Annotated in this window: 91 protein-coding genes and 2 pseudogenes; 51 read left to right on the top strand and 42 right to left on the bottom strand. The window is 68.5% G+C overall.

The genetic code is table 11. From position 1 onward, the window contains the following. Position 1: 1 nt before the first annotated feature. Positions 2 to 2,008, bottom strand: a complete 2,007-nt coding sequence (locus ACWEKR_RS24550; protein ID WP_452356457.1) for a polyprenyl synthetase family protein — start codon at positions 2,006 to 2,008, stop codon at positions 2 to 4. A gap of 587 nt (positions 2,009 to 2,595) precedes the next feature. Between ACWEKR_RS24550 and ACWEKR_RS24545 the strand changes: the two genes are divergently transcribed. Continuing rightward, the gene (locus tag ACWEKR_RS24545) at positions 2,596 to 3,657 is read left to right on the top strand and encodes an acyl-CoA dehydrogenase (protein ID WP_452356456.1); all 1,062 of its coding nucleotides are present in this window, start codon (positions 2,596 to 2,598) and stop codon (positions 3,655 to 3,657) included. A 228-nt stretch (positions 3,658 to 3,885) separates the two neighbouring features. Here ACWEKR_RS24545 and ACWEKR_RS24540 read toward each other — a convergent pair whose 3' ends face one another. From ACWEKR_RS24540 to ACWEKR_RS24515, 6 genes are all read right to left on the bottom strand, one after another. Further along, entirely contained in the window at positions 3,886 to 5,193 is a 1,308-nt protein-coding gene (locus tag ACWEKR_RS24540; RefSeq protein WP_452356455.1) for an IPT/TIG domain-containing protein, read from the bottom strand. 249 nt (positions 5,194 to 5,442) lie between these two features. Then, entirely contained in the window at positions 5,443 to 10,353 is a 4,911-nt protein-coding gene (locus ACWEKR_RS24535; protein ID WP_452356454.1) for a beta strand repeat-containing protein, read from the bottom strand. A gap of 214 nt (positions 10,354 to 10,567) precedes the next feature. Then, positions 10,568 to 10,696 (bottom strand): hypothetical protein, encoded by a 129-nt coding sequence (locus tag ACWEKR_RS24530; protein ID WP_452356453.1) that lies wholly within the window; start codon positions 10,694 to 10,696, stop codon positions 10,568 to 10,570. A gap of 1,404 nt (positions 10,697 to 12,100) precedes the next feature. Then, positions 12,101 to 13,342 (bottom strand): lipase family protein, encoded by a 1,242-nt coding sequence (locus ACWEKR_RS24525; RefSeq protein ID WP_452356452.1) that lies wholly within the window; start codon positions 13,340 to 13,342, stop codon positions 12,101 to 12,103. Positions 13,343 to 13,608: 266 nt separating this feature from the next. Then, positions 13,609 to 14,346: a pentapeptide repeat-containing protein gene (locus ACWEKR_RS24520; RefSeq protein WP_452356451.1), complete on the bottom strand. Its 738-nt coding sequence runs from the start codon at positions 14,344 to 14,346 to the stop codon at positions 13,609 to 13,611. 219 nt (positions 14,347 to 14,565) lie between these two features. Continuing rightward, positions 14,566 to 14,667 carry a hypothetical protein gene (locus tag ACWEKR_RS24515; RefSeq protein WP_452356496.1) on the bottom strand — a complete coding sequence of 34 codons (102 nt, stop codon included), beginning with the start codon at positions 14,665 to 14,667 and terminating at the stop codon, positions 14,566 to 14,568. Between the two features lie 379 nt (positions 14,668 to 15,046). On the opposite strand from ACWEKR_RS24515, the gene ACWEKR_RS24510 reads away from it, so the two are divergent. From ACWEKR_RS24510 to ACWEKR_RS24500, 3 genes are all read left to right on the top strand, one after another. Next, positions 15,047 to 15,361, top strand: coding sequence for a hypothetical protein (locus ACWEKR_RS24510; protein WP_195088875.1), 315 nt, complete (start codon positions 15,047 to 15,049; stop codon positions 15,359 to 15,361). Between the two features lie 290 nt (positions 15,362 to 15,651). Beyond that, positions 15,652 to 17,043: a cytochrome P450 gene (locus ACWEKR_RS24505; protein ID WP_452356450.1), complete on the top strand. Its 1,392-nt coding sequence runs from the start codon at positions 15,652 to 15,654 to the stop codon at positions 17,041 to 17,043. Next, a complete protein-coding gene (locus tag ACWEKR_RS24500) occupies positions 17,040 to 18,080 on the top strand; it encodes a terpene synthase family protein (RefSeq protein ID WP_452356449.1) in 1,041 nt (346 codons plus the stop codon). The genes ACWEKR_RS24505 and ACWEKR_RS24500 overlap by 4 nt, the downstream gene beginning before the upstream one ends. A 121-nt stretch (positions 18,081 to 18,201) precedes the next feature. On the opposite strand, the gene ACWEKR_RS24495 is transcribed toward ACWEKR_RS24500, so the two are convergent. From ACWEKR_RS24495 to ACWEKR_RS24485, 3 genes are all read right to left on the bottom strand, one after another. Further along, entirely contained in the window at positions 18,202 to 19,338 is a 1,137-nt protein-coding gene (locus ACWEKR_RS24495; protein ID WP_452356448.1) for an epoxide hydrolase family protein, read from the bottom strand. A gap of 304 nt (positions 19,339 to 19,642) precedes the next feature. Then, complete coding sequence (locus tag ACWEKR_RS24490; protein ID WP_452356447.1) at positions 19,643 to 22,207, bottom strand: helix-turn-helix transcriptional regulator; 2,565 nt, start codon at positions 22,205 to 22,207, stop codon at positions 19,643 to 19,645. Positions 22,208 to 22,225: 18 nt separating this feature from the next. After that, complete coding sequence (locus ACWEKR_RS24485; protein ID WP_452356446.1) at positions 22,226 to 23,353, bottom strand: NADH:flavin oxidoreductase; 1,128 nt, start codon at positions 23,351 to 23,353, stop codon at positions 22,226 to 22,228. A 99-nt stretch (positions 23,354 to 23,452) separates the two neighbouring features. On the opposite strand from ACWEKR_RS24485, the gene ACWEKR_RS24480 reads away from it, so the two are divergent. Then, positions 23,453 to 23,893, top strand: coding sequence for a MarR family winged helix-turn-helix transcriptional regulator (locus tag ACWEKR_RS24480; RefSeq protein WP_452356445.1), 441 nt, complete (start codon positions 23,453 to 23,455; stop codon positions 23,891 to 23,893). Positions 23,894 to 24,157: 264 nt separating this feature from the next. On the opposite strand, the gene ACWEKR_RS24475 is transcribed toward ACWEKR_RS24480, so the two are convergent. Beyond that, entirely contained in the window at positions 24,158 to 24,850 is a 693-nt protein-coding gene (locus ACWEKR_RS24475) for an NAD(P)H oxidoreductase (protein ID WP_452356444.1), read from the bottom strand. Positions 24,851 to 24,978: 128 nt separating this feature from the next. Between ACWEKR_RS24475 and ACWEKR_RS24470 the strand changes: the two genes are divergently transcribed. Next, complete coding sequence (locus ACWEKR_RS24470) at positions 24,979 to 25,929, top strand: AraC family transcriptional regulator (RefSeq protein ID WP_452356443.1); 951 nt, start codon at positions 24,979 to 24,981, stop codon at positions 25,927 to 25,929. 211 nt (positions 25,930 to 26,140) lie between these two features. After that, entirely contained in the window at positions 26,141 to 27,637 is a 1,497-nt protein-coding gene (locus ACWEKR_RS24465) for a phospholipase D-like domain-containing protein (protein ID WP_452356442.1), read from the top strand. A 97-nt stretch (positions 27,638 to 27,734) separates the two neighbouring features. Here ACWEKR_RS24465 and ACWEKR_RS24460 read toward each other — a convergent pair whose 3' ends face one another. Both ACWEKR_RS24460 and ACWEKR_RS24455 read right to left on the bottom strand, forming a co-directional pair. Further along, a complete protein-coding gene (locus ACWEKR_RS24460; protein ID WP_195088882.1) occupies positions 27,735 to 28,286 on the bottom strand; it encodes a dihydrofolate reductase family protein in 552 nt (183 codons plus the stop codon). A gap of 149 nt (positions 28,287 to 28,435) precedes the next feature. Beyond that, complete coding sequence (locus ACWEKR_RS24455; protein ID WP_452356441.1) at positions 28,436 to 29,374, bottom strand: LysR family transcriptional regulator; 939 nt, start codon at positions 29,372 to 29,374, stop codon at positions 28,436 to 28,438. A gap of 117 nt (positions 29,375 to 29,491) precedes the next feature. Between ACWEKR_RS24455 and ACWEKR_RS24450 the strand changes: the two genes are divergently transcribed. Next, positions 29,492 to 30,478: a YeiH family protein gene (locus tag ACWEKR_RS24450; protein WP_452356440.1), complete on the top strand. Its 987-nt coding sequence runs from the start codon at positions 29,492 to 29,494 to the stop codon at positions 30,476 to 30,478. Between the two features lie 138 nt (positions 30,479 to 30,616). On the opposite strand, the gene ACWEKR_RS24445 is transcribed toward ACWEKR_RS24450, so the two are convergent. Beyond that, on the bottom strand, positions 30,617 to 31,363 hold the full coding sequence (locus tag ACWEKR_RS24445; protein ID WP_452356439.1) for a hypothetical protein: 747 nt from the start codon (positions 31,361 to 31,363) through the stop codon (positions 30,617 to 30,619). Positions 31,364 to 31,733: 370 nt separating this feature from the next. On the opposite strand from ACWEKR_RS24445, the gene ACWEKR_RS24440 reads away from it, so the two are divergent. Then, entirely contained in the window at positions 31,734 to 32,423 is a 690-nt protein-coding gene (locus ACWEKR_RS24440; protein ID WP_452356438.1) for an esterase/lipase family protein, read from the top strand. Positions 32,424 to 32,746: 323 nt separating this feature from the next. Then, positions 32,747 to 34,756: a polyprenyl synthetase family protein gene (locus ACWEKR_RS24435; RefSeq protein WP_452356437.1), complete on the top strand. Its 2,010-nt coding sequence runs from the start codon at positions 32,747 to 32,749 to the stop codon at positions 34,754 to 34,756. A 316-nt stretch (positions 34,757 to 35,072) separates the two neighbouring features. Here ACWEKR_RS24435 and ACWEKR_RS24430 read toward each other — a convergent pair whose 3' ends face one another. Then, positions 35,073 to 35,252: a hypothetical protein gene (locus ACWEKR_RS24430; RefSeq protein WP_452356436.1), complete on the bottom strand. Its 180-nt coding sequence runs from the start codon at positions 35,250 to 35,252 to the stop codon at positions 35,073 to 35,075. 167 nt (positions 35,253 to 35,419) lie between these two features. On the opposite strand from ACWEKR_RS24430, the gene ACWEKR_RS24425 reads away from it, so the two are divergent. Then, positions 35,420 to 36,517, top strand: coding sequence for a YihY/virulence factor BrkB family protein (locus ACWEKR_RS24425; RefSeq protein ID WP_452356435.1), 1,098 nt, complete (start codon positions 35,420 to 35,422; stop codon positions 36,515 to 36,517). A 65-nt stretch (positions 36,518 to 36,582) separates the two neighbouring features. Continuing rightward, positions 36,583 to 36,878: pseudogene (locus ACWEKR_RS24420) on the top strand (hypothetical protein); the annotation flags it as partial. Here the strand turns inward: ACWEKR_RS24420 and ACWEKR_RS24415 are convergent. Next, positions 36,854 to 39,238, bottom strand: a complete 2,385-nt coding sequence (locus tag ACWEKR_RS24415) for a SpoIIE family protein phosphatase (RefSeq protein WP_452356434.1) — start codon at positions 39,236 to 39,238, stop codon at positions 36,854 to 36,856. The pseudogene ACWEKR_RS24420 and the gene ACWEKR_RS24415 sit on opposite strands and share 25 nt — an antisense overlap. Further along, entirely contained in the window at positions 39,238 to 43,770 is a 4,533-nt protein-coding gene (locus ACWEKR_RS24410) for a HAMP domain-containing protein (RefSeq protein WP_452356433.1), read from the bottom strand. Before ACWEKR_RS24410 ends, ACWEKR_RS24415 begins: the two co-directional genes overlap by 1 nt. Before the next feature lie 661 nt (positions 43,771 to 44,431). Between ACWEKR_RS24410 and ACWEKR_RS24405 the strand changes: the two genes are divergently transcribed. Then, positions 44,432 to 44,635, top strand: a complete 204-nt coding sequence (locus ACWEKR_RS24405) for a hypothetical protein (RefSeq protein ID WP_195088899.1) — start codon at positions 44,432 to 44,434, stop codon at positions 44,633 to 44,635. Positions 44,636 to 45,066: 431 nt separating this feature from the next. On the opposite strand, the gene ACWEKR_RS24400 is transcribed toward ACWEKR_RS24405, so the two are convergent. After that, positions 45,067 to 45,990: an RNA polymerase sigma-70 factor gene (locus tag ACWEKR_RS24400; RefSeq protein ID WP_452356432.1), complete on the bottom strand. Its 924-nt coding sequence runs from the start codon at positions 45,988 to 45,990 to the stop codon at positions 45,067 to 45,069. 80 nt (positions 45,991 to 46,070) lie between these two features. Further along, positions 46,071 to 47,252, bottom strand: coding sequence for an NAD(P)/FAD-dependent oxidoreductase (locus ACWEKR_RS24395; RefSeq protein WP_452356431.1), 1,182 nt, complete (start codon positions 47,250 to 47,252; stop codon positions 46,071 to 46,073). A gap of 245 nt (positions 47,253 to 47,497) precedes the next feature. On the opposite strand from ACWEKR_RS24395, the gene sigJ reads away from it, so the two are divergent. The 13 genes from sigJ to ACWEKR_RS24330 all read left to right on the top strand — a co-directional run bounded on the left by sigJ (position 47,498) and on the right by ACWEKR_RS24330 (position 67,794). After that, entirely contained in the window at positions 47,498 to 48,442 is a 945-nt protein-coding gene (gene sigJ / locus ACWEKR_RS24390; protein ID WP_452356430.1) for an RNA polymerase sigma factor SigJ, read from the top strand. Between the two features lie 1,058 nt (positions 48,443 to 49,500). Continuing rightward, entirely contained in the window at positions 49,501 to 49,770 is a 270-nt protein-coding gene (locus ACWEKR_RS24385; RefSeq protein ID WP_452356429.1) for an acyl carrier protein, read from the top strand. Then, positions 49,767 to 55,679: an aminotransferase class III-fold pyridoxal phosphate-dependent enzyme gene (locus ACWEKR_RS24380; protein WP_452356428.1), complete on the top strand. Its 5,913-nt coding sequence runs from the start codon at positions 49,767 to 49,769 to the stop codon at positions 55,677 to 55,679. Before ACWEKR_RS24385 ends, ACWEKR_RS24380 begins: the two co-directional genes overlap by 4 nt. Then, entirely contained in the window at positions 55,676 to 56,533 is an 858-nt protein-coding gene (locus ACWEKR_RS24375) for a hypothetical protein (protein WP_452356427.1), read from the top strand. Before ACWEKR_RS24380 ends, ACWEKR_RS24375 begins: the two co-directional genes overlap by 4 nt. Beyond that, positions 56,530 to 56,784, top strand: coding sequence for an acyl carrier protein (locus ACWEKR_RS24370; RefSeq protein ID WP_452356426.1), 255 nt, complete (start codon positions 56,530 to 56,532; stop codon positions 56,782 to 56,784). Before ACWEKR_RS24375 ends, ACWEKR_RS24370 begins: the two co-directional genes overlap by 4 nt. Further along, positions 56,781 to 58,523 (top strand): fatty acyl-AMP ligase, encoded by a 1,743-nt coding sequence (locus ACWEKR_RS24365; protein WP_452356425.1) that lies wholly within the window; start codon positions 56,781 to 56,783, stop codon positions 58,521 to 58,523. The genes ACWEKR_RS24370 and ACWEKR_RS24365 overlap by 4 nt, the downstream gene beginning before the upstream one ends. Continuing rightward, positions 58,520 to 59,923: a cytochrome P450 gene (locus ACWEKR_RS24360; RefSeq protein ID WP_452356424.1), complete on the top strand. Its 1,404-nt coding sequence runs from the start codon at positions 58,520 to 58,522 to the stop codon at positions 59,921 to 59,923. The genes ACWEKR_RS24365 and ACWEKR_RS24360 overlap by 4 nt, the downstream gene beginning before the upstream one ends. Then, positions 59,920 to 62,667 (top strand): PEP/pyruvate-binding domain-containing protein, encoded by a 2,748-nt coding sequence (locus ACWEKR_RS24355; RefSeq protein WP_452356423.1) that lies wholly within the window; start codon positions 59,920 to 59,922, stop codon positions 62,665 to 62,667. The genes ACWEKR_RS24360 and ACWEKR_RS24355 overlap by 4 nt, the downstream gene beginning before the upstream one ends. After that, positions 62,664 to 63,956 (top strand): aminotransferase class I/II-fold pyridoxal phosphate-dependent enzyme, encoded by a 1,293-nt coding sequence (locus ACWEKR_RS24350; protein ID WP_452356422.1) that lies wholly within the window; start codon positions 62,664 to 62,666, stop codon positions 63,954 to 63,956. Before ACWEKR_RS24355 ends, ACWEKR_RS24350 begins: the two co-directional genes overlap by 4 nt. Position 63,957: 1 nt before the next feature. After that, a complete protein-coding gene (locus ACWEKR_RS24345; RefSeq protein ID WP_452356421.1) occupies positions 63,958 to 65,358 on the top strand; it encodes a nucleotidyltransferase domain-containing protein in 1,401 nt (466 codons plus the stop codon). Then, on the top strand, positions 65,355 to 66,089 hold the full coding sequence (locus ACWEKR_RS24340) for an HAD family hydrolase (RefSeq protein WP_452356420.1): 735 nt from the start codon (positions 65,355 to 65,357) through the stop codon (positions 66,087 to 66,089). Before ACWEKR_RS24345 ends, ACWEKR_RS24340 begins: the two co-directional genes overlap by 4 nt. Further along, positions 66,074 to 67,015, top strand: a complete 942-nt coding sequence (locus tag ACWEKR_RS24335; protein ID WP_452356419.1) for a diacylglycerol/lipid kinase family protein — start codon at positions 66,074 to 66,076, stop codon at positions 67,013 to 67,015. The genes ACWEKR_RS24340 and ACWEKR_RS24335 overlap by 16 nt, the downstream gene beginning before the upstream one ends. Beyond that, the gene (locus ACWEKR_RS24330; RefSeq protein WP_452356418.1) at positions 67,012 to 67,794 is read left to right on the top strand and encodes an SDR family NAD(P)-dependent oxidoreductase; all 783 of its coding nucleotides are present in this window, start codon (positions 67,012 to 67,014) and stop codon (positions 67,792 to 67,794) included. The genes ACWEKR_RS24335 and ACWEKR_RS24330 overlap by 4 nt, the downstream gene beginning before the upstream one ends. A gap of 126 nt (positions 67,795 to 67,920) precedes the next feature. Here ACWEKR_RS24330 and ACWEKR_RS24325 read toward each other — a convergent pair whose 3' ends face one another. Continuing rightward, the gene (locus tag ACWEKR_RS24325) at positions 67,921 to 68,520 is read right to left on the bottom strand and encodes a TetR/AcrR family transcriptional regulator (protein ID WP_452356417.1); all 600 of its coding nucleotides are present in this window, start codon (positions 68,518 to 68,520) and stop codon (positions 67,921 to 67,923) included. Between the two features lie 94 nt (positions 68,521 to 68,614). Here ACWEKR_RS24325 and ACWEKR_RS24320 point away from each other — a divergent pair, with 94 nt between their 5' ends. Continuing rightward, positions 68,615 to 69,637, top strand: a complete 1,023-nt coding sequence (locus ACWEKR_RS24320) for a saccharopine dehydrogenase (protein WP_452356416.1) — start codon at positions 68,615 to 68,617, stop codon at positions 69,635 to 69,637. Positions 69,638 to 69,830: 193 nt separating this feature from the next. After that, a complete protein-coding gene (locus tag ACWEKR_RS24315; protein WP_452356415.1) occupies positions 69,831 to 70,934 on the top strand; it encodes a spore photoproduct lyase family protein in 1,104 nt (367 codons plus the stop codon). Between the two features lie 19 nt (positions 70,935 to 70,953). On the opposite strand, the gene ACWEKR_RS24310 is transcribed toward ACWEKR_RS24315, so the two are convergent. Together ACWEKR_RS24310 and ACWEKR_RS24305 are read right to left on the bottom strand one after the other, a co-directional pair. After that, entirely contained in the window at positions 70,954 to 72,042 is a 1,089-nt protein-coding gene (locus ACWEKR_RS24310; RefSeq protein WP_452356414.1) for a DUF2293 domain-containing protein, read from the bottom strand. An 88-nt stretch (positions 72,043 to 72,130) separates the two neighbouring features. Next, positions 72,131 to 72,316: a hypothetical protein gene (locus ACWEKR_RS24305; RefSeq protein WP_452356413.1), complete on the bottom strand. Its 186-nt coding sequence runs from the start codon at positions 72,314 to 72,316 to the stop codon at positions 72,131 to 72,133. Positions 72,317 to 72,328: 12 nt separating this feature from the next. On the opposite strand from ACWEKR_RS24305, the gene ACWEKR_RS24300 reads away from it, so the two are divergent. From ACWEKR_RS24300 to ACWEKR_RS24275, 6 genes are all read left to right on the top strand, one after another. Beyond that, positions 72,329 to 73,096, top strand: a complete 768-nt coding sequence (locus tag ACWEKR_RS24300) for an arsenate reductase/protein-tyrosine-phosphatase family protein (RefSeq protein ID WP_452356412.1) — start codon at positions 72,329 to 72,331, stop codon at positions 73,094 to 73,096. 52 nt (positions 73,097 to 73,148) lie between these two features. After that, the gene (locus ACWEKR_RS24295; RefSeq protein WP_452356411.1) at positions 73,149 to 73,544 is read left to right on the top strand and encodes a VOC family protein; all 396 of its coding nucleotides are present in this window, start codon (positions 73,149 to 73,151) and stop codon (positions 73,542 to 73,544) included. Positions 73,545 to 73,555: 11 nt separating this feature from the next. Next, positions 73,556 to 74,860: an APC family permease gene (locus ACWEKR_RS24290; protein WP_452356410.1), complete on the top strand. Its 1,305-nt coding sequence runs from the start codon at positions 73,556 to 73,558 to the stop codon at positions 74,858 to 74,860. Between the two features lie 459 nt (positions 74,861 to 75,319). Next, positions 75,320 to 75,628, top strand: a complete 309-nt coding sequence (locus ACWEKR_RS24285; protein WP_452356409.1) for a hypothetical protein — start codon at positions 75,320 to 75,322, stop codon at positions 75,626 to 75,628. A 285-nt stretch (positions 75,629 to 75,913) separates the two neighbouring features. Further along, positions 75,914 to 76,636 (top strand): LysE family translocator, encoded by a 723-nt coding sequence (locus ACWEKR_RS24280; RefSeq protein WP_452356495.1) that lies wholly within the window; start codon positions 75,914 to 75,916, stop codon positions 76,634 to 76,636. Between the two features lie 221 nt (positions 76,637 to 76,857). Next, positions 76,858 to 77,493 carry a hypothetical protein gene (locus ACWEKR_RS24275; RefSeq protein ID WP_452356408.1) on the top strand — a complete coding sequence of 212 codons (636 nt, stop codon included), beginning with the start codon at positions 76,858 to 76,860 and terminating at the stop codon, positions 77,491 to 77,493. 88 nt (positions 77,494 to 77,581) lie between these two features. Here ACWEKR_RS24275 and ACWEKR_RS24270 read toward each other — a convergent pair whose 3' ends face one another. Next, a complete protein-coding gene (locus ACWEKR_RS24270) occupies positions 77,582 to 78,274 on the bottom strand; it encodes a helix-turn-helix transcriptional regulator (protein WP_452356407.1) in 693 nt (230 codons plus the stop codon). A 128-nt stretch (positions 78,275 to 78,402) separates the two neighbouring features. Between ACWEKR_RS24270 and ACWEKR_RS24265 the strand changes: the two genes are divergently transcribed. The 4 genes from ACWEKR_RS24265 (at position 78,403) to ACWEKR_RS24250 (ending at position 81,714) form a co-directional block, all read left to right on the top strand. Next, a complete protein-coding gene (locus tag ACWEKR_RS24265) occupies positions 78,403 to 78,915 on the top strand; it encodes a DUF2231 domain-containing protein (RefSeq protein WP_452356406.1) in 513 nt (170 codons plus the stop codon). Positions 78,916 to 78,950: 35 nt separating this feature from the next. After that, on the top strand, positions 78,951 to 79,367 hold the full coding sequence (locus tag ACWEKR_RS24260; RefSeq protein ID WP_452356405.1) for a hypothetical protein: 417 nt from the start codon (positions 78,951 to 78,953) through the stop codon (positions 79,365 to 79,367). A gap of 2 nt (positions 79,368 to 79,369) precedes the next feature. Next, positions 79,370 to 79,966, top strand: coding sequence for a GTP cyclohydrolase I FolE (folE, locus tag ACWEKR_RS24255; protein WP_452356404.1), 597 nt, complete (start codon positions 79,370 to 79,372; stop codon positions 79,964 to 79,966). A 107-nt stretch (positions 79,967 to 80,073) separates the two neighbouring features. Next, on the top strand, positions 80,074 to 81,714 hold the full coding sequence (locus ACWEKR_RS24250; protein WP_452356403.1) for a RecQ family ATP-dependent DNA helicase: 1,641 nt from the start codon (positions 80,074 to 80,076) through the stop codon (positions 81,712 to 81,714). Positions 81,715 to 81,901: 187 nt separating this feature from the next. Here the strand turns inward: ACWEKR_RS24250 and ACWEKR_RS24245 are convergent, their stop codons facing one another. After that, a complete protein-coding gene (locus tag ACWEKR_RS24245; RefSeq protein WP_452356402.1) occupies positions 81,902 to 82,336 on the bottom strand; it encodes an RICIN domain-containing protein in 435 nt (144 codons plus the stop codon). 307 nt (positions 82,337 to 82,643) lie between these two features. Beyond that, on the bottom strand, positions 82,644 to 83,621 hold the full coding sequence (locus ACWEKR_RS24240; protein WP_452356401.1) for an NAD-dependent epimerase/dehydratase family protein: 978 nt from the start codon (positions 83,619 to 83,621) through the stop codon (positions 82,644 to 82,646). A gap of 399 nt (positions 83,622 to 84,020) precedes the next feature. Between ACWEKR_RS24240 and ACWEKR_RS24235 the strand changes: the two genes are divergently transcribed. Both ACWEKR_RS24235 and ACWEKR_RS24230 read left to right on the top strand, forming a co-directional pair. After that, a complete protein-coding gene (locus ACWEKR_RS24235; protein WP_452356400.1) occupies positions 84,021 to 85,505 on the top strand; it encodes a purine-cytosine permease family protein in 1,485 nt (494 codons plus the stop codon). Between the two features lie 208 nt (positions 85,506 to 85,713). Further along, the gene (locus ACWEKR_RS24230) at positions 85,714 to 86,376 is read left to right on the top strand and encodes a hypothetical protein (protein ID WP_452356399.1); all 663 of its coding nucleotides are present in this window, start codon (positions 85,714 to 85,716) and stop codon (positions 86,374 to 86,376) included. A gap of 55 nt (positions 86,377 to 86,431) precedes the next feature. On the opposite strand, the gene ACWEKR_RS24225 is transcribed toward ACWEKR_RS24230, so the two are convergent. The 13 genes from ACWEKR_RS24225 to ACWEKR_RS24165 form a co-directional block, all read right to left on the bottom strand. Next, entirely contained in the window at positions 86,432 to 87,019 is a 588-nt protein-coding gene (locus tag ACWEKR_RS24225; protein WP_452356398.1) for a hypothetical protein, read from the bottom strand. A gap of 137 nt (positions 87,020 to 87,156) precedes the next feature. Continuing rightward, a complete protein-coding gene (locus tag ACWEKR_RS24220) occupies positions 87,157 to 87,303 on the bottom strand; it encodes a hypothetical protein (protein WP_452356397.1) in 147 nt (48 codons plus the stop codon). After that, entirely contained in the window at positions 87,290 to 88,621 is a 1,332-nt protein-coding gene (locus ACWEKR_RS24215; RefSeq protein WP_452356396.1) for a UDP-glucose dehydrogenase family protein, read from the bottom strand. Before ACWEKR_RS24215 ends, ACWEKR_RS24220 begins: the two co-directional genes overlap by 14 nt. Next, on the bottom strand, positions 88,614 to 89,564 hold the full coding sequence (locus ACWEKR_RS24210) for a glycosyltransferase family 9 protein (protein WP_452356395.1): 951 nt from the start codon (positions 89,562 to 89,564) through the stop codon (positions 88,614 to 88,616). Before ACWEKR_RS24210 ends, ACWEKR_RS24215 begins: the two co-directional genes overlap by 8 nt. Then, positions 89,555 to 90,244 (bottom strand): SDR family oxidoreductase, encoded by a 690-nt coding sequence (locus tag ACWEKR_RS24205; RefSeq protein ID WP_452356394.1) that lies wholly within the window; start codon positions 90,242 to 90,244, stop codon positions 89,555 to 89,557. Before ACWEKR_RS24205 ends, ACWEKR_RS24210 begins: the two co-directional genes overlap by 10 nt. A gap of 21 nt (positions 90,245 to 90,265) precedes the next feature. Further along, complete coding sequence (gene rfaE2 / locus ACWEKR_RS24200) at positions 90,266 to 91,648, bottom strand: D-glycero-beta-D-manno-heptose 1-phosphate adenylyltransferase (protein WP_452356393.1); 1,383 nt, start codon at positions 91,646 to 91,648, stop codon at positions 90,266 to 90,268. Then, complete coding sequence (locus tag ACWEKR_RS24195; RefSeq protein ID WP_452356392.1) at positions 91,645 to 92,208, bottom strand: D-sedoheptulose-7-phosphate isomerase; 564 nt, start codon at positions 92,206 to 92,208, stop codon at positions 91,645 to 91,647. The genes rfaE2 and ACWEKR_RS24195 overlap by 4 nt, the downstream gene beginning before the upstream one ends. Beyond that, on the bottom strand, positions 92,205 to 93,221 hold the full coding sequence (locus ACWEKR_RS24190; protein WP_452356391.1) for a glycosyltransferase family 9 protein: 1,017 nt from the start codon (positions 93,219 to 93,221) through the stop codon (positions 92,205 to 92,207). The genes ACWEKR_RS24195 and ACWEKR_RS24190 overlap by 4 nt, the downstream gene beginning before the upstream one ends. A gap of 23 nt (positions 93,222 to 93,244) precedes the next feature. After that, a complete protein-coding gene (locus ACWEKR_RS24185; protein ID WP_452356390.1) occupies positions 93,245 to 94,744 on the bottom strand; it encodes an HAD-IIIA family hydrolase in 1,500 nt (499 codons plus the stop codon). Continuing rightward, complete coding sequence (locus ACWEKR_RS24180) at positions 94,741 to 96,363, bottom strand: carbamoyltransferase family protein (protein ID WP_452356389.1); 1,623 nt, start codon at positions 96,361 to 96,363, stop codon at positions 94,741 to 94,743. Before ACWEKR_RS24180 ends, ACWEKR_RS24185 begins: the two co-directional genes overlap by 4 nt. Positions 96,364 to 96,473: 110 nt before the next feature. Then, the gene (locus ACWEKR_RS24175; protein WP_452356388.1) at positions 96,474 to 97,433 is read right to left on the bottom strand and encodes a UDP-glucuronic acid decarboxylase family protein; all 960 of its coding nucleotides are present in this window, start codon (positions 97,431 to 97,433) and stop codon (positions 96,474 to 96,476) included. A gap of 8 nt (positions 97,434 to 97,441) precedes the next feature. Further along, on the bottom strand, positions 97,442 to 98,749 hold the full coding sequence (locus ACWEKR_RS24170; protein ID WP_452356387.1) for a glycosyltransferase: 1,308 nt from the start codon (positions 98,747 to 98,749) through the stop codon (positions 97,442 to 97,444). A gap of 31 nt (positions 98,750 to 98,780) precedes the next feature. After that, positions 98,781 to 99,758: a glycosyltransferase gene (locus tag ACWEKR_RS24165; RefSeq protein ID WP_452356386.1), complete on the bottom strand. Its 978-nt coding sequence runs from the start codon at positions 99,756 to 99,758 to the stop codon at positions 98,781 to 98,783. Positions 99,759 to 99,917: 159 nt separating this feature from the next. Between ACWEKR_RS24165 and ACWEKR_RS24160 the strand changes: the two genes are divergently transcribed. The 3 genes from ACWEKR_RS24160 to ACWEKR_RS24150 all read left to right on the top strand — a co-directional run bounded on the left by ACWEKR_RS24160 (position 99,918) and on the right by ACWEKR_RS24150 (position 103,401). Further along, positions 99,918 to 101,309 carry an aldehyde dehydrogenase family protein gene (locus ACWEKR_RS24160; protein ID WP_452356385.1) on the top strand — a complete coding sequence of 464 codons (1,392 nt, stop codon included), beginning with the start codon at positions 99,918 to 99,920 and terminating at the stop codon, positions 101,307 to 101,309. A gap of 306 nt (positions 101,310 to 101,615) precedes the next feature. Then, a complete protein-coding gene (locus tag ACWEKR_RS24155; RefSeq protein WP_452356384.1) occupies positions 101,616 to 102,500 on the top strand; it encodes a glycosyltransferase family 2 protein in 885 nt (294 codons plus the stop codon). 4 nt (positions 102,501 to 102,504) lie between these two features. Continuing rightward, positions 102,505 to 103,401, top strand: coding sequence for a glycosyltransferase family 2 protein (locus ACWEKR_RS24150; protein WP_452356383.1), 897 nt, complete (start codon positions 102,505 to 102,507; stop codon positions 103,399 to 103,401). Positions 103,402 to 103,417: 16 nt separating this feature from the next. Here the strand turns inward: ACWEKR_RS24150 and ACWEKR_RS24145 are convergent, their stop codons facing one another. Together ACWEKR_RS24145 and ACWEKR_RS24140 are read right to left on the bottom strand one after the other, a co-directional pair. Further along, positions 103,418 to 104,377: an acyl-ACP desaturase gene (locus tag ACWEKR_RS24145; RefSeq protein WP_452356494.1), complete on the bottom strand. Its 960-nt coding sequence runs from the start codon at positions 104,375 to 104,377 to the stop codon at positions 103,418 to 103,420. Positions 104,378 to 104,702: 325 nt separating this feature from the next. Then, complete coding sequence (locus tag ACWEKR_RS24140; RefSeq protein WP_452356382.1) at positions 104,703 to 105,443, bottom strand: hypothetical protein; 741 nt, start codon at positions 105,441 to 105,443, stop codon at positions 104,703 to 104,705. 463 nt (positions 105,444 to 105,906) lie between these two features. On the opposite strand from ACWEKR_RS24140, the gene ACWEKR_RS24135 reads away from it, so the two are divergent. From ACWEKR_RS24135 to ACWEKR_RS24115, 5 genes are all read left to right on the top strand, one after another. Next, positions 105,907 to 106,506 carry an SLATT domain-containing protein gene (locus ACWEKR_RS24135; RefSeq protein WP_452356381.1) on the top strand — a complete coding sequence of 200 codons (600 nt, stop codon included), beginning with the start codon at positions 105,907 to 105,909 and terminating at the stop codon, positions 106,504 to 106,506. Positions 106,507 to 106,645: 139 nt separating this feature from the next. After that, positions 106,646 to 107,893, top strand: coding sequence for a TIGR03618 family F420-dependent PPOX class oxidoreductase (locus ACWEKR_RS24130; protein WP_452356380.1), 1,248 nt, complete (start codon positions 106,646 to 106,648; stop codon positions 107,891 to 107,893). Positions 107,894 to 108,122: 229 nt separating this feature from the next. Beyond that, a complete protein-coding gene (locus ACWEKR_RS24125) occupies positions 108,123 to 108,566 on the top strand; it encodes a pyridoxamine 5'-phosphate oxidase (protein WP_452356379.1) in 444 nt (147 codons plus the stop codon). Between the two features lie 396 nt (positions 108,567 to 108,962). Further along, positions 108,963 to 110,711: an acyl-CoA dehydrogenase family protein gene (locus tag ACWEKR_RS24120; protein WP_452356378.1), complete on the top strand. Its 1,749-nt coding sequence runs from the start codon at positions 108,963 to 108,965 to the stop codon at positions 110,709 to 110,711. A gap of 597 nt (positions 110,712 to 111,308) precedes the next feature. Beyond that, positions 111,309 to 111,746 carry an anti-sigma factor antagonist gene (locus ACWEKR_RS24115; protein ID WP_452356377.1) on the top strand — a complete coding sequence of 146 codons (438 nt, stop codon included), beginning with the start codon at positions 111,309 to 111,311 and terminating at the stop codon, positions 111,744 to 111,746. A 105-nt stretch (positions 111,747 to 111,851) separates the two neighbouring features. Here ACWEKR_RS24115 and ACWEKR_RS24110 read toward each other — a convergent pair whose 3' ends face one another. Then, positions 111,852 to 112,373, bottom strand: a complete 522-nt coding sequence (locus ACWEKR_RS24110; protein WP_452356376.1) for a MarR family winged helix-turn-helix transcriptional regulator — start codon at positions 112,371 to 112,373, stop codon at positions 111,852 to 111,854. A 57-nt stretch (positions 112,374 to 112,430) separates the two neighbouring features. Between ACWEKR_RS24110 and ACWEKR_RS24105 the strand changes: the two genes are divergently transcribed. The 3 genes from ACWEKR_RS24105 (at position 112,431) to ACWEKR_RS24095 (ending at position 114,992) form a co-directional block, all read left to right on the top strand. Beyond that, positions 112,431 to 113,156: an SDR family NAD(P)-dependent oxidoreductase gene (locus ACWEKR_RS24105; protein WP_452356375.1), complete on the top strand. Its 726-nt coding sequence runs from the start codon at positions 112,431 to 112,433 to the stop codon at positions 113,154 to 113,156. A gap of 424 nt (positions 113,157 to 113,580) precedes the next feature. Continuing rightward, complete coding sequence (locus ACWEKR_RS24100; protein ID WP_452356374.1) at positions 113,581 to 113,916, top strand: DUF1684 domain-containing protein; 336 nt, start codon at positions 113,581 to 113,583, stop codon at positions 113,914 to 113,916. After that, positions 113,913 to 114,992, top strand: a complete 1,080-nt coding sequence (locus ACWEKR_RS24095) for an LLM class flavin-dependent oxidoreductase (protein WP_452356373.1) — start codon at positions 113,913 to 113,915, stop codon at positions 114,990 to 114,992. Before ACWEKR_RS24100 ends, ACWEKR_RS24095 begins: the two co-directional genes overlap by 4 nt. A gap of 31 nt (positions 114,993 to 115,023) precedes the next feature. Here the strand turns inward: ACWEKR_RS24095 and ACWEKR_RS24090 are convergent. Next, a pseudogene (locus ACWEKR_RS24090) lies at positions 115,024 to 115,343 on the bottom strand (esterase family protein); the annotation flags it as partial.

The following is a 115,343-nucleotide window of genomic DNA, read 5'->3' as shown; positions in this document are numbered from 1 at the left end:
CTTACGCTCCGATATGCGCCGGGTCGGCGGCCGGGTAATAGAGTTCACGGCGCAAGCGTTCCAGGTCCGGAGTCGCGGTAGATGTGGTCGGCGTGTACCGATCGGTCTGATGCAGCCGCAACGCCATGTTCTTACTGTTCTCGAAGATCGCCATGTATTCGCTCCGTCGGCCGGACAGACCGGGGATCATGCGCAGCAGCGGCGGGATATAACGGATGACCGCGTCGATCTGAGTACGCTTCTCGGCCACCTGGTGTCGCACCTGCTCGACGGCTTCGTCACGGCTGCATCCGGTCTCGTGGCAGATCGCGCGAACCAGGTTGTAAGGAGTGTCGTCGGCCTCGTCCTGGTCCAATCCCGCCAGATCGTTCTCTGCCGCGGTCACCGCGAAGAGCAGTTCCTCGAAACGGCGGAACACAGGGTGGCGACGCAGCGTCGACGGCAGTTCTAGGTCGTAGTACACCTCCATGCAGGCGAGGAAGATGTCGGCCCCGAAGGTCGATTTCCGCAGCGGCAGGTAATCGGCTGTGGTGGGGATGTAGCCGTCGATGCGATGGTGGGCTTCGCGTTCGCAGGCTTCGAACCATTCTTCTACGGTGTCGAGAAACCGCTCCTGCCAGCCGATGGTGCGGCCCTCGCGCAGACGCGGCCACACACTCGCCCACGCGGTCGCGATCGCGCCGGAACACAGCGGCGCCTGCGGATCCTGGCGCAGCACGGCCACCAGTCCACGCCGCAGGGCGGTGACAGCTTCCGGATCCCTCCAGCAGGGATCCTCGAACATGTCATCCCACACCATGGCCAGCGCGGCCATCCCGATGAAGGCCTGTTCTCGGGGCGTGTCCACCGCTGCGGCGACCCGCATCGGGAACCGGAATGCCCCTGCCCACCGGTGGTGACGATCGAACTCGTCCGGGGAGGCGATCAGGCCGGTGTCGGCCATCCACTCTCGCAGCCAGGCCATGACAGGGGGCGCGAATGCCTCTCCGTCGGCTGGTGGCTGCGTCGACCGCGAGGTGGCAGGCGCGCCTGGAGTTCTGCGGTCGAGGATGGATCGGGCGTAGGCGATCATCGCGTGGCGGGCGCGCGGGTCGACAGCCACGGCGGCAAGCCGACCGGCTGCCTGGTCCATGAATTCGTCGGCCAGCGCATGCGCGTCGGTCACGGCGCCGGACGCGATGACGAGTTCCCGGGCACGGGCAGCTTCCTCGGCGGTCATTGCGCTGCGCAGCAGGCGGGCAAGGTCCCGGTTGACGGCAGCCGCGCGGATCACGGGCAAGGTGTAGATGCCCTCGGGCAGGTCCGCGTTGACGGGCTTGCCCATTTCTTCGGCGGTGGAGGTCAGGTCGAGGATGTCGTCATACAGCTGGTAGGCCAGTCCGAAGTGTCGACCGAACGATGTCAGAGCCTCTTCCTCATCCACGGATCGCCCCGCCTGCATGGCGCCGACCCGGCATGCCAGCGACAGGAGCGCCGCGGTCTTGCCGTCGATCGAGTCGAGGTAGGCCTGCTCGCTGCGGGATGCCGCATACTGATCCGCGGCCTCGATCACCATGCCGGTACACATCTGCTCACTGGCGATGGTCGCCGCGAGAACCTCGCGTCGGCCGAGTTCGGCGAGTAAGCGTGTGGCCGACGTCGTCACACAGTCACCGGCCAAAACCGCCAGATGCGAACCCCACACCGCATTGGCGCTGGGACGGCCCCGACGCTGGTAGGCATGGTCGATGACGTCGTCGTGATACAGCGATCCCAGATGCAGCAGCTCGACGGCGGCAGCGGCGCGCACGGCCCGGTCATCGGCCGGTGTTGCCGGATCGGTGAGCAGATAATACGACAATAAGGTCAAAGTGGGACGAACCAGGCGGCGGGAGCTGTCCGGACCCTCGTCGGTGAGTGGGGTCAGCTCGGGCCTGCCCTCGAACCGCACGGGGCCGAGGACAGCTCGGACGCGGTCGAGGTCGGCATCCAGATGCGGGAAGACAGCAGAATCGATTTCACTGGGCACGCGCGCGCTCCTGACTCGGGTACATCGCTCATCCACAACACAGCCGATCAAGAGCATTTCATCATCACTGGGCCGAATATGTTGGCGTTACTCAGTTTTCGATGTCCAGCGTGCGTCTACAACGGCCGGCCGCGGCAAGTGCGGGCATATCGATCCGCTGTCCGTAGGGGCGCGATCAGCAGCATACTGGTGGCCAGTGCCGCCACGACGGCCACCGAGCGTCGCGAGGCGGGCTGGTCACGGCGTGGCACCGTCCCGCTGCCGGGCGATGCCGGAGTTGGCTGCAGCGGGTGGTGAGCGGACCGAGCCGTGCCGCTGAGGTCACGAACGCCACGCCACGCGGAATCCGTTGACGGTCGTTGAGTTCGTTTGCCGACTCGGCGCGGCATAATCCATCGAGACGTTGTGGGAGAAAAACCGACCGACCGACTGTTACCCGAGGTGGCTGACGCTGCGGTTTACAGCCCGTTGATAAACGTTTCGACGACCGAGAGACCGAACAGCTTGCTGCCGACCGAGGCATGACTGGCAGATCCACCGAACGACAACTCGAACCGCGCCGATCGATGATTCGGAGAGGAGTGATTTTGAGTTTCACGGGAGTCGACAGCGAGGATGCTGTCGCCGAAGCTGTCGTGAGCGTGCTCGAACGCGAGAATGCGCGTGATTTCACGCTGTGGCCGAAACTCGCCGAGTCCGGCCTGCTCTCGGTCGCATTGCCCAAGCGCTGCGGGGAGGATACGGGCCTGCTCGAGGTATCGGCGATGCTCACCGAGCTCGCCGCCGACGCTGTCCAAGTGCCGGCATTGACGACATTCGGCTTCGGAGTGCTACCGCTGGTGGAAGCCGCTCCGAAAAGTTTGACGCAGCGAATTCTCTTTGCTGTAGCGCAGGGCGCGATACTTACTGCCGCGCTCAACGAGCCCGGTGCGCCTTGTGTGGCGACCCCGAGAACAGTGGCGGTGATCAAGGGTGGGTCGGTGCGGATCACCGGTCACAAGGTGCGCGTCCCGTATGCCGGGTCTGCGCGCTGGATTCTGGTGCCCACGGATTGTGGGGTGGCCGTCGTGGATTCCTGCGCAGCCGGTGTCAAGTGTGTCCGAAGCCCCGGTGTGAGTAGTGCACCGGAGTATTCGGTGTACTTGGAGCAGGCCGAGATCCCAGCAGAGCAGCTGTTGATCGACGGCGCCGCGACGTTGCAGCGGCTGGCGGTGGCGACAATCGGGTCCGTCGCCGACGGGTTGCTCAAAGGACTGCTGAGGGTGCTCACCGAACACATCCGGATCCATCGTCGGTTCGGGCTGGTGCCCGCCGAGGTCCGCGCGGCAAGACGGGAGTTCGAAGAGGTCCATGACATGTCGCGGCTGTTGCAGACAGCATCGCGATCGGCGAATCAGTTGCTGTCGCACCGAGACGACCATCCCGAGTACGACGAACGGGTCCGCGACGAGCTCGGGACGCTCGCTCACTGGATCACAGCACAGCTGCCCGCGGCTATGAGCAAATGTCACCGGTTGCACGGCGGTCCCATTACCGCAGAGCCGTTCCGCCGCTACTACGCACAAGTCGAGGACCTGGTGCGCTGGCTCGGCGATGACTCGTTCCCGATGTTCGCTGCCTTGCGGAAGGCCGCGTCCTCCCGGGCTTGACCAGCCGCAAGTGCGGAGAACGGAAGACCTCATGATCGGAGTTGCGATGGCGGAAGGCGGAAACGGCGCGGGAGCATGGCCGGCTGTCGACCCCACACCCGTGGTCCGCACTGCGGCCTGGTGCTGGCAGGGCCCGCCCGGACCGCAGCGAGCCCTTGCTGGGCGGGCCTTCTCGTCCCGGGCCGGGCCGTCGGCAACGACTTGCCGACGGCCCAGCCGCATCACCTGTCAGACGTAGGTGTAACTGACGCCGTTACTGGTTCCACCTGCGGTGATGACGGTGATATCCACCGTCCCCGTCCCGGGAACAGCGATCGCGGTGATCTGCGTATCGGAATCCACGGTGAAGTCGGATGCCACGATGCCGAACCGGACCGATGCGCCGGTAGCGAGACCTGTCCCGGTGAGGACAACCATGTTCCCGCCTGCTTCGGGTCCCGACGCCGGGTTGACCGACGTCAGAGCGGGAACCGGAACATAGGTGTAGGACACGCCGTTGCTGGTTCCATTCGGTCCGGTGGCGGTGACCTGGACCGTACCCGTTCCGGCAGGAGTGAAAACAGCGATCTCCGTATCGGAGTCGACGGTGAACGACGTCGCCGGCGTGCTTCCGAACGTGACCGCGGTGACTCCGGTCAGGCCGCTCCCGTTGAGGTAGACGAGGTGTCCGCCTGCTTCCGGACCCTGGAACTGGAAGATCGACGCCAGTGCCGGGACATAGGCGTAGGAGACGCCGTTGCTGGCACCACCCACAGCGGTGACGGTGACCTGCACGGTGCCCGTCCCCGCCGGGGAGACGGCCGTGATCTGCGTATCGGAATCGACAGTGAACGACGTCGCCGCCGTACTTCCGAACAAGACCGCACTGGCAGTGGACAGGTTCGTACCGGTGAGCGTGACTGTGGTCCCGCCTGCGGCCGAGCCCGAACTCGGGCTGACCGACGTCAGAGCGGGAGCCGGAACATAGGTGTAGAAGACCGCGTTGCTGGTGCCGCCCGGTGTGGTGACGGTGACCTGCACGGTGCCCGTCCCCGCCGGGGCGACGGCCGTGATCTGGCCGGCGGAGTCCACGGTGAACGAAGTCGCCGGTGTCACACCGAAACCGACCGCGATGGCTCCGGTCAAGTTCGTCCCGGTCAAAGTGACGGTTGTCCCGCCGGCCTCCGGGCCCGCACTCGGACCGACCGCGGTGAGAGTGGGAGCCGCGGCACAGCTGCAGGGAGTACAGTTACCCGTCTTCGTGATGGTGAACTGCAGCGTCCCGGTCACGGTAATGGTCGTGGTACTCGCGCATGGTGAATACGTATAGGAGACATCATTACTGGTTCCACCCGGGCCGGTGACGGTGACCTGCACGGTGCCCGTCCCCGCGGGAGCGGTGGCGGTGATCTGCGTGGGGGAATCGATGGTGAAGGCGGCTGACGTGGTACCGAATTGCACGCTTGTGGTATCGGCGAAGCCGGTACCGGTGATCGTGACGCTGGTACCCCCCGTCGCGGGGCCGGACATCGGGGCGAGGGAAGTGATGGTAGGCATGGCGCTGCCCCTCTATTGCTGAATAGTTCCTGGGCACCGTGTGGTGCTCGGTGGTGTCGGCGGCCCGCCTTTTCCATTAACGCCCCTGCACCGGTTGCCGAGCAATGCATCTTCGATCCGGTTTAGTCCGTTTCCAATTCGGCTTTCGAGCGGCAGCCGCTATCTTGTCGAGCATCGTTTCCGAAGGGGCAGGAGGACACGAGACCGGGCCGCCGGCACATCGTGCCGGCGGCCCAGCCGAATCACCTGTCAGATGAAGGTGTAGGCGACGCCGTTACTCGTCCCACCTCCTGTCGTCGCGGTGATCTGCACGGTGCCGGTTCCGGCGGGAGAGACTGCCGTGATCTGGGTCGCGGAGTCGACCGTGAACGAAGCCGCCGGTGTCGCACCGAAATCGACTGCGGTGGCGCCGGTCAGATCGGTTCCGGTGAGAACTACCGTCGTGCCGCCCGCTGCCGCCCCCGAATTCGGGTTGGCCGTACTCAGCGTGGGCGCCGGGACATAGGTGTACGTGACACCGTTGCTGGTTCCGCCCGCCGTGATGACAGTGATCTGCACAGTCCCTGTCCCCGGAACAGCGGTCGCGGTGATCTGTGTATCGGAGACGACGGTGAAGTCGGACGCGGAGATACCGAACATGACCGCGCCCGTAGTGGACAGGCCCGTTCCGGTCAGGGTGACCGTGTTACCGCCTGATTCGGGCCCTGAGGTGGGGCTGTCCGAGGTGAGGGTGGGCACCGGGATATAGGTGTAGGACACGCCGTTGCTGGTGCCATTCGGGCCGGTGGCGGTGACCTGCACGGTGCCCGTCCCCGCCGGGGCGAAGGCCGTGATCAGCGTGTCGGAGTCGACCGTGAACGACGTTGCCGGTGTCGCGCCGAAGGCGACCGCGGTGACCCCGGTCAGGCCATTCCCCGTGAGGAAGACCTGATTTCCGCCTGCTTCTGGCCCTTGGAAGGGGAACGCCGAACTCAGGGCCGGGACATAGGAGTAGGAGACGCCGCTACTGGTACCACCCACGGTGGTGACGGTGACCTGCGCCGTTCCTGTTCCGGCGGGAGTGACGGCTGTGATCTGTGTGGGAGAGTCGACGGTGAACGACGTCGCCGGGTTCCCGTCGAAACTGACGTCGGTCGCTCCGGTCAGATCCGTTCCGGTGAGCACGACCGTCGTGCCGCCCGCTGCTGTTCCGGAATTGGGCACCACCGTGGTCACTGTGGGAACCGGAACAAAGGTGAAGGCCACACCATTGCTGGTACCACCGGGGGTAGTGGCGGTAACCTGCACTGTCCCCGTTCCGGCCGGAGAGACCGCCGTGATCTGCGTCGGGGAGTCGACCGTGAACGAAGCCGCCGGTGTCGCACCGAAACCGACCGCGGTCGCTCCCGTCAGATCCGATCCGGTCAGCACGACCGTCGTCCCACCCGCCACCGGTCCCGAACTGGGAACCGCATTGCTGAGAGCGGGAACCGGAATATAGGTGTAAGCGACGCCGTTGCTGGTGCCGCCCGCGGTGGTGGCGGTGACCTGCAACGTCCCGGTTCCGGCGGGAGTGACGGCCGTGATCTGTGTGGGGGAATCCACGGTGAACGAGGTTGCCGGTGTCGCACCGAAACCGACCGAGGTTGCCCCGGTCAGATCGGTTCCGGTGAGGACAACCGTCGTCCCGCCCGCTGCGGTTCCCGAGTTCGGTGCCACCGTGGTCAGCGCCGGAGCCGGAACGTAGGTGTAGGCCACGCCGTTGCTGGTCCCGCCCACGGTAGTGGCGGTGACCTGCACTGTCCCCGTTCCGGCCGGTGAGATCGCCGTGATCTGCGTCGGGGAGTCGACCGTGAACGACGTTGCCGGTGTCGCACCGAAAGCGACGGCTGTCGTACCGGTGAGGTTGGTCCCGGTGAGAACGACTGTCGTGCCTCCGCTGACCGGACCTGAACTCGGCACCACCGTGGTCAGCGCGGGGGCCGGAACGTAGGTGTAGGCGACACCATTGCTGGTACCGCCCGCGGTGGTGGCGGTGACCTGCACGGTCCCGGTTCCGGCGGGCGCGACCGCGGTGATCTGGGTCGCGGAGTCGACCGTGAACGAAGCCGCCGGTGTCGCACCGAAAGCGACGGCTGTCGTACCGGTGAGGTTGGTCCCGGCGAGAACGACGGTTGTCCCACCACCCTCCGGCCCCGAATTCGGCACCACCGTGGTCAGGGCGGGGGCCGGAACGTAGGTGTAGGCGACGCCGTTGGTGGTTCCGCCCGCGGTGGTGGCGGTGACCTGCACGGTCCCGGTTCCGGCGGGCGCGACCGCGGTGATCTGGGTGGCGGAGTCGACGGTGAACGACGTAGCCGGTGTCGCACCGAAACTGACCGCGGTTGCCCCGGTCAATCCGGTCCCGGTCAGGACGACCGTCGTACCGCCGGTGACCGGACCCGCACTCGGTACCACGGTGGCCAGTGTGGGAACGGGGACGTAGGTGTACGTGACGCCGTTACTGGTTCCACCTACCGTCGTGACGGTGACCGCGACGGACCCCGTCCCCGCTGGGGTGACCGCGGTGATCTGGGTGGCGGAGTCGACCGTGAACGAGGCCGCCGGTGTCGCACCGAAAGTGACGGCTGTGGCCCCGGTCAGGTTGGTCCCCGTGAGAACGACCGTCGTCCCGCCGGTGACCGGCCCCGCACTGGGTACCACGGTGGTCAGAGTGGGAGCTGGGACATAGGTGTAAGCGACGCCGTTGCTGGTTCCGCCCGCGGTGGTGGCGGTGACCTGCACGGTCCCGGTTCCGGCGGGCGCGACCGCGGTGATCTGGGTGGCGGAGTCGACGGTGAACGACGTAGCCGGTGTGCCACCGAAAGCCACCGCCGTCGTTCCGGTCAGCCCTGTCCCGGTGAGAACGACCGTTGTACCGCCGGTGACCGGACCGGAACTCGGCGCCACCGTGCTGAGCGTGGGAACCGCGACATAGGTGTACGTGACCCCGTTACTGGTTCCACCTACCGTCGTGACGGTGACCGCGATGGACCCCGTCCCCGCCGGGGTGACCGCGGTGATCTGGGTCGCGGAGTCGACCGTGAACGACGTTGCCGGTGTGGCACCGAAAGTGACGGCTGTTGTGCCGGTCAGATTGGTCCCCGTGAGGACGACTGTGGTTCCGCCGGTGACCGGCCCCGCACTGGGCACCACGGTGGTCAGGGTCGGAGCTGGGACGTAGGTGTAGGCGACGCCGTTGCTGGTTCCGCCTGCGGTGGTGGCGGTGACTTGTACGGTTCCTGTTCCGGCGGGTGCGACGGCGGTGATCTGGGTCGCGGAGTTGACCGTGAACGAGGTTGCCGGTGTGGCACCGAAAGTGACGGCTGTAGTTCCGGTGAGGTTGGTCCCCGTGAGGACGACTGTGGTTCCGCCGGTGACCGGCCCCGCACTGGGCACCACGGTGGTCAGGGTGGGAGCTGGGACGTAGGTGTAGGCGACGCCGTTGCTGGTTCCGCCTGCGGTGGTGGCGGTGACTTGTACGGTTCCTGTTCCGGCGGGTGCGACGGCGGTGATCTGGGTCGCGGAGTTGACCGTGAACGAGGTTGCCGGTGTGGCACCGAAAGTGACGGCTGTAGTTCCGGTGAGGTTGGTCCCCGTGAGGACGACTGTGGTTCCGCCGGTGACCGGCCCCGCACTGGGCACCACGGTGGTCAGAGTGGGAGCTGGGACGTAGGTGTAGGCGACGCCGTTGCTGGTTCCGCCTGCGTTGGTGACGGTGACTTGTACGGTTCCTGTTCCGGCGGGTGCGACGGCGGTGATCTGGGTCGCGGAGTTGACCGTGAACGAAGTAGCTGGTGTGGCACCGAAGTTGACCGCGGTGGCTCCGGTGAACCCTGTTCCGGTCAGGACCACTGTCGTTCCGCCGGTCACTGGTCCCGAACTGGGGACCACTGTGGTCAGAGTCGGTACGGGGATATAGGTGTAGGACACCCCGTTGCTGGTTCCGCCTGCGGTGGTGACGGTGACTTGTACGGTTCCTGTTCCAGCGGGTGCGACGGCGGTGATCTGGGTCGCGGAGTTGACCGTGAACGAAGTAGCCGGTGTGCCACCGAAAGTGACGGCTGTGGCTCCGGTGAATCCTGTTCCGGTGAGCACGACCGTCGTTCCGCCCGCCGCTGGTCCGGAATTCGGCACCACCGAGGTCACGGTGGGCACGGCGACGTAGGTATAGGGGAGTCCATTGCTGGTGCCACCAGCAGTGGTGACGGTGACCTGTACCGTCCCTGTCCCCGCGGGAGCGACCGCCGTGACCTGCGTGCTGGAATTGACCGTGAACGAGGTCGCCGGTGTACCACCGAAAGTGACCGCGCTGGTGGTGGACAGCCCCGTGCCGGTGAGCACGACCGTTGTGCCGCCGGTGACCGGCCCCGAACTCGGGGTGAGCGACGTGAGGCTGGGAACTCCGGCATAGGTGTAGGCGACGCCGTTGCTGGTTCCACCCGAGCCGGTGACCGTGACCTGGACGGTACCGGGCGACCCGGCGGGAGCGGTGGCCGTGATCTGAGTAGGCGAATTGACGGTGAAAAGTGTTGCGGTGCTGCCGAACCGTACCGTCAGCGGGCCGGTGAAGTTGGTGCCGGTGATCACGACACTGTTGCCGCCCGACGCGGGTCCCGCGGTCGGCGAGATGGATGTAATGGTCGGGACGATGACATAGACGAAGGTGACCGGGTTGCTGGTACCACCCGGCCCGGTCACGGTGATCGACACGATGCCGGTCCCGGCCGGGGAGACGGCAGTGATCTGGGTGTCGGAATTGACCGTGAACGAAGTAGCCGGTGTGCTACCGAAATTGACCGCGGTGACTCCGGTCAGGCCCGAACCGGTGAGGGTGACCGTCGTCCCACCCGAAGTCGACCCTTGGCTGGGACTGACACTGCTCAGGGAGGGAACAGGCAGATAGGTATAGGAAACCCCGTTGCTGGTCCCGGCCGCGGTGGTGACGGTGACCTGGACGGTACCCGCTGACCCAGCGGGCGCGATGGCCGTGATCTGGGTGGAGGAGTTCAGCGTGAATGTGGTTGCCGTGGTGCCGAATCTGACCGTCGTGGGACCGGTGAATCCGGTGCCGGTTATCGTGACGCTGTTCCCCCCCGTCGTTGGACCCGACACGGGGGAAATGGAAGTGATCGTAGGCATGGCGGAGCCTCCTAGTCGCTGTGATGCTGGTTGCTCTGCACCGGATTGGTGCACGACTCGATTTGCGGCCCGCTCTTCCATTAACGCCCCACGACTAGTTGCTGGGCAACATGTCTGCGATCCGTTTTCGTCCGTTTTTGATGTCGGCGACGGAGACGAGTAGCGGCTTGTCGGATGCTTCGCTACCGCGAGACCAGTTCCTCGCGTGCCCGGTTCAGCCCGGGACGGTCCAGCCGGGCTCGGCGGTTGCGTGGTCGGCCTTGCGGCCGCGATCCTGACCCGGCATGCGCTTGCCGCCGCGCAGATCGTTCTCCAGCGGAGCGTGTTCCGCGGACCCATCCACGCGGAGCACTCCGGGGAATAAGGCACATCGGCCCGATAATTGTGCGCGACCTCGGATTTCCCGTTCGCGGTACGAGAACCCATCAGGGGTTTGCGCGGGTGACGGCTGGATGGTGGGCAGCTGGTGCCGCCGCAGCCAGCCCTGTCGGCGCGTTGCCGGGGCGGCGTAGGGTCCGGCTGGTCATGCTGATCCCCCTCAGCTGCCTGACGCCCGCACGAGCAGGAGGCCGCCGCTGCCGATTTCTGCCGGTCCTGAGCATCGACCCGCAGCAAAATCGAAGCGCGGGCAGTCCTACCGGGTCGACCACGAACGACAACGGCCCGATCCTCGTCGGTGACCTGCGGGCGAACTCATCGAATGGCACATACCGTGACCGCACCCGCCCGGGCCCGGCTGCTCGACGCCGATGGCTTCACGACCAGCCGTAGCGATGCTGTCGAGGATCAGCCGCTACGCGATGCACGAGTTCCATTCGGCGTCGTAGGCGGGGCGCCACCGGTAGTAACTGGAGTCCAGATTGCCGCTCATGGACGGACGCCCGTACTCGGGTTTCCACCCATACCAGTGGTGTGTTGCACGGCCCGGCGGCGGTGCGCGGACGTAGCTGTGGGTATGGCAGTGATCCCACACGCTCGCCTGGACGCTCACACAGCCCGCGCAGGCGGTCGATCGGAGGTCTTTTGATTTCGGCATCCCGACTCGATCTTCTTCATGGATCGGTCGGCGTCGACGACGAGTGTGGGCCCAGTCGGCAACGCCTCCTCGCTCATCGTCGCCGGCATCGGGATCGCGCAGCGGCCCGTTGGTGCCAGGGTGCCGGCGCGTCCAACGACTCGGTGACCGGGCAATGGACCCGCCGGCCACGCGATCGAGCGCCCCCGCGGCGGGCTGACGATCAGCCGTCGATGGGCACGGTCACGGCCTGGCAGTGCTGCTCACAACCGTGCAGACCGACGACTCACCATCGCTCCCGCCGCTGCTCGACGCGGTCGCGATGCCCCGCCTCGACGGTGGCCCACCCCGACGTAATCCCGATGTGGTGAACGCCGACCGTGCTCCTGCTGCACCGTCGAACCGAAAGGTTGTGCGCAGCAAAGCATTCGAGTCGGATTCCGCAATGCCGCGACCACGTCGCCAATCGCAAACGCACGGGCGGCTCCGGTCGCCGGCCACTACCGAGTCGGACTCGCCCTGGCCCTCATCGTCGAATTGCTCGAATCATTGCGAGACACAACCTGGTCGTGGCGGCCGATTGCCGAGGGACGCTGGACCTCGTCGACCGACCTGTTGTCGCCGAGCGCTGCCCGCCGGAATCGACCGCCACGTCCTGCCCCGTTGGAGCCCTTCCGAGCTGGACCGGGTAGAAGCTCGCGTGCCACCGCGTGTGGGCCCCGGGGCATCAGTTCATGCGGAGGTGGGGTCGAACTCGGCGGTGACGCGGTCCACGAGCTTCTTGGCTTCGGAGCTGTCGTGGTCGGTGGGCAGCTCCACGGGCTGTCCGTCCAGCGGAACGGTTATCGGCCGACGGTTCGCCAGCACCTTTCCGGCACCGTCGCCGAGCGGTAGACCGGCCGCCGCCCGAATGCGGTCCATCACGATGTCGGTGCCGACCGGGGGGAGGGCTACGACACCCTGCGGCCACTGCACGCCGTTGATTTCGAAGAACCCATGGTAGCCGCCTATGTGCTGATACCCGACCTGGTTCCAGTACAGATCATCTGGCGTCGAGCCTTGCGTTTGGTCTATCTCATTGTTGAACGTGCCCTGGAACACGCCGCTGGTGGGGTCGAAGTGTGCATATTGGCCTGACATGGACGCCTGCATCTTCAGCAAGTCGAACACAACCTCCATACCACCGGGGGCAGGCCGGTTGTTCTTGGAGTAGAGAGCCTTGGCGCCATCAATGTCGGGCGGGTTCCACATGTGCGGGACGACGTCGAGGTCGTTGGCGTAGCGCTTCACTTGTTGCAGGCGCTGGGTGGTGTAGTTGACGAATTCCTGATTGCAGAAACTCGGTCCGGCGGTGGATAGCACGCTGATCCTGGCTTTCTCGGAATTGTCCCAAAGCCACTGGGTGTCACGCAGGAACAGGGCCAGCGTGAGTGACAGGGCACCACCGAGGCTGTGGCCGGTGACGGTCAGGTCGATCGCCTTGTCGCCGAGCCCGCTCAGGAACTCCGGCAAGCTGTGACCGGCGCCGGGACGAGGCCCGGAGGGTCTGATGCCGAGGAGGGTTTTCACCCCGATGGCCGTGCCGATCGTGTGCCAGGCCGCGTTATTCGCGAACCACGGCGTCTGGAGAATGAAGGAGTCCTCGACCAGCCAGTCGAACACCAGTGCGTCGCTGCTGCCGGCCATGGCGATCACATACCGGGAGCGATCCTCCATGCTTCGCACCATGTACAGGGCGTTGACTGCGTACAAGTCGGTGTCGAACAGCGCGACTCCCGGACCCCAGACGATCTCCCACCCTCCGATGACCTCCTGGTTGGTGTCGAGATACTGCTGGATCTTCTGAGCGAGCGTGCCTTCCAGGTCGCTGTCCACTTTGCTGATTCCGTTGACCAGATTCGCGTACTCGCACAGCTGGTATGCGATCTTGTCTTGCAGAGTCGGCTCATTGGTCGTCGTGGATCGTGCAGTCATGTACCGCTCCTTACCGTGTGAGTTTCATCCGAAACAGAGGAGAAAGCGGTGACGCGAATTGCGCCCGCGCCGGGGAAAGAACATCCCGGACCGGTAGCTGTGTATAGGAGTCTAGACGATCCACCACACCTGCGGGCGAATAACCTGCCTGTCCGGGACCACGTCGTCGCCCACCGACAGAGGATCGGTTCCCTTCGACGATGACGCACCGGCGCCAGGTCCGGTTGTAGTCGGCCCGGGGGATCCAAGTCTGCGAGAAGTCACGCTCAACGGGGGGTATGGCTTTTCGGTGGTGTGTACCCGTCTGGCCATCGCGTGGTGTCGTCGTAGTAGACGCCGAAGAGGTTCGCCCCGGTGAGGTCGGCACCGGTGAGATCGGCACGGGTGAGATCCGTGAAGATCAGTTCGGCGCGGGTGAGGTTCGCGCTTTTGAGGTCTGCGCCGGTGAGGTCGGTTTTCAACAGGACTGCGTCGCGTAGGTCCGCGTCCAACAGGTTCACGTCCGTGAGATTCGTGCCGAAGAAGGAGGACTCTTTGAAAGAGGAGGCGTACATGAACGCCGAGGGGAGATCCCCGTGGTCGAAGCTGACCCGGTCGAAGTGTGCCTCGGACAGGTTCATTCCGGTCAGGCAGGTGTGTTCGAGCGCAAGTTTGTCCTTGTTGTCGTGGCGGATGTCGCGCCTACCGATCACGGTGAGCGCAGCCTGAATGTCGACCGGGACCGGTTCACCGAAGGGCACACGTTCGCACGCCGATGCGGTGGTGTGGGTGCGTAGAAACGCCGAGAGCACCGCGAACACTGTCGGGTGGTCATCGGGGGAGTCCTTGGCGAGGCGTTCGAGCAGATAGATCCCCGAGAGACGGACGTCGGTCTTGTTGGAGGCGAGTTGTTCGGCTGCCAGCCGAAAGCGGTCGGTGACCGCTGTCTGCTGGGTGGCGCTCAGCGACTGGGCGGTGAACCAGAGGGCACCGGCGGCGGTGAGTGTCGCGCTGAGGGTGGCCACCGTCGTTGCGATCGCCGCGGTCTTCGTCCAGCCGGACCAGTGCAATGCCCGCCTCAACCGTGACGTCGGCGTAGGGCGGCTGGGCGGGAGCAGGGAACGGCTCCGGCCCGCGACCCCACCGCGGCGCCGCCGTGGCCGTGTGCCCTCCGATGTCCTCGTCGACACTCCACAACGGTAGCTGAAGTGTTGCTCTGATCCCTCTGTGGGTGTCTGCGCGGCTCAGTTTCCGCGTGTTCTCCACTGCGTGGGGCTGCAACCGTAGCGTTGAGGAAACCAGCGGGAGAATTTGCCAGGGGAGGAGAAGGACAGCAGCTCGGCAATCGCGGTAATGGTGTGGCGGCGACTGGAGGCGATCCTCGGACTCCGTCGGCCCGGGCGAGTGCGTGACCAGTATCGGCCATACCTAGCGCAGGCGCTCCGGCTACCGATGCGTCTTTTCTACCTATCCCGCAATCCTCGGTTTGTCGGTGGTCGGCGGCTACGCCCAGCGGGATCGAGGGGTTCTCGCCGGATGTGGTCGCCAACCGCACCGCGGAACGCGCGGTGATGACGGCGAAGAAACCCGGTCGGCACTCCACCCCCGGGTTCGGACGTTCGAAGGCCGGCCTCCGCGCTCGAGGGAGACCGGTGGAAAGGGTTGCCGTCGGCCGAGGCAGACGCTTGTCTGAGCCGGCCGGCACGAACAGAAATGGTGTCTGCGATGACCGACGTACTGCCCCTTGCCTACGGGTATCTGCGCGACGATCTGCTCGGCGAACGCGACGCAGCAGAAGACACATTACGAGCTGCCGCGATCGCGCTCGGCTACGAGCTCGGAACGGTGTTCCACGAGCCACGGTGCCGGAGCGAGGGGCTTCCACCGGCGTTCGTCGATCTGCTCGCCGAATGTCGGCGGGCAGCCGCGGAGGCGGTGATCACACCGCACGGCCATCTGTCCGAGACAGTCTCCCGAACCGTTCTGCAGACGGCCCTGATAGCGCGTTGCGAGTTGGTCGTCCACGAGGTCGGTTCCTGATGCCGAACAGACCCGACACGATCCGCCGCCCCGCTTCGGTGCGGTCCACCTGCCCATCGCCCGCAGCGCCGAAGCCCGCTCCCGTGGCACGTTCTAAGGCCACGCTGCGCTCGTACCCCGAATCCACGCCGTTGGATTCCGGTCCGACCAGGCACCTGACCCTGGCCGATTGGAGAGCAGTGGCCGGTTGGCTCGATCCCGGCCGTACTCCGCTCGAGGGTTGGATGGGTTCGGAGTGACTGGTTGCGCGCGCTTCTGTATCACCGTTCGACGGTGTTGAAGATCCTGCCATGGCTGAGTCAGGGGTCTCACCGGCGTCGGGTGCGGTCTGGCCGGTCGGTCATGCTGTGGCGTTGCTGCGAGATCCGCTGACGTTTCTCTCCTCTCTGGCCGACGCCGGCGATGAGCTCGTGAAGATACGAATCGGTCCTGGGGCCGCGGTCGTGGTGTGTGACCCGGACCTTGTCGATCGAGTCCTTCGTGACGATCGCACTTTCGACAAGGGTGGCCCGCTCTTCGATGTAGCGCGAAACGTGGTGGGGGACAACGTGATAACCTGCCCACACAGTATGCATCGGCGGCAGCGGCAATTGATCCAGCCGACGTTCAGCCGCTCCCGGCTCGAAAACTACGGCCGAGCGATGACGGCCGAGGCCGATGCTATGACCGCCGCTTGGCGCGACGGTCAGGTCGTGGATATGTTGGCCGAGGCTTTGCGCCTGACTACACAAACGGTGATGGCGACCATGTTCTCCGGCGCACTCGCACCGCACGTCCGCGATCGAGCATTGGATGATGTCACGGTTATCGTCAAGGGGCTGTACCGGCAGATGCTGTCGCCGCCGGTGCTGAATCGGATACCGACTCCCGGGAACCGCCGGTATGGGCGAGCGCGCGCAAGTCTCCGCGAGTTGATGACGACAATTGTCGCGGAGCGGCGGATCGATGGCACCGACCACGGGGACCTTGTTTCGGCCATGCTCACGGCCCGAGTCCCCACCGAGACAACCGCAGCCGTCGACACCGGCGTCGGCATGACCGACAGCCAGATCTGCGATCAGCTCATGTCCTTCTTCATCGCCGGATCAGAGACCACCGCGAGCGCGCTGGCCTGGGCATTACATCTGCTCGTGGCCCATCCCGACATCGAGGAACGTCTGCACGAGGAAACGGACCGGGTGCTCCACGGGGCTCCGGCTCGCTACCAGGACCTGCCCTACCTGCCGCTGACGGGGCGCATCATCGCCGAAGCATTGCGGCTCTATCCTCCCGGCTGGTTGTTCACCAGAACGGTCACCGCCGATACGCGACTGGGCAGCTACGACCTTCCCGCCGGAACCTCTCTGGTGTACAGCCCCTATCTCCTGCACCTGCGCAGCGATCTCTATCAGCACCCGAATCGGTTCGATCCCGACCGATGGGACGCCCCACAGCCGCCGGTCCGGCGGAAGGCGTTCATGGCATTCGGCGCCGGCCCGCGGCGATGCGTCGGCGAGGCATTCGCTGTCACCGAACTGTCACTGGCACTGGCCACGATCGCCAGCCGGTGGCGGATACGCCATCGAGTCGGCGAACGGGTCCGTCCTGCGGTGGCGATGGCCCTGCATCCCCGCGAACTGCGGATACGCATCCAGTCAGCCAGTCGGGGCGTTGCTCGGCCGTCAGCAGAAGGTCACCGATGAGGGTTTCCGAACAGCCTGCTCTGCCCGGGATCTTCTGCCCGATCGAATCGAACATCCATCCTGCGGTCGACACGATCGAAAACCGGTCGATCGATTGGTTGAGGGTCGGCGCGTTCCTCGATGACCCCCACCAGGGACGCGCACTGGTCGCGACCAGATCGGCCGAGTTCATGGCGAGGATGGCACCGCACGGCTGCGTTGATCGACTGCAGATCGCTTCGGATTGGGCCTACTGGGGGTTCGCATTCGACGATCGCTTCGACCGTGGCCCGCTGTCGAAGGATCTCGGTGGGTTCGTGTCCTATGCCAACAAGATCGTACGTGTGCTGGAGGCGCCCGGATCGCAGTTGGTGGAGGCGGATCCGCTGGTGCGCGGGCTCATCGATATCTCGACACGGTTCGCCGATCGTGTGACACCGGTTCAGCATCGTCGATGGATTCAGGCCCACCGTGCCTGGCTGTTCGGGGTCTGCGCCGAGATGAGTACGACCACGACGCCGAGCATCGACGAGTACCTCGCCATCCGGATCAACAACGCGGCAGGCGAGGTCGTCACCGTCATCACAGAACTGGTGAACGAGTACGAACCTCCCGCGGCGGAGTTGGAGCTGCCGAGGGTCCGGGCACTGACCGAGATGGCACGTGTGCTCGCGGCACTGGACAACGACTTGCACTCCCACCCCAAGACAGTGGCTTTGAACGAAAGCAACCAATACAACCTGCTGACGGTGATCGCGGCGCGCCATGCCTGCGGACCGGGCGAGACCATCGCTCGAGCCGTGCGGTTGCGCGACCGGATCATGTGCCGGTTCCTCCTCGCCGGAGCACAGACCAGTGGGCTGAGCAGAGACACCCGTCACTATCTCCACGGTCTACGGCATGTGGTCCGCGGCAACCTCGATTGGGCGCTCGACGTGGAACGGTACACAGTCGACGGTCGAACTGTGGCCGACCGTTTCACTATCAACGATTCACCTACCGATTCATCGCCCGATGCCCCAGGGCTGTCGTCGATCAACTGGTGGTGGCAGGTATGACGATGTGATTCGTGCAGGTTGTCCATGCCGAGCTCATGCCGGCGACAGCAGTCGCCGGCATCGATGGCTGTGTGCGAATCAAGTTTCACCGACCGGAGAAGCTGTCTCGCGCGGCCGGGCTTCAGCCGACATCGGCGAAGAACCGCCGGATGTCGCCGACGAGCAGCTCGGGGGCCTCGTGCGCGGCGAAGTGGCCCGCGGCATCGTTCGGGCCCCCGATCGCCGAGCCTGCGTCGTAGGAATTCCAGCTGACGATGTTGCTGTGGTCACGCTCGGCGAACCGGCGGATCGATTGGAAATCGCCCTTGAACATGGCAAGTGCGGTGGGGGTCGTGGTCGGGCCGGTCGGGCGGTCGGTGCTGTGCGCCTCCTCGTAGTAGTACCGGACCGAGGAGGCCGCGGTGCCGGTCAACCAGTAGAGGGCAACGTTGCCGATCACGAAATCGGCGTCCAGGCTTTCACCGAAAAGCTGAGCGTTCCAACCCAGCAGGCCGATCGGCGAATCGGAGAGCGCGTAGGCCAGCGTCTGCGGCTGCTGGCTGCACAGGATGTTGAAGCCCATCTTGTTGTCCTGGAACCACTTCAGGTGTTCGAGCGCCGCCAGATCCGCCGGCGAGAGGCCGACGAACTCGGCGGGGTCGCCGGAAGGGAACGAAAACAGTTGCGTGACATGGACCCCCACCACCCGGTCCGGCGCCAGGCGACCGATTTCCGGGGAGACCATCGAGCCGCCGTCGTTGCCGATCGCACCGAAGCGCTGGTAGCCGAGCCGATCCAGCAGTTCGATCCAGGCCTTGGCGACACGCCGCATGGTCCAACCGGTGCTGTGCGTCGGGCCGGAGAAGCCCATGCCGGGCAGCGCCGGAATCACCAGGTGGAAGGCGGGATCCTCAGCAGACTCCGGCGCGGTCAGCGACTCGATGATGTCGAGGAACTCGAGCACCGAGCCGGGCCAGCCGTGCGTGAGGACCACCGGCAGCGCGTCCGCGCGAGCTGACCGGATGTGCAGGAAGTAGATGTTCTCGCCATCGATCTCGGTGGTGAACTGCGGGTAGGCGTTCAGCTTCGCCTCGAGCGCCCGCCAGTCGAAGGTCTCCAGCCAGTACTGCGCCAGGCTGCGCACCCGATCCTCGGGCACCCCGTAGGAGTCGCCGACGCCGGGCAGTTCGCTCGGCCACAGGGAGCGGCGCAAACGGTCGGCCAGATCGTCGAGCTTGGTCTGCGGAATGTCGACCTGGAAAGGCTCGATGGTGCTCACGGCGATCTCCTTTGGAAACGGAATGCTACGTTCTGTTTCAACCTTAACAGAACGGATCATTCCGTTTCAAGCTCTGGGTCGTGCCGAACCCGGGTGGTGCTCCAGCCCAGAAGGCCTTACATAGCCGAGAGGCGCAGGCGGCCCGCAACGGCGGGGTGGTCCTGGACGTCGTTGATTTTTGGCGGCGAGCACGCGGCGAACTCGATCGGATGAACGGAGTATTCGTCGACGTTCGAGCGCTAACCGGGCCCGGTGGTGTCCGATGGCTTCGTCACCGGCGTGACGGTGCCTTCTTTGCTGGGGATCAGAGACGAGGATTCGAACGGCCGCGCTGTGGCCTGCGCGCGGCTTCGGCGCTCACGTGAGCCTGTCGATCGGCAGGTACGAAAGAGCGGATAGCCGCTCGGGAGCCGATCATCAATTTGTGAAGCACGGCGGCCATTTGCGCGTCGACAGTCTTGTAGGAGCTGCCGCGCCGGGCAGCGATGGCCGTGTTGGTCCACCCCGCCGCGGCGAGTACGGCGACCTCCTGCTCGGCCTCCGACAGCTGCTGCCACGGTGAGGGGCGGCCGCGCCGGACCGGATGCTCGACGGGCAGTTTGTCCATGGACAGGTTTCCCAATGCCAGCTGCGCCACTTCGCCCAGCTCCGGCCGCAACAGCGCACCCTCTCGTTCGGCCTCCGCGAAGGCGTCGTCCCCCAATATTCTCCGGGCGGTGTCTGCGGCGAGTTCGGTCTCGGTGGCGAACGGGCCGAGGTGGGCGATATCCACGCCGAGCCCTTCACGAAGCGTGGCCCCGCCGCCGATCAGGCGTGCGATGTCGCGCGCCTGGGCCGTCACGGCTGCGGACGGTTCATCGCCGACGGCGCCCACCATGCGAGCCAGGGTCCATGCCAGCATGTGCACGGCCCATACCGCGCCCCACCGGTCGCGCATCGCGAGCTGTTCCGACAATGTCGCGCGCCCGAGGGCAAGCGCCTCGTGCATGTCGCCGTGCTTACTCGACGCGACCACCCATGCCAGCTTCGCCCAGCAGATCGCCCATTGGGCACCCGAACGCTCGGCATTGCGGAGATGGGCGCGGCAGGTTTCCAGCGCTTGTTCGGCTGTGCCGAAGAACGCGGCGGCCAGCGCTTCGAACAATTCGCTCATCGCGGCACCGCCCTCGTCCCCCTCGGCGGCGAAACGCGCCCGCGCCCGGGCCAGGACGTTGATCGCCCGCGTATCGCAGCGAATCAGCATCAGTTCCGCACCTCGGGCGAATTCGACCGCGGCGGGGAGCCCGAGGTCCACGTCCGGTTCCTCGCGCCAGCGCAATCGGTCTTCGCCGCCGGGCACGCAGCGGGCGACGCATTCGTCGAGCAGATGTTCGGCGTCATGGTGCACGCCCTGGCACATACTGATCCAGGCGATCAGCGACATCGCCACGACCTGCAGCGGCACCGGTTCGGGGTCGAGGTCCCGGGTTGCCGCGAGCGCGCGCTCGGCCCACCGGCGCGGTTCCCGCAATGAGCCGGTCAAGAACGGGATGCGCAAGGCGATCAGCCCGGCAGCGATCTCGAGTCCGACCGCCGACTCGCCCGGCGTGGCGATACTGCTCTCCATGGCCGACAGCAGGTTGTCCCAAGCGGCTCGCGCCCAATCGAGCAGCGCCTGCTCGTTGGGCCCGAACCAACCGGCACGGGCCGCGGCCACTTTGTCGCGGTAGTAGCGGCGGTGCCTGCGCGCCAGCCGGTCGGCTTCCGTACCGTGGTCCCGCAGGCGTTGCTGGGCGAAGAGGCGAATGGTTTCGGCCATCGAATAACGCACCGTGGTCTCGGTCAAGTGGATCGAGACCAAGGACTGATCCACCAACCGCACCAGCAGGCCTTCGATCTCGGCCCGGGCCAATCCGTCCGCACGGCCGGGGTCGTCGTCGGCGCACACCGCCTCGATGGCTTCCAACTCGGCACCGACATCCTGTCCGGCCGCGTCGGGGCTGTCGCTGCCCATGTCGTACCCGGCCGCGAATACCGACAGGCGGTCGAACAGCAGTCGTTCCTTGTCCCGGCAGAGCTCATAGGACCAAGCGATGACATCGCGGATGCCACGATGCCGGATGTCCGCTCCGACTCTGGGGCCGTTCTGCCACTGTAAGCGCCGGTCACCCGCCGCACCGCTGAGGTCACGCAGAATCATGGGCAGCGGCTGACGGGACAGTCGTGCGGCCGCCAGCCGGATATAGAGCGGGTGATTGTGTACATGCCGGCAGATCGCGGCAGCCAGATCGGTTTCCTCGTCGGCGAGGGTATGCCCGACAAGGTCGGCGCGGGCGCGGAACAAAGCAAGCGCCTGGTCATGCGACAGCGCGGGCACCGGCACCAGCTGTTCGTCGACCCACCCGATCGCCTCGCGGCTGGTGGCCAGCACGGTGAGCCCGGGTACCGCGTCGAGCAGGCCGGCTATCGCAGCGCCCGCACCGTCGAGCACATGTTCGCAGTTGTCCATGACCAGGATCGTCTGTACATTCCGCCCGGCTGCGTCGCGGCGGCGCAGCGTGTCCAGTACCGCGTCCCATGCCGACCTTCCGGAGAAATCGGCCTCGATCACCGAGCCCGCGATCTGTTCCTCCACCGCTGTCGCCTCCGCGCCCCGGGGCAGTACTGCCAGCCGTACCCAGTGCACCGGGACGCGTCGCGCCCGTTGGAAGCGCTGCACGGCCTCGGTCGCCAATCGGGTCTTTCCGATGCCACCCGCACCGATCAAGGTCACCAGGCGAGTACTGCCCAGCAACGCCATCCCGATTCTTTCCAGCTCCCGATCGCGGCCCACGAAATCGTTGGCCGCCGCGGGCGGCAATCCGCTGACAGAAGTTCGTCCTGCCGACACATTGGCAGCCTAGCTGAGCTAACTCAGCGTCTTCAGTGCCGCCGCGTCGTAGGGCTTCAGCTCATCGATCCGCCCCGCCAGGACCTTTGACGCCCACTCCGGGTCCTGGAGCAGGGCGCGACCCACGGCGACCAAGTCGAATTCGTCGCGCTCCAGGCGATCGAGGAGGTTGTCGAGGCTGCCGAGCTCGGCGCCCTCGCCCGTGAACGCACGGAGGAAGTCGCCGTCGAGGCCGACCGAGCCGACGGTGATGGTGGGCTTGCCGGTGAGCTTTTTGGTCCAGCCGGCCAGGTTCAGGTCCGAGCCGTCGAACTCCGGGCGCCAGTAGCGGCGGGTGGAGGCGTGGAAGGCGTCTACGCCGGCCGCGGCGAGCGGAGCCAGGATCGCCTCCAGCTCCTGCGGGGTCTCGGCGAGCCGCGCGTCGTAGGCCTCCTGCTTCCACTGCGAGTAACGGTAGATCACCGGGAAGCCGGGCGAGACGGCCGCCCGAACCGCGGCCACGACCTCGGCGGCGAACTTGGTACGGGCCACGGCATCACCGCCGTACCCATCGTCACGGCGGTTCGTCCGCGCCCACAGGAACTGGTCGAGGAGATAGCCGTGCGCGCCGTGCAGTTCGACGCCGTCGAAGCCGATGCGCTCGGCGTCCGCCGCGGCTGCGGCAAAGGCGCCGATGACGTCGTCCAGTTCACCCTGGGTCATCGCCTTACCGAGACCCTCGGTGCCGTCGACGCGGATACCGGAGGGGCCGACGGCGGGCGCATCGGGGTAGGGCGCGTCGCCCTGGTTGCGGACCATGCCGATGTGCCACAGCTGCGGCACGATCGTGCCGCCCGCCGCGTGTACGTCCTCGGCGACCTTCGCCCACCCCGCCAACTGCTCCTCACCGTGGAACCGTGGCACACGGTCGCTCTGCCCGGCGGACTCGTGGCCGACGTAGGTGCCCTCGGTGACGATCAGGCCCACACCGGCGGCAGCGCGGCGGGCGTAATAGGACCGCACGTCGTCGCCAGGCACGCCGCCAGGGGAGAACATGCGCGTCATCGGCGCCATCACGATGCGGTTCGGGACGGTCAGGCCGTTCAGCGTGACGGGCCGGGACAGGATCTCGGCCGTGCGAGAGACGTCGGACGCGGTGACGATCACTGGGTACTCCTCGTTCGATGGTTGAGAACTTCAAGCAATGGCCACACGCTAGGGGTAGATATTTGAGATAGTCAAGTTTCTGCGGATAAGCTGGCTGTCATGGCAGAAGCTCCCCGCGTCGACACGGCCCAGCTGATGGAGCTGCTCTCGGTGTCGCTCGGCGCCTACTACGGCGACTTCACCGCCGCGGCGGCGAGTGAGAACCTGACAGCGAGCCAGGGCAAGGCGCTGACCGTGCTGCGCCGGGGTCCCGTCGCGATGCGCGCGCTGGCCGAGACCTTGGCCTGCGACGCCTCCAACGTCACCGGGATCATCAACCGGCTGGAGAAACGTGGCCTCGTGCGCCGGGAGACCAGCACATCCGACCGGCGCGTCACCAATCTCGTCATCACGCCCGAAGGTGAGCAGGTGATCGATACGATCCGGGCGAAAATGCGCGCTACTCGAGACGGCCTGGACAGGCTCAGCGACCAGGACCGGGATTGTCTGTACGCACTGCTGGAACGGGTGTTCGTCGCCCGGCTCGGCACCCGAGCGTGAGTGTGGAGGCGCGTCGGCGTCCGTGGGCCGACCATCGGCAGGTTGATTGCGTGGCGGCGGAGTAAGTCTGTCGCGCGGCAGGCTGTTCGGTGCCCGATACGCCGGAGACGGGCACGAGTCGTAGTTGTGCGTGCCGGTGGCTGTCCGATTTCGTCGGCGGAACCATGTGGATCGCGGCGGCTGTCGCGGTGCCGCGATCCACATGATTCTGTCCCGGCTCATCGAACGCGGCCCGGCGTCGTGACGCGCGGTCTCCGATGAAGTTCAGGCCGGGATGCGGTCGTCGGTGAGGAAATCGTCGACGAAGCGCAAGGCCCGGTCCTCCAACGCCGCGAAGTGGGCGTCGCGCGCGGCGCCGGTGAGCGCGTCGTCGAGCAGCAGATTGCCCTCGGCGTCCAGGCGCTGTGGTTTCTCCTCGGCTCCGGGCAGCAGTCCCACCGTCGACTGCGTCAGGCCGCAGTAATAGGCAATTCCGTCGTTGAGCTGTGTGCTCAGTGCCTGCTGCATGAGGTCGACGACTCCGTCGTCGTCCGCCGCGCCGGCCAGGCCGAGCCACAGCATCCGCTTGCCCGCGAGCCGGGGTTTGCTGCGGCCGTAGGCGAATCCGTAGTTCCATACGCGATCGATCCAGCCTTTGAGGATCGCGGGTGTCTGCATCCAGTACACCGGGAACACCGCGACGATTACGTCGGCGGCGAGGATGCGCCGCATATGGTCCTCGACCTCAGGGGAGTAGGTCTTGTCCCGGTTGTTCCAGTCCGGGAGATCGGCGGCCGTCATTCGGGGATCGAATCGCTCGGCGTGCAGATCGAGCAGGTCGATCCGGTAGCCCGCCGCGGCGAGGCGGCGGACGGTCAGCCCGGCGATATGTGCGGTCAGCGAGTCGGGACGGGGATGGGCGACTACGACCAGTGCGGTGCGAGTGGCCGGGGCGTCCTCGATGGGGTGGCTCGGCACGGGGTCCTCCCTTGCGGTCCGGTTTCCGGACGATCGGTTGTGCGGTCGGGTTCCATTTCACACCCGATCTTGTGGACGATCTATGGGTAAAGATCTACATTCGATAGGAGTTCGTCTATTCTCGTGGAGTGGATCCCTTGAGTAAATTGCTGGGTGGCATCCGCGCCGAAGGAGCCGTACTCACCCACGCCGTCCTGGAGGCGCCATGGACCATCCGCTTCGCCGACCGTGCGCCGTTGACCATGGTGACGGTGCTGCGGGGCGGTGGCACACTGCTGCTTTCCGACGATGCGCAGCAACGGATCTCGGCCGGAGACACCGCGATCGTGCGTGGTCCGGAACCGTTCCTGCTCGCCGACCGGCCCGAGTCGGTCGACCTGCCACACGACGAATACGAGGTCGCCTGCTTCGCGGCGGATGCGGAATGCGAAGCGGGTCTGCAAGGCGGAAGGTGGGGTAAAGACCCGGCCGGCGAGACTGCGCTGATCGTCGGCGCCTATCGGGCCTCGGGTCGGCGCCATGAACGGCTACTGCGCGCGCTGCCACCCGTGCTGGTGGTGTCGGACGACCCGCAGGTATGCGCCTGGATGGAATCGGTCGCCGCGGACGCGGCCGCGCGGCCGGCCGGAGCCCAGGCGCTGATGGACCGGCTGCTCGACTGGGCGCTGGTGTGCACACTGCGTGACTGGTTCGACAAGGAGGCCGCCGAGGCCCCGGGATGGTATCGCGGGCCGGCCGACCCGGTGGTCGGGCCGGCGCTGGAGGCGATGCACCGGCAACCCGCCGCCGGCTGGACCGTGGCGTCCCTGGCGTCTCATGCGGGCGTCTCGCGTGCCCTGTTCGCGAGGCGTTTCACCGAGGTGATGGGGCGGTCGCCACTGGCGTACCTCACCGAATGCCGGATGGACGATGCGGAGGAACTGCTCTCCGACGGGACTCTCACCGTGGCGCAGGTGGCCAAGGCCGTCGGCTATGCGGATGCTTTCGGTTTCAGCGCGGCCTTCAAACGGCACCGGGGCATGCGTCCGAGTGAGTTTCGCACCACCTCGCGCTACACACCGACGCTGCCGATCCACTGAGCAAGTCCGGCGGCTTTCCCTCAGTTGGTTCGGGCGTCGTCCTGGACGGAATCCAGTCGAACCGGACCCGCGCGGCTGAACCTCACGAGCCGCCGCGCGGAGCTGAGGGATCGGTACGACGGCACGGCGCCGGGTCGAAGCCCACCGCGCAGTACTGTGAGTCGTTCACCTGCGGGGCGGGTGTCCGGCTGGACGAGAGAACTGACTACACATGAGCGACGAGCAACAAATCCTCACCCCCGGCGACACTTGCTGGCAGATCGCGCGGGCCGATCGGCTGGCGTGCATTGTCGATGCGGCGGACTATTTCCGCCATGCCAAGTCCGCGATGCTGCAGGCGCGCAAGCGCATCGTGCTGATCGGCTGGGACTTCGACACCCGGATCAAGTTCGAACCCCAGGAGAAGACCCTCGAAGGGCCCGATCGATTGGGTGAATTCCTTTCCTGGCTGCCGAAACAGCGACCGGATCTCGATATCTACCTGCTGAAGTGGAATGTCGGCGCGTTCGCGGCGATCAGCCGTGGCATGACACCGATCTTCGTCATCAATTGGATGACCGATCGGCGGTTGCACCTGGAAATGGACGGCGCGCACCCGATCGGTTCGGCGCACCATCAGAAGATCGTGGTGATCGATGACGCGCTCGCGTTCTGCGGTGGCATCGATATGACCGTCGATCGCTGGGACACCAGCGACCATCGGGACGACGACCACTACCGAACCGAGCCGAACGGCAACCGGTACGGACCATGGCACGACGCGACCACTGCCGTCGACGGCGAAGCGGCGAAGGCGATCGGCGAGTTGGCCCGGGCCCGGTGGAAGGCGGCGACGGGACAGCAATTGGCCGCGGTCGACGAGATCGCCGGTGACACGCCATGGCCGGCGGGGCTGGAGCCGACGATGGAGTCGGTGGAGGTGGGTATCGCGCGCACCCTCCCCGAACTCGCCGACCGCGCCGAAGTCCGGGAAGTCGAGGCGTTGTATCTGGCGGCGATCGCGGGCGCCACGCGGTCGCTGTACATCGAGAGCCAGTACCTCGCCTCGCGCAGGCTCGCCGAGGCGATCGCCGCGCGGCTTCGTGAGCCGAACGGTCCGGAGATCGTGCTGGTGCTGCCGCGGCACGCCGACGGCTGGCTCGAGCAACAGGCGATGGATGGCGCCCGCCGGCGCTTGCTGCATCTGTTGTGGAAGGCCGATACCGAGAACCGGTTCGGCGTCTACTACCCCGTCACCGCGGCCGGTGCGCCGATCTACGTCCACGCCAAGGTGCTGGTGATGGACGACCGGCTGCTGCGGGTGGGATCGTCGAACCTCAACAACCGTTCGATGGGATTCGACACCGAATGCGACCTGGCGGTCGAGGTCACCCCCGCCACCGCGGACGGTGACCTGCTGCGGGAGACCATTCTCGAGGTACGGCGCAGGCTGATCTGCGAACATCTCGAGGCCGAACCCGCGAAGTTCGACGCCGTACTCGCCGAGACGTCGTCGCTTCTGCGCACCGTCGAGACGTTGCGCGGCGGCGGCCGGACTCTGGTGCGGTTCGAGCCGGGGACCGTCGAGGGCGAGGACAGCCCGTTGGCGGAGAACGAGCTGATGGATCCCGAACGCACGCCATCGGGCCTGTGGGAGAGCTCATTGCTGAGCCGGGGGCTCCGCAGGCTGAAGGCAGCGGCGGCGGTGCGATCTCGACCGGCGGCGTGAGCTGCGGCCCGGCCTGAGCCTCGACCTGCTCGCGGCGCGCGATTGCGTGTCGCCGCCGGGGAGTACGCGGCCATCCTGCGGGCTGAGCCTGCGGCACTCAGTCGGCGAGATAGCGCAGCATCACCGCGGTGTCGAAGTGCCTTGTCTCGGCCAATCGGAGCCGGACGCGCTTGTCCAGCGCTGGGAACAGCGGTGTGCCGCCGCCGAGCACCACGGGCAAGAAGAACAGCTGGTACTCGTCGATGAGCCCGTATGGCATCAGCGAGGCCGCGAGACTCGCACCACCGACCTCCATGACGCCATCGCCTCCAGCCTTGAGCCTGCGGACCTCCTCGACTGCGTTCTCGCTGATCAGCGTGCTGTTCCAGTGGACCTCGGTGAGCGTCCGGGAGAAGATCACTTTCGGCTTCTCCGTCCAGAGCCTGCCGAACTCCCGCTCGATGGGCGGCGCGTCCTCGGGCACGTTCGGCCAGTAGTCGGCCATCAGCTCGTACAGGCGACGACCGTGCAGCGAGACCTCGATATCGCGGTAGCGGTCGTTGTGGAACTGGTGCAGTTCCTCGTCCGGGTCGGTCCAGTCGATGCCGCCGTCGCGGTCGTTGATGTAGCCGTCCAGGGACACGCTGAACCCGTAGATCAGTTTCCTCATGACCGAGTAGACCTCCTCTGCATTCGAAACTCATCGGCGCTCATCGGACAAAACGCAACCAGTCCCACGCAACGTAATCCGGCCCCCACCCGTCCACCGACCAGATCCCGGAGAGGTGTTTCTTCCGTGCCCCACGCCAGGGCTCGTGGTCAACCGATGATCGAGTCCCGCGTACCACGCGGCCCGCCGCCCGCCGCGCACCGGACCAGGGCTTCCGCAGGTCCGGACGGAGGAGCTTGCCGCCGCCAGATAATGCGAAACTTCCGTGTGAGCACCACGGAGTCCTCGGTCTGCACCGCCACAAGGGCTCTGCTGTCCAGGTCGGGGCCCGCGATCAGCCGGCTCAGCACCGCGGGGGCGACGCCGGCTCGGGCCGCAGCGACGATGGCCGCCGCCGAGCCCAGTTCGGCGGCCGGGCGGGCCGGCTGGCACTGCGCACCCACTATCTCCCAGACAGTGTCGCGAGTGCCGGACCCGGGCTCGCGCCACAGCAGGGGAGTGGTGGCGAGGTCGCGCAACGTCACCGGTCGGCGGCGTCGCGCCCACGGATGGCCGGGCGCCACCACGACGACGAGTTCGTCGGTGCCGAGCACTCGGCTGCCCAGGTCGGGCGGCGGGTGCGGTCCCTCGACGAAACCGAGGTCCGCCCGAGCGTTGCGGACCAGTTCCTCGACATGCCGGCTGTTGTCGACCTCGAGCGACACCGCCACCTCGGGATATTGATCGCGTAAAGCCTGCAGCCACTGCGGTATTCGATGATCGGCGATGGTCTTCGACGCGGCGATCCGCAGGCGTGGCACCGCAGCGGCGTGCAGGGCGGCCACACCGGCGCCGAAGGCCCGCGCCGCCGCGAGCACGGGCCGGGCGTGCCCGACGACCGCACGCCCCGCGTCGGTGAGCGCCGATCCGGTCGGGCCGCGATCCAGCAACCGGAGCCGGAGCCGTCGTTCCAGGGCGCTGATTCGCATGCTCGCGGCCGGCTGGCTGATGCCGTGTCTGCGCGCGGCCGCGCCGAGGCTGCCCAACTCCGCTACGGAGACGAGCAGGTCGAGCACCCCCAGATCGGGCGTTCCGGGCGGCAGCGTCATGAGCCGATTATCAGCCGGTGGCCCTGGCGCGCATCGCGCGCCCCATCAGCATGGCTTATGAGGTGCTGTCCTCGCGACGGCTACCGCGACCGGCCGGACGCCGCGATCGTTCTGTAGATGACGCATTTTCGCCGCCACTGGCCCGGCCTCTTGTCGGTGGCCGGGATCGCCACCGCCGCGACCTTCCTGGGCACCGTGTGGCCCGTGCTCGGCGCACCGGTTCTCGCACTGGGCGGTGGCGCGGTGTTCGGCGTGTTCGCGCGCCGATGCCGGCCCGAGCGCTTCGCTCCCGGTCTGGCCACGGCGCAGCAGCGACTGCTCGGTGTCGCCATCGCCCTGCTCGGTCTCGGGTTACCGATAGGCGCGGTGCTCAGCGTGGGCCGGAGCACCATGATCGTGATGGTGGGCACACTGATCGTCGGCGCGGTGGCCGCGCTGGCCGTGGGCAGGCTGCTGGCCCTGGACCGGGAGTCCGCCATCCTGGTGGCGGTGGGCACCACCATCTGCGGCGCCTCCGCGATCGCCGCCGCCACGGCGGTCATCAAACCCGACCGTGAACGGGTCGCCTACGCTCTCGGCACCATCTTCGTCTTCAATGTCGTCGCCGTGCTGGTCTACCCGCCGCTCGGCCACCTGCTCGGCATGTCCGAGGAGGCGTTCGGCTTGTGGGCGGGTACCGCCATCAACGACACCTCATCGGTGGCCGCCGCCGGGGTGGTCTACGGCTCTTCTGCGGCGTATTTCGCCGTCAGTGTCAAGCTGGTGCGCAGCCTGGCGATCATCCCGATGTGTGTCGGGCTGCAACTCGGAGCCAGGCGCAACGCCGATGTCACGCCACTGTGGCGCACCGTTCCGCTGTTCGTGGTGCTGTTCCTCGCCGCATCGGCCCTCGCCGCCACCGGCATGGTCCCACCTTCGTGGACGGCAACCCTGGGGCACCTCAGCGCCTGGCTGATCGCCGCCGTCCTGGCCGCCATCGGCACCACCCTCACGCGGCAGCGCTTCCGCACCGCGGGTCATCGGCCGCTGATCTTCGGCGGAATCCTCGCCCTCGTCCTCGGGACCTCCAGCCTCGCCCTGCAATGCGCCACCGGTTGGCGGTAACTGTGCTCCGAGTCGGCCTATTCGCGCCGCTGCGATCGAATCCCAATCGACAGCTGCTGTCCCTGGCGGTCGACATCGAGGATCATCAGCTGTAGGCCAGGCTGAGTCGCGAGCTGGTGCGGGCCTTACCGCGTCCGCTCACATGCACCGTCGGTTGGCCTCAATTGCTCGCTGAGCTCTGCGATTACGTCGCAGAACCGTCGTCGCGAATTTCCCGAAGCTCAGCCGCGCCCGCAGCACCGGGCGGTGCTCGAGGTAGACCACGACGATCGCGCCGCAGAGGAGCACGGACTGCAGCCCGCGACGCAGCCCGACCGCCGGATCGGATAGTCCTGCCTCGAGCCGGGCGATACGTTCGGTCTGGAAGCGGACGTGCGCCTTCTCGTCGTACTCGATCTTGTCGCAGATGCGGTGGAGCGCGGCGTGGTTCGTGGCGGCGCGCAGGCACGGGTAATAGTCCTGCGCGATCAGCTCCGCGATCAGCAGCACTCGGCTCGACCAGCCCAGGTCCCCGATCGAGCGTAGCCACCGGAACACGATGTCCGAGAACGAGTGCTGTCGCGTCGCGATGGCCGTCTCCTGCATGAATCGCAGCAGCAACGCGGCGTGGGCGTTCTCCTCGGCCACGAACAGGATCGAGGCCGCGTGGAAGTCGGGATCGCGCGCCACTGTGCTGAAGGCGGAACTCTTGCCCAGGTAGTCCTGTGCCTCCGAGGCTTCACCCCGCTGGAACTCCGCGACAGAGGCCGCGATCCGCTGCTTCTCGCCGCTGGTGAGTGCGGTCCCGCTGCTCCATGGGATCTGCCAGTCGCGATCGAAGTTTTTCCGGTAGTGGGCTACCCACCTGGACGATCCGGAGCGAGAAGAATCGGCGTCGACCTGCATGGCGTAAGCGTGCCAGCGGAGTGTGGAACAGCGGTGGAGCCCGTGCGAAGAATCTGTGCAGAACGGTCCGTGCTGTGTCGCGGCAGCAACGGTTCGAATCGTTGCGCCCGGCCGGCAACATTTTCGAGCCGATGATCCGAGGCGCGGCCGGCCGCTGCGGTCCGATCGTGCAACCATCGGCAGGGCAGGGCGTCTCGACTTCATGGACCGGAGCGACCCGGCGGCACGCCGTAGCCCCTCCCACTACTTCTCGATGAGCCCGAGCACCTGGCGGAAATGTAAAATGGGCGCATTTCATAAACCTCGGATGGGTTCGTGAGGCGCTACCTTCTCTCTGCTCGCAGTGCAGCGAGCGGATCGGAGTCAACGCATGCACATCACATCGATCACGCGCCGCCTCGGGATGGCCGCAATCGCCCTGGTCACGACGGCTACCGCTGAACTCGGTATCGCCACGCCGCAGGCGGCTGCGGCGCCGGCGCGAGATCCCATCCTTTTCGTCCACGGATGGCAGGGATCGGCGTCGGACTGGAATTACATGTGGGGCCGATTCCTGGACGCCGGATACTCCGCGGAGCGGATGGCGCGATTCAGCTACGATTCCACGCGGTCGAACAAGGACATCGCGCTGGAGGTTCAAGCGCAGGTCGATGCGCTGCGCGCGAAAACCGGTGCCGCCGAGGTGGACATCGTCACGCACTCGATGGGCGGCCTCAACAGTCGCTGGTACCTGAAGAAGCTCGGCGGCGTCGATTTCGTCGACGACTGGGTCTCCATCGGCGGCCCCAACCACGGTACCGACGTCGCCAACGGATGCCTCGATGTGTCCTGCGCGGAGATGCGGCCGGCCTCGGCCTTCCTCGCCGAACTCAACAACACCGACGAAACCCCCGGCCGGGTGAACTACGGCACCTGGTGGTCGCCGTGCGACGAGATCATCAACCCCGATGACAGCACGATTCTCAGCGGTGCCGCCAACACCCAGACGTCGTGCATCGGCCATGTCGCGCTGCTGTCGTCGTCGACGGTTTTCGAGGGCGTGCGCGACTTCGTGAAGTAGTCGGCTGAACTGCGGCCCGGCCCCGTCTCGCATCCGCGAGGCGGGGCCGGATCTCTTGGTCCGTTCCAGGCGACGGCGCTGCGACCCGCCAGGCCACCTCCGACAGCGCCAACGCACCCCTCATTTCCGGCGCGAGCCGAAACCGACCGCCGCGAACCGATCCGGGAGGCACTCGACCGCTACGACGCCCGACCTCCGCCGCCGACCACGCGGCCGTGACACCAAAATCACGCGATACCAACATATTCCACGCGGAAATGGTGTCCAATGCCACTGATCGATGGTGTTGCAGATGACCGATGTGACCAGTCAGGAGTGCGCTCGTGCCACGTGAAATCGATTCGGCTGTCTTCCCGCATCTGGATGCGGACCTGGACCGCGTCCGTGACATTCTCGGACCTGTTCGACTCGAGGGCAGGCCGGAACTGACCGCACTCACCGACGAAGGGCCGGACACCTCCCGCCGTTTGGTCCGCCCTACCTTGACCCTGTTGTCGTATTACCTGCTCACCGATCCCACGAACCCGGCCGACGACCGAGTGGTGCGCGCCGCTGCTGCCGTGGAGTTGCTGCACCTGGGCTCGCTCTACCATGACGACATCGTCGATCACGCGTACGAGCGTCGCGGCCGCCCCAGTGCCAACGTGGTATGGGGTTCGCACATGGCGGTACTGGGTGGGGACTCGGTGATGCTCACGAGCGTGCGCATGCTGGCCGAACTCGGCCGGCGGGAAGTCCTGGCGGGGGCGATGGCGGGCGAGCAGATGTGCGCGGGCATGGTGATCGAGGCCGCCGACCTCTACGTAGCATCCCGTAGCGAGCAGTCCTACCTGGACGCGATCGACGGTAAAACGGCGGCGGTGCTCTCGCTGGCATGCCGGGTCGGCGCGATGCAGGCCGGCTGTCCAGAGGAAGCAGAAGAGGCGTTGGCGTTGTTCGGCAGGCACTTCGGGCTCGCCTATCAGCTCTACGACGACATCTTCGACCTGACCTCGACCGCCGAAGAAATGGGCAAGCCCGTCCACGCGGACCTGCCCGCGGGCATCTACACACTTCCCGTGATCCGCGCGGCAGCCCGCGACGCGAACCTTGTCCGACTGCTCCGCAGAACGATGACGCGTGAGCAAGCCACGCGGGCCCACGAACTCGTCCTCGCCTCCGGCGCCGTGGACGAAGCACGGTCGACGGCAGACGAATTCATGGACCAGGCGTCCGGCCGACTTGCCGCTGTGCCCGTCGACCCACGCGCCCGCCGCGCGATGATCGCCTACGTCCGGTCCATCCTCGACCGCCGGACGCCCGGTTCCGCGCTCGCCCCGCAGTCGACGCAGCCACCCCGACCTCACGGAAGTGGACTCCCGCCGCACATCGCGCAATGGTTGAGAAACTGGCTGGTGGACACCGGGCTCGCCCGCACACCGGCCGAGGCCGATTATCACCGGTGGACAGGAGCGATCCAGCTCCCGGCGCGAACCTTGACTCCGGGAGCCGACGCGGCACGTGAACAGACGACCTACGGTATGGCGGTACTGGTCCTGATCTGGGACGACCTCTTCGAGGATCCACAGCTGACCGACCCGGATGCCGTCACCGCGCTGAGGCGCGGCATGGTGGCGATGGTCCGCCAGGACCCGGAGACGCCGGCACGCCCCGGCGCGATCGCAACGGCTTGGGCGAGTTTGTGGCCGCGTCTGCGCGCGGGCCGGAGCACCCGCTGGCAGGAGCGGTTCCTCGACGGCCTCGAGGAGTGGTTCGAAGCCGCCGAACGCGAAGCGCACCATCGCATCGACGGCTACATCCCCACCACGGCCGACTACCTGCCGCTCCGGGTCGCGACCAGTGGGATCGAAATCGCCCTCGCCTGCATGGAGGTGTACCAGGACGGAGAACTGCCCTCGAAGCTGCGCAATCACCCCGTCATCCGTCGATTCGAGGAACTCGCCTTCTGGGTGACCTTCGTGGAGAACGACCTGGTGGGGCTGGATCAGGACGAGGCCGACCGAGTGCCCTACAACTTGGTGCGGGCGGTCCGTCACGAGTCCGGGTGTACCCGGCGCGAAGCCGTCGAGCAGGTGCAGCGCCAGGTGGCGGAGCATCGCGCTCAACTCGAGGCGGTGATCCGCTACATCCCCGCACTCATCCGCGTGCTTCCCGGCCTCTCGGGCAAGAGGAAGGACTACGCGCAGATCTACACGAACATCACGAATGTGGCCCTCTGGGGACGGGACAGTGATCGGTACGAGCAACCGTCCGTTTCCGCGGCGCCGGACTTGGAACGCTTGCGCCGCGAGATCTACTACCCGGCTGCCGAACCGGCTCCGAGCGCGCCCTGAGGCCCAGCCGCCGAGAGGGACAGCGGATGTCCAGCCCGATCCGCCGTGGTGACCGGCTGGACACCCTCAGGGCTTCGCCGGCTGTCCGGACTTCCCCGATTCGGGGATACGAGGTCCGGGGATACGGATCCACAGCACGGGCCGAAGAGACGAGCGGGTTCGCAGATGGAAAGCGACCAGTCCGGCAAGGGCGCTCGCGACGAACCAGGTCAGTTGCACGGCGAAACATGCGAACGGTGTGGTATCGGAAAAGCCGATTCGCGGACGACGCACCGCGCGCACTCGGCCTCGCGACCGCAACGATCGACTTGTGCTGCTACCGGATCCCGGGGGTCGCCGGGTGGGGGCCGACGCAGCCGAGGATGAAGCAGCCCGGTGGCCAGTTCGCGAACGGCGCGGACATGGGCTTGCCCAGGCAGGACAGCGGGTTGCGGCCCGGGTAGGCCAACGGGCCGATACCGAGGGCGGCGAGGGTGGCGTCCGGATTCGAGATCATCGGATCGGACAGTTGGACATCCGGTTGCTGTTCGTAGCGCGCCGCGGCGGGTAGGCGGGGTTGGTGAGCAGCAGTTTCAGCACCGCCGCTTCGGGCACCACTCGTTCGACGCGGGAGTTGCGGCGCCCGGCGTGAGACCGAAGCGGACGTGTGAGCGAGGCAAGCCCATGACGACAGAGCACGATGACGGAAAACGGCACGAGGACCAGGGAGCCGACTCGGCGAACACCCGTGCGCACGCCGGGCCGCCGGTCGGTCCGACCGACACCGGAGCCCGGCCGGATCTGGACTCCGACGAGCCGGACAGCCCGGCCGACCTGTCGAAATCCTCCCTGCTGGCGGTGGTCAAGCGTGCGGGCAAAGAGTTCCAGCGCGACAATCTCACCGATCTGGCCGCCGCCCTCACCTATTACGCGGTGTTGTCGATCGTGCCCGGCCTGATCGTCCTGGTCGCCCTGCTCGGCCTGCTCGGCCCGAACGCCGCCGACGAACTCGTCGACCAAGCCCAGCGGATCGCGCCCGGGTCCAGCGCGGATTTCGTGCGCACCCTCGTCGACCAAGCACAGGCCAACAAACAGGGCGCAGGCTGGGGCGCGATCCTCGGCCTCGCCGTCGCGCTCTGGTCCGCCTCGGGGTACGTGGCGGCCTTCATGCGCGCCTCCAATGTCGTCTACGGCATCGGCGAGGGCAGGCCGATCTGGAAGACCACACCCATCCGGCTCGGCGTAACGATCGTCGCGGTGATCCTGCTCGTCGTCAGCGCCGCCATCGTGGTGGCGAGCGGGCCGGTCGCCCGACAGCTCGGCGACCTCCTCGGCTTGGGCGCCACCACGGTGACCATCTGGAGCATCGTCAAATGGCCGGTGCTGTTCGTGCTGGTGTCGGTGCTGCTGGCCATCCTGTTCTGGGCCAGCCCGAACGCCCGCCAAGGCGGCATCGAGTGGATCAGCCCGGGCGGGGTGATCGCCGTCTTCATCTGGGTGGTCATCTCGGTACTGTTCTCGGTCTACATCGCCAACTTCTCCTCCTACGACAAGACCTACGGCTCGCTCGCCGGGGTGGTGATCTTCCTGGTGTGGCTGTGGCTGACCAATATCGCGCTGCTGCTCGGCGCCGAGATCAACGCCGAACTCGACCACGGCAGAGCCATCGCCCAGGGGCTTCCGGAAGAACTGCAGCCCTTCGCCGTCCCGCGCGATACCCGCAAGCTCGACGACGCGGACATAGAAGCGGTCCGAGCCGCCGAATCCGCGCGGCGGGAATGATCCGCGGCAATTCGGCTCGGTGAGTTCGAATCAGTGCTCGTACCGTGGGCAGATGACGGCCTTCGCACCACGGATTCCATCCCGGCATCACGCTGACGTCGCCGTCCACCGCGCTCGGGCGGTGGACGCTGAAGTTCCGGCAGATGAACCTGCTCGACCGCACCGAAACCCTGATGACGGGAGAGTACGACGACGAGTACATCGTCGAGGACGGTGCAGGCGGATGTCGGCGAGCACGCTGACCGAACGGTGGCGGCTGCGGCGGCCACTCGGACCGGAGGATGCCGTCGTGCCGGGGATTCTCCTGAGCGGCGAGATCCAGGACGCCGACCGCGGTTATCGCTTGCTCGGCGCGTCCTGACTCGCTCCCACTTGAATGCCGACCACGCAGGTGTCGTCGTCGGTGTCGGCATCGCTGCCATCGAGCAGGTCGTCCAGACGGTCGTCCAGACTGCCCGTGAGTTGTGCCGACGTCGTGAGCAACCGGTCTATGCACTCGTCCAGAAGCCGATCCCGGCGCTCGATGAGCCCGTCGGTGTAGAGCAGGAGGGTGTCGTCGGTTTCGAGTTGCAGTTCCGCTTCTTCGAAGGTCGTCTCCGCCACGGCGCCGAGCAGCATTCCTTTGAGCATGGGCAGGCTGGCGGCCCGGCCCGCGCGCACCAGCACCGGCGGCAAGTGGCCCGCCCGGGCCCAGCGCAGCACCCGGGTCTGCGGATCGTAGAGCCCGCAGATGGCGGTGGCGAAGATGTTGTCGGTCAGGTGGTGGGCCACCTGGTTCAGCCAGGTCAGCATCTGCCCCGGGCCCGCGCCCGTGGCGGCGAGGCCGCGCAGGGCGTTGCGGAGCACGACCATGCCGGTGGCCGCCTTGATGCCGTGGCCGGTGATGTCCCCGACCGACACCAGGATCTGCTTGGTAGGCAGCACGATCGCGTCGTACCAGTCTCCGCCGACCGTGTAGTCCTGCTCGGCAGGCCGGTAGCGCACCGCGATGCGCAGCCCGAATGCCTCTATGGACGGCTGCGCGTCCGGCATGATCGCCTGCTGGAGTTGCCTCGCCAGCTGGCTCTGTTCGGCGGCGTGCTGCTCGGTGTGCGCCAGCCGGTCGCGCGTCGCGGACAACGCGACCTCGGTCCAGTGCTGCGCGGAGATGTCCTGATAGGCGCCGCGGATGGCGGCCAGATGCTCCGCCTCGAGGACCGGTTCCGCGACGATCCGGATATGCCGGGTCACGCCGTCCGGCCGGATCAGGCGGAAGGCTGTGGAGGCCGAGCGGCGGTAGCGCAGCAGGGTACGCAGGAACCGCCGCACCGCATTCGCGTCGTCGTCGTGGACGTACGCGGGCAGTTGTGAAAGCGGGATCGGGTCCGCGGTCGGCGCCAGCCCGTACAGGGCGAAAAGCTGGTTGCTCCAAGTGATCTCGCCGGTGGCCGCGTTCTCCTCGAATCCGCCGACGCGGCCCAGACGCTGGGCGTGTTGCAGCAGCGCCGCCAATCGCGCCGTCTCGTCCTCGACGCGCCACACCACCAGCACGGTGTCGCCATGGCGGCTGATGCTGAGCGCGGCCGAGACGGTCAGCGGCACCTGGTCGACCAGTTCGGTCAGTAACACCCGGTCGGCGCGATAGGTCTCGCCGGTGGCGAACACGTGCTCGATCCGCTCGAACAACTGGCCGTCGCTCGCGGCCATCGGGTATGCCTCGAGCAGCAGCGCACCGTTGACCAGGCCGCGGGGGCGGCCGGCCGGGTCGACGAAGCAACTGTTGACGTAGTGGATATAGAAGTCGACGAGCGCGCCACTGTCGTCGAGGTGGGGCAGCAGCACGAGCGCCGGGTCGAAAAGGCCGTCCGCGAGCCGCACCAGATCCGCGACGTCGGGCCGGTCCGGTGTCCGCACCGCGGCCGAGTCCGACTCCAGCGTGTGCGCGCACAGCTCGGCCAACGCCTCCAACTGCCGGTGCACCGGGGGCGGCTGCGGCGCCAGCGGCTGCGGCCAGCACACCTCCAGCACGCCGAGCAGCTTGCCTCCCGCACCTGCCGGAATCGCCGCACGGCCGCCGTCGCGGTCGCCGATCGACGGGAGCCCGGACCGGCCGAGGTCGCCGATCCACACCGCGTTGCGTTCTACCAGCGCCTGCCGGGCCGGGGTCGCCACCCCAGGCGGCACGTACCGCCATCGCTGCGCCTCTTGCGGGCTGATGCCGGCGAAACCCGCCAAGGTCAGCGACGCGTCGGCGCCTGCCGACCAGATCGCCACTGCGGTGGCGCCCAGCGGCGTCACGGCGTGCTCCAGCACCGATTCCGCCACCCGGTGCGTGTCGTCGGCCGCGAGCAGCCCGCTTTCGGCGGTGCGCATTCGCACGGCCGCCGATGGCTCCTCCCGCGTGGCGGTGCGCAGCAGGAACTCTCCGACGACCGCGCTGACCTCGTCCTGCGCCGCTTGGTCGACCAGCTCGGCGGCCAATTCCAGCGGTGTGATGCCCGCCTGCTCGGCGAGGGCGTCGAGTTGCCGCGCCGCCTGCGCGGGCCCGCAGTGCAGTCGTTCCACCAGCACGCCCTTGGCCATCTCGATCAGCGCGCGCCCGTCGGCGGTGGCCTGGGCCTGCTGGATCTGCGCGCGCAACCGCTCCACGGTGGCGGCGAGGCGGTGGACCGCGGGGCCCGTCGCCGGGTGGGCGTTCGCTGTCGTATCGGTCTCGGCGTCGGGGCTGTCCAACTCGGTCATCAGGCACCCAGCCAGTGCTGGATGCATGCGATCAAGGCGTCCGCGTCGACCGGTTTGGTGACATAGTCGTTGGCCCCAGAGGCGAGGCTTTTCTCGCGGTCGCCCAGCATCGCCTTGGCGGTGACGGCGATGATCGGCAGGCTCTCGTACTGCGGCATCTCGCGGATCGTCGCCGTCGCGGTGTAGCCGTCCATCTCGGGCATCATCACGTCCATCAGGACCAGGTCCGTCTCGGGATGAGCGAGGAGTTTGTCGATGCCCTCGCGACCGTCCTCCGCGTGCAGAACGCTCATGCCGTGCAGTTCGAGGATGCTGCTCAGTGCGAAGAGGTTGCGCGCGTCGTCATCGATGATGAGCACGGTGCGACCGGCGAGCTTGCCGTCCGGCCGCTGCGGCGCCGCGGTCGGTGCGTCTTCTCGATGTACCAGGGGCAGCATGTCGCCGGGCGCCTCGGCGGTGACGTGCAGCGCGATCCGTTCCCGCAGATCGTCCAGGCTGGACAGCAATTCGAGCGGCTGACGCGTGGTGCGATGGTGCAGCAGGCGTTCTTGCTCGGCGTCGAGCCTGCGGTTGTGGACGAGCACCGGCACGCTGCTCAACGCGGCGTCCCCGTTCATCGTCTCCAGGAACCGCAGCGCGGCACCGTCGGGCATGTCCAGTTCGAGCACCACGCAGTGGAACGCTTCGGCGGCCATCGCCGCCGCGGCTTCTTCCACCCCGACGGTGGTGACGACCTGGACCGGCCCGCGGGGATCGTTGCTGTCCGCGAGTTCGGCGACGGCGCTCTGCGCGACCAGCGACAGCAGACCTTGCGGGCGTTCCTCCACGACCAGCAGTCTGCGGTGCTGTGGGGGTGCGGAGGGAGCGGGAGTGTGCTCGGGGCGGCTGTCGGGCCGCTGCGCGTCCTCCCGTTCGCGGGGCGGCGCCTCCTGGAAGTCCGGGCGGGCGACCGGGAGATACAGGGTGAACGTGCTGCCCTGGCCGGGCGCGCTCTCCGCGGTGATGGCGCCACCGAGCAGGTAGGCGATCTCCCGGCTGATCGACAGGCCCAGACCGGTGCCGCCGTACTTGCGGCTGGTCGTGCCATCGGCCTGCTGGAAGGCGCCGAAGATCGACTCCAGCTGGTGTTCGGCGATGCCGATCCCGGTGTCGATCACCCGGAACGCGACGGCCGCGCCGTGCTGGCGCACGGCTGCGGGCAGCTCGCTCGCCTCCGCCGGTTCGATCCGCAGCTGCACCGAACCGGTCTCGGTGAATTTGACGGCGTTGGACAGCAGGTTCCGCAGCACCTGCCGCAGCCGCGAGTCATCGGTGAGCAGGTCCGACGGCAGGCCGGGCGCGGTCGTGACATGGAAGCGCAGACTCTTCTGGGTGGTCATCGGCCGGAAGGTGGCCTCGACGTAATCCAGCAGCTGACGCAACGACACGCGCTCCGGCGTGAGGTCCATCTTGCCCGCCTCCACCTTGGACAGGTCGAGGATGTCGTTGATCAACTGCAGCAGGTCCGAACCCGCCGAATGGATGATGCCCGCGTACTCGACCTGCTTGGGGGTGAGATTGCGGCTCGGGTTCTGCGCCAGCAGCTGCGCGAGGATCAGCAGACTGTTCAGCGGCGTGCGCAGCTCGTGGCTCATGTTGGCCAGGAATTCCGACTTGTACTTCGAGGCGAGCGCGAGTTCCCGGGCGCGCGTCTCCAGTTCCTGCCGGGCCTGCTCGATCTGCAGATTCTTGGCTTCGATGTCGCGGTTCTGCATGGCCAGCAGCGCCGCCTTGTCCCCCAGCTCGGCGTTGGAACGTTGCAGCTCTTCCTGCTGTACCTGCAACTCCTCCGAACGGGCTTGCAGTTCGGTGGTCAGGCGCTGGGATTCGACCAGCAGCTCGTCGGTGCGGGCGTTGGCGATGATCGTGTTGACGTTGACGCCCACCGTCTCCATCAGCTGGTCGAGGAAGTCGCGGTGGATGCGGGTGAAGCGGTGCAGGGTGGCCAGTTCGATCACGCCGAGGACCTGGTCTTCCACCACGATCGGCAGCATGAGCAGATGGACCGGCGCGGTCTGTCCCAGGCCGGAGGAGATGGTGACGTAGTCGCCGGGCACGTTCTCCACGGCGATCATGCGACGGCTGCGTGCCGCTTGGCCCACCAGGGATTGGCCGAAGGCGAAGCGCGGCGGGCTGCCGGGCTCCTCCGGGCTGCCGTAGGAGCTGATCAGCCGCAGCTCCGGCCGCTCCTCGCTGTCGTCGGCCAGGTAGAACGCGCCGAACTGCGCGGAAACCAGCGGCGCAAGCTCGTCCATGATCAGCCCGGCCACCACGTGCAGGTCGCGCTGGCCCTGCATGAGACCGGAGATACGGGCCAGGTTGGTCTTCAGCCAGTCCTGATCTTGATTGGCCTTGGTGGTCTCGCGCAGCGACTCCACCATCGCGTTGATGTTGTCTTTCAGCTCCGCGACCTCGCCGGAAGCCTCCACGGTGATGGAGCGGGTCAGGTCACCCTCGGCCACGGCGCTGGTGACCGCGGCGATCGCGCGGACCTGGCGGGTGAGGTTGCCCGCCAGCTCGTTGACGTTCTCGGTCAGCCGTTTCCACGTGCCCGAGACGCCTTCGACCTCGGCTTGCCCGCCCAGCCTGCCCTCCGACCCCACCTCGCGGGCGACGCGGGTCACCTCGGCCGCGAACGCGGACAGCTGATCGACCATCGTGTTGATCGTGGTCTTCAATTCGAGGATCTCGCCGCGGGCGTCCACGTCGATCTTGCGGGTCAGGTCACCCTGCGCGACCGCGGTGGTGACCTGGGCGATGTTGCGGACCTGGTTGGTCAGGTTGTTCGCCATGGAGTTGACGTTGTCGGTCAGGTCCTTCCAGGTGCCCGCCACGTTCGGGACGCGGGCCTGCCCGCCGAGCATGCCCTCGGTGCCGACTTCGCGGGCGACGCGGGTGACCTCGTCGGCGAACGCGGACAGCGTGTCGACCATCGTGTTGATCACACCGGCGAGTGCCGCGACTTCGCCCTTCGCCTCCACCGTGATCTTCTGACTCAGATCACCGCGTGCGACCGCCGTGGCGACCTGAGCGATCGAGCGCACCTGGCCGGTCAGGTTCGAGGCCATGACATTGACGTTGTCGGTCAGGTCCTTCCAGGTGCCCGACACACCCCGCACGGTCGCTTGGCCGCCGAGGTTGCCTTCGGTGCCGACTTCGCGGGCGACGCGGGTGACCTCGTCGGCGAAGGCGGAGAGCTGATCGACCATCGTGTTGATGGTCTCCTTGAGCTCCAGGATCTCGCCGCGGGCGTCCACCCTGATCTTCTGGCTGAGATCGCCACGGGCCACCGCGGTGGTCACCTGCGCGATCGAGCGCACCTGTGCGGTCAGATTGTCGGCCATGACGTTGACCGACTCGGTGAGGTCTTTCCAGGTGCCGGAAACGCCCTTGACGTCCGCCTGACCGCCCAGTCTGCCTTCGGTGCCGACTTCGCGGGCGACGCGGGTGACCTCGTCGGCGAAGGCGGAGAGCTGATCGACCATCGTGTTGATGGTGTTCTTCAGCTCCAGGATCTCGCCGCGGGCGTCCACCCTGATCTTCTGCGACAGATCGCCCTGCGCCACCGCGGTGGCCACCTGGGCGATCGAACGTACTTGCGCGGTGAGGTTGCCTGCCATGAAGTTCACCGAGTCGGTGAGGTCGCGCCAGGTGCCGGAGACGCCCTTGACGTCCGCTTGGCCACCGAGTATGCCCTCGGTGCCGACCTCGCGCGATACCCGCGTGACTTCGTCGGCGAAGGACGAGAGCTGATCGACCATCGTGTTGATGGTGTTCTTCAGTTCCAAGATTTCGCCGCGGGCGCTCACCGTGATCTTCTGGCTCAAGTCGCCCCGCGCCACCGCGGTCGTGACCTGGGCGATGTTGCGGACCTGATCGGTCAGGTTGCCCGCCATGAAATTCACCGAGGCGGTGAGGTCGCGCCACACGCCACCGACGCCGGGCACCTCCGCCTGACCGCCGAGCCTGCCTTCGGAACCGACTTCGCGCGCGACGCGGGTGACCTCGTCCGCGAACGCGGACAGCTGGTCCACCATCGTGTTGACGGTGTTCTTGAGTTCCAGGATCTCACCGCGCGCGTCCACGTCGATCTTCTGGGACAAGTCGCCCCGTGCCACGGCCGTCGCGACCTGGGCGATGTCACGCACCTGACTGGTCAGGTTGCCCGCCATCGCGTTCACCGAGTCGGTGAGGTCCTTCCAGGTACCGGACACGCCCGGCACCTCGGCTTGACCACCCAGCCGCCCGTCCGTGCCGACCTCGCGCGCGACACGGGTGACCTCCGAGGTGAACAGCGACAGCTGGTCCACCATGCCGTTGAACACCATCGCGATCTCGCCGAGCAACCCGTCGGCGTCCGTCGGTAGCCGAGTGCCGAAATCGCCGTCGCGCACGGCGGTCAACCCGGCCAGCAACTGGCGCAACTCGACCTGGTCCGCGGCCATGACAGCCTGCTCCGACGCGGTGCGGACAGATGCCGCCGTATCCGTCATGCTCATCCTCGTTCTGCCCCACCCGTATAGGACGCGACCCCGCGCACGGCGGGCCGCCGACCAACGGCGCTGTGCTGGCTGTTGAACACGGATGCACCGGCGGTTGCACCTCTGAAAGTATCATCAGCGAACCCGTCGCTCAGCATTCATCGAAGGCTTCGGGGAATCATGGTGTCGGTAATCGGCGCAGGAAAGCCGCGCCGCCCGCGAGCGCGGCGGTGGGGAAACACACAGCTACTGCTGCGTCCGGCGCTGATTCTCGGTGACGGGGGACACCGCACGCGCCGCGGCCAACCTGACGCCGCGGAGTCAGCGGCCTGGCCGCCCACGGTCTCGGTGCCGGCCGCGACGGCACCGTGCGGTCGGCACCACGGCGGTATGCCTGCGGATCAGCGGGGGTTATACGGGAGCGGTATCAGCACTTTGGCCCGGTTTATCGGGCTCCTCGACGACATCATCTCAACTCCGCAGACCCGAGCGGCGGCCCCGGAGTGGTGAGACCGCTCTGCGCCGCGCGACCCGACCGCGCGACCTCGACCCGCGCCGAACGGGCCGAAAGCGGTGCTGGTGAACCCGTTTCCCGCGGCGTGGTGGGGCTATTCGGTGAAGTACTGGGACACAACCCCAGAGGGCTTCGACCGAACTGTTCGAGGAGGACTTCATGGCCGAGAAGAGCTATCGCTCCGCCGAGACCGGTGAATACGTGAGCGAGGAGACCGCAGCGGAGAACCCGAGGACCACTCTCGGTGAGGATGAGCCGCACGATGGTGACAACCGGCGCGACCGCTCGGCTATCACCGGGCACTTCGTCAAGCCGGACACCAGCCGCCGCCACCCCGACACCACCGTCACCGAGAACGGCTGACACCACACCCGGCAGCGATTGCCTCTGCGGCGACGGGGGTCAAAGGACCGGTAGCGACGGCGAATCGAGCGTCGGACCACCTATCACGCTGTGACCAGGCAGGTTTCGCGGTTCATGCGGTGCCGCGAATCGGCCACCGCCCGTGACGCCACTGCCGATCCGGGTTTCATCAAGGAACGTAAGGGCATCTGAGCGCCCGGTGCCTATCTGCCCGATGTGATCCCCGCCGGAACCTTACACGTCGTTGGCGAGCGCGTGTGCTGGGATGTCCGTGACCCCGACGAAGCTGGGGTCATCGAGTTGACCGACGAACGGTACGCGCGACCGGTCGTGCAGGTCGACAACCCTCAGGCGGTCGCCATGATCGAACGGGTCTGCTCGCCTGTCAGAACTGACACGCGGCCGCAGGTGGGCGCGGGAACGTGCGGTGCTCAGGTGGCGTCGCCGACCACCCGGATACCGCCCAACTTCTGCGGATTGACTTGGAAGCGGACGTTCTCGATGCGGTCCGCGTGAATGTCGTAGGTGAGTACGCCGACGGGGTAGTCGCCGATCAGGCCGATAATGCTCAATTCGCCGTTGACGAACGCGGATTCGAAGCGGATGCCTGCGGAGACCGGTTTCGCCATGACGCCGAGCAGCCAGCGCGCCACATGGTCGGGGCCGTGCAGCGGACGGCGCGCGGCGGTGACGATGCCGCCGCCGTCATTCCACAGCGTCACTTCCGGGGCGAGCAGTTCCATGAGGGCGTTGAGGTCGCCCCCGTGACAGGCGGCCATGAACCTTTCGGTGATCTCTTGGCGGGCCGCCTCGTCCGTTGCGAAGCGGGGGCGACGAGCCTGCATGTGCGAGCGGGCGCGGTGCGAGATCTGGCGGACGGTGGCCTCGGGGCGATCGAGGAAACCGCCGATCTCGGCGCAGGTGTAGCCGAAGACCTCGCGCAGCACGAATACGGCTCGCTCGGTGGGGTTGAGGGTTTCGAGGACGACCAGCATCGCCGTCGACACCGTGTCGGCCATTTCGGTCTCCTCAGCGGCGTTCGGTGTGGTGATCAGCGGTTCGGGCAGCCATGGGCCAATATAGGTTTCGCGGGTGGCCCGGGCGGATATGAGACGGTTCAGGGCGAGGTTGGTGACGGTGCGCACCAGGTAGGACTTGGGGTGCTCCACCGAAGCCTGATCTATCGCATGCCATTTCAACCAAGCGTCCTGCAGGATGTCCTCGGCGTCGGCAACGCTGCCCAGCATGTGATACGCGGTGCCGAACAGCAGACGGCGGTGTTCGACGAACGGGTCGGTCGTCGCGTCGCGCGGCGCGGGCGCCGGGGTCGGCTGGCCGGGTTTGCGATCCTGCATGTGACATACCTAGCGGTCGGTGGATCCGGCGTCCAGTAGCCGAGAGACCTGTCGGTTCCTCGGCCCCGGACAGCGGAGCCTCAAGCGTTCTTCCGGGTTGCGCGGCCGCCCTTCGACAGCTGCACGGGGAGTTTCACGTAGCGGCTCAGCTTGGCGGCCACCGGCGGGGTGCTGCTGACCTGCTCCTTGTAGATGACCGCGGCCTTGCCCACGAGGTGCCACCGGTTCGGGGTGTCGTCGGCATTGGTGAACTGGATGACCGCGTCCTTGCGGCCCAGGCTCACCGGCTGGTGGAAGTAGCCGAAGCGCAGCGGCTTCACTGTCTTCCCGCCCAGCAGCCGGGCGATGACGGTGGCGGTGTAGTCGGCGGTGACCACGCCGCTCTGGCAGGTGCCGTGCAGCTGCCCCCATGCCTGTCGCACCGAGGCGGCGTCTCCGACGGCGTGGATCTCCGGGTGCGACACCGAGCGCAAGGTGGGGTCGGTGCGGATCAGTCCTCTTGCGTCGGTGGCGATCCCGGCCTGTGCGGCCAGCGGCGACACCCGCACGCCGGTGGTCCAGAGGATCAGGTCCGAGGGAACGAGTTCGCCGGTGTCCAGCCGCACTGCGTCGGGCAACACCTTCGTGACCTCGACCCCGACCATACCCACCACGCCCAACCGGTCCAAGGCTCGATTGAGATAGGCGCGGGCCTTCTCGCCCATCATGCCGCCGGGTTCTGCCGCACTGACCAGGCGGACGGTCAGGCCCGGATGCGCCTCGGCTATCTCGGCGGCCGCCTCGATACCGGTGAGCCCGCCACCGCAGACGGTGACCGTACCGCCGACGGCCGCGATGTCGTGCAGCCGCCGCGAGAAGCGATGCGCCAGCCGGGGGTCGTCGAGGGTCCACGCGTGATCCGCCGCGCCGGGGACTCTGCTCGTGTCGGTGGTGCTGCCGAGGGCGTAGACCAACGAGTCGTAGTGCAGGACCGAGCCGTCGTCGAGCGTGACGATACGGTCGTCGGTGCCGATGGCGGTGACCGTCGCCTGGTGGAATTCCACGCCGGTGCCTTTCAGCAGGTCCGGGATCCGGAAGTCGGTCAGTTCCTGGCCCGCGGCGACCTGGTGCATGCGCAGTCGCTCGGTGAAGCGGGGCGAGGGGTTCACCAGGATGATGCGGGTGTTGAGCCTGCGGGTGTAGCGGGCCAGCCGAACCGTGGCGATGAGGCCGGTGTAGCCCGCGCCGAGGACGACGATCTCGTGGGTAGGGGTGGTGTTCATCGCTCGCTCCTTGTGCGGCTTGTTCGGGGTCGGCTATGGGACAGGGCAGCCCAGGAGAACGTGACATTCCCTAGATATGACCTGCATCACAATCTTTGGGGCGGTCTGTCCATTGCCTCGAATCAAGGGGAACCAGCCATTTGTCCTGCGAAAAGGGGCATTCGGGGCAGCGTGCGGAGCGTGTGCGCGTCTATTCGGCGGTGTGGCCGTTCGCGGCGGCAGCGCGCAGCAATTAACTTCGAGGAATGTTGGTCGGTGACCGTGAGGTCGAGGTGTTCGAGAACTCCAGGGCGCGATTGGAGGCGATCGCGTACCGCCTGCTGGGTTCGGCGAGCGATGCCGAAGACGCGGTACAGGACACGTTCCTGCGCTGGCAGGCCGCAGACCGCGAGTTCGTCGAGACGCCCGAGGCGTGGCTGACGAAGGTGCTCACGAACATCTGCCTCAATCAACTCACCTCGGCTCGGGCGCGGCGGGAAGCGTACGTGGGCCAGTGGCTGCCCGAGCCGGTCTTCGCGGGGGACCGGATGCTCGGTCCGGCCGACACCGTCGAGCAGCGCGAATCGGTCTCGATCGCGATGCTCACGCTGATGGAGCGGCTGTCTGCTCGGGAACGCGTCGTATACGTGCTCCGCGAGGCGTTCGGTTACTCGCACGGTGAGATCGCCGAAGTCCTCGAGGTCACCGAGTCCAATTGCCAGCAGATCTACCGGCGTGCCAAGCAGCGCATGGCCGGCGACCGGACCCGCGTGGAGGTCGACGAGGCTGCCGCCCGCAAGATCGTCGACGAGTTCCTCGCCGCCGCCCTGAGCGGCAACACCGACTCGCTGGTGCGGCTGCTGACCGACGATGCGATCAGCGCGGGCGACGGTGGCGGTGTCGTCTTCTCGCTGCCGGAGCCGATCACGGGTGCGCTGCGGGTGGCGAGATTCCTGCGCCGCCTGTTCGAGCCGACCGTAGCCAAGTGGGAGATGATCGGCGGTCGCGCCGCTCTGTTCGCCGCGGTGGCCAACGGCGTGCCCGCCCTGGTGATCGTGGTCGGCGATCGGGTCGTCGGTGTCATCTCCCTGGAGGTGACGACCGACGGCATCGCGGCCGTCCACACCCAGGCCAACCCGGGCAAGCTCGTACGCGCCACGCGCCGCTGGGCGATGTCCGAGCACGGGAGCCCGCTGCTCGACGTCTGGTGAGCTCGCGCTCCACTTCTGTCGGGTTCGGGTAGCGAATACCGCCCCGGCAGGAGTGCGGCCGTGCACCGCCGCATCGTCTCGGGTCGGATACGCCGCAGCCGCCGCCGGTCGCCTTCCTGGGTGGCTGCACCTCCCGACGCTGGATCATCTCGTCGGCGTGCCTATCCGGAGTTCGTCGAGCGGGTCCGACGCGCACCGGCACGCGACCGATCGGGATCTCGAGCGCCGCAGCACGACAGGCGGGATCTGCGATGCGCCGCGAAGGTCGTCACCGTTGACGCGAAGCGTGTTCCGCCGTCTGCCGAAGGGGTTCTTGCATGCAGATGAATCGCCCTGGAGCCCGTTGGGGCCGATTGTGGTCGGTCACAGCATTTCCGCATACTACCGACTGGTAATGAGAGGCGTCACATCCCGGTGGCGGTCCAGGAGTTAGCTGGTCTTCGGATGGCTGAAATGCGTTGCCGCACAGCGTAAAAACGCCGTTACGTGACTTCATATTCTGGCCGGGATGCGGTAGGGGAAGCGTACGGGATAAATACCGATGGGTTGGTATTTATCATCGCTTGGCCGCTGGATGAATGCCGCATGAACAGCGCAGTTCCCGGGGCGGGGGCATTTGTGGTGTCGCACGGTGGCGGCCGAGGGGGATTCACCGCGTACGTCTTCTGTCAAATCGTCTCAGACGGCACGTTTCCCGAAGTACTTCCCGCCGTCCGCGGCTTTGTTTCCGGAAACATACGGGAGAAAATTAGCCGAAAAATTGCCTTCCGGTGAAACATGGTGCTGGGCAGGCCCTTCTGAATTGCAGCTCGCATAGGTCGCGTGTACAGATGTGAGAACGCGGGGCGGTGTCGTGGCACGCCGCACGCGCAAGGCGGGACAGCGAGATCGGACGGTCCCGTTCGCGGATATCGGAGGATGAGTGAACGCGGACTCGGCAGGTTATAAAGCCTGCTCTGAACTGTGTATATCCGGTTCGAAACGACCGGTTCGGCATCGATCGGCAGGCATGTTCCGCGCCGGTGGAAAGTTTCGTCGCGCGGCGGAGGAGGCCCTGAATGAATGAATTCGATGCCGTGGCCGAACGAGTTCTCACGATGTTCTCGCGCGGTCTGCATGCAGTCGAAATAGAGCCGGACGCACCATTGCTGGATTATGGCTTGGACTCGGTGCGGTCGGTGGAGTTGGTGATCGAACTCGAGCGGGAGTTCGGCATCGAAATCTCCGACGAGGAGGCGGCGACGCTGCACACCGCACGCGAGGTGATCGCCTGCGTAACGGCGAAGACGAGCCGTACCCGGCACACCCGGGCCGAGGCGCGGGCATGACCGCGCGTGCCGGGTGGCGGGAACAGTCGCCGCCCACGGGGTCCGACCCGTTCGGTGACTTCGCCGAGTACAACCGGCCCGGGCTGGCCGCATTGCTGCGAGCCTGTCACCTCGACGTCCTGTACACCGCTGCGGACGGTGACCATCTCCTCCGCGCGGACGGCACCCGGGTGCTGGATCTCGTCGGCGGTTTCGGCGCCGCGCTCTTCGGTCACAATCATCCGGCGCTGGTGCGGGCCGCGACCGCGACGCTGAACCAGCAGGTGCCCTTCGTGGCGCAGGGTAGTGTCCGGCCCGGCGCCGCGCGGTTGGCGCGGCGGCTGTCCGAGTCGGTCGGTGCGTGCACCGGCCGGGAGTACGTGGTGACCTTCGGTTCCACCGGAGCCGACGCGGTGGAGGCGGCGATCCGGCACGCCGCGGTCGCGCACGCGCGCGCCCTATCCGCACTGGACGCCGAGCTGCGGCGGACGCTGCGCCGACTCCGTCGCGACGGCTTGCACGACGTGCGCCCGTCCGCGCCCGCCGGGGACGCCGAAGCGCGGCCCGCCGCGGCCGTGCTCACCGAATCGTTGGACCGAATCGCGCGGTTGCGGGAGCGCGGCCCGGTGTTCGTCTCCCTCGCGGGGGCGTTCCACGGAAAGAGCGCCGGCGCCTTCGCGCTCACCGAACAGGCCGACACCCCGGCCGACCTGGTGGTGCCCGGACCGTCGCGACTGCGGCTCGACAGCTGGGCGCCGGACGAGGTGGCCGGCGCGTTCGCGGACGAGCTGTGCACCGTGGGTGTCATCGACTTCGGTCCCGACGGCGCGCCCGTGCGCACCTGGCGGCAGTTGTCGCCCGTCGCGGCGGTGTTCGCCGAGCCCGTCCAGGGTGAAGGCGGCGTGCGGGAAGTTCCCCCCGACACCCTGCACGCCCTCCGGGAACTCGCCGATCGGCATGCCGCGGCGCTGATCTTCGACGAGATCCAGTGCGGCATGGGCCGGACCGGCACCTTCCTGGCGTCGGCGCCGTCGGGTGTGCGCGCGGACTACTACCTGATGTCGAAATCACTCGGCGGCGGACTGGTGAAGATCGCCGCGCTGCTGGTGGACCGTGCGCGCGCCGTCGCCGAATTCGGCCGCTACCACACCTCGACCTTCGCCGACGACGAGCTGTCGGCGACGGTCGCGGACACGGCACTGGACCTGTTGCGCGACAACCAACTCCGGATCAGCGACGCGGGAGCGCGGTTGCGGGCGCATCTGGACGAGGTGGCCCGCCGCTGGCCGCGCGAGATCGTGGCGGTGCGCGGACGCGGACTCCTCCAGGGGGTCGAGCTGCGGGCGCCGGAGCCGCGATCGGCACTGCTACGCGAGATCTGCGCGCCCGACATGTTCGGCTACGTGATGGCCGGATACCTGCTGCACCGGCACGCGATCCGCATGTTGCCCACTCTCTCGGCGCCGACCACCCTGCGCGTCCAGCCGTCGGCGTTCGTCACCGAAGCCGACATGGCGCGGCTGGCGACCGCGTTGGACGACATCGCGGCGTTGCTGCACCGCGGCCGGTACGACGTCCTGCTGGCGCACCTGGCCGCTCCGGTCACCACGAAGACCACGGTGACGGATCGGGCTCCGCTGCCCCGGCGCGCCGACCCGCCGCCGGCGCGGGACCCGCACGCCCCGACCAGGGTCGCGTTCCTTGCGAACCTGCCCGAGACGGCGGACCTGCGCCGATTGGCCCCCGAACTGGCAGCGTGGGACGACGCCGAGCTCGCCGCGTTGCTCGAACGTCTGCGCCCCGTCGCGGATCCCTTCGAGTTGACCAGACGGACGATCTCCTCCCCCGCCGGCGCCGAGGTCGAGATGATGGTGTTCGCGCTGCCGCTGACGGCCGGACAGATCGTCGCGCATCAGCGGGCCGGCGAGCGCACCTACGTGCGGGAACTGGTCTGGCACGCGGTGGAACAGGCGATCGCGGCCGGAGCCACGGTGATCGGGCTGGGCGGCTACACCTCGATCGTCACCGACGCCGCTCGCGAGGTGGCGGAGGACACCGTCACGGTCACCTCCGGCAATTCGCTCACCGCGGCCTGCGCCTACGAGGTGCTCGGCGCCGAGCTGGCCGCACTGCCGCCGGGGCAGCGGCGAGTCGGCATCCTCGGCGCACTCGGCAACATCGGCGCCGTCATGGCCGAACTGCTTGCCCCGCTGGCCGATTCGCTGGTCCTGGTGGGCAGGCCGGGCGCCGGGACGCGCTTGCGCCGCGTAGCCGCCGGACTATCCGGCGAGGTGGTCGTGAGCGAGGATCTGGCCGCGCTGCGGGACTGCCGGGTGGTCGTGACCGCCACCAACTCCGCGGAGCCGCTGATCACCGCGCGGCATCTCGCCACGCGCCACCCGGTGCTGATCTGCGATCTGGCCGTACCTGGCGATGTGGACCCGGTGGTCGCCGCGCAGCCGCACCTCACCCTGGTCGACGGCGGCCGCATGGCGCTGCCGCTGGGCCAGACCCCGTCCCTGCCCGAAACCGGGTTGCCCGCCGGAATCGTGTACGCGTGCATGGCCGAGACGCTGCTGCTCGGCTTCGAACCGCGTACCGCGAGCCCGTCCTACGGCGCGCTCACCGTGGCCGGCGTCCGCGCGGCGCGGAGTCTGGCCGCTCGCCACGACCTGCGCCCGGTCCTACTGCCGACAGGAGCCACCACCGTGATCACTCCGACGACCGCGTCCGCACCGATGTATCTGGGCGCGGCCGACTTCGCGCCCACTCGGGCGGGCGGCAAAGCCGCCACCCTGCACGAACTGCTGACCGACGGATTCGCCGTCCCGCCCGGTTTCGTCGTGGCTGCCGATCTGGACCTGACCGGCGTCGGCGACGACGATCTGTCCGGCTGGGTGCGGGCGATCGGCGGGTTTCCGGTGGCCGTGCGCTCCAGCGGCGTCCTCGAAGATCTCGACGACGCCAGCTTCGCGGGCCAGTACGAGTCCTACCTGGACATCGCGGACGCGGCGGCGCTGCGGACGCACATCGAGCGGTGCCGGGCGTCGGTAGGCAACGAACGCGTGCGAGCGTATCTGTCCCGCCGCGGCATGGCCGACACCGAGGCGACGGTGGCCGTCCTGGTGCAGCGGATGGTGGAGGCGCGCTGCGCGGGCGTCGGATTCAGCATCGATGCGCTCACCGGTATCGAGGAGCACGCGGTGCTGGAGGCCTGCCACGGCGTGGGGGAGCGTCTGGTCTCCGGGCAGGTGACTCCGACTCGCTACACGCTGCGGCTGTCCGACGGCGGTGTGGTGGCGCGCGAGGCGGGCGACGAGGACGTCAGGCTCGACGGCGCCGACACCGAGGCGCTCGCCGCGTTGCTGCTGGCGGTGCAGGCACGCAGGCAGCGGCCGCAGGACATCGAATGGGCGATCGACGGCGACGGCGGATTGTGGTTGCTGCAGTCCCGTGCGGTCACCGCGATCAGCTGGCGTACCGACATCGACCAGTTCTCCGATGCGGACCTGCGCGACGGCGGCGTCTCGGCCCGGGTGTGCACACCCATGATGTTCTCGTTGTACGACAACGCCTTCCAGTACTCGATGCAGCGGTTCTTCGAGGGTTTGGGGTTGGCCCGGCCGGGCGAGGAGCCGGACTGGATGGCGATGTACTACGGCCGGGCCTACTGGAACGTGAGCGCGGTGAAGAAGTGCTTCCAGCGCATACCCGGCTTCGACGAGCAGCACTTCGACGACGATCTGGGCGTCCTCAACGAATACGGCCCGGAGGGGCCGATCCGCACCGCGAACACGCCGCTGACCATCGCCCGGGCGCTGCCGGTCGCGCTGGCGGTGCAGCGCAGCTACCGCGAACAGCTCACCGCTGTCGACACGTTCGCCGCGAGCTGGCCGGCCAAGTACGCGGCGTGGCGCGAGCGGGTGCGCGCGCTGCCGCACACCGATGAGGCGACCTTCGCCGCCGATCTCGCCGACTGCCTGCTCACCCTGCACGCCGCGACCGAGCGCACCTATTTCACGACGATCTATCACAACTCGAGCGTGCAGACCGACTTCAAACAGCTGCTGGACAAGATCGACGCGGCCACCGGCGCGTCCAGCTCCGCCCTCGACCTGATGGGTGGCCTCGCCGAGATCAGCCACATGGCGCTGCAACGCGGCATCGTCGAATTACACCGGGTGGCAACGCAGTCCGGGCTGGACGGTCCGGAGTGGGACGAGGCGCTCGCGGCTTTCCTCGCCGAGCAGGGCTTCCATGCCGACGCCGAACTCGACCTCACCTGCCCGCGCTGGTCGGAGGACCCGGGACGGGTTCGGTCGATGGTCGCGGTGATGCTCGAACACGGCACCGCGCCGGCCGACCCCGCGGCCACACTGGTGGAGCAGCGCAAGCGCTACGAGTCCGAATCGGCCGCGCTACGAGCCCGCGTTCGTGCCCGGCCCACGACCCGGGTGCGGTATGCCAAGGCGCTGGACAAGCAGATCGACCGGATGCGCCGCTATCTCGTCGCCCGGGAGCGGATGCGGGAATTCTCGTCGCAGTGTTACGCCGTCGTGCGCGCCTACGTGGTGGAGGCGGGCGCCCGTCTGACCGCCACCGGTGCGCTCGAGCACGCCGACGACGCGTTCCAGCTGACCATCCACGAGCTCACCGACCTGGTGGCGGGCCGCGCGGACGCCACGGACCTCGCGCCCGTGATCGCCTACCGACGGGCGATGTACGAGGGGTATCGCGATCTCACGCCGCCGCACGAACTCGGTGGCGGGGTGACCGTGGCGGCGGTGCGGGCCGTCGCCGACGGCGACCTGTCCGGCCTCGGATGCAGTCCCGGTGTCGCCGAGGGAACGGCACGGGTGATCACCGCGCTCACCGACATCGGCCAGTTGCGCGACGGCGACATCCTCGTCACGCGTTTCACCGACCCGGGATGGACTCCCGCGCTGGGCTTGGTGGCGGGTGTGGTGACCGAGGTGGGCGGCATGCTGTCGCACGCCGCCGTGATCGGGCGCGAGTACGGCATTCCCGCCGTGCTGAACGTGGCGGGGGCGACGAGCGCCGTGCGATCGGGTCAGCGGATCCGCATCGACGGCAGCGCGGGAGTGGTTCGGATCCTGGACGCGGATTCCGTCGAGGCCCCCGCGGCGAGCGAACCCTGCGCGGATCACCGGCGAGCCGACAGCACCGCTGCCGAGCCGCCGGGGCAGGACTCACCGCCGCCCCCGGTCCGTCGCGAGATATCCGCGACGGCAGATCCTGCCGCGTCACCCCGCGTGAGTCGCGGCTCCGGAAAGGAAACGACACTGACCGCACGCAAACGCCTGATCTGCCTCGCCGGCGGTGACGGCTCGGGGAAGACCACCCAGGTGGCGAGGATCGCCGCCGAATTCGAGGCGCAGGGCCACAGCGTCGCCGCGGTGACGATCTGGGACGCCTTCCTCGACCCGAAGATCTCCTCGAAACTGCCCTGGGGAAGCCCCGCCGAGATCTACGGATACCTCCGGTTGCTCACTCCGCTCAGCCGAGCGCACTTCCTGTTCCACGCCATGCAGCTGTCGCTGGACCTGGCGGCCGAACGCGGCGCGGATATCGTGCTCGCGAACGCGTACTGGTACAAGTACTACGCCACCGAGGTCGCCCACGGCGGCGACCCGGCCGTTCTGCGCAGCCTGGCGGCGGGTTTCCCGGAACCCGACCGCACGTTCTACCTCGCGGTGCGGCCGCAGGACGCCCTGAGCCGAAAACGATTGCGCAGCGACTACGAGAGCGGCTACGGCGACGAGGAATCGTTCCTGACCTTCCAGCAGCGCAGCCACGAGGCGCTGGACGCGCTGTCGAACGAGCTGGGCTGGATCCGGCTCGACGGCACGGCGGCGCAGGCCGAGATCACCGGTGCTGTGCTCACCCAGTTGCGCGAGGACGACCGATGAGCGGCTCGCATACCCGCCGGGTGGCCCTGGTCGGCATCGACGGCGCGGGGAAATCCTCGGTGCTGGCCGCGCTCCGCGCGCTGGCGGGGCGGACCGACGCCGGTGGCTTCGCGTCGATGACCTGCCCCGACTTCCACGACACCCGCGATGTTCCGCTCGCCGACCTGTCCCGGCAGCTCAGGGCGTTCAGCGTCGGCTGTGACGAGATCGGTGACGTGGCGATGAAGGCCACCGCCATGTACCTGCAGATGACCCTGTTCGGGCCGGTGGAACAACACTTCCTGCGCACCTGGGCACCGGATGTGCTGGTGTGCGAACGGCATCCGCTGATCGAACTGCTCGTCTACGGCCCGTTGTACGTGGCGCTGGCGGGCACCGACGGGCGCTGCCGCGAGCGGCAGGACGAGATCGCGGCGGTGCTCGATCGGCATGGACCGGGCACGTTCGCCGACATCCTGGCGTGGCAGCACGCCCAGGCGGCCCGGTTGGGCAGCTCGCCGGACCCGTGGCTGCTGCTGTCGGAGATCGCGGAACTGGTCGGTCGTGACATCGCCGCAGCGGTATCCGGGTTCGCCGAACGATTCCGCACCACGCTGCCGGACACGGTGCTGTGGCTCGACGCGCCGCCCGAGCAGGCGGCGGCACGCTGTGTGCAGCGGTCGGGGCGCGGGCCGGTCGAGGCCCATGAGACCGCCGAGCGGCTGACCGCGCTGCGCGCGGGCTACCAGCAGGTGCGCGAGACCCTCGCGACCGCGTTTCCGGAGGTGGCATTCCACCGCATCGAGACCGGCGACGACGTCGACCTCGCGGAATCGGTGCGCGCCTGCGTGACGGAAGGGAAGTTGCTCGGATGAGCACGCGCGACGACATCGGCTCGGCGGATCTGGAAGCGCGGGTCCGCGCGATCGTCGGGGAGGTGCTGTGGGTGCCCGCGGCCGACCTCGACCCGGCCGCGCCGCTGATCGACTACGGACTCGACTCGCCGACCGCCATCGAACTCACCCTTCAGCTGGAACACGCCTTCTCCGTGAGCATTCCGGAGGACGACGCCGTCCGGCTGACCACGGTCGCCACGATCGTGCGCTACGTCGAGGATCAGGCATGACCACACCACCGGGGCCACTGCGGCCGTACCACCCGAGCATCGTGCACGCGCTGCTGTCCGGCGGCGAACGAGGCGCGGCGGCGGCATCGACGGTCATCCTGCCCGAACGCGCCGCCGCCGGGCACGGCGACGAGATCCGCCGACGGCATGACGAGCTTGCGAGCGCCGCGTGCCGCGCCGCGGCGGGCCTGGCCGCCGACGGCGTGCGCCGGGGCGATCGCGTGTTGCTGTGCCTGCCCACGTCGGCGGAATTCGTCACGGCCTTCTTCGGTGCGCTGCTGCTCGGCGCGGTGCCCACCGCCATCGCCACCCCGGGTGGCTTCGGGGCCGCCGAGATCTTTCTGGACCGGTTCGCCCGGCTGCTGGCCTATCTGGACCCGACGGCCGTGGTGAGCACTCCGGCGGTGCTCGCCACGTTGCCCGTGCCCGCGTCGGTGGCGGCGATCGACGCCTCGGCACTGCACGCGCTGGCGCACACCTCAGGGGCTCCCGCGCTCGCGCCGCGCCTGCCCGCACCGGACGATGTCGCGTTCATCCAAGCCACCTCCGGCTCGACGGGCACGCCGAAGGGCGTGCAGGTCACCCACGCGAATCTGGCCGCCAACTGCGAGCAGATCGCCCGCGCCGCCGCGATCGGACCCGCCGACACCTGGGTCGGCTGGCTGCCGCTGCACCACGACATGGGCCTGATCGGTGGGTTCCTCACGCCGCTGTTCCGCGGCATCGACGCGGTGCTGATCCCGCCGAACCGGTTCCTGCGCCACCCGGCCGATTGGCTGCGCGCCGTGCACGAGTATCGCGGAACTCTCACCGCCGCACCGAACTTCGCCTACGGCTACGCCGCCGCGCGCATCGCCGACAGCGACCTGGACGGAGTGGATCTGTCCGCATGGCGGTTCCTGTTCTGCGGCGCCGAACCGATCCATCCGCCCACGGTGCGGCAGTTCGTCGACCGGTTCGGCGCCTGGGGGCTGCCTCCCGACGCGCTCGTGCCGTGCTACGGGTTGGCCGAGGCGTCGCTCGCGGTGACGGTGTCCGCTCCGCGCGCGCCGATCGCGTTCGACTCGGTCTCCCGCCGCGGACTGGCCGAAGACGGTGTCGCGGTGGATGTCCCGGCCGACGACGGCGACGCGCTGGCCATCGTCGACTGCGGTGCGCCCGTGGCGGGCACCGAAGTCCGCGTGGTGGACGAGGAGGGGACACCGTGCGGCGCGGATTCGATCGGCCGGGTGCAATTCCGTGGACCGTCCACCACGCCGGGATACTTCCGGCTGCCCGAAGCCACCGCCGCCACCCGGTCGGAGGGTTGGTGGGACACCGGGGACGTCGGGTACCTGCGGAACGGCCGGTTGCGGATCACCGGCCGGCGCAAAGACCTGATCATCATCCGCGGCGCGAACTATCTGCCCACCGACTTCGAGGTCGCCGCCGAGCAGGTGCCGGGAGTACGGCCGGGCGGCGTGGTCGCGGTGGGACGACCCGAGGCAGGCGGTGGCTCGGAAGAGCTGCACCTGATCGTCGAATCCGCGGTGGCATCAGCGGAACACGACACACTGGCCCGTGCGGTACGCGCCGCGGTGAGCAAACGCACCGGGGTGCTGGCCGCCGGTGTGCGGATCGTCGCGCCGCGCAGCATCCCGAAGACCACCAGCGGGAAGGTTCAGCGCATCGCGGCCCGGCGACTGCTCGACGCCGACGAACTGGTCGGCGCCGCAGGCGGGGAAGGCCTGGCGCGATGACACTTTCGACGGCGACCATGCGCCGCCTCGACGGTCCGGCCGCCCGGCATCCGCTGGGCGTTTACGCCCGCTACCGGACCGACCCGCTCGGCCTGTTCTACGAGTCCGCGCTCCACTACGGCAGCGTCCGGCTGCGGCTGGCCCACCAGCACGTGCACCTGCTGGTCGAACCCGAGCACATCGAGCAGGTGCTGGTCACCCGTGCGGGCCGCTACGCGAAGGGCATCAGCTATCGAAGCCTGAACCACCTGCTCGGGCCTGGGCTGCTGACCAGCGGCGGCGAACTGTGGAAACGCCAGCGCGCCCTGATCAATCCGGCCTTCGCCCGCCGTCATGTCGAGACCGAGATCCCGCTCATGGTGGAGTGCGGGCAGCGGATGCGTACCCGCTTGGACGCTCGCGCCGCCGACGGCGCGGCATTCGACCTGGTACCCGAGCTGATGGGCTTCGCAGCCGACGTGGTATGCCGCGCGGTACTCGGCGCGGACCTCGACGGCGTGCTTCCGCAGATCGAAGACGATGTGCGTCAGGGCGTTTCATGGGTCATGCGGCACATGACCGCGCCGATCCAGTTGCCGCCGCGACTGCCCACTCCCGGTAACCGGCGGCTGCGGGCAGTGCGGCAACGGCTGCATCGCGTGGTGGACGAGGTGATCGGCAGGCACCGGCAGATCAGCGGCGCCGACTCGCTGCTCGCCCGGCTGCTCACCGCCCGCGACGACGCGGGACACGCGATGGACGACGAGCAACTGCGGCACGAAGTGCTGACCTTCCTGCTCGCCGGTCACGAGACCACCGGAGCGGCGCTGGCCTGGACGATCTACGAACTGGGCCGCAATCCCGCCGTGCTGGACCGGGTGCGCGCGGAGATCGACGCGCTGCCGGCGGCGCCGGACCACCCGGACGCCGTGCGCGCCGCGCTGCCCCGGCTGGAATACACCGGCCGCGTGATCGATGAGGCGATGCGCCTGCATCCTCCGGCCTGGGCGTTCAGCCGCACCGCGGTCGAGCCGGACCATTTCGACCGGTTCGACCTGCGACCCGGCGCGATCGTCGTGATCAGCCCGTTCGTCAACCATCGGCTACCCGGGTTCTGGGACGCGCCGCTGACTTTCGATCCCGACCGGTTCACCAAGGAGCGGAGCCGGGCGCGCCCGCCGTTCCGGTATTTCCCCTTCGGCTGGGGCGCGCATCTGTGCGTCGGCCGGCAGCTGGCGCTGATCGAGATCCGGGTGGGTCTGGCGATGGTGCTGTCGCGCTACGACATCGAACTGGTGAACGGGATGCGGGTGCGCGAGCACCCCGAGATCTCCAACACCCCCGACCCGGTCCTGGTCCGGTTGACCCGGCGCGAGCGCGCCATCCCGGTGACCGGGACCAGACAGGAGGCCGCACGATGACCAGTGCCACCGCCGGCGCGATACTGCGCGCCGAAACCCTCGCGACGGACCCGGCGGCCGCCGCGCACGCGGGAGCCAAGGCCGCCAACCTCGCCGAACTGCAGGCCGCCGGATATCGGGTGCCGCCGTTCGCCGTGCTCGGCACCGACACGTGCGCGCGGCTGCTCGCCCCGTCCGCCGATGCCGTCGCGGCCCTGCTCGCCGAACTCGATCCGGACGATCCGGCCGCCTTGCGGTCCGTCTCGTCCAGGATCCGCACTCTCGTCGAGGGGCGACCGCTGCCCGCAGACATCGCCGTCGAACTCGAGGCCGTGGTCGCGGAACTGGCCGCCGATGATCCGGCCGCAGCGGGCGAGGTGCGCTTCGCCGTGCGATCGTCGGTGCGCGGCGAGGATTCGGCGACCGACTCCTTCGCCGGACAGCTCGACACCGTGCTGAACGTAGCGGCATCCGAGCTGCCCGCCGCGATCGGGACGGTCCTCGCCTCCAACTGGTCGGAGCGCGCGCTGTTCTACCGCGCGCGCCGCGGTCTCGACGACGCGCCGGTCGCGTGCGCCGTGGTGGTGCAGGTCCTGCTCGACAGCGCCGTCTCGGGAGTGGTGTTCAGCTGCAATCCGCGCAGCGGTGACCCCTCCGAAGCGGTGGTCGCGGCCGCGCTCGGATTGGGTGAAGGCGTGGTGGCGGGCACGGTGGACTGCGATACCTATTTCGTCGACCGCGCCACCGGCGCCATCACCTCGCGGGTGGTCGCCGACAAGCGCAGCCGCGTGGTGGCCGCGCGGCACACAGCGGGCACCACCACCGAAGAACTCGCCGACCCGGTGACGGTGGCGGCGCTGTCGGACACGCAGATTCGCGAGCTGGCCGAAGTAGCGGGCGCGCTCGCCGACCACTTCGCCGCGCCGCAGGATGTCGAGTTCGCCTACCCGCCCGACGGGCGATTGCACCTCTTGCAGGCCAGACCGGTCACCGCGACCGGGGCGCGCGAGACCGTCTTCGACAACGTCAACGTCGCCGAGTCATATCCCGGGTTGTCGAGCCCGCTGACGTTCTCGGTCCTGCGCGCCGCCTATGAGCGGGTGTTCCGCACGTGTCACCGTGATTTCGGCGCCACCACCCGGATCGTCGACCGCAACGCCACCGATCTGTATCCGTATCTGGTCGGCATCGCGCGCGGCCGGATCTACTACAACATCAGCAACTGGTATCGCCTGTTCCTCGAGATCCCCGGCATGGATTTCGCCATCGAAGGATGGGAAGCCGCGCTCGATATCGAGAACCGATACCAGCGGCCGCCCGTGCCGGCCCGTGGCATCGCCCGGCTGCGTGCGATCGCGCTGCGCCTGCGGGTGTTCGCGATCATCCTGCTCGGCCGGCTACGTCTGCCCCGGCGGTTGCGCGCGTTCTTCACGGCGCTGGCGGCGGCCACCGAGGACCTCGAACGCAGGCTGGAGGAGAACGCGCCGGAACGCGAACGCGACGCGCACGCGTTGCTGGCGTGGACCGAACGTTTCTTCGACGGACTCGTGCCCGCGTACTCGGTGCAGATCTTCAACGATTTCCTCGCCCAGCAGATGTTCCATGTGGTCGGCTTGCAGTTGCGACGGGCCGGCCTCACCGAGGACGAGGCGCTCACCCTGCGCAACGAGTTGTTCTGTGGCGAAGACGGTGTCGACAGCGTCGATCCGGTGCGCTCGGCACTCGCACTGACCGCGCGGGTACGCGCCGACTCGGCATTGCGCGCGCTGTTCGACGGCCCCGCCACCGCACAGCAGGTGTGGACCGCCCTGTCCGAAGACGGGTTCGCGACCTTCCGCGCGGCGTGCCTGCGTCACATCGCCGAGTTCGGCGACCGGACCGTGGATGAACTCAAGTTGGAGACCGATCCGCTCGGCGAGCACCCCGAACGGCTGGTGCCCATGCTGCGGAACTACCTGCGCGGCGGGCAGAACGCCGACGACATGATCGCGCGTGAGCAGGCGATCCGTCGTGCGGCCGAGCGGACGGCGGCCGACCTGTTCGCCGGTGCACGTCTGCGGCGGTGGCTTTTCCGGCTCGCGCTGCGGCTGGCCCGTGAACACGTGAAGCAGCGCGAGAACATGCGGCTGGGCCGCAGCCGAGCCTTCGGTCTGCTCAAGCGGGTGTTCCGGGAGTACGGCAGGCGACTGCACGCCGACGGTCTGCTGGGCGATCCGCGCGACGTCTTCTGGCTCACCTACGAGGAGATCGCGGCACTCACCCGCGGAACGGCGGTGGACACCGACACCACACGCACCGTCGCCCTGCGCAAGGCGGATTACGACCGCTGGCAGGCGCAACGCCTGCCCTCCCGCATCGTCACGACCGGGATCGCGGCGGCGGATATCGGCGATCCGGCGCTGGAGCAACCGGCCGGGGACGCCGCCGAAGGAGCACGCGTACTGCACGGAATCGGCTGCGCCCCAGGACGCGTCGAGGCGCCCGCACTGGTGCTGCGCACCCCGGATCCGGACGTCGCGATCGACGGGCAGATTCTGGTGGCCGCGACCACCGACCCGGGCTGGGTGTTCCTCATGGTCGCCGCGGGGGGCCTGGTCAGCGAGCGGGGCAGCCTGCTTTCCCACACCGCCATCATCGGACGCGAACTCGGCATCCCCACCGTCGTCGGCGTTCCCGGAGTCACCGGCCTGATCGGAGACGGTGACCTCCTGGTGCTGGACGGCCGCGCGGGCACCGTGACTCTCGGGCAGGAGCGACGACCGTGACCGCACCCGATCCGGCCCACGGCGAGAACTTCAGCCTGGAGCGCTATCTCGACCCCGCGGCGCACACGTTCGACCAGCGTTTCGCGGAGTTCCGGCCCTATGCCCAGCATGCTCGCGGCAGCGGTTTCGTGTTGCGGGAAGTGACCGGGCCGTCCGGTGCGGTCGTCCCGGTGCGCGATCCGGCGACCGGCGCGACCGACGAATTGATCATGCTCGGGTCCAACAACTATCTCGGCCTCGGCAACGAACCGAGCATCGTGGAGGCGGCCGTCGCCGCCATACGCGAATTCGGTGTGGGGCACGGCGGCCCACCCTTGCTCAACGGCACCACGACCCTGCACCGGCGGCTCGAGGAACGGCTGGCCGAACTGAAGGGCTGCGAGTCGGCCATGGTCTTCTCCTCGGGCTACGCGGCCAACGTCGGCTGGGTGACCGGTCTGCTGCGCAAGGGCGACGTGCTGCTCTACGACGAACAGAACCATGCCAGCCTGTACGACGGCATTCAGCTCGGCCGGGTGCGCTCGATGGCCTTCGCGCACAACGACCTGCGTCATCTGCGCCACCGGCTGATGCAGATCCGCTGGCGAAATCCGGGGGCGAACGTGGTCGTGGCCGTCGAGGGCGTGTACTCGATGGACGGTGACATCGCACCGCTGCCGGAGATCCGCGCGCTGTGCGACGCGTTCGGGGCGTGGCTGGCGGTCGACGACGCGCACGGCACCGGAGTGCTCGGCGCGCGGGGGCACGGTACCGCCGAGCATTTCGGGCTCGGTCCGGGATCGGTGGAGCTGACCATGGGCACGTTCTCGAAGGTCTTCGCGGGCACCGGCGGCTTCGTCGCCGGCTCCCGGGATCTGGTGGACACGCTGCGATTCTTCGCCCGCTCCTACATGTTCTCCGCCGCGCTCGCACCCGCGGCCGTCGCGGCGGTGCTCGCCGGCATCGAGTTCCTGGCCGCGCATCCCGAACGCGTGGCGCGACTGCACGACAACGTCGGATACTTCGTGCGCGGGCTGCGCGCGATGGGTTTCGCTGTCGATCCGCAGACCGCGATCATCCCGCTGCTGGTCCCACCGCGGCTCGCCGTCGCCGACGTGGTCGCCGCCCTGCACCGGGAGGGCGTGTTCGTCAACGGCGTCGAGTTCCCCGCCGTGCCTCGCGACCAGCAGCGCCTGCGGATCAGCATGATGGCCACGCTCACTCGCGACCATCTCGACCGCGCACTGGACCGCATCGACACCGTCGCCCGCCGCATCGGTTTCCATCCCGAACAAGAAGGGATCGCTTGACATGACCGACACCGTGATCGCCGCGGGCGGGACGGACGCCGAACGGCTGCTGGTGCACGCCGCGCTGGCCACGCCCACCGGAGCAGAACGCGCCGAACTCGTCGAATCGGCCGGCCGGGTCACCGATTGGGCGGCCTTCTTCGAGCTGGCGCGGCTCAACGCCACCGTCCCACTGGTGCGGCACTCGCTCATCGCGGCGGAGGTGTACGACCTCGTGCCGCCGCCGGTCCGAGTGCGATTCGACGCCGTGACCGAGGGGATCGCGACCGCGAACGACCGCCGCCTGGCGGGGGCGATGGAGCTGTTGCGGCGGTTCGACGAACGCGGCGTGCGTTGCGTGGTGCTCAAGGGCATGCTCTTCGCCACCGAGATCTACCGCGACCCGCACTACAAACGTATGAACGACCTGGACATCCTGTTGGAACCCGGCCAGGTCGACACGGCCGTCGAGATCTACCGTGAGCTAGGCCTCTTCGCGACTTCGGAGCTGCTGGGCAAGGCGCCCAAGGTGCGGGCCGAGCGATCCCACCACCTGCCGTCGTTCGTCTCGCGCGACGGCGCGCTCGTGGTGGGCACGCACTGGGGACTCGTCACGCCGCTGGCGCCCTACACGGTCGACTACACCGCGATATGGAAACGCCTGCGGGCCATCGACTTCCACGGCGTACCGGCGTGGGCGATGGCGCACGAGGACAACCTGCACCATCTGGGTATTCACCTGCCCTACTACAAGACCGGCGTACGCGAACTCGGCGATATCTGGAACCTGGCCCGACATGCGGGCCCCGGCCTGGACTACGACCTGCTCGCCGCCCAGATCGCGGCGGCGGGCAGCGAGAGCCTGATGTTCCACGCCCTCGCCCTCGCGCACCGGTTGGCGCCGAATCCCGACTTCGCGGCGCTGCTGGAGCGGATCGCGCCGCGCGTGGACAGATTCACCCGCGCCGACACCGCGCGCAAGATCGCCGACGTGCACACGCTGCTGCGCAGCCGTTGCACGCACACCTCCCGGATCGAGAAGGCCTACACGGAATTCAATATGACCGCCGACGCGCGGGAGAAATGGGACGGCTTCGGACGGCTGTGGTCCGGGCTGCTGCTGGTCCCGGGGGCGGAGGCGGCCCGGATGAGTTCGCTGCGCGACCCGGGCGCACTGGCCGCCCTCGGCGCCCGGCTGATCGCGCCCTACCGCCTTACCCGGGTATTCCAGCGTGACCTCGGCCGGTGGTTGTTCCCCGCCGCACTGGCCAAGACGGTCTACGACCTCGGCGCGGCATACGCCGGGGAACTCCGGTCCCGCACCGGGCTCGGCGGTGCGCGGCCACCCGGCATCGACGACTACGCCGCTCGTCTCGGGTTGACCAGAGCGGACCTGCAAGCCGTACTGGACAGCCAGGAATGAGGCCACGACCGACCGTGCTGTGGGATCTGGACGGCACGTTGATCGGGCAGCGGCGGCGCACGTTCGCGACGCTGATGCCCGCGGGCGCGGCTTGGGCGTTCCGCGATCTGCTGCCACCGCACCGCTTCCTGCCGCTGCTGCGCCGCACGCTGGATGACGTGCGCGCCAACGACGGCGACCACACCAACACCGAACTGCTGGTGCGGCTGCTCGCCGAGCGACTCGGCACCGGCCGTGACGTCGTCGCGGACCGCATGGCCCGGCTCGCCGAAGTGGAATTCACCCGGCTGCGCGCATGTTTCCTGCCGCGCCCCGCGGCGGTGGCGACGGTGCGCGAGCTGGCGGAGGCGGGTGCGCGGCAAGTGGTCGCGACCAACCCGTTGTGGCCGCGCGGCACGGTGGAGGCCAGAATTCGCTGGGGCGGATTCGATCTCACCTCGTTCGCCTACGTCACCAGCGGTGACACCATGCACCGCGCGAAGCCGAGGCTCGAGTTCTATCGCGAACTGCTCGACCAGCTCGGCGCGGACGCGGCGGACTGCGTCATGGTCGGCAACGACCCGGCCCACGACGGTCCCGCCGCGCAACTGGGCATTCCGGTCTTCCTGATCGATGCTCGCACCACCGGCATCCCGCCGGCCGTGGCCCGCACCGGACTGGTCACCACAGGAGATCACCGCGCACTACGCCGATGGCTCGGCATCGAGGAGGATTCGTGCTCGTCGTCCTGAACCCGCGAGCGAACGCGGGCGCGGCGCTGCGACGCTGGGAGCCGGTGGAGTCCGCGCTGCGCGCCCGTCACCCGGACCTGTCGGTCGAACTGCCCGCTGACGCCCGGCGCGCCACCGACCTCGTGCGCGCGGCCGTCACCCGGCCGGAACCGCCGTCTGTACTGGTCGCCGCCGGCGGCGACGGCATGGTGAACCTGGTGCTGAACGCGCTCATGGACCCGGCCACCGACCGCCCGCGTGCCCCCGGCACCGCACTGGGCGCCGTGGGACTGGGCAGCTCGAACGACTTCCACAAACCCGTGGCCGACAGCGGGCGTATCGGAGCCGTCCCGGTGCGGATCGACGCCACCCGTGCCGAACTCGTCGACGTGGGCAAAGCTTGCGTGCTGCTGACCGACGGCACACGTGCGGTGCGCTATTTCCTGCTCAACGCCAGCATGGGGCTGGTCGCCGCGGGCAATCATTCGTTCAACCAGGCCGCCGGGGTGGTGGGCCTGCTCAAATCGCGCAGTGTGGAGGCTGCCATCATCGCCACCGCACTGGCCACCATTGCCACCCATCGGCCGCTGCCGGTCGTGGTGCGGGGAGGCGGCTGGAGCCACACCTCCCCGATCACCAATATCGGTGTGCTCAAGAGTGTTCACTTCGCGGGCGGCATGCGCTACGACACGGCGGTGACCTCCGCCGACGGCCGGTTCGACGTGAACATCTGGGCCGAGGCGGGAAGGCTTCGAACGCTCGGCCTGGTCGCGGGACTGTACGCGGGCCGGTTCCGGCGGTCGCGGCTGGCGGTGTGCCACCGGGATTCGGTCGTGGAGCTGCGGCCGGATCGTCCGGCGCCGCTGGAACTCGACGGCGAGATCACGATGGTGGAGTCGGCGCGGTTGGAGGTCTTGCCGCGCGTGCTGAAGGTGTGTGCCGCGTGACGGTCGTGCTCGTCACCGGCGCCGCCAACGGCATGGGCGCAGCCACCATGGAACACCTGGCGGCGCAGGGGTACACGGTCGAAGGATGTGACCGGGCCGCCGCGCCCGGAATCGCTCGGGTCGACGTGCGCGACGAGGAGGCGGTGAACGGCTGGGTTCGCGACGTGCATGCCAGGCACGGCAGCATCCAGGCGGTGGTCACGTTCGCGGCATACGGCGTCGTCGGCGCGGTGGAGGAGACCACACCCGCCGAGGCCGCGGCGCTCTACGACACCAACGTCCTCGGCACGCACCGTGTGCTGCGCGCAGCGCTGCCGTTGCTGCGCGCGCGAGGCGCGGGCCGCGTGATCGTCGTCAGTTCCGGCGCGGGCGCTGTCGCCGAACCCTACGGCGGCTGGTACTCGGCCACGAAGGCCGCGGTGGAGCGGATCGGCGAAGCCGCGCGCATGGAGGCAGCCGGGGCGGGTGTCCATGTGTCGGTGCTCATCCCGGGGTGGACCGTCACCCCGATCGTCGACACGGCGGTCCCGGTGTCGAGGCCGATCCCCGTCTACGACCACGATCGCGCCGCCGTGCTGGACCTCGTACGCGGTTACCTGGCCGCGGGACAGCCCGCCTCGGCGGTGGCCCGCAAGGTCGCGACGATCCTGGCCGCGAGCCGGCCACGGCAGACCTACCTGTGCGGCCGTGACGTCCGCTTGTCCTTCTGGGCCCGCAGGTTTCTCCCGAGCCGGGTATACGAGCGAATGGTGTGGCGATACTACGGTTTTCGGCCGTAGCCAGGATCTCCAGCGCCGCTCGGCCGTTGTCGGTCACCGACGCACCTCCCGCCGGAGATCACAGAACTGGGTGCGGCCTCCCAGTCCACGCCGCATGTGATCGACTGCGGGGTCGCTCGGAAGTTGTCAGGCGTTGTCGAGTGCCGGGTGGGACTCCAGACTGCCCAGGATCATGTCGGTGAGTGCGGTGATCGCGTCGGCGATGGTCGTCCGGCTGTGGTTCAGGTCGGTCGCGATGGCCTCGGCCGCGCCCAGGATGCCGACGCAGCGCAACCGCAGCGCCTCAGGGGGCAGCGGCGAGTGTGGCTGGAGTGCGGCGGCCATCAGATCGGTATAGCTGTCGTACATCTCGCGATGGGTCGCCTCCATGTCCGGATTTCCCTTCAGCGCGGCGGAAATCGCCGTGAGTTCCGGCATGTCGGCGGCACAGTCGAAGTAGACGGCACTGATGACGCGGGCGACGTCCGCCGCGGTGGGCCCGGCAGCACGCAACGCCTGTTCCGACGCGGCGCGCTGCCGTTCGTCGAGCCGCCGATAGAGGGCGAGCAGCAACCCGGAGCGGGTGCCGAAGTGGTCGTACACGACCGGCCTGGTCACCCCGGCCGCCTCCGCGAGCGTCACCAGGGTGAGGGCGTCGGCGCCGTGAGCTCGCACGACCGACAGTGCCGTCTCCAGCAATTGCTCGCGTCTGGCCTGCTTGGACAGGCGAGGCGACGTGGTGGCCATCGATCCTCCTTGCGTTGTCGGCCCAGTTTAGCTACAAATTGTATCTACAGAATGTATATACAAAATGTAGTTGACTGGACGAGGAGTGGGACACATGTCGGTACGGTCGGAATCGGTGCTGATCCTGGGCGGTTCGGGGCAGGCGGGGGCGGGTGCGGCCGCGATACTGCGGCAGTGGCATCCGACACTGCCGCTGACCATCGCGGCACGGGATCTCGCGCGCGCCCAGCAGGTCGCCGACGAACTGGGCGTGGCGACGGCGGTGACCATCGATCTGGAGCGTCCGGACCTGGGTCTCGCGGCCGATCACGGCTACTCGGCGGTGGTCGCGGCGCTGTGGGACCGCAAGCTGTCGGGGCTGCGCTTCGCGCAGGACCGCGGATTGCCGTATCTGAGCATCTCCAGTGGCTTGGTGGAGATCGCGCCGGAGATCGTCGCGGGCGCGCAGCGCGCGGATGCCGCACCGGTTCTGGTGGCCAGTCACTATCTCGCCGGTCTCGTCGTCCTCGCGACGTTGGCGGCGGCGGAGCGGTTCAGTCGGGTAGACGCTGTCCGGATCGGCGCCGTGCTGGACGAAACGGACGCGGGCGGGCCAGCGGGGATGGCGGATCTGGAGCGGCTGTCGGCCGCTACTTCGGCGGGATGGCTACGGCGTGACGGCGTTTTCACCTGGCTGGCGGCGGCCGACGCCGAAGCCGGTGTGCGCAGCGTCGACGGTGTCGAAGTACCCGGGCAGAGCATCCCCATTCTCGACGTGCCGAGTATCGCGCTCGCCACCGGCGCGGAGGACGTTCGCTTCGACCTCGCGGTAGGGGAGTCCGCGGGCCGCCGCCGCGGCGCATCGGCTTCCATGGAGGTTCGGATCGACATCGAAGGAGCTGACGAGGCGGGTGAACCGTTGCGAACCAGCCGCTACCTGGTCCATCCGGCGGGGCAGCGGCCGTTGACCGCGCTCGGCATCGCCCTGGGCGTCGAGCGTTTGCTCGGGTTGCGCGGACAGGCCGTCGCGCCCGGCATTCACACTCCCGAAGCGTTGATCGCTCCACGCGACGCGGTCGCGCGGATGCGCGAGATCGGCACCGAGTTCATCGACGTCCAGCCGCAGAGGCACCGCTGACCGGACCTAAGGCCGATGCCGCGCGCCGCGCCCACTTCGCTCGAACCTGGACGACCGGCGCCGCGGCGATGGTCCACGCGGCTGCCGGACATCCGGTCCTGTGCCGCGGGGAGGCGGCTCGTTGCTGTGAGATCGCCCGACGTTGGGCCAGGTGCGTCCGCCGCATGTCGGTGGGGTGGCGTAAGCAGGGGTCATGACTCAATTCTCCGCAGCTCAGGACCCCTTCCGGCCCCCCTCGGGTCCTCGTTTGCTGGACGTCCGCCGTCTGTGGGCCGAACCGGACGCGCTGGCGAGCCCGCGCGGGCAGCAAGTGCGGGCGCGCTTCCCTGACGCCGAGATCATCACCGTCGGCTCGCACTGGAAGATCGACCAGCTGCACGGCAACGCGGGCAACGTCGATCGCTGGATCCGGGTCAAGACCGAGGACCTGGTCGTCGGGGTCAAGAAGTCGCTGACGGCCCGGCCGAACGGCCGCTCGGCGGACTGGATCGCGCCTTCGACGTCCAACGGCTGTGCGATGGCGTGCGCCTACTGCTACGTCCCCCGCCGCAAGGGTTACGCCAACCCGATCACGGTGTTCACCAACATCGACAAGATCATCGGCTATGTGGAACGTCATGTGCGCAGGCAGGGGGCCAAGACCGTGCCGAATCAGTGCGACCCGCACGCGTGGGTCTACGACCTCGGCGAGAACAGCGACTGCTCCGTCGACGCGCTGGTCAGCGACAACGTCGCCGACCTGATCACCGCCTTCGGTGCGTGGCCAACCGCGAAGGCTTCCTTCGCCACCAAGTACGTCAACCGCGACCTGCTCGATCTGGATCCGCGCGGACGGACCCGGATCAGGTTCTCGCTCATGCCCGAGGCCGACTCCCAGCTGCTGGATCTGCGTAGCACGCCGATCCGGCAGCGCATCGCCGCGATCGACGACTTCGTGGCGGCGGGCTACGAGGTGCACGTCAACTTTTCACCCATCGTCGTCCGCCCCGGCTGGGCGGAAGACTGGGCCGCGCTGCTGGAGGAGCTCGCGGACGGCACGGGCGCCGCCTTCAAGGCCCAGGCCGCAGCGGAGATCATCATGCTCACCCACAACGAGCAACTGCACGAGGTAAACCTCGGCTGGCACCCGAAGTCCGAGGACCTGTTGTGGCGCCCGCGGATTCAGCAGGCCAAGCGCTCCCAGTCGGGCATGTGGAATGTGCGTTATCGCAACGACGTGAAGGCGGCGGGGGTCCGGACGCTGACCGACCTCATCGCCCAGCGGACCCCCTGGTTGACGGTGCGTTACGCGTTCTGATGACGACCGGGGGTCCGGCTCACCTCGTTGCGCGGGGGCCCGGCGGCGCGTCGATCGCCACCAGCCGACGGGAGATTTCAGCTGCGCCAGGTTTCGAGGACGTGGTCGACGGTGGGGCGGATCCGGGCCCTGGCCTCCGAGCGGGGACGCCGGTCATGAGGAGGCGGTCGTAGTCGGTGTCGCGATGGCGGACGGAGGCGATGACGGCGAGGGTGAGTGCGTCGGGGGAGAGGAGTTTGGCTGCGGCGGTGCGGCCTACGCGGCCGCTGCCGCGGGCGGCGGCGTGTTCGGCGATCTGGGTGGCGCGGTCGGCGGGGCAGCCGGGGAACAGCCGGCGGATCTCGTCGGACATGCGGGCGCAGCATTCGATGTCTTGGGCGGCGCGACGGCTGCGGTCGCGTTCGCGGCGGCGGGCGCGGGCATCCTCGTCGGCCAGGCATTGCTGTTCGGCGCGGGTGAGGGCGGCTTCTTCGACGAGCATGCCGAGCCGTTCGTAGCGTTTGCGTCGCCGATTGAGGCGGACCACGACGGCGGCGAGGGCGCTCTCCTTCTTGGCACGCCGGCTCAGCGCCGCGTTCCCCGCGGGCAGGAACTCGAGATGGTCGAGATCCGAACAGATCAGGCACAGCGGCCCGGCTGCGGACGTGATCGAATACGGACCGGTTTCGGCGCATTCGGCGCATGTCCACGGTTCCGCGGCCTCCACCACCGCCAGATCCGGTGCCCGGTTCTGGCGTTGGACGACCTGTTCCCGGCGCGCCGGGCTGAGCTGCGAGGAGAGCCAGTGCACCCGGAACACCTCGTCCGCGCCGTCGTCGGCGAACCGCAACGCCTCGCGATCGCGCCCGCCCGACAGGTACGCCGCTGTGCTCGCGGTGAGCCCGCGCTCGCGGGCCCACTCGCCCAGCAGTTCCGCCACCTCGTGCATCCGCCGTGCGTCCACCGCCGTGACCTGCTCCAACGACCGCACCTGCCCCTGCCGCCAGCGATCGACCTGACTGGATCGCACCCACCCCAGAGCTGTGAAGACATCGACTGCCGACACATATTTGCGTTGGGCCAGAGCCGCTTCCGCCGCCTCTGCCACGCGCCGCCGCAGCTTGGACACGGGTTCGAACCTTAGCGCACGTCGCGTACCGGCCCGGCGACCGGATGGCGGCGGTATACCGAGGCAGTCGGAGGCGAGTTTCCGGCGGCTACGTGTGGCCGAGCATGGGCGGGGAAGGGGAGTCGATGCTCGCCGGGTCGGCGGCCCGTACGGTCTCCGCCCACGCTCTACGCCGGATCGCGTGGTCGCTCGGCAAGCCGAGCGGGATGTCGGGCATGTGCGCGGTGATCGATTCGGCGGGGATCGGAGCGGAACCCGCCCACGGATATTCCATCAAATGAATTTGATGTATTCTGCCGTTGTGGTCGTCCCCGATCGAGTGCCGGTTCCGCTGCTGATGCGTATGGCTTCGCATCCGTTGCGGTGGGCGTTGCTGACCGAGCTGGCTTGCGGTGATCGCCGGGTGCGAGAGCTGGTGGCGGCGGTCGGCGAGCCACAGAACCTGGTGTCGTATCACCTGCGGCTGTTGCGCACTGCGGGCCTGGTGGGCGCGCGCCGCAGCAGTTTCGATGCGCGCGACACCTACTACCATCTGGACCTGTCGGCGTGCGCGAACGCGCTCGGCGACGCGGCCGTCGCCCTGCACCCGGCGCTGGCGCCCGTGCGGCGCGAGTGGCCCCGCGGGAGTTCGGTGCTGTTCCTGTGCACCGGCAACAGTGCGCGCTCTCCGATGGCGGAGGCGATGCTGCGGCATCGGGTCGCCGGGGTCGAAGTCGCGTCCGCGGGTAGCCATCCCGCGCCACGGGTGCATCCCAACACGGCGCGAGTCCTGCGTGCTGATTACGGCATCGACCTCGAGCCCCGGCAGCCGCGGTCGCTGGAGACGATCACCGGACGGCGCTTCGACTACGTGATCACGTTGTGCGACAAGATCCGCGAAGTTCCCCGCGATCACGGAGCGGCCGTCACGACGCACTGGAGTCTGCCCAATCCCGCCACCGCCACCGATCGTGCGACGTACCCGGAATTCCGGCGCGTCGCAAAAGAACTCGATATCCGAATCGGATTCGGGCCCCCGCTGGCGCAGCCACGTCGCGTCAGCACGTCGGCGTAGACACCCTGTCGACGCCGTGCCTGCCGAGGAAACAATCAAAGGAGACCCGACCATGACGACCGCGCCGACCGAACTCGCCCGTGTCCGCTATCTGGTCGACGACGTGCGCGCGGCGGTCGATTTCTACACCACTCACCTCGGCTTCACCGTCGACTTCGACGCCGCACCCGCCTTCGCCGCTGCGCGGCGCGGCCCGTTGCAGCTGCTCCTGTCCGGGCCCGCGAGTTCCGCCGGACGTCCGATGCCCGACGGCGCCACCCCGGGGCCCGGCACCGGCTGGAATCGCATCCAGCTCGTCGTCGACGACATCGCTGCCGAAGCCGAACGACTGCGAGCCGCCGGCATCCCCTTCCGCAACGACATCATCAGCGGCCCCGGCGGACGACAAGTCCTGCTGCACGACCCCGCGGGCAACCTCGTCGAACTGTTCCAGCCCGCCACCTCGTAGACGCCTCTTCCATGTCGAACAACGCATCGGCCGTTCCCGCATTGCCCGACGAACTCCGCCGCAAGCTTGGCGTGCCGGACGCGGTGGTGATCGGGCTGGGGTCCATGATCGGCGCGGGCATCTTCGCCGCCCTCGCCCCTGCCGCGCAGGCTGCCGGATCGGGGCTGCTCATCGGATTGGCGATCGCCGCCGTGGTGGCCTACTGCAACGCGACGTCCTCGGCGCGGCTGGCCGCACGCTATCCGGCCTCGGGCGGCACGTATGTCTATGGCCGGGAACGCCTCGGTGATTTCTGGGGCTACCTCGCAGGATGGGGTTTCGTCGTCGGCAAGACCGCCTCCTGCGCGGCGATGGCGCTGACCGTCGGCAGCTACCTCTGGCCGGCCCACGCACACACGGTCGCGGTCGCGGCGGTGCTCGCGCTGACCGCCGTCGACTATGCCGGAGTGCAGAAATCGGCGTGGCTGACCCGCGTGATCGTCGCGATCGCGCTCGCGGTGCTCACAACCGTGGCCGTGGCCACCCTCACCTCCGGCAGCGCGCAGGTGGCGCAGCTGCGCATCGGCGGCGATGTCACCGTCTCCGGTGTTCTGCAGGCCGCGGGTCTGCTCTTCTTCGCCTTCGCCGGATACGCGCGGATCGCCACGCTCGGCGAGGAAGTACGCGATCCCGCCCGCACTATTCCCCGCGCGATCCCGCTCGCGCTCGGTATCACCCTGGTCGTCTACGCCATCGTCGCGATCGCGGCGCTTGCGGCGCTCGGTCCCGGCGCCCTCGCGTCGGCCACCGCCCCACTGACGGATGCCGTGACCGCCGCGGGAGCCGACCGGCTGGCGCCGGTGGTTCGCGCCGGTGCCGCGGTGGCGGCGCTGGGGTCGCTGCTCGCGTTGATCCTCGGCGTCTCCCGCACGACGCTGGCCATGGCCCGCGACCGGCACCTGCCGCATGTCCTCGCCGCCGTCCATCCCCGGTACGGCGTGCCGCATCGCGCGGAGATCACGGTAGGCGTCGTCGTCGCGCTCCTGGCCGCCACCGTGGACGTGCGGGGCGCGATCGGATTCTCCTCCTTCGGCGTGCTGGCCTACTACGCCATCGCCAACGCCGCCGCATGGACGCTTTCCCCCGCCGAGAACCGCCCGCCCCGCGCCATCCCCGTGACCGGCATGGCGGGCTGCCTGCTCCTCGCCTTCGCCCTGCCGATGACCTCGGTTCTGGCCGGAGCCGCCGTTCTCGCAACGGGCGCGCTCGCTTACCTCGTCCGCCGCACGCTGACACGCGGCCGACCCGCATCCGCCGAGGCCACGACCACCGACTGACCGTCGGCGCGATCGGTATCGCGGACGGGAACACTCGGCGGCCGCCACTGGCGCGTGTCGGAACGCCGTGACGGCGGGCGCCGGAGCGGGTCGGCGCCCGCCGTGCTCGGGTGGGTTCCACAGACCGTCTCCGGGGAGGGCGGCCGCACGCCCGATCTGGGTCACACGGGTGGACCTACGCGCGTCTGACCCACTGAATTAAGTGATCGTCTATTCATAGACGTACGTTGGAATCGGAACGACTGCGATCGATATCGCGGGACGGTGTTCGCCCTGTGCCGCAGAGCGGCTATGTGGGTGGCTGGGCGGTGACTCTCTCCAGCTCATTTCGGAGCATCCTCCTCGCAGCCTGATCCGGCACCACCTGGGCACCGTCGATCAATTCGCGCGAATCTCCGTACTCGGATCTGTGTTCTCGATAGTATGTGAATAACGATTACCTAACAGAGGAGCGCGATGATGCGTACCCCCCTTCGCCTTGCTGCCGCTTCTGTCGCGGCGGTGACTCTTGTCGTCACCGCGGCCGAAGCGACGGCCGGACCGAGCGGCACGGCCCCGGTGATCGCTGTCGCGGGCGAAACCGGCTCGTCGGCGCTGGACTCCGGATCGGCGGCAGCTCGGTCGGGAGCTTGGTATCTCCAGCGCGGCGACGTCATCGGAATTCTCACGCTGCTGGTCGCCGCCCCCTTGCAGATACTGACCAGCGGCATCTGCGACCTGGCCACCATCTCGGCCCTTCCGAATCCGTGCGTCTCGCCGACCCGCTGATCGGGGACCTGAGCCGTTCTTCGAGCCCTCGGGTGTAGTAGTTGCCGGCGGCCGCGCCGTCGGCACACCGCTGGGGTGCTGAATCGTCCACGTCGGTTGATCCGCCGTACTCCGGATGATCACATCGCCGTACCGGCAGAGGGAAGCGCGAACGGGGCGATACCCGTTGTTCCAGGTTCGGCTGAACTGGCTTGGGCGCAAGGCTTTTCGACCTCCACGTCGCTGCGGAACAGGTGTCCGGAGCTGCGGTGAGCGCGGCCCGCGTTGGATGATCACGCCGATCGGGTGATCCGAAGCGGTGGGCCGCCTCCTCTAGGCTGGCGGGAAGATCGTTGTCGAAGAGCCGAAAGGTCCTGCGTGCACGCTAATCTCGTATGGGGTTTTACAGCGGCGGCCCTAGTGGCCTATGTGGTTCCCGGTCCGGATTGGTTCGTGGTCCTGCGCCAGGCCTCCCGCTCGCGGGCTGCGGGAATGTGTGCGGCCATCGGCGTGCAATGCGGCTTGATCGTGCACATGACAGCCGCTGCGCTCGGTGTGTCGGCGATCCTGTTGACCAGCGCCGCGGCGTTCACCGTGGTGAAACTCGCCGGCGCGGCCTATCTTGTCGCGCTTGGGGCGCGCGCCCTGTGCGATGGCTATCGCGGTTGGCGGCGCCGGCACGCCGAGCGGGTCCCCGGCGTGCCGTCACCGATTCCGGCAACGGGTTCGCGGGTGTTCGCTCAGGCGTTCATCGCCAACGTCTTGAATCCCAAAGCGGCGCTGTTCTTCGTCGCGGTGTTGCCCCAGTTCCTGGCCCCGGCAAACCCGGTGATCCCGCAAGCACTGCTCCTCGGCGTGCTCGACATAGCCATCGGCTGCGCCTGGTGGCTGCTATTCGTGGTCACGGCCACGCGGTTCCACTCTCTGCTGCTACGTCGACGGGCCCAGATCGCCGTCGACACCCTCGCCGGCGTGGCGCTGACCGGTCTCGGCGGTGCACTCGCATTCACCGCCCGCGCGCGGGTATAGCCGCGCCTCGGTGTCCACGGAAAGCCTTCGAGGGCCGCGCATCGAGGGCCGGGCGAAACGACGATCCGGTTACTCGGCGCATGCGGGGCCGCGCCGCTGTGTTCTCGGCGGACCGGTCGGGTGCTGGCCCGGAGCCGGTGCGGAGGGCCTCGGAGACCGTTTCCGGCGTGATTATGTCCGGCTTGCGGGGTATTCGCAGGCTGGGTGAACGGAGGTGGCTCATGCCAGGGATCGATAGCCGTGCCGAACCGGATCAGCGCGCGACGGAGCCGGCGCGGGCCCGGTTCGCCCAGCAGCTGCTGCGATCCGCGGCTAGGCCGGAGCGCATCGCGGAGGTCATCGCGGAGATCGTCGGGGACCGTATCGAGGTGGGACCGGTGCAGGCCGGCCCTGGTGCGCTGGTATGCGTCACCGCGACGGGCCGGCCAGGCGATGTTCGCGCCGAAGTCTATGACGGCGAGGAGTGGGACATCGCCGTGGAGGTGCCGCTGAGCCTTCGACTGCGAGTGGACTTCGCCGGTGTCCTCGCCCGGTTCGCCGCCGCCGTCCGGGTGCGCATGCGCGTCCAGTTGGTGCCGCAGGACCCGTGCGCGGTGTTCGTCCGCACCGAGGAAGTGACCGAGGAGCACGTGGACGTCCGGCTCCGCGCGGTCGATCGCCCGGCACGGTTGCTCGGCCGCGTCGGCGATGTGCGCTGCGTGGTCGCCGAACACATCGTCGCCTACATCGGAGAGCTACTGTCGAGCCCGCAGGTGCGCGAGCTGCGGCGCATCGATATCGCGCAGGTCATCGAACGCGCGTGGGAGGCAGGTCTGGTCATCGCCCCGGCGGCGCGGCCGATGACCCACAGCGCCTGACCCGCGCGGGCCGCCCCGGTCCACCTCGCAGGCCGAGCAACCCGCCGCCGACCGCAACCGTCACACCTGGCCGGGCGGGCGCGGTGCATCAGGTGGCGGAGCGGAGTTCCACGCAGCATTCCCCGGTCTTGGGGGAGAGCACCGCGTGGAGGGTTTCCGCTTCGAGTCCGGTGAGCACACCCGCGAGATAGGCGTGATTGAGCCCGCATACGAGTTCGGGTTCGTCGGCGGCGAGCGGATGGAATGGGCAGTTGCGCAAGCGGAGGCAATCCGGCGCGGGACGGGCCGGCTCGAAGCCCTGTTCGGTGAGCAGCGATTGCAGGACCGTGAGGGCGCGCTCGGCGCCGAGTCGCCCGGGCCGTGCCTGTTCGCGTGCGGCCCGGCCGAGAGCTTCGCCGCGATCGGTCGCGACCCGGTGCGCCGCGTCGCGAGCGGTCTCGCCGGCGCCGTGCGTGAGCACCGCGCCCATCAGAATCTCGGCCAGAACTTCGTGGCGGCGTTCGGGGATGCTCACCCGCACCTCGGTGTCGGCGGGCTGATACACCTTCGGCGCGCGCCCGACCTTCCGGATGCCGCCGACCTGCTGGTAACTCGCTCGAAGAAGTCCGGCGGCGACGAGTTTGTCCAGATGAAACGCCGCGAGTTTCCGTGAGATGCCGACCTGTTCGGCGGCTTCGTCGCGGGTGACCGGCCGGCCGGCGCGGCGGATGAACCAGTACATGCCGCGCCGCAGCTCGTCCTCGAGCGCGGCGACGGCGCCGATCGCCGATTCGCTGGTCACCACACCAGGATAACGCCGACTGCGTTGGTCGCAATGAAGCGGCGACCCCGGCAAGGTGCGGACTTGACCAGCGGAGCAAATAACGCCAATAATCTTTAGTGTAAATAACGCCAGGTTGGGAGGTCGTCGTGAGCAGTCCCATGCAGCAGGCCAAGACCCCGGTCAGCGCTGCGCTGGCCGGCCCGTATGGTCATCCGTTCCATCCGATCCTGGTCACCGTGCCGATCGGTGCATGGGTGGCGAGTTCGGTGTTCGACATCGGCTCGCACGTGGTCGAGGACCCGGTCTTTCTCGCTCGCGGTGCGGTCTGGCTGATCGCGGTGGGCGTACTGGGTGCGCTGGCCGCGGCGGCGATCGGCTTGCTGGACTTGTTCGCCATTCCCACCGGGACCCCGGCGTTTCGCACCGGGCTGGTGCACATGACTCTCAACCTGATCGTCACCGCGGCGTACGCGATCAACTTCTGGTGGCGCACCACCGGCACCGGACCCGACGGTGCCGTCCCGGCCGGGCCGCTGTCGTTGTCGATCGTCGGCCTCATGACGGTGGCCGTGTCCGGTTACCTCGGCGGGAAGCTCGCCTACCACTACGGCGTCCGGGTGGCCGATGAAACCACACAGGCCACCGGCTACCACCACTGAACCTCATCCGATTCCCTTTTCCTCAGGAGACATTCATGGGCATCGCCGCCTTACTTCTCTGGCTGCTCACCGCCGTAGGCGGCTTCGTTCTGCTGGGTACCTGGATCGCCGAAGGCGGCGCGCGGCAACCGAGCAGCAGTCACCTGCCCGCACCGGTCGTGTTCGGGCACTTCCTACTCGCCGTGGTCGGACTGATCGTGTGGGTCAGCTACCTCGTCGTCGACGAGCACGCGCTGGCATGGGTCGCGTTCGCGCTCCTGATGCCGGTGGCGCTGCTCGGATTCGCCATGGTGGTGCGGTGGCTGCCCATGTATCGGGCGCGTACGGCGACCGAAACGCCAGAACCGGCGGAACGACATTTTCCGGTCGCGGTCGTCGGTGGCCACGGCGTCTCGGCCGTCGCCACCGTCGTGCTGGTGCTGCTGACCGCTCTCGGCGTGGGCGGGAGCTAGCCGTGCTACAGCCCGCGCTCCGGGTCGTCCACGAGCCGGCCACCGAGGTGGATCTGACCGCCGCCGAGCATGCTGCCCGGCAATTCCTGACCGCGCTCGGCGTCGGCCTCGACGACGAACACCTGCACGCCACCCCGCGGCGCATGGCCCGCGCCTATGCCGAACTGTTCACGCCCCGCCCGTTCGACCTCACCACGTTTCCCAACGACGAGGGCTACGACGAGCTCGTGCTGGCTCGCCGCATCCCGCTGCGGTCGGTGTGCGAACACCACCTGCTGCCGTTCGTCGGCGTCGCCCACGTCGGCTATCTGCCGGGCGAGCGCATTCTCGGATTGTCCAAACTCGCCCGTATCGTCGAGCATTTCTCCCATCGCCCCCAAGTGCAGGAACGGCTGACCAAACAGATCGCCGACTGGCTGGCGGAGAACCTGCGACCGATCGGTGTCGGCGTTGTCGTCGAAGCCGAACACACCTGTATGACCCTGCGTGGTGTCCAGGCCGCAGGCGCGACCACCGTCACGTCGACGCTGCTCGGCACGCTGCGTGAAGACGCCCGCTCGCGGCAGGAGTTCTTCTCGCTCACCGGAATCGCGCCCTGAGCGATCGAGTGCCATGGGATGCGGGTCGAGTCGGACCGCTACTTCCCGCTCCCGGCGGAGGGATTCGGCGGCGTTTCCGCCGCGCCGGTGGTGGTATGCCCTCATCGATGACGACCTCGTCCGAATACACCCGTCGCCTGCGGACTCTGGCCGCCGAGAAGTTCGGCTGGGCGCATCTGCACGACGAGCAACTGACCGCCATGGAACACATCATGGCCGGTAAGGACGTGCTGGTCGTGCTGCCGACCGGTGCGGGCAAGTCGGCCATCTATCAGGTGCCCGCGTTGTTGCTGGACGGTCCGGCCGTGGTGGTGTCGCCGCTCATCGCGTTGCAGCACGATCAGATCGAGAGCATCGGTGACAGTAAAGCCCCGGGGGCGGTCGCGCTGAATTCCACGCAGAGCAGAACCGAGCGCCGAGCGGCGTGGGCTGCTCTGCGCCGCGGCGCTGCCGAATACATCTTCCTCTCGCCGGAGCAGCTGGCCAACGACGATCTGGTCGACGAGCTCGCCGGTCTACGCGCTTCCCTGTTCGTGGTGGACGAGGCACATTGTGTTTCGGCGTGGGGTCACGATTTCCGGCCGGACTACCTGCGGCTCGCGCCGGTGATCGACCGACTCCGGCATCCGAGGGTGATCGCCTTGACGGCGACCGCCGCACCACCGGTGCGCCACGAGATCGTGAACCGGTTGGGCATGCGCGACCATCGCGAAGTGGTTGCCGGTTTCGATCGGCCCAACCTGTCCCTGGCTGTCGACCGATACACCGGCGACTCGGAGAAGCGTGACGCGGTGATCGCCCGCATCCGAACCCTGACCGCCGATCCGGCGACCGGCCGCGGACTCGTGTACGTGGCCAGCCGCAAGGACAGCGAGTTCTACGCCGAGGCGTCGGCCGCGGCCGGTATTCGGGTCGCGGCCTACCACGCGGGCATGAAGGCGGCCGCACGCGAGGAGGTGCACCAGCACTTCCTTTCCGGCGAGGTCGATGTGGTCGTGGCCACCTCGGCATTCGGGATGGGCATCGACAAGCCCGACGTCCGTTTCGTCGTCCACGCGTCGGCGCCGGATTCGCTGGACTCCTACTACCAGCAGATCGGCCGGGCCGGACGGGATGGGGAGCGCGCCCAGATCCTGTTGTGCTATCGCCCAGAGGATCTGAGCCTGCAGAAGTTCCTCACCGCGCGAGCGGTCCCGGAGGACACCATCGCGGAGGTCGCCCACGCCTTGTACCGGCACGATCGTCCGGTCCGGCCGTCCCAGCTCGCGGTCGAGGCCGCTCCCGCTCGGCGCACCCGGGCGATCAACCTGCTCGAACAGATCGGCGCGATCACGACCACCGCGAACGGTCTCCTGCAACCCGATTCCGGGCGCACACCCGGCCGGGCGGTCGAGCAGGCGGCGGACGCCGCGCGGGCATACGAAGAACTGACCCGCTCGCGCATCGAGATGATGCGCGGCTACGCGGAGACGACCGGCTGCCGGCGGCAACACCTCCTCGGTTATTTCGGTGAACAGTTGCTCGACCCGTGTGGCAATTGCGATACCTGTGCTGCGGGAACCGCCGCGCGGCGCGCACCGGACGCCACCGAGTTTCCTGCGCATGCCGCTGTGCGGCACCGTGATTGGGGGACAGGGACGATCATGTCCGCCGAGGCCGATCGCATCACCGTGCTGTTCGATGAGGTCGGTTACAAGACCCTGTCGTTGCCGGAGGTGCGCGAGCGCCATCTGCTCAGCCGAGCCTGAAGCCTTCCGCGCCGCAGGGTGTCCTAGATCGTTCGAGACCGGTCGTTGCGCTACGGAGCCCCGGCACCGTGCACGGGGACACGGTGTGTGCGTGACGCGGACGGTCAGTCGGAAGAGGCCCGTGAACGCCCATGTCGGTCTGCGAAGTCGTCGCCGTCCGCGCCGAGCGAGCCGGGCGCGGTCCGCGTCATGGGCGCTGGAAGTGCCATTGCTGAATATCGCTGGTGGGCATGTAGCGGGTCAAACCGATCTGTTCGGTTCCGACGTCGGGTGCGGAGAGGGCGAGAACCAGGTCACTGGCGGGCCAGACGGCGATGCGGTAGCAGTCGGGATGGGTTTCATCGGTCATGATCTGCCATCCCATCGGAGTCCCGCTGCATTCGACATGCGCCCCTTCGCACACCAGGTTGTCGAGTCCGAGCCGGGTGCCGGTGCGGCCGTTGGCGATGAACCAGATCCCTTCACCGAATTCCGGCGCGCTCGACAACAGCCAGTGCTGCCAGCCGTTCTCGACACTCGGTTCACCGACGACCCTGACCTGGTCGCCGCTGTCGAGCGACAGCACCTGCCCCGTGCCGACGTTGACGATGCGATACACACCCTCGTCCAGCTCAGCCACCATCCGCCGTCCTCACTGTGTGCCCGGATCCTTGTCACCCGCGGGGCTGCCGGGGGAAGTCGCATCTCGCGGCTGCGCCTGCGGTCCGGGAGAATTCGTCCACTACCGAACTACCCGGACGGGGATGGGTGAATCACGTCGATCCGGCGAACCAGCCGGAGTCGTGCGGTCGCGCGGCGGGGATCGCGCCCCGAGTCCGGCGCATATCGGCGATGTCCGGATCACCGATGGTTGGTGCCGATGACTACTTCGCGGCGACACTCGGCGATGTGGTCGCCGAGCAACAGGTCGCCGCGGCGGCTCGGGCAGATCAGCGGGCGGCGGCGAGCGCGGCGAGGGTCTCGGCGGAGGTATGGGCCGGCTTCCAGCCGAGATTCCGCTTCGCGCGGCTGGTGTCCATGACGACGGGCGTGCGGACGATGTGCAGCCACTCGAGAGTTGCCGGCACGAAGGGCAGGCGGGCGAGGGCAGCGGATGCGGCGGTGGCGGCGACCGCGGGGACGCGCACCGGCCTGCCGCCCAGTGCGGAGACCACGTCGGACAGGGTGAGCGTGCCGTCGCCCGCGATGTTGTAGGCGCCGGGCGGCGCCTCCGCGGTGGCGGCCAGCGCGATGGCCGCGGCCACGTCGTCGTGGTGGACGAGTTGCAGTGGGTGGCCGGGATCGGGGACCACCGGCTTGAACAAGGAATGGGACCGAGCCAGCGTACGCAGCGTTCTGGGAAGCTTCTCCCACGGCAGGTCGTGCAGGGCCGGCGCCTTCGGGCCGGCCACGATGCACGGCCGCAGCACGAACACCTCGAGGCCGGAGTCCGCGGTGATCTCCGCGAGCGCCGCCTCGCACGCGGCCTTCTGCTCGGAGTAGTAGTGCTCGGGCGAGCCCTCGGGCGGCACGTCCTCGGTGATGGGGCTGGGATGCTCCGGGTGGTAGCCGTAGGCGGCGACCGAGGACGTGTAGACCAGGCGGCGGGGCCGCTCGGCGGCCGCCGTCGCCTCGAAGACGTGGCGGGTGCCCGCCAGGTTCACCCGCGCGCTCTCCTCCCGCGAGCCCATGATCACGAACGCCAAGTGGATCACCACGTCGGCGTCCGCGACGAGGGCGTCCACGGCGGCGCGGTCGAGGATGTCGCCGCGCCGGTACTCGGTCTTCGTCCAGCCGTGCGCGGCGGGGTCGAACGGACGGCGGGCCATTCCGACGATCCGGTCCACGGCGGGATCCTGTTCGAGTGCGGTGACGGCAGAGATGCCGATCTCGCCGGTAGGCCCGGTGACGGCGACGGTGATACCCATGCGGCCGGAATTCCCCGGCGGCAGTAGGTGAAACGGCTCGCCGGATGCTCGGCGCCGGGTACCGCACCCGATCGATCGGGCGGAGATCCGTTACGCGCTGGGCGCGCGGATTCTACCGCTGAATAGTGAGCCGTTGTACAGCGATCGATATGGCCGTGTGCTGCTCTCCGGTGTCATCCACGGCGCAACGGTCAGCCGCGCCGGTTCGGAGTCGACCGTCGAATCCACATTGTTTCAGGGGTTCTCGGACGTCCTCCCGCCATAGCCCAAGTTGTCCTGTCAACTTCGGTTCCGTGAAATCGATTAGCCCCGTACGATGTACCAACAAACAACGGCTCAATATGCAGGTGTGCGTGGCAGGCTCTCCGGCCCTGCCGCCGTCGACGAACGGATGCCCCCATGGCTGTGCGATCAGCGAAGTCTTCGGACTGGTCCTTCGAGCGGAAAGGCGCCGAATGGGTCGCCGATGCGGAACGTCGAGGTAAGCCGCGCGCCCTGTTCTGGCCGTGGGCGGGCACCAGTTGCAATGTGGTCTTGGTGTCCTTCGGCCCGTATGTCACCGCGCTCGGCCTCGACTGGCATCTGGCAGCGCTCGCTGCCGCGGTGGGAGCGGTCCTGTCCTTTCTGCTGCTCGCCTTGGTATCGTTGGCCGGGCAGCAGGGCGGGGCGGCGACCATGGTGGCCGGCCGCGCGGCATTCGGGTTCCACGGCAACAAGATTCCGGCGCTGCTGAGTTATCTCGCGTTGGTGGGGTGGGAGACCTTCTCCGCGGTCTTGGCGACCCTGGCGGCTCGCACCGTGGCACATCGACTCGACCCGGAGATGGATACCGGACCGCTCATGGTCGTCACCCTTCTCACCGTCATCGTGGTGACCACGGTGATCGGCATCTACGGTTGCCACGTGATCCTGCGGATCCAGAAGTGGTTCGCCCTGGCATTCACCGCGTTGTCCGTCGTCTACGTCGTGCTGACGCTGCCGAGGATCTCGTTCGCGACGCATGGCCAGGCGAGCCTCGGCGCGTTCGTGGGCGGAGTGATGCTGGTCGCCAACACGCTCGGTTTGAGCTGGGTCAACTGCGCCGCGGACTACACCCGTTACCTTCCCCGCGACGCCGACAAGCGTGCGCTGGTCGGCTGGATCACCTTCGGCGGCACCGCCCCAGCACTCGTGCTGATGGGACTCGGGACAATGTTGGCGGTCGGGGACCCGGAGGTCGCGGCACTGGCCGCGACCGATCCGATCAGTGCGCTGTCGGCTCATCTGCCGACCTGGTTTCTGGTGCCCTATCTGATCCTCGCGCTGGTCGGCTTCGTGTCGGGTTCCATCATCGGCCTCTACTCCTCAGGGCTGGCGTTGCAGACAGTGGGGGTCCGGATCCCGCGGCACTACACCGTCCTGATCGACGCCGTTCTGATCGCCGTTGCCGGTGGCTATGTGGCCTTCGCCGCGCCCGGGTTCTTCGCTCCGTTCCAGGCTTTTCTGACCACGACCGGTGTCGTGATGGCTGCATGGACCGGAATCTTCGTGGTCGACCTGTGGCAGCGTCGCAACATCGGGTACGACCGGACGGCTCTGTACAGCCCGGTCGGCGGCTACGGAAAGGTGAACCGTGCCGGCGTCGGTTGCCTGATTGTCGCGACCCTCGTCGGACTGGGCTTGGTCACGTCGCCCGATCCGCATATCGGTCCGCTGCTGGGCTACTTGTTCACGCCGGCCGCCCGCGCGGGCGGTCTGGGCAGCAGCAACCTCGGTGTGTTCGTCGCCTTGGTTGTCGCGACCGTCGGGTATGCCGCTCTGCACCGCGTGCGTCCGCTCGCACCGGGGCGCACGACCGAGTCGATGGAGAGCCGGGATTCCGAACCGGTTCGAGTCCCGGCGTAGTCGGAACCGCCGCGCTGCGCTCGGGCGGCCCGGCGCATGCTCATACCCGCCGGCTACCCTTTCTGACGTTCGGCGCTGACGAATACGGTGATTCCGCAACAGGGTGGCCGGGCGGGCGCGATCGCGGAGCGGGACCGAGTCCTCGGGCGAATCATACTGAGCCGGTGAGCTTTTCGTTTGTGTCGGTACGTGCCGCTAATCTGCTCGCATGGTCGGACCGGACTCGGCGCTGCGCCGACTGACCCGCGATGCGCGGAAGTTGCTGCAACCCTATGGCTTCGACGGCCCGGAGGCCGTATGGGTGCGGGTGGTATCGGGTGGTGTGGCCTGCGTCGGCCGGGCCCGGACCGTGCGTACCTGGACCGATGGGCAACAGGCGTTGAAGTTCGGGTTGACCCTGAGTGCTACGCCCATCGCCTGGTGGGAGTTCTGCAATCGGCGTAACGAGCAGCGAGGTCTGCCGCTCGTGCCGCTCGAAGAGGCGACCGGACCGGGGCTGATCGACGACCGCCCGCTGCCGGAGGACTTGACGGAGTTGTGGTCCCTGCGGGTCGACCCGGCGCACCCTGGCCGGGCACTGCAGGCAGATGTCGACGCCATCCGCGCCGAACTGCCCCGGCGGGTGCACGCCTACGCCCGCCGGGCGCTGCGGCTGTTGGAACCTGGCCGGTACCTCGAGGAACTGATGGCGCTGCCGGACCCGGCGATCGGCACGTGGGAGGCGATTGTCGTCCTGCTCGCGGACCAGGGGCCGGGTCCGCAACTGGAGGATGCGTTCGACCGATTCCGGGCGTGCTGCGCGGACGAGGACACCGCGGCCTACGCGGCGGACGTCATCGCGTACGCACGAGGGCGAGCGGCGCGGGTGTGAGCGAACGCGGCCCGCACCGTCCCTCGGCGTCGGGCCGTGTTCACACCGGGTCGCGTCAGCCGGCGAACGCGGGAAGTGCCGCGAATTCCGGCGCGAGCCGGGCGGTCGGGATGGTATGCGCGATCCAGCGACGGGCACGGCTGAGCGGATGCTCGGGAAATTCGGCGTCCCATCGGATGTCGTCGGCCGCGTTGTACGGCAGCCGACCCCGCACCTCGGGCGCGTAGGGATGCGGCGGGAACATGTGGTCGAAACCGATCTTGGTGGCGAGCAGGGCCTCGCGCACCCCTGTGGTGCCCGTCTCAGGGCAGAGGATCTGCAGGACCGCACTGCTACGGGCCTTCGGGACGATCACGGACGCGGCGAACACCAAGCCCTGTGGCTGGTTCGGCAGCGGCAGCTTCTCCATGCGCAGCAGCGCAGGCTGTGCGTCCAGCCACACCACGAAAGCTTCGATGAGGCAGCCGTTCTGCGCGCTTCTCTCGGCCAGACGACGGCGCAAGGTTTCCAGATCCTCCAACGGCGCGGGCAGATCCGGGACGAGGTCGAAATACGACACGTTCACCATGTCACCGGTCCGAGGATCTCGCCAGGTCGCGCTGTCGACCTGCTGCATTTCCCCGGGGTCGAACGAAATAGGCACCCGCACAGACTATCCGCGGTCCACAGGCGCGAACATCCGCGGCGGAGACCCGCGACGACTCCGACCCGCTCAGCGGGTAGCGCTGATGTAGATCGGGCCCGGTGCCGCGTGACCGACCGCGGGTACATTCGGGGTCTTCACAGATGCTCGAGGCCTGGCAGGGTCGACAGCGGTCGCAGGCTCGCGGTCGGGAAGATGTCGGCGAAGCCGCTGGGAACGCAGGCGCCGAGGCCCAGTGCTTCGGGGCAGTGGTCGTCGGGTGCGATTTTTTCAGAGGGCGCCATGATGGCTGCTTTCCGCAGCGCCGGTGGTGCCGTTGCTCAACAAGGTGAAACCGGTGCCGCTCAGCAGTTGCTCGTCGAGCAGATTCCGGGTGTCGACGATCACGGGCCGGTCGACGTCGGTCGCGAGCTTCGCCCAGTCGAGCGCACGGAATTCGGGCCACTCGGTGAGTACCGCGAGCGCGCCGGCATCCTTCGCCACCAGGTACGGGTCGTCCACCACTCGGATGCCGTCGAGATCGGGGGTGCCCGCCGGGACGCACGGGTCGTATGCGGTGACCGTGGCGTCGTGCCGGGAGAGCTGCCTGGCGACCGCGACGGCGGGGGAGTCGCGCAGGTCGCCCGTCCCGGCTTTGAACGCGAGGCCGAACACGCCGATCCGGGTCCCCGACAGGGAGCCGTCGACCGCGCCGGTCACCGCGCGGCGGATCTTGCGCAACACCATCGCCTGCTGATGATCGTTGGCGCGCAGGGTATCCCGGACCAGGGCGAAGTCCACCCCGGATGCCTCCGCGGCACGCAGGAGCGCGCGCGTGTCCTTGGGCAGGCACGAGCCGCCCCAGCCGGGGCCGGGAGCCAGGAAAGCAGGTCCGATACGGTCGTCCATGCCCATCGCGCCGGTGACCTTCGTGATGTCGGCGCCGACCCGTTCGCACAGTTCGGCCAGCGTGTTCACGAACGAGAGTTTCATCGCGAGAAAAGCATTGCTGGCGTACTTGGCGAGTTCCGCGCTGGCCGGATCTGATCGCAGGACCGGCGCGCCCGTTCCCGCGTACAACGCCGCGACCCGCTCGGCCGACGCCCGATCGTGCTCGGCCGCACCGACGAGAACGCGGTCAGGGTGCAGGAAGTCCTCGACCGCGTGTCCCTCGCGGAGGAATTCGGGGTTGCTGACGACCGCGGTGCTCGGGAGACCGGACAGGGCGGGGATCCGCGCCGCCGTCCCCACCGGGACGGTGGACTTGGTGACCAGCACGCAATCCGGCGGTAGCACCGTGGACAACGTCTCCAGCGCGTCCTCGAGCACGCCGAGGTCTGCCGAGCCGCCGGTGCCCATGGGGGTGGGAAGGCACAACAAGACCACTTCGCATTCGTGCAGCGCTTCCGGGTCCGACGTGAAGACGAGCCGGTTCTCCGCGAGCCCTTCGCGTACCAGTTCCGGTAGGCCGGGCTCGACGATCGCGACGGTACCCGCGCGCAGCGCCGCTACCTTGGCCTCGTCGTTGTCGACACAGACCACATGGTGGCCCAAGTGGGCGAGGCAAGCGGCGCTGGTCAGCCCCACGTAACCGGCGCCGACCACGCCGACGCGGCTACCCATGGCGCACCTTCGTCCCGAGCAAACCGGTTGCGGCCGTGCGTACCTGCTCGGGCCGCAGCATGAGGAGCCCGGGATCCGGATGGTCGGCATGCGGATCACCGGCGGTCCCGGCCCACAGCGGCACGTGCTGTTCCGCGTCGGCGGGCGGCCCCCACCGCTGCGGCGGTGTGGGGCCGAACAGCAGGACCGACGGTGTGCCGAAGGCGGTGGCGAGGTGGCCGACACCGGTGTCGCCGCAGACGACCAGCGCCGCGTCGGCCACCAGCGCGGCGAGTTCGATCAGGGTGGTACGTCCGGCGTACACCGCGGTGGGCGGCAGGCCGGCTTGCTGGGCGACCGCGTTCGCCAATCGGATCTCCTCGCGCGTGCCGGTGATCACCACGCGGTGGCCGTCGGCGCCGAGTTCGCGCGCCACGCGCGCGAATCGTTCGGAGGGCCAGCGGCGAGCGGGAGACGCCGCGCCGGGATGGATCACGACCACATCCGATTCGGCGGCGGGAGCGGAGGGAGCAGGCAGCCGCAGCGCGGTGCGATCGGCGTCGATCCGGCCGTGCTCGAGCAGCAGGCACCAGCGCTCCACCTCGTGCACGTCCTCGCGCCACTCGGGGCCGGGCAGTCCGGGGAAGTCCGAATGGCGGTGCGTCAGTAGCGCTTCCGGGCGCGCCGCCAACAGGTCACGGATGCTTTCCGGCCCGCTGCCGTGCAGGTTGACCGCCAGTCTCGGGGGCGCCGCGTGCCATCGCAGCGCGCCCAGCCCGGTGGTCGGCAGCAGTTCGTCGACCGCATCGATGAGATCGACCAGATCGCGCAGCGATTCCGGTGCGGCCAGCACCACCCGGGCGTCGGGGTAGGCGTTTCGCAGCCCGCGCAAGGCGGGCACGGCGGTCAGCAGATCGCCGAGCCCGAGCGCGCGCAACACGAGGATCGTGTCGCTCAAGGCCACGATCCCTCTTCCGACGCGCACACGACCATCTCCCTGACTTCGCAGCCCGGAGGCTGGCGCAGCGCGAACACCACCGCGGCGGCGACGTCCTCGGGCTGGTTGAGTTTCGCGTCGGGCGGCGGCTTGTACTGCTCGTCGCGGTCGTCGAAGAACGCGGTGTGCATTCCGCCCGGAATCAGCAACGTCACGCCGACGCTGCCCGCTGTCTCGGCGGCGAGCGCTCTGGTGAAGCCGACCACGCCGAATTTCGACGCGCAATAGGCGGTGGCGTCACCGACCGCCTTGATGCCGAGGGTGGAAGCACAGGTCACCACCGTTCCCTTACTTTCCCGCACGAACGGAAGCGCGGCACGGACGACGGCGGCAGTGCCGAAAAGATTGACCTGAACCACGTATTCCCACTTCTTCGCGGGCACCTTGTCCAACGGGCCGCACGCATCGGTTCCGGCGGCGGTGAACACACCGTCGATCCGGCCGCCCGCCCGCTCGGCGAGCTCGTGCACGGCTTGCTCGGCCGCGACGGTATCGGCCAGGTCGGCCCGCACGAAGTCGACGGGCGTCTCGGGCTCCACCCGGTCGATCACGAAGGGGCGCCCGCCGTTCTCACGGACCGCGGCGGTGACCGCCGCGCCGAGTCCGGAAGCGCCGCCGGTGATCAGGATATTGCCGAGGGTTCGCATCGTGCTCCTTACGTTCTCGGGTCAGCCGCAAGCCTGCGTCGCGGCGACCAGCTGGGTTGTCGAGTAACCGCGAACAGTGGGAATCAGCGCGATCTCGCCGCCGTACCCGCGAACGACCGTGGCCTCCGGGAGGTCAACGCCGGTGTAGTCGCCGCCCTTGACCCAGATGTCGGGGCGAAGGCGTTCCAGCAGTGCGCTCGGGGAGGATTCGTCGAACACGACGACGGCGTCCACCGACGACAGCGCGATGAGCAGGCGGGCGCGGTCGCGTGCGGTGACGATCGGACGGCGCGGCCCCTTCAAGCGCCGCACCGACGCATCGGAATTCAGGCACACCACCAGCGCGTCGCCCATGGCGCGAGCCTGGCGCAGCAAGCTCACATGTCCGGGGTGCAGCAGATCGAAACAGCCGCCGGTGGCCACGAGCCTGCCGCCGCGCGCCCTGACCCGCGCCGCCACCTCGAACGCCGACCCGCCCGCTTCCGTCGTGTCCTGCTCCGCGCCGGCGGCGCTGTCGCACGCGGACAACGTGGCCGCGCCGCCAGCGGCCACGAATCTGGCCGCCGCGTCCACGGCGTGTGACACCGCGTCGGCCACAGTCGACCCGTCGAAGAGTGCGGCGGCCGCGGCGGAGGCGAATCGGTCACCCGCGCCGCAGGTGTCGGAACCGGCGTGGCCCGCGAACCGGATCTCGGCGGGCACCGGCACTACGGTGAGCCGTTTCCCATTGGCCAGCACCGCCCCGTTCGGGCCCGTCGTGACCGCGACGGAATCCGCGGACCACTCGTCGCGGAGCACCTTCGCCAACTCGTCCGGTTCGAGGTATCCCGGTGCGAACCGGCGTGCCTCCTTCAGGTTCGGCGAGACCAGCGACGCGCCCGGTGTCGGCGCCGGGCCGCGCGGGTGCGGATCCCAGACCACCGGTACGGACCGCGCCAGTTCGGTCAGCAGGCTGCGGATCTCCGGATGTGCGGCGACGCCCCGGCCGTAGTCCGCCACGAGGACCGCGCCGGCCGCTCGCAGTGCCCTGGTGACCGACGCGCTCACCGAGCCGCCGTCGGCGGTCCCGTCGCCGGTGTCCAGCCGCAACAACGACTGACCGGCGGCGCGGACGCGGGTCTTGCGTACCGTCTCGCCGCGCAGCGGCATCGGAACGACCTGCACGTACTGGTCCAGCAGCCGGGTGAGGAGCCGGCCGTCGTGGTCGTCGGCGGTCGCTGTGACGAGCAAGACCTCGGCGACCGATCGCGCGGCGAGCACGGCGGCCAGCCCGGCGCCGCCCGGGCGCATCCACCGGCGTTCCACGTCCACCACAGGCACGGGCGCCTCGGGCGACAACCGGTCGGCGACGCCCTCGATGTCGACGTCGAGCATGCTGTCGCCGATCACGACCAATGGCTTCATGTCGGTACCCCCAGTGCGTCGTCGAGCGCCGTGCACAGGGCGTGCACCAAGACCAGATGCACTTCCTGCACGGTGGCGGTGCTGTGTGCTTCCACGGCCACCGCGTCGTCGCACAGCGCCGCGAGCGGATTGGGCGCGGGACCGGTCATGGCCCAAGTGGTGACGCCGATGTCGTGCGCCGCTTTCGCCGCGGCCACCACGTTCTGGCTGCTGCCGCTGGTGGACAACAGGATGAGGACGTCATCGGGTCTGCCGTGCGCGCGGACCTGACGCGCGAACAACTCGGTTCCGCCGTAGTCGTTCACGATGGCGGTGCCCGCCGAGGTGTCGGCGTGCAGGGCGATCGCCGAGAGCGGACGGCGATCGTGGCGGAAGCGGCCGACCAGTTCCCCGGTCAGGTGCTGCGCTTCGGCCGCGCTGCCCCCGTTGCCGCACGCGAGCAATCTGCCGCCGTTGTCCAGTACCACCGCCAGTTCTCGCCCCCATCTGCGGATGCTCGGTGCGAAGCAACTGGTGCGTTCCAGCGCTGTATGCAAAGCCGCGAAATGCTCCTCGATCACCGCACACCTCCTGTCCGCAGACGCGCACGCCTGCCCGCGCCGAGTTCTTCCGCCACCGTCACGACCTCCGCCGGGGAGATCGAGTCGAGGCACGGGTGCCCCACGACCGGGCACTGTCTGGCCCTGCTACCGCGGCAGGGCGCGTGCTGGTCGCCGAGCATGGCCACCGGCACGCCGTAGGGCGCCCACCGCGCGGCGGGCACGACCGGTGCGAAGAGGGACACCACGGGTGTCCCGACGGCCGCGGCCAGGTGCGCGGGCCCGGTGTTCGGCGCCACCACGACACTCGCGTCGCGCAGTACGGCGGCCAGCTCGGGCAGTGTGGTGGCGCCGCCGAGGTCGACGGCGTGCCTGCCGGCGACGGCGCCGGTCAGCGGCCGGTCGGCGGGTGCGCCGGTGACCACCACGCGGTGCCCGGCGCCGGTCAACGCGGCGACGATGGCCGCCGAACGGGACGAGGAGGGCTGTCGCGCCGGTACCGACGCGGCGGGATGCACCACCACGTAGCCCGGTTCGCCGGTGAGCGCGCCGACCTTCGGCAACGGCTGGCGGACGGCGAGTTTGCCGTCGTCCCCGGGCGGTAGCCGGAAACCGGCCGCCTCGGCGAGCGACAGCGCGCGCTCGGCTTCGGGTAGATCGCCTTCGACGCGATGGCGCAGATCCAGCAGCGAACCGGGGTAGTCCTCCGAGATGGCGCCGACGAAGGGGACGCCGGCCATCCGGAGCAACAGCGCCAGCGGCAACGGCGACTGGTGAAAGGACGTGAGGATCAACGCCAGATCCAGGTCGAGAGCGCGAATCCGGTCGAGGAAGCCGTCGATGTCCGCCGCGGCGACCGCGGGGGGCTCGAGGTCGATCCACGGCGCGCACCAGGTCACGACCTGGTCCACACCCGGCAACAGGCCGGCGGCGGCCCGGCCGCGCGGCCCGGACAACAACGTCACCGAATCGACGTGCGCTGCCACCGCCCGCACGCACGGCCCGGCCAGCAGCACATCGCCGAAATTATCCATGCGTGCCACCAGCGCCCGGCGTGTCATGGCACGCCCGCCATCGCCAGCCGTACGGCTTCGGGCAGGTCCTGCGCCACGGTCGCTTCGCGCCGTGCGTGCTGCACTTCGTCGGGCAGGGTTCGCGCCGTCGGCACCAGAATCGCGCGGGCGCCCGCGGATTGCGCGGCGGCGACATCGGCACCGGTGTCGCCGATCACCACGCACCTGCCGACGTCGACGCCGAGCTCCGCCGCGGCTCGCCTGATCAGGCCCGGTTCGGGTTTGCGGCACCCGCAGCCGTCGCCGTCGCCGTGCACACACACCTGCCACGTCGCGAACGGTCCGAGCAACTCCTCGACCCGGGAATTCACCGCGGCGAGCTGTTCGCGGCTGATCAATCCGCGCGCGACGCCGGATTGGTTGCTCACGATGCCGAGTTGCACGCCGGCCGCGCGGACCCTCCGGAGCGCGTCGACCGCCCCGGGCACCGGCTGCACCTTGGTGGGATCGGCGAGGTAGGGGACATCGACGATGAGGGTGTCGTCGCGGTCGAACAACAACGCCAGCGGTGAGCCGTGGGAGGCGTGGCGGTGGCGCAGTTCGCCGCGCAGGCGATGCCAGCAAGCAGCGGGTGGGATCAGTGCGCTGCTCAGCGTCATCCGGCCGATCTCACGGGGCGTGCGCGGCCCGGGCGCGATTCTGCGCGCGGCGAATTCACCGGTCGACGCCAGCCAGACCGCCGCGAACGCCAGGGCGGGGCGTACGCGGCCCGCGAGGCCGAGTGCCGCGGCCGACGCGCCTGCCGCCGTGGTGAGCGCGTGCCGGGGCAGCAGCCCCTTGTCCTCCCCGATGCGCTGCCGCCATCGAGCGCCGTACTTCCGCCGCAGCAACGCGTTGTCGGCGTTCCCGCGCTGTGCGCGCACACTCGCCATGGGCCCCGATGCGCGCAGCGGATGGCTCGTGCTGCGTCGTCCGGCCGCGATGACGTACCCCGCGAGGCAAACCCGCAGCGCCAGGTCGGCATCCTCGCGGAACGCCCGCGGAAACCGTTCGTCGAACCCGCCGACCGCAACCAGCGCGGACCGGCGGTAGGCCATGTCCGCGGTGATCCACCGCGCAGTGGCCAGCCGCGCGATTCCCCGTTCCGCATCGGTCGGCTTGCGGTGCTCCGGCAGCGGCACCTCGATCCTGGCCGTGGACGCCGCCGTGTTCTCGTCGAGGTCCCGCAAGTCGTCGGCCAACCGGGCAGGCCAATCCGGCGGAGTGAGCACGTCGTCGTCCAAGAACGCGATCCACGCGCCCGAGGTGGCCCGCCACCCCGCGTTCCGCGCCGCCGCGGGCCCGCGGCCACCCGAGCGGATCACCCGCACCGGCGGCATGGTCTCGGGCAGCGGCAGGTCGCCGGCGCCGGGCCGGTCGTCGACCACGATGATCTCCCGTGGCCTCGGACCCGTCGCGGCCTGCAGTGACTCGAGCAGCGTCCGAAGACTTTCCCGGCCGGTGGTCGGGATGACGATGCTGTAGTCGACGGTGTGGCCGTTCATGAGCGGCGAACCACGAACGGACCGAGGGCGAGCAGATCGATCGGCGCGGAACCGAAGCACTCGAGGGCATCGCGGGGCGAATCCACCATCGGCCTGCCCGCGGTGTTCAAGCTCGTGTTGACCACCACGGGCAGGCCGGTGCGCCGGTCGAACTCCGACAACATCCGCGCCAGGACGGGATTGTCGCCGGGATCGACGGTCTGCACCCGCGCGGTGCCGTCCACATGGGTCACGGCGGGGATCCGCGCGCGCCAGTGCGGCGCGACGTCGTGGACGAACAGCATGTACGGGCTCGGCAACGGTCCGCGCTCGAAGATCTCGGCTGCCCGATCGGCCAGCACCATCGGCGCGAGCGGCCGGAACTGTTCACGCCCTTTCACGTCGTTGAGGCGCTCGAGATTCGCCGACCGGCCGGGATGGGCGAGCAGCGAGCGATGCCCGAGCGCACGCGGGCCGAATTCGGCCCGGCCCTGGAACCACGCCACCACCTGGTCCTCCGCGAGCGCTTCGGCCACCTCGGCCGCGATGTCCGCGGACTTCGTGTATCGGACCGCGGCCGTGCGCAGCACGGTCTCCAGCTCCGTGTCGGTCCATTCGCGGCCGAGATCGGCTCCGCGCATCGGAGTGACCCGCTCGCCGAATTCGGCCGCCAATTGCAGTGCGGCGCCGAGCGCGGTGCCCGCGTCACCCGAGGCAGGCTGGACCCAGACCCGGTCGTAGGGACCTTCGGCGTGCAGCCGGGTGTTGGCCACGCAGTTCAGCGCGATGCCACCGGCCAGCGTGAGGTTCCGCTGACCGGTCTGGCGATGCAGCCACGAGGTCAATTCGAGCAGCACGTCCTCGAGCCGGCGCTGGACGCTCGCGGCGAGGTCGGCATGGTCCGGGCCGGGCGCATCGCCGACCACCGCGGGTGCGAATCCCGCCCAGTCCACGGGTTCGGTGCGGAAACCACCGTCACCGGTGGCGTACACGAGTTCGCGGAACCGGTCGAGGAACCGGGGCGTGCCGTAGGAGGCGAGAGCCATCACCTTGTATTCGTCACTCGACCGGGTGAAGCCGAGGTGTTCGGTGAGGTCCTCGTACATCAGCCCGAGCGAGTGCGGCAGCTGCTGTGCGGCCAGTTCCACGAACTTGCCGTCCCGGTATTCCCCGGCCAGATAGGACTGGCTCTCGCCGCGGCCGTCGGCCACCAGTACCGCGGAATCGCCCGACGGGGCCGCGAGCGCCGCGGACGCGGCATGCGCCAGATGGTGCCGCACGAAACGCACGATCGATGGATCGAGACCGGGCAATGCGGCCGTGAGGAACGCGGGTGCGCGGAAAGCATAATCAGTTCTGGTATTTTCGCTTTTCCGATCGAGGCCGCCGAGCGAATGATCGACCAGGCGCGGATCATAGGAATAGCCGACCGCGTCGAGCTCCTCGGGACGCAATCCCGCTCGTTCCAGGCACCACGCGGCCGCTTGCTCGGGGAGCTCCCACGCGGAGAACGGCACCGGCCGCTTACCGTGCTTGCGCCGTGTGAACCGCTCTTCCTCGGCGGCCGCGACGATTTCGCCGTCCACGATCAGAGCCGCAGCAGGGTCATGAAATATCGCGTTTATTCCGAGAATGCGCACGGGCCGCCTTTCTGTTCGAGACGCGGGACCTGTCGGTCTACCCGCTGACATATGTGCTGGCGCTACCCGCTGAAGTCGCGACTAAACCGATGTGCCGATCGGCACGGGGCCTACCGCGCCGGTTCCGCCGCGCGTCCGGCGAACCAGTCGATCGTGCGGCGCAGTCCTTCCACCCTGGTGATCACCGGCCACCAGCCCAATTCCCGCCGGGCCAGCGAGATGTCGGGGCACCGTCGTTTCGGGTCGTCGATCGCCCCCTCGACATGGGTCACGACGGACCGGCTGCCGGTCAGCGAGAGGATTTCCGCCGCGAGGCAGCGCACGGAGAGTTCGTGCGGATTGCCGATATTCACCGGTCCCGGATAATCGGTGGCCGCCAGTGCGAGCAGGCCGCGCACCGTGTCCTCGACATAACACAGTGAGCGCGTCTGCTCGCCGGTTCCGGCGATGGTCAGCGGCGCGTCCGACAACGCCTGTGCGATAAAGGTTGGCACCATACGACCGTCGTCGGTGCGCATGCACGGACCGTAGGTGTTGAAAATTCGGGCAATTCCGGTATTCACGCCTCTTTCCCGGTGAAATGCCATGGTCAAAGCTTCGGCATACCGCTTCGCCTCGTCGTAGACACTGCGCGGACCGACGGGATTGACATGACCCCAATAATTCTCGGTCTGCGGATGGACGGCCGGGTCACCGTAGACCTCGCTGGTCGACGCGAGCACGAAACGGGCGCCATGGCGCTCCGCCAGATCGAGGGCATGCGCGGTACCGAGCGAACCGGCTCGCAGCGTCTCGATCGGCAGCCGGAGGTAATCGGGAGGCGACGCGGCCGACGCGAGATGGAAGACCACGTCGAAGGCGCCCACCGCGGGCAGCGGTTCGGTGACGTCGTGCCGCCGCAGATCGAAGCCGGGCCGGTCGAGCAAACGGGCGACGTTGTCCGGAGTGGACGTGGCGAAATTGTCGAGGGCGACGACGGCGGTGCCCGCGTCGAGCAGCTGTTCACACAGGTGCGAGCCGACGAACCCGCAACCGCCGGTGACCAACGCGCGTTCACAAGGTTCGGACACGGCGCCGCCTACCCGTGGCCGTTCGCGCGAGCGCCGCGACCCATCGCCGGTGACCCGGTGGAAAGGCCGTCGTTCGTGGCAGAGCCGACCGCGCGGCCATCCGTGGGTCCGCTCCCGTTCCCCGTGCGCACGGCCGGCGCGGTCACCCTGCGGTACGCGTGCAGGGTCTCGGCGGCGATCCGGTCCCAGGAGTAGCGCGCCTCGACCCGCTCTCGTCCGGCCTGACCGTACTTCCGCCTGATCTCCGGGACGGCCAGCAGATCCCGGACGGCGTCGGCCAGTCGTGCGGGATCGTGGGGTGGGACGAGCCTGCCGGTCACACCGTCGACGACGGTGTCGATGAGGCCCCCGACCGCGGCGGCCACCACCGGAACGGCGCAGGCCATCGCTTCCAGGGGTGTGATGCCGAACGGTTCGTACCACGGCGTGCACACGACGACGTCGGCCGACCTGAGCAGCGGCGCCATTCGAGTCCTCGGGACCTGCCCCAGCATGTGCAGCCGGTCCCGCACGCCGAGGCGGCCGGCCAGCTCCAGCAGCCGCCTGCCTTCCGGGTCGTCGGCGACGTCGCCGTCGTCCGGGCCGCCGACCAACACCAGCTCGGTGTCCGGCAGACCGGTGAGCGCGGTGATCGCGGTGTCGAAACCCTTGCGGGGCACCAACCGGCCCACACTGACCATCCGGTGGTCGGCCGACCTCGGTGCGCGCGCCCCGTGGGGTGTGAACTGCTCGAGGTCGACGCCGCAGGGAATCACCGACGTCCTGGACCGGGGCACGCCCATTCTGGCCAGTTCGAAGACCTCGTCGGTACAGGTGGCGACGATGCGATCGGCCCGTTCGGCGATCGATTGTTCGAGGCGCACGCGGTCGGCCGGGCTGGTGTCGTCGGCTCCTTGGTGGCGACGTTTCACCACGCCCAGCGCGTGAAAGGTCTGCACCACCGGGATGCTCGCGGGCCCCGCGGCCTGGAGGGCGGCCAGGCCGGACATCCAGAAGTGCGCGTGCACCACATCGGGGCGGCACTCTTGCCATTGCTGTCGCAGAAAGGCGCCGAATTCGCCCATATGGGGCAGCAATTCGTCCTTGGGCATCGGTTCGGCAGGGCCGGCCGGGACATGGATCACGCGATAGCCCTGTGCGGCGGTGACAGCATGCGGCGCGTGCGCGTCTTCACGGCGCGTGTAGACGGTGACCTCGTGCCCCAGCCGGCACAGAGCCGCGGACAGCTCCGCGACATGGACGTTCTGCCCCCCGGCATCCACGCCGCCGAGCACGGCCAGCGGACTGGCGTGTTCGGACACCATCGCGATCTTCATGATTCCGCCTTCTCTCTCCGGGACCCTGCCTTCATTCGGTGACCTCGGCGAGCAGGGAATCCCACCGGCGCAGGAAGACCTCGAGGCCGTAGTGCTCCAGCGCGAACTGCCGTCCCGACTTGCCCGCGAGCACCGCCAGGTCGGGTTCGTGGAGGAATTCCCGGAATTTCGCGGTGAGCACCGCGATGTCGGTGGAGATGGCGCCCGCTTCCGGCGGCACGGCGGCGACGGCCTCGGTGCTGGCCAGGGCTATCACCGGCATGGCCAGGTGCATGGCTTCCAGGAGGGACAATCCCAGCGAGGTCCAGCGCGCGGTGTGCAGATACACCCGCCTGCGCGCCATTTCCGGATGCAACGCCGACTGCGGGAAGTCTCCGATTCCGCGAATGGGGTGTCCGGTGGGCCGGTGCGCGGTGAATTCTTCGGCTCCGATGCCGTACAAATCGATGGGCCCGGCCATCGCGAATTCCGGCAACAGATCACTACCCGTGATTCTCCCGCGCCGCGTCGGCTCGTTGATCAGTGCTACGCCGTGCGGCAGTTCGCCGGTGTAGCGCGCGCCGGGGTCGACGATGCCGTGCGGCACGACCCGGGTGGGTGCGCGTCCCCTGTCCCACATCAGATCGTTGAAATGGGTTACGTGCACGATCGGGATGTCGGCGCGATCCGCCAGCGGATGCGTGGTGGTGGCCGCGCTGGGACGCGGAGTGTTGTGCTCGACGTAGATCGCCGGGATATCGGCGCCAGGACGCCGACCGAGCCATCGTTCGGCGAGTTCGATCTCCTCCGGACGCTGGAGCACGACGACGTCCGGCTCCGCCGCGCGCAACGCACCTACGGGCACCTCCTGCACCGACGGCCAGTCGCGGCCGCACCGGCCGCGCCCCCACGGCCCGCCGCCCTCGACCACGGGCACGAGGTATCGGTGCGGCCCCTGCACGAACGACGTCGTCCAGGAGCCGTGCACGTGCCACAACAGCACCGTGAGCCCCTCGGTCATTGCGGCCATGTCGGTAGCACTTGCCTATTATTTCCGGATCAAACCTGGTCACGTGCCCGGCGGCGGTGCGGCCGGAGGCGGCGAACGTCCCGGCGCTGCTGGGCGGCGGCACCGATCCGGCTGCGGCCCGGCGGGTTTGAACCGGGAGCGCGCGGCAATGGCCGCGGTATGAGCGCACCGAACGCTGTCCCGTCCGTCACCGGGCGCCGGGCTTCCGAAACGATCGAGATCTTCGATCCCGCCACCGGTGCCGCCGTCGGCACGGTTCCCATGGCCGATTCCGCCGAAATCGATCAGAAGATGGAGGCGGCCAACCGGGTTCAGCCGGGGTGGGCGCGGACACCGGCGGCCGAGCGGGCCGCCGCGCTCCGTGCCGGGGCCGCCCTGCTGCGTGAGCGGGCCGATGAACTCGCCGAACTCAACCATGCCGAAACCGGACGTCCGCAGTCCGAGAGCAGGGAAGGAGTGCTGGCCGGCGCCGCGACCTTGGCGCAATACGCCGAACTCGGCCCGCTGCACCGGGGACGAAGCTTGCAGGGCGGTTTCGACGCGACCGACCTCATGGTGTGGGAACCTCGCGGCGTCGTCGTAGCGCTGACGCCGTGGAACGATCCCGTGGCCGTGTCCTGCGGTCTGCTCGGCGCGGGGCTGGTCACCGGAAACACGGTCGTGTACTCGCCGAGCGAGCGCGCACCGCACACCGGCGCTCTGCTCGGCGATCTGCTCGCCCGTGGCCTCCCGGAGGGGGTGCTGCAGACGGTACAGGGCGATGGCAGGGTCGGCGCGCTGCTCGCCGCACGGCCCGACGTGGACGTCGTCGCGCATGTCGGCAGTACCGCCACCGGGCGGTCGATCGCCCGCAGCGCCGCGGCCACGGGCGCCAAGGCGCTGCTGGAGAACGGCGGCAACGACGCGCTGATCGTCGACGCCGGTGTGGATCCCGTCTGGGCCGCCGGTCAAGCCGCGCTCGGCGCGTTCGCGAACGCCGGTCAGATCTGCGTGTCCGTCGAACGGATCTTCGCGCATCGGGAAGTCGCCGAGCCCTTCCTGGCCGCGCTGGTGGCCGAAGCCGAGTCCAGGAAGGTGGCGCCGTTGGTCGACCGGCGCCACCGCGAGCAGGTGCACGCCCACGTGCGCGATGCCGTGGACCACGGGGCCGAACTGCTGACGGGCGGGGTGGTGCCGGACGGCGCCGGCGCGCACTACCCGGCCACCGTGCTGGCACAGTGCGATCCGGCCATGCGGATCATGCGGGAAGAGACCTTCGGTCCGGTCGCGCCGGTGCGGGTGGTGGATTCGTTCGACCGAGGCATCGCGGAGGCCGCGACCGACGACTACGGGCTCGCGGCGACCGTGCTCACCCCGTCGATGGCTCACGCCCAGCGCGCTTGGCGGGAACTGCCCGTCGGCACGGTGAAGATCAACGCGGTGTTCGGCGGCGCGCCCGGCGGAGCGGCGCACCCGCGCCGGGCCAGCGGGTCCGGCTTCGGTTACGGGCCGGAGTTGCTGGACGAGATGACCCAGACGAAGGTCGTGCACCTGCGCCCGGCGCCCAGCTAGCACCACGCATGCGCTCCGGCCGAATCGCGAGCGCGAACTCCCCGGCCCGGCTTGATTGATCCCAGCTGCGCCCGGGTATGCGCCCGCACATGCGGGTACTTGTCACCGGATGGCCCGGCTTCGCGCACGGGGAAGCGGCGGCCGCGGACGTGTCGAGGATGAGCCGAACGCGGCTCTGGCATCCGCTGGGCGCCACGTGACCCGGCGTGGGGTTCGTCCGGTCGTTGCGCGCTCGCCGGCTGCCCGGCGGAGTGCGTTGCCCGCGGCCACCGCCGAGAGGCCGGAGTTGCTCGCGGGGCGGTCGGCGTGAGCGGGCAGAACGGGGCGAAGACGACTGTCGTCATCGCCACCCGTAACCGGGCCCCCGAATTGGTCCGCACCCTGACCGAGTTGCACACTCTGCGCCCGCGCCCCGAGATCGTGGTGCTGGACAACGCTTCCACCGACGACACCGTGGCGCGGGCGCGAGCATTCCCCGACGTGCGGGTCGTCGCGCTGTCGCGCAATCTCGGCGCGGCCGCGCGCAACCTCGGCGTCGCGCTCTCCCGCACGCCGTACATCGCCTTCAGCGACGACGACTCGTGGTGGGCCGGTGACGCGCTTCCCGAAGCCGAGCGGGTGCTGGACGCCTGCCCCCGGCTGGGCCTGCTGGCGGGGCGCACGCTCGTCGGCGCGGACCACCGTGACGATCCCGTCAACGAGCTGATGGCCACCAGCCCGCTCGGCCACCCGCCCGGCCTGCCGGGGCCTGCGGTTCTCGGCTTCCTGGCTTGCGCGGCGATCGTGCGGAAGGAGGCGTACCTGCAGGCCGCCGGGTTCAGTCCGCTGCTGCATTTCGGCGCCGAAGAACGGTTGCTTTCGCTCGACATGGCGGCGTGTGGCTGGGATCTCTGCTACGTGCCGGCAGTACGGGCCCATCACCATCCCTCCGCGCGTCGACCCTCTCGGGCGTGGCGCAGGCGGGCCGAACAGCGCAACAACGCGCTGATCGTCTGGATGCGACGGCCGTTGCGGCGCTGCGCGGCCGAGTCCGCAGGCCTGGTCGGCCGCGCGATACGCGACCCCGGGACTTTACTGGCGGTCGCGGGGCTGCTGCGCCGCCTGCCCAAGGCGTTGGCGCAGCGGCGCAGGTTGCCACCGGAGATCGAGCGCCGGGCCAGGATCCTGGAACTCGCCCATGAAAGGAAGTGACCGGATGGGTACCGATCGGATGACGGTCGTCATCATCACCCGCAACCGGCGCGAACAGCTGCTGGAAACCTTGGCGCACATGACCGCGCTCGCCGACGCGGCGCCGATCATCCTCGTCGACAACGGATCCACCGACGGTACGGCCGACGCGGTCGCCGCGGCGTTCCCCGCCGTCGAGCTGATCCGCTCGGCGGACAATCTGGGCGCGGTGGCCCGCAACATCGCGGTGGAGCGGACGACCACGCCGTATGTGGCGTTCTGCGACGACGACACGCGGTGGCAGCCGGGTGCGCTGACCCGCGCCGCCGATCTGCTCGACCGGTACCCCGGCCTCGGCTCCGTGACCGGACGATGCCTGGTCGCCCCCGATCTACGCGAGGACCCCATCACGCCGGAACTGCGGTATTCGCCGGTTTCCGGGCCCGACTGGCTGCCAGGCCCTGCCCTGCTCGGCGTGATGGCGGCCCTGTCCGCGTTCCGGGTCAGCGCCTTCCGGGAAGTCGGCGGGTTCTCCCGGCGTCTATGGTTCGGCGGCGAGGAGGAGTTGCTCGCGCTCGATCTCGCGGCACACGGCTGGTGGATGTGCTGGATCGAGGACATGCTGATCCATCACGAGCCGTCGACCTCGCGTGACGCTACCCATCGCCGCAGGCTCGGTATCCGCAACACGTTGTGGACGCTGTGGTTGCGCCGCCCGGCCCGCAGCGCCGCCCGGCGGACCGCCGCCGTGCTCCGATCGGCCCCGGCGGATCGGACGACCGCGGCGGCCGTCGTCGAGACGCTGCGCGGCATGCCTTGGGTCCTGCGGGAACGGAAAGTCCTGCCGCCGCAGGTGGAAGCGGGTCTCGTGCTGTTGGAAGACTCGCAGCGTCGTTCCACCGCACGTCGTTATGTGGGCTGACAAGGCGTTTCGCCGATCAGGCCCGGCGTGACTCCCGGGCCAGAGCGCGGTCGCGTTGCTCCTCGAACCGCGGAATCCGCACCCGTTCCAGGTCGTCCAGAAAGGCGGAGAGCCGTTCCCGGGCTCGCTCGCCCCGAGGGCCGAAGTCGTCGCGACCGAATATGTTCCATTGCCGGATGACCGGTTGCAGCACTTCCTCCAGGTGCTGGCGCAGGTCGTAGATGCCGTGCTTGGCCATGAGCACGCCGTTGCGCCGGAAGTTGGGCATGCCGGTACCGGGCATCCGGAAGTTGCGCACGATGAGGTCGATCGCTTCGATCGCCTGATCCGGCACCAGATCCAGGGCGGCGCCGCACATGGTGCGGTAGAAGATCATGTGCAGGTTCTCGTCGGCGGCGATGCGTTGCAGCATGCGGTCGGCGATCGGATCGTCGCAGACGGCGGCGGTGTTGCGATGGCTGATGCGGGTGGCGAGTTCCTGAAAGGAGACGTACGCCACCGAGTACAGGAACCCGCCGTCGCCTGCCGCGTCCGCCTGCTCCATCGGCGGGACGAAACCGTGGGACATGTGCACCACCCGGTCGTTCTCCAGAGCGACCGGGTCGACGCCACGCGTGACGACGAGATAGTCGCGCAGAACGATGCTGTGGCGGGCTTCCTCGGCGGTCCACCGTCCCACCCACGACCCCCAGGCGCCGTCCCGGGAGAAGTTCGCACTGATCTCGCGATGATAGGACGGGAGATTGTCCTCGGTGAGCAGGTTCGTGATCAGCGCGGCCTTCGCCACCTCGGACAGCCGCGATTGCTCCGGCTCCCAATCGATCCCGCCGAGCGCCGCGAAGTTGCGCCCCTCGTCCCACGGCACGTAGTCGTGCGGATGCCATTCCTTGACCATGGACAGGTGCCGGTTCAACGCGGTCTCGGCACAGGGTTCGAGTTCGGTGAGGACCTCCAGCTGGGTCAGATCACGCGCCAACGTCGTGCCCGCCTTTCTCTTTCGCACAGGTTCGGAACGGAGAGTGAACGGTGGCGGCGGGCACCATCCTCCACTGCCCGCGCCCACCGGCTCACCTCGCAAGACAGTGCCCGCGGCGCCTGCCCCGGCCGTAGGGCCGAAGGTCCGCCGCGCCGAGTACTTTCAGCATCGCCGAGTCACTCGGTGGTGATGGTGTCTGCGGGTAGCTCCAGCCGATCGGCGTGCTGCCCGTGCAGGCGCGTGGGGCGATGTTCGCGCGGAACTCGGCCGGTCATCCGGACGAGACGAAGGAGTCAGCGGGGCGCTGGGGGATGTGCCGGTTTGTTCACTCGGCTCGGCGGACCGGTTCTCTCGCTACGGTCCCGGTGCGGCGCGGCGGCAGGCGGCGAGATGACAACGTGCGGCTATACGTCCATTGGGCGACGGCGGCAACAGCCGAACCCAGCGAAACGACACCCGCGAGGAGCGCCCAATGGGTGAGGCCGGCGGTGTTGTAGGAGACCTGCCGGACCCCCGGTGCGAGGAGGCTGCCGTTGCCGAAGGCCCAGCTGGTCACCATGCCGATTTGACCACCCAGATCCGACGACCGTCCGAGCATGCCGCGCAGCTCGGGGGCTTTGCTGTTGACGTAGAGCACGGTGAGGACCACAAGCGCCGCGGTGACCACCGCGGACACCGTCACGGCACGCGCCAGCACCTCGGTGCGGTAACGGAGATTCGCCGCCACCACGCAGACGGTGATGACGATCGCGCCTGCGGCGAGTATCGCCATGGCGCCGCTGATCCGCGCGGTGGGCGGCGGTGATGACGACCAGGCGTTCAGGAAAGAAGTGGTCGCGGTGATCCGGCCGAAGGCATTGGCACGGGCTCTGCCATCGGCGCCCACGGCGTTCAACCACGGCTGGAACAGCAGCAACAGCGTGACGATGCTGCCCACCAGCGCGCCAAGGTAACCCCAGTGGCCGTCGAGCGCCGACAAATGGTCGCGGATTCCGGCGAGCCGCCGCGCCGTAGCCGGAACCGGCTCGGGCCGAGTGCCCTTCGTTGACCACGGGGTTGGCTGCACGTCGCTCCGAATCGCAGGGGTCCGGTGTCGAGGACCGAGACGGACATGGCGGTCTCCGGACCGCGGTCGTCCTAGGGGCGGCGCGGCAGGAGGCTACAGCCGGACACTAGAAGCCGAGGAGCCGCCGGAGAATGATTGCGATCAGCACGATCGTGACTCCGGCGCGGCCAGGCCGCGGCTGGTATCGGGCCGGCGCGATGCCCGTCGACAGCGCCTTGCGATGCGGCCGCCGCATCCGCCGCCCTGCTCACGCCGCTTCGATCGACCCCACCCAGCGATGAGGGAGACGGTCGAGATCGCAGCGATCGGTGGCGGTTGCGAATCTCGTTGCGGCACTGCGCAGCGCCCGTCTCGCAGCGGTCGGGGTCGAAGTGGCCGCTTTGCGAAGTCTGCAGTGCCGCTTGCTCACCCGCGCACCGGCCGAAAGATGATTCCGGAGACGTCGGGGAGATACAGTACCGCCGTGACAGAGCACCGATCGCCCTTCGGCGGGGATCGCTCGCAGGACCTCGGAGTGCCGCCTTCGCTGGACCTCCGCACCGCCGACTGGTCGAGTTCCGATGAGACCCTTGCCCGGCTGTTCCAACGTGTCGAGGCCTACGCCATCGACGCGCGCGAATGGTATTCGCGCGACGGCCTAACGAAGCGGCGAATCAGCCTAGCCCTCACCGGGGCCACGCTCGTTCTCGGCTTACTCGGAATACTGGTGCCGCTGCTGACCACCGCCGGGGTCGACGCCATCGATCCCAGTTGGGGATTCGTGCTGCTCGCCTGCGCCGCCGGAACCGCCGCGTTCGACCGGTTCTTCGGCGTCTCCACCGCATGGATCCGCGATCTCCGCAGCGCGCAGTCGGTCAACGCGATGCTGTGTGATTTCCAGTTGGAGTGGGCCTCGGTGTCTCGTGGTCCGGCCAACTCGAACGGGGAGATCGACCGTCGGATGGGGTTGCTGCGAGATTTCTCCTATCGGGTCAACGAGGTGATCGCGCACGAAACCGATAGCTGGGCAGGCCAAGCGCAGCCCTCGGTCACCGCGCGGATAACCAGGTTCGATCGCAGGTAGCAGCGGGAAGCCTCCCGTCCGGACGGCCGGGAGGCAAGCATCGGCAACGCGATGTGGGCGGTGGTGAGCGGAATCGGCGACCACGTGGTAATTGAACCAGTCAGATGACAAGAATGAACTGGCAGGTTAAATTCGGGGCATGAAGCATGTTGTGGTCGCGGGTGGAACCGATGGCATCGGCCGGGCTGTCGCGCTGGAGCGGCTGGCCGAAGGCGACTCCGTCGTGGTGATCGGACGAGACGCGGCGAAGGGCAGAGGCTTTCTCGCCGCCGCGGAGGCGATCGGCGCGGTCGACCGCGCGCATTTCGTGGCGGCGGATCTCAGTTCGATCCGGGCGACTCGCCGGGCGATCGACGCCGTCCGGGCCCGGTTCGCCACGGTGGATGCCCTGCTGCTGTGCGCCCGGCACTACCGGTCCGATCGGCTGGTGACCGACGAAGGCTTCGAGTACACCTTCGCGCTGTTCTACCTGAGCCGATTCGTGCTCGGCTACGAACTGGCCGACCTGTTGAACGCCGCCGAGCGTCCGGTCGTCGTGAATGTCGCAGGCCCGGGCAGCGGCAGCGGCGAAATCCGCTGGGACGATCTGCAACACGAGCGCGACTACCACGGGATGCACGCCCTCGCCCAAGGCGGCCGGCTCAACGATCTACTCGGCATCGAGTTCGCGCGCAGGCCCGTGTCGGCACGGGTGCGATACGTCCTGGTGCACCCGGGGGTGGTCGACACCGCCCTGTCCGGCGACTACGACGCCGAGACGGCGGCCCGGATCGAAGCGCTGCGGCGCACCGCGCGCCCGATCGGTGAGGCCATCCGCCCCATCCTCGACGTCCTGGACGATCCGCCGGCCGAGCCGCTGACCGCCCTGGCGCAAGGCAGGCCCTTGGACGTGCACGGACCGGCATTCGACGCCGCGGCGGCCGCGCGGCTCTACAGCGAGACGACGAAACTACTCGGTCGGCTGCAATCGGCGGCCTCGGGCGTGTCCCCGGCCGGGTTGCGTCAGGTCCTCGACGCGCCCGTCTTCGGTGTGGTGGGCACGATTCAGCCCGACGGCAGTCCGCACCAATCGGTGGTGTGGATCCTGCGCGACGGCGACGACGTGCTCTTCGCGGTAGGGGCGGGCAGTCGCAAAGAACGCAACCTGCGCCGCGACGCCCGGGTGAGCGTGCTGGTCAACCCACCCGAACGGCCTTACACCTACGCCGCGATCCACGGCACCGCCACCCTGTCCGCCGAAGGCGGCCTCGAATTGCGGGATCGTCTGGCGCGCAAGTACACCGGCATGACGTACCTCGAGCACAACCCGGAAGCCGCGGCCAGGTACGGAGACACCCCGATGCTCGTCGTCCGGGTGACTCCAGACCGAGTGGTCGGCCGACTTTGAGCGCTGCCGCGTCCGGTGCGGTCCTCGAATTCCGTTGTGGCCGAGCTGTCGCGAGGGAATCGGCGCGTCGCGTCGGCGCGAAGGGTGGTCGCGGCGCAACGGTCATCGGCGTTGCGCCCCGCCGGCATCGAAAGCCACTTCCCGCCCTCGCACCGGAGCGCGGTACCGCGGCTCGATCCCGGCCGTCGTTCGCGGCCGCCCGGCCGACGTGCATGCGTAGACTTTCGGAGTGACCGAACTCGCGGACTTCGCCCAGCTGATCGCCGGTGATCACGGGCTCTGCGTCGTCTCCACCCTTCGAGCCGACCACACCATTCAGTCGTCACTGGTCAACGCGGGCGTGTTGCGGCACCCGGAGACCGGTGCCGATGTGGTCGGCATGGTGGTGCGCGGCGGTGCGCGAAAATTGGACAACCTACGTGCCCGGCCGCATGCGACGATCGTGTCTCGCGTCGGTTGGCAATGGTGCGCCGCCGAGGGGCCGGTGTGGATCGCCGGTCCGGACGACCCGGCGGCGGGCGTCGACCCGGAGCGGTTGCGGCTGTTGCTGCGTGAAGTGTTCACCGCGGCCGGTGGCGTGCACGAGGACTGGGACGAGTACGACAGGGTGGTGGCTGCCGAGCGCAGGGCGGTGGTCTTGATCCTGCCGGAGCGGGTCTACGGCAACAGCTGAGAAACGTCGCGGAACTTCCGCACCCGCTCAGCTGGTGCGCGGGGTGGAAGGAATCCGGTGTCGTGAGATGGTCGAGAAGTTCGACGGTCATCGGCGGGCAACCGATCGCGGAACCGGTCGGCGCTCGGGCGGTGTCGGTGTCGTCGAACTGCGCGGTCTCGGGTCCGCCCCGCCGGCTCGATACCAGTGCGCGGGCGAGGCCGGGGTCCGCGCCGGATGCGGACGGCACCGGGGTGACGAGATCCGGCAAGGGCAGTGGACGAAGTCCGTACCCCTTGTGCCATAACCGCTCCCACCGCGCGGCGAGCCCAATGAGCGAGAGGCATCGGTCCTTCGAGGAGCCCCGGCTCAGAGTGCATTCGAAGATTGACGGCAGGTGCCCTCAGACTTAGTGTGATGGCACCTGCCATCACTTCGAAAGGCGGCATCGCCATGGCCCTGTTCAACCCGAAGACCGACACGTTCGAGGAGTTCGACCCCGCCACGAGGGCGCGGTTACGGTCGGTGGTCGACTTCTTCGAGAAGAAGGGCAAGCAGGCGCTCACCGGTGATGCGCACCGGGGGGAGTGGTACGAGGACTGGATGGAATTCCTCGCCGAGAGCCGGATCATCGCCCACATGGCGACACCGCGAGCGCATGCGGGCGGAGACCCGGACAAGCGCTGGGACACCGCGGTCATTTCCCGGTTCAACGAGATCACCGGTTTCTACGGATCGCAGTACTGGTACGCGTGGGGTGTTTCGACGCTCGGGCTCGCCACCATCTGGCAGAGCGCCAACGAAAAAGCGCACCTTCGGGCCGCCGAGGAGCTCGACCGTGGCGGCATCATCGGGTTCGGACTGTCGGAGAAGGACCACGGCGCCGACATCTACGCCACCGACATGCTGCTCACCCCCGATGGAGCGGGCGGTTTCACCGCGACCGGCAGCAAGTACTACATCGGCAACGGCAACGTGGCCAGGATCGTGCCCACCATCGGGCGGCGGACGGACGTGGACGGCGCCGACGCATACGTCTGGTTCATCGCCGATAGCCAGCACCCCAATTACCGGCTGGTCGAGAACGTCATCCACGGTCAGAATTTCGTCTCGGCCTACGATCTGGTGGACTATCCCGTCGCCGCGGACGACGTGCTGCACGTAGGCCGCAAAGCGTTCGATTCCGCACTCGCCGCGGTCAACTGCGGCAAGTTCAATATCGGCACGGTCGCGCTGGGGATCGTGGAGCACTGTTTCTACGAGACGATCAACCACGCCAGTACCAAGATCCTGTTCGGGCATCCGGTCACCGATTTCGGGCAGGTCCGGCAGATCCTCGACGACAGCTACGTGCGCATGAACGCCATGCGGCTCTACCACGAACGGGCGATCGACTATATGCGCTGCTCCATGCCGGAGGACCGCCGCTTCGTGATGTTCAATTCCATTGGCAAGATGAAAGTCACCCGCGAGGCCGAGCGGGTGTTCCGGGAACTGTCCGATGTCATCTCCGCCAGGGGTTTCGAGAAGGACTCCTACTTCTCCACGGCGCGCGGCACCATCGATTCCATGCCACGACTGGAGGGCACCGCGCATGTCAATATGGCGCTCACGCTGAAATTCATGCCGAACTTCCTGTTCGATCCGGCGGAGCTGCCTCCGGTGCCGGTGCGGCGGGATGCCGGTGACGACGAGGCGCTGTTCCGGCAGCCGAGCGCTGCCGGGTTGGGCAAGGTGCGATTCGCGGACTGGCGGCCTGCCTACACGCCCTACCGCCATCTGCCGAATGTGGCCCTGTTCATCGAGCAGGCGGAACGATTCACCCAGTTCCCGGTCGAGGCTGCGCCGACGCCTGCTCAGCTGGAAGATGTGGACTACCAGCTGGCAGTGGGAGAATTGTTCACGCTGCTGCCCTACGGCCAGCTCATTCTGGAGCAGGCCGCACTCGTCGGGACTTCTGAAGATTTGCTGGATGCCATTTTCGAAGTCTTCGTGCGCGATTTCTCGGCGTACGCGCTCACCTTGTTCTCGAAGACGTCCTCCACACCGGCACAGCAGGACTGGGCGATGAACGTCCTGCGCAAACCGGCCGTCGACGAGCAACGAATCGCGCGTCTGCACGACGAGGTGATGAGCTACGCGGGCACATTCCGGATGAATCCGTAGCCACACCACCGGATCGCTGGCCGCACCGGCAACGGCTCGGCCATGCGCCGGGCCATCGGCGGCGAGCAGGCGTGCCGGGAAACGCGACGGTCCGGGCCCTTGTATCTGGCACGGACCGCTGATCCCGCGGCACATGCTCCGAAGACCGCCGCGCCCACTCGAGCGGCCTGAAAATTACTCTCGCGCAGGCCGTTCGGGGCGCGGGTGCGGCCGCTGCGCGGCGGGCTGTCGCATCACGGTGTTGATGCGGTTGAAGGCGTTCACGGCGGCGATCAGCGAGACCAGTGCGGCGAGCTATGCCTGGATGTCGAGTTACGTCGGTAGTCGAGGCGAGGGCGCATAGCGAACTACTGATAGAAATTGGTGATTTATCTCTTACTCTATCGATATAGTGGGGTGCGTCGCAGCGTTCGAGCAGGCGCGGCCCGCTTTCGTGCAGGTCGAGTGGGCGCCATCGGAGGCGGCGCCGGACACGGCGACCGCCGGTTCGCTGTACAGGCAGGTCTGTCTCTGTTAGTAAGGAAGGACAGGTCTGTCTTGAAGATGCAGGGTGGGCCCGACTGAGCGCCTCAGGCGCGAAACGAATCGAGTGCCCATATGAGCACAGCATCGCACGATCTCAGCGGCCTTCTTCAGCCTCCGGAAGACGTTTTCTTCGGATTGCGCGCGACCGTCGAACGGCGCGGTGACGCGGCCATCGTCCACGCTCACGGCGAAGTCGACGCCTACACCCTGCCGATGTGGCGCAGAGTGCTACGGGAAGCCGCGACGGCCACCACGGCGCCGGGGCCGGTCGTGGTCGACGCCAGCGGCCTGAGCTTCATGGCCTGTCGTTCCATGCTGGCCTTGGCCGAGGAATCCGAGGCCTGTCGGCGCCGGGGTGTCCGACTGTGTGTGGTCGGCGGCCGGTTGATCGTGGCGCGCGTCATCGACCTGCTCGATCTCGACGCCCTGCTACCCATCTACTCGTCCGTGCCCGACGCGCTGGCCGGCGCCGTCCCGGGCGGGCAGCTCCAGCAAAGCAAGGCGGGATAGCGTCGCGCGGTCATGCCGACGGGAGTGATGGCTGATTCCCCTGACGCGCCGAGGTGGGTTGCGGTGCGGTGGCGAGGAGTGCGTCCGAAGTCGGGGACGGGCGGCCTACGCCGGCCCGGCTGGCCGGAGCGTGGCCGCGAGTGTGGTCAGGGCCGCGGTCAGTACGGCGCGTTCGGCCGCGGGCAGCCGATCGGTGAGCGAGGTCTCGTGCTCCAGCAGCGCGGGCACGACTCGTTCGGTGAGGCGGTGGCCTTCCGGCGTGAGGGTGACCAGCACGCCGCGCCGGCTGGCCGCGGTGGGCTCGCGGGTGATCAGGCCTGCCGACTCGGCACGGGTCAGGCGCTGGGAGATGGCGCCCGCGGTGACCAGGCTGCGTGCGGCGATCTGGCGGGTGGTCAGCTGGTAGGGCGGCCCGGACCGGCGCAGGGTGCTGAGTAGATCGAGAGTGGATTCGTCGATGCCCAAGCGCTGCAGAGTGCGCTGGCGTTCGTCGGTGAGGAGTTTGGCGACTCGCCACAGCGGGGTGAGGATCTCGATCGACTCGGTCCGCGCGCCGGGTAGTTCGCGGCGCCACGCCGCGGCGATCTGGGCGGGCGACGGTATCTCGTCCGGTGTTTCGTGCGTCATTGCCGCAAGTGTCTCCCGTCGGTACATTTAGCGCTAAATATAACGAGGGGAGACGAAATGCGTGGGACCGTCGTCGTCACCGGCGCCAGCGGGGGAATCGGCCGCCGAGTGGCGCAGCGATTCGCCGAAGGCGGTGCCGAGGTGGTGATCACCGGACGCTCGCCGGAGCGGGTCACACAGGCGGCGCGTGAACTGGGAGTGCGCGGGATCGTCTGTGACGCCGGTGATCCCGCGGCGGTGGAGCGCTTCGCCGAGTCGGTGGGGCCCGCAGTGGACGTGCTGGTGAACATGGCCGGCGGCAACACCGATCTCGTCGTGGGCGACGCCGGCACGGGTTCGCTGGCGGACCTGGCCGCACAGTGGCAGGCGAACCTGTCGACGAATCTGTTGAGCGCGGTGCTCACCACCTCGGCGCTACGGGAGCGTCTGCGGCCCGGCGGAGCGGTGATCAACGTCGGCTCGATCGGCGCCGAATACGCCGCGGGTTCCTACGGCGCCGCGAAGGCCGCCCTGGCGGCATGGTCGGCGGGATTGTCGGCGCAGCTGGCGCCGAAGGGCGTCACGGTGAACACCGTCGCGCCCGGTTACATCGAGAACACCGACTTCTTTCAGGGGCAGCTGAGCGACCTGCGGCGTACTTGGTTGATCGACTCCACACATGACAAACGTCCGGGGGATCCGGACGACGTCGCCGGATTGATCGAGTTCCTGGCTTCGCCGCACGCCCGCCACATCACGGGGCAGACGATCCATGTCAACGGCGGCGCGCACACGACCAGATGATGTCCGCCGCAGGCTGATTCGTGTCTGAACGACACTCGTCGCTCGCCGGTTCGAAGGGGGACGCTCCCGGTGCCCGATCGGCTGCCGGACTATCGAGGCGGAGCGACGAGATCCCCGGGCTCGCCCGAATCAGACCAGCCGATTCTGTCGGCCCCGGCGCACTCCGCAGTCACGTCGCGCGCATCGCCGCGGTCCGTGGGTCGGGCGGGTGCGCAGTACTTGTATTCGGTCTGATCGCAATCCTGTTCGTCGCCTGGCGCCTGCGGTTGAATCCGATATCTCCTGCGTTCGTCGTCGTCCGGAGTCCAGTCGCCGACGCCTCGAGCGTGCCGACCGGACCGGCGAGGGCGTCGCGGCCGAGAGGCCGGTGCCGGGGACGGCGCCGAACCCAGCCAGGACCCCAGCGTCAGACGAGGAGCACCACATGACAGCGCAGGCCGCCGCGGCAACTCCGACCTACGCCTTCGTCGCCGACTGGGAGGACTGGCACCGCACCCACGAGTCGCGACGGGCCGATCCGCACGGACTCCTGGCCATCACCGAGCCGCACTGGCTCACCGGTGTGCCGCAGCGATTCCCGGACGCACCGGGCTCCTGGTCCACCGGCGCCGGGGGCGTCGGCGTAAACTTCAACCGGGCCGCGAACTTGCCCTGCGCCCACACCGACCTGGCGCCCTGCCCGTCGCCGCCGGTGGAGAACCGGCTGCCGCCGATCGAAGCCGGTGAGCAGCTCCCGTACGAGCGTCGCCGAACCCGATGAGCGACACGACACCGCGGATCGGGACGTTGTCGTTCCTGACTCCGGGCAACTACCCCGACGACGATCCGTACTCGGGACTCGAGGACACGCTGCGACTGTTCGAGTACGGCGAGCGTTCGGGTTTCGACGGCGCGTGGATCCGGCAGCGTCATCTCGAGCACGGCGTCGGGTCGGCTGCGGTGTTCCTGGCCGCCGCCGGTCAGCGCACCAGCCGAATCGAGTTGGGCACTGCCGTGATTCCGATCGGCTACGAGAGCCCCTTCCGGCTGGCCGAGGATCTGTCGCTGGCCGATGTGCTGTCGCGGGGCCGGTTGCAGGCCGGTTTCAGCGCGGGCATTCCGCCGCATGCCGACTTGATCGGCGACTTGGTCTTCGACGGGGACTGGCGAACCTACGACCTGTCCTACGGACGGATCTCCCGGCTTATCGAGAATCTGCGGGGCGGCTACCTCGGTGACGCGGATACGGTGATCCGCTCGCCGGGCAATACCCAGCGGCCCCGGTTGCAGCCACACAATCCCGGTTTGATCGACCGGCTGTGGTACGGCGGCGGCAGCATCCGCTCCGTCCGCTGGGCTGGGGAGAACGGACTGAACCTGCTGACCGGGAACATCGTCTTCGGTGAGCGCAGCGACGATTTCACTACGACCCAACTGGGTTTGATCGAAGACTATCGTCGGCTGGTCGATCCGGCCCGGCCCGCGCGTGTCGCGGTGGGGCGGGTGATCGTCCCGTTCGACAGCGCCGACCGCACGACTCGCGAGCGGTACCGGCAGTACGCGGCGAGCAGGCACGAGCGCACCTCGGCGCCGCAGGGAGAGCGGCGTGTCCTGTTCGCCCCGGATCTGGTGGGTCCTGCCGCGGAGATCATCGACCGGCTGCGAGCGGATCCGGTGCTCGCGCGGACCTCGGAACTACGACTGGAGCTGCCCTACGAATTCCATCGCGCCGACTACGAGCAGATCCTGTACGACACCGTGGAACTGATCGCGCCCGCACGGGGTCGCCGGCCGGTGACCGGTCGCCCAGGCATCGAGCACGACACCGGCGAGGTGGCCGCGACACCTCGAGTCTGACGCGAAAGGGACGTGCGCAGGCGGTTGCGCGTCAGGTGCCCAGTGCCGCGGCGAACACGGGCCACGACTTGTGCAGATCTTCCTGCCAGTAGGGCCAGGAGTGGGTGCCGTTGCCGCGCAGGTCGACGGTGGCCGGAATTCCGAGCTGGTCCAATCTTTCCCGGAGTTGACGGGTGCAGCTGTCGGCGAATGCCTCCAGCGCGCCGCCGATGAGGAGCTGGTCGATCAGTTTGCCGGAGCTGTGCTCTATCCCGGAGCCGTCGAGGGTGTCGTGTGGTCCGGGTGCTCCGGTGCCGGTGGAGACGTAGATGGCGGTACCCCGCAGCTTGTCCGCGTGCAGGTAGGGGTCGT

Source organism: Nocardia sp. NPDC004573, from assembly GCF_053602135.1.
The sequence above is the reverse complement of the archived record's forward strand: the minus strand, read 5'-3'. Positions and strand labels throughout refer to the sequence as shown.

What these genes read in the sequence shown, in the direction of transcription:
- ACWEKR_RS24425 (WP_452356435.1), top strand. Translation starts at nt 35,420, where the DNA reads ATGACGACAGAGCACGATGACGGAAAACGGCACGAGGACCAGGGAGCC.
- ACWEKR_RS24450 (WP_452356440.1), top strand. Translation starts at nt 29,492, where the DNA reads ATGACGCATTTTCGCCGCCACTGGCCCGGCCTCTTGTCGGTGGCCGGG.
- ACWEKR_RS24285 (WP_452356409.1), top strand. Translation starts at nt 75,320, where the DNA reads ATGCGTACCCCCCTTCGCCTTGCTGCCGCTTCTGTCGCGGCGGTGACT.
- ACWEKR_RS24345 (WP_452356421.1), top strand. Translation starts at nt 63,958, where the DNA reads ATGACCGACACCGTGATCGCCGCGGGCGGGACGGACGCCGAACGGCTG.
- ACWEKR_RS24405 (WP_195088899.1), top strand. Translation starts at nt 44,432, where the DNA reads ATGGCCGAGAAGAGCTATCGCTCCGCCGAGACCGGTGAATACGTGAGC.
- ACWEKR_RS24170 (WP_452356387.1), bottom strand. Translation starts at nt 98,749, where the DNA reads ATGAAGATCGCGATGGTGTCCGAACACGCCAGTCCGCTGGCCGTGCTC.
- ACWEKR_RS24385 (WP_452356429.1), top strand. Translation starts at nt 49,501, where the DNA reads ATGAATGAATTCGATGCCGTGGCCGAACGAGTTCTCACGATGTTCTCG.
- ACWEKR_RS24305 (WP_452356413.1), bottom strand. Translation starts at nt 72,316, where the DNA reads ATGGAATATCCGTGGGCGGGTTCCGCTCCGATCCCCGCCGAATCGATC.
- ACWEKR_RS24275 (WP_452356408.1), top strand. Translation starts at nt 76,858, where the DNA reads ATGCCAGGGATCGATAGCCGTGCCGAACCGGATCAGCGCGCGACGGAG.
- ACWEKR_RS24400 (WP_452356432.1), bottom strand. Translation starts at nt 45,990, where the DNA reads ATGCAGGATCGCAAACCCGGCCAGCCGACCCCGGCGCCCGCGCCGCGC.
- ACWEKR_RS24215 (WP_452356396.1), bottom strand. Translation starts at nt 88,621, where the DNA reads ATGGGTAGCCGCGTCGGCGTGGTCGGCGCCGGTTACGTGGGGCTGACC.
- ACWEKR_RS24500 (WP_452356449.1), top strand. Translation starts at nt 17,040, where the DNA reads ATGAGGGTTTCCGAACAGCCTGCTCTGCCCGGGATCTTCTGCCCGATC.
- ACWEKR_RS24535 (WP_452356454.1), bottom strand. Translation starts at nt 10,353, where the DNA reads ATGCCTACGATCACTTCCATTTCCCCCGTGTCGGGTCCAACGACGGGG.
- ACWEKR_RS24115 (WP_452356377.1), top strand. Translation starts at nt 111,309, where the DNA reads ATGAGCACAGCATCGCACGATCTCAGCGGCCTTCTTCAGCCTCCGGAA.
- ACWEKR_RS24320 (WP_452356416.1), top strand. Translation starts at nt 68,615, where the DNA reads ATGTCGGTACGGTCGGAATCGGTGCTGATCCTGGGCGGTTCGGGGCAG.
- ACWEKR_RS24325 (WP_452356417.1), bottom strand. Translation starts at nt 68,520, where the DNA reads ATGGCCACCACGTCGCCTCGCCTGTCCAAGCAGGCCAGACGCGAGCAA.
- ACWEKR_RS24415 (WP_452356434.1), bottom strand. Translation starts at nt 39,238, where the DNA reads ATGACCGAGTTGGACAGCCCCGACGCCGAGACCGATACGACAGCGAAC.
- ACWEKR_RS24395 (WP_452356431.1), bottom strand. Translation starts at nt 47,252, where the DNA reads ATGAACACCACCCCTACCCACGAGATCGTCGTCCTCGGCGCGGGCTAC.
- ACWEKR_RS24105 (WP_452356375.1), top strand. Translation starts at nt 112,431, where the DNA reads ATGCGTGGGACCGTCGTCGTCACCGGCGCCAGCGGGGGAATCGGCCGC.
- ACWEKR_RS24525 (WP_452356452.1), bottom strand. Translation starts at nt 13,342, where the DNA reads ATGACTGCACGATCCACGACGACCAATGAGCCGACTCTGCAAGACAAG.
- ACWEKR_RS24240 (WP_452356401.1), bottom strand. Translation starts at nt 83,621, where the DNA reads ATGGGTATCACCGTCGCCGTCACCGGGCCTACCGGCGAGATCGGCATC.
- ACWEKR_RS24190 (WP_452356391.1), bottom strand. Translation starts at nt 93,221, where the DNA reads ATGGATAATTTCGGCGATGTGCTGCTGGCCGGGCCGTGCGTGCGGGCG.
- ACWEKR_RS24410 (WP_452356433.1), bottom strand. Translation starts at nt 43,770, where the DNA reads ATGACGGATACGGCGGCATCTGTCCGCACCGCGTCGGAGCAGGCTGTC.
- ACWEKR_RS24455 (WP_452356441.1), bottom strand. Translation starts at nt 29,374, where the DNA reads ATGACGCTGCCGCCCGGAACGCCCGATCTGGGGGTGCTCGACCTGCTC.
- ACWEKR_RS24380 (WP_452356428.1), top strand. Translation starts at nt 49,767, where the DNA reads ATGACCGCGCGTGCCGGGTGGCGGGAACAGTCGCCGCCCACGGGGTCC.
- ACWEKR_RS24505 (WP_452356450.1), top strand. Translation starts at nt 15,652, where the DNA reads ATGGCTGAGTCAGGGGTCTCACCGGCGTCGGGTGCGGTCTGGCCGGTC.
- ACWEKR_RS24445 (WP_452356439.1), bottom strand. Translation starts at nt 31,363, where the DNA reads ATGCAGGTCGACGCCGATTCTTCTCGCTCCGGATCGTCCAGGTGGGTA.
- ACWEKR_RS24430 (WP_452356436.1), bottom strand. Translation starts at nt 35,252, where the DNA reads ATGATCTCGAATCCGGACGCCACCCTCGCCGCCCTCGGTATCGGCCCG.
- ACWEKR_RS24260 (WP_452356405.1), top strand. Translation starts at nt 78,951, where the DNA reads ATGGGCATCGCCGCCTTACTTCTCTGGCTGCTCACCGCCGTAGGCGGC.
- ACWEKR_RS24250 (WP_452356403.1), top strand. Translation starts at nt 80,074, where the DNA reads ATGACGACCTCGTCCGAATACACCCGTCGCCTGCGGACTCTGGCCGCC.
- ACWEKR_RS24365 (WP_452356425.1), top strand. Translation starts at nt 56,781, where the DNA reads ATGACCACACCACCGGGGCCACTGCGGCCGTACCACCCGAGCATCGTG.
- ACWEKR_RS24360 (WP_452356424.1), top strand. Translation starts at nt 58,520, where the DNA reads ATGACACTTTCGACGGCGACCATGCGCCGCCTCGACGGTCCGGCCGCC.
- ACWEKR_RS24120 (WP_452356378.1), top strand. Translation starts at nt 108,963, where the DNA reads ATGGCACCTGCCATCACTTCGAAAGGCGGCATCGCCATGGCCCTGTTC.
- ACWEKR_RS24355 (WP_452356423.1), top strand. Translation starts at nt 59,920, where the DNA reads ATGACCAGTGCCACCGCCGGCGCGATACTGCGCGCCGAAACCCTCGCG.
- ACWEKR_RS24095 (WP_452356373.1), top strand. Translation starts at nt 113,913, where the DNA reads ATGAGCGACACGACACCGCGGATCGGGACGTTGTCGTTCCTGACTCCG.
- ACWEKR_RS24130 (WP_452356380.1), top strand. Translation starts at nt 106,646, where the DNA reads ATGAAGCATGTTGTGGTCGCGGGTGGAACCGATGGCATCGGCCGGGCT.
- ACWEKR_RS24230 (WP_452356399.1), top strand. Translation starts at nt 85,714, where the DNA reads ATGGTCGGACCGGACTCGGCGCTGCGCCGACTGACCCGCGATGCGCGG.
- ACWEKR_RS24370 (WP_452356426.1), top strand. Translation starts at nt 56,530, where the DNA reads ATGAGCACGCGCGACGACATCGGCTCGGCGGATCTGGAAGCGCGGGTC.
- ACWEKR_RS24440 (WP_452356438.1), top strand. Translation starts at nt 31,734, where the DNA reads ATGCACATCACATCGATCACGCGCCGCCTCGGGATGGCCGCAATCGCC.
- ACWEKR_RS24510 (WP_195088875.1), top strand. Translation starts at nt 15,047, where the DNA reads ATGACCGACGTACTGCCCCTTGCCTACGGGTATCTGCGCGACGATCTG.
- ACWEKR_RS24220 (WP_452356397.1), bottom strand. Translation starts at nt 87,303, where the DNA reads ATGGCGCCCTCTGAAAAAATCGCACCCGACGACCACTGCCCCGAAGCA.
- ACWEKR_RS24165 (WP_452356386.1), bottom strand. Translation starts at nt 99,758, where the DNA reads ATGGCCGCAATGACCGAGGGGCTCACGGTGCTGTTGTGGCACGTGCAC.
- sigJ (WP_452356430.1), top strand. Translation starts at nt 47,498, where the DNA reads ATGTTGGTCGGTGACCGTGAGGTCGAGGTGTTCGAGAACTCCAGGGCG.
- ACWEKR_RS24290 (WP_452356410.1), top strand. Translation starts at nt 73,556, where the DNA reads ATGTCGAACAACGCATCGGCCGTTCCCGCATTGCCCGACGAACTCCGC.
- ACWEKR_RS24205 (WP_452356394.1), bottom strand. Translation starts at nt 90,244, where the DNA reads ATGCGAACCCTCGGCAATATCCTGATCACCGGCGGCGCTTCCGGACTC.
- ACWEKR_RS24465 (WP_452356442.1), top strand. Translation starts at nt 26,141, where the DNA reads ATGAGCGACGAGCAACAAATCCTCACCCCCGGCGACACTTGCTGGCAG.
- ACWEKR_RS24295 (WP_452356411.1), top strand. Translation starts at nt 73,149, where the DNA reads ATGACGACCGCGCCGACCGAACTCGCCCGTGTCCGCTATCTGGTCGAC.
- ACWEKR_RS24460 (WP_195088882.1), bottom strand. Translation starts at nt 28,286, where the DNA reads ATGAGGAAACTGATCTACGGGTTCAGCGTGTCCCTGGACGGCTACATC.
- ACWEKR_RS24340 (WP_452356420.1), top strand. Translation starts at nt 65,355, where the DNA reads ATGAGGCCACGACCGACCGTGCTGTGGGATCTGGACGGCACGTTGATC.
- ACWEKR_RS24110 (WP_452356376.1), bottom strand. Translation starts at nt 112,373, where the DNA reads ATGACGCACGAAACACCGGACGAGATACCGTCGCCCGCCCAGATCGCC.
- ACWEKR_RS24540 (WP_452356455.1), bottom strand. Translation starts at nt 5,193, where the DNA reads ATGCCTACCATCACTTCCCTCGCCCCGATGTCCGGCCCCGCGACGGGG.
- ACWEKR_RS24100 (WP_452356374.1), top strand. Translation starts at nt 113,581, where the DNA reads ATGACAGCGCAGGCCGCCGCGGCAACTCCGACCTACGCCTTCGTCGCC.
- rfaE2 (WP_452356393.1), bottom strand. Translation starts at nt 91,648, where the DNA reads ATGAAGCCATTGGTCGTGATCGGCGACAGCATGCTCGACGTCGACATC.
- ACWEKR_RS24375 (WP_452356427.1), top strand. Translation starts at nt 55,676, where the DNA reads ATGAGCGGCTCGCATACCCGCCGGGTGGCCCTGGTCGGCATCGACGGC.
- ACWEKR_RS24150 (WP_452356383.1), top strand. Translation starts at nt 102,505, where the DNA reads ATGGGTACCGATCGGATGACGGTCGTCATCATCACCCGCAACCGGCGC.
- ACWEKR_RS24300 (WP_452356412.1), top strand. Translation starts at nt 72,329, where the DNA reads ATGTATTCTGCCGTTGTGGTCGTCCCCGATCGAGTGCCGGTTCCGCTG.
- ACWEKR_RS24185 (WP_452356390.1), bottom strand. Translation starts at nt 94,744, where the DNA reads ATGAACGGCCACACCGTCGACTACAGCATCGTCATCCCGACCACCGGC.
- ACWEKR_RS24235 (WP_452356400.1), top strand. Translation starts at nt 84,021, where the DNA reads ATGGCTGTGCGATCAGCGAAGTCTTCGGACTGGTCCTTCGAGCGGAAA.
- ACWEKR_RS24315 (WP_452356415.1), top strand. Translation starts at nt 69,831, where the DNA reads ATGACTCAATTCTCCGCAGCTCAGGACCCCTTCCGGCCCCCCTCGGGT.
- ACWEKR_RS24245 (WP_452356402.1), bottom strand. Translation starts at nt 82,336, where the DNA reads ATGGTGGCTGAGCTGGACGAGGGTGTGTATCGCATCGTCAACGTCGGC.
- ACWEKR_RS24480 (WP_452356445.1), top strand. Translation starts at nt 23,453, where the DNA reads ATGGCAGAAGCTCCCCGCGTCGACACGGCCCAGCTGATGGAGCTGCTC.
- ACWEKR_RS24160 (WP_452356385.1), top strand. Translation starts at nt 99,918, where the DNA reads ATGAGCGCACCGAACGCTGTCCCGTCCGTCACCGGGCGCCGGGCTTCC.